This window comes from Nonomuraea insulae (assembly GCF_042656245.1).
Map to the genome: position 1 here is coordinate 1 of NZ_JBHSPA010000029.1, position 110497 is coordinate 110497.

A 110497-nucleotide genomic window follows, 5' to 3' on the forward strand; every position below is an offset into this window, starting at 1 on the left:
GGCCGGCACCGCGCCGGACGCGCCCGACCTGACCAACCTCGTCGGCGAACTGCTGCTGAAGAGTCCCGACTTCGCCAAGCTCTGGGAGCGCTATGACGTGACCGGCCGCAAGCCCGTCCGCAAGACCTTCCACCACCCGCAGGTCGGCACCATCAACCTCAACGCCCAGTCCATGACCCTGGAAGGCACCCCCGGCCAGCGCCTCGGGGTCTATGTCGCCGAGCCAGGCAGCCCGGACTACGATGCGATGCTGCTGCTCGACCTGACCGCGCCCGAGCCCGCCGCGCACGCGGCCGCGACGGATGAGATGCCGCCGCGCGCACAGCCCTGACCCCATCCGCGATCCACAGAGCGTGGGGGTCGCCCCGGCCCAGGCCCGGGTCCAGCGCTGATCAGCCGGTCGTTGCCGCCACGAAGGTGAACGAACCGGACGGGACGGCGTAGACGGCGTAGCCGTTCTCCATGCGCAGGAAGCCGGCCCGCTGCGAGCTGGTGGTGGGGCGGCGGTCCTTGGCCGGTACCCACACCTCGGCGGTGGTGTTCGGCGGGACCTCGACCGTCAGCCCTCGTAGCCAGGCCCTTACGGCGCCCTCACCGTGGCCACGGCAGCCGGGCCAAGAGTCGGAACCCGCCGTCCGCCGTCTCCCCGTACTCCAACCGGCCGCCGGCCAGCGACGCCCGCTCCGCCAGCCCGGCCAGCCCCGCCCCCGCTCCGGTCCCCGCGAGAGCGGCCGGCCCGCGGTGAAGCGGGTTGCGCACCTCGACCACCAGCTCGTCACCCCGCCTGCCCGACACGAGCACGGTGACAGGCTGACCGGGCGCGTGCTTGCGCGCGTTCGTGAGCCCCTCCTGCACGATCCGGTACGCGGCCCGGCCCGCCGCATCCGGCACCTCGGACAGGCTCACCTCCTGGTCACGCAGCTCGACCCGCATCCCGGCCCGCCGCGACTCCTCCACCAACGCCCCGAGATCCACCCCACCATCCAACGGCGACGGCGCGGGATCACGAAGAACCGAGATGACGGTCCGCAACTCCTCCAGCGCCAGCCGGGCACTCGACCGGATCACCCCGGCCGTCTCCGCGACCTCACCCGCCGTCGCGTCCGCGTTGAACTCCAGCGCCCCCGCGTGCACCGCCAGCAGCGACAACCGGTGAGCCAGCACATCATGCATCTCCCGGGCGATCCCCAGCCGTTCGGCACGACGCGCCTCCTCCGCCCGCAACCGCTGCTCACCCTCCGCCCGGCGCGCCCGCTCCGCCAGCGACGACACCAACTCCCGCCGGGTACGCGCCAGCATCCCCCACCCGGTCACCGCCACCTCGAACAACACCCCGACCAGCGCCCACACCGGATACGGCGCCAACCCCGGCGGCCGCAACGCGAACCTCACCAGCGTCGCCCCCACCCCCGCCAGCCCCACCACGATCGCCACCCGCGGCCGCCGATACAACGCCGCGATCAGCGCGGCCATCCCCGCCGCCACCGACGCCGACGCGGCCGGCACCGACAACGCCATCACCACCAGCCCCGCCCCCACCGGCCACCTGCGGCACAGCCACACCCCCGCACAGGCCAGCACACCACCCACCACATCGGCGACCAGATACCAGCCAGGACCACCCGCCAGATCCCCCCAGAGCACCGCCACCGCCCCGGCGAACGCGGGCACGAACCCACCCAAGCCCGCGACCCAGCCGCCCCGCGACCGGAGCCAGCCGATCCGCACCTCATCCGCGCCGGTCAAAACCACAACCGCCGATCGTAGCCCGACCCGGGGCCCCGCATAAGCAGCCAAGGTCACCCATGCACCACAACCAAAGTCACCACGAGCGGCATCCAAAGTGCCCGGCGGAAGTAACCGGGGCTGCCACGTTCCGGCCGTACGCCAGCAGAAACAGGCCCCCACCGCCCGGCACGCTGATCCCATGAACACATCCGACCCACCGAAGGGCCGCAGGCGCGCCGCGCTGCTGCTCGCGGTGATCACACCGGTCGTCGCCGAACTCACCCTGGGCAACCCGCCGCTCAGCCAGATCTGGCTGCTGCTCCTGTTCATCCCGATCTACGGCGCCGGCACCCTGCTGATCCGCGAACTGGTACGACGGCGCCGCGGCGGTTGGCCATCGATCCTGCTGCTCGGACTGGCGTACGGCATCATCGAGGAGGGGCTGGTGCTTCAGGCGCTCAGCAGCCCCACCATGTACGGGGCGGCCGGATGGGCGCCCAGATTCCTCGGGCTGAACAGCGCCTACACCGAACTCAACCTGCCCTACCACGCCGTGTTCAGCGTGGCACTGCCGATCCTCCTGGCCGACCTGACCGTCCCCTCCCTGCGCGACCGGCCCTACCTGAAACGCGCCGGGCTCGTGGTGACCGCGGTGATCTTCGTGCTGGGCGGGCTCCTGCTGCGGCTGACCGTGGCGACCTCCATCGACCCCGGCTACCAGGCACCAGCCGCGATGCTGGCCGGGTGCGTAGCCGCCGTGGCACTGCTGGCAGTGGTGGCCCTGCGCGTGCTCCCGCCCGTTGCCTCCCACTCGCGGGCCGGAGCCGTTCCCGGGCCCTGGATGGTCGGGGTCCTCGGGGTGCTGGCCGGGTTCGGGTATCTGGCGCTGCTGTTCCCGTTCGGCGGGGCCGTTCAGCCCGCCTTCACCCATGGCGCCTGGGTGGCGGCACCGATGCTGGCCGCAGCAATGCTCGCCGCGCTGACCGGATGGCTGGTACGTCGATGGACGACAAACGGCGGGTGGACCGACCGGCACAGCCTCTGCCTGGCCGGCGGAGCACTGGCAGGACACACCGCGTTCGGGGTGGTGGCCAACGCCGCGACCCTCGCCGACAAGCTGGAACTGTCCGCCCTGGGGCTGCTCACAGTGATCCTGCTGACGCTGCTGGGCCGCCGTACCGGCACCGGGTCGATCATGAAGCCCACCGGCCGTCGTAAGGGACCGAGAACATTTCGCGCCGGAATGATGTAGAGAACGTCGCCACGGTTCGACCCACCCCCGAAAGCAAAAGAGAACAGAGGCGCGACATGCGTAAGATCATCTTCTGGGTGCACACGTCGATCGACGGCCACATCGACGGCCCGAACGGCGAGTTCGACTGGCCCGTGATGGGTGAGGAACTGTCGGCGTACTCCGAGTCGCTGAGTGACCGTTGCGACACCTTCCTGTACGGGCGCGGCGTCTGGGAGGGCATGGTGGCCTTCTGGCCGAACGCCGAGTCGATGTCGGACCACCCCCACATCCTGAAGTTCGCGCCCCTCTGGCGCGAAACGCCGAAGATCGTCTTCTCGACGACGCTGAAGGAGGCCGACTGGGCCGCCCGGGTCATCGGGGACGACCTCGCCGAGCAGGTCGCCGAGCTCAAGCGACAGGACGGCAAGGACCTGCTGCTCACCGGCGGCTCCGGCCTGGCCGCCACGCTCACCGGCCACGGCCTGATCGACGAGTACCACATCGCGGTGCACCCGGTCGTGCTCGGCGGCGGCCGGCCGCTGTTCGCCCCGCGCGACGAGCGGCTGGGCCTGCGGTTGGCCGAGTCGCGAACCTACGATTCGCAGGTGGTCGTGATGCGGTACGACCGCGTCTAGCGGAAGCCGTGGCAGGAGCTCTGCCTGTGGCACCGAGAGTGCCGTCAACGGATTTGCAGCCGGTAGGAGAAGGCCGCGCCGAGGGCCCGGATCACCTCGACGGGGTCGGTCGCGGCGGATGGCTCGCCGCTCCATGGTCAGCGCCGGGTGTCCGTGCACACCCGGGCACTGACGCTCATCTCGAATGTCCACCAAGGAAACGATCAAAAGGGAACCTCATGCCCGAAACCCTGATCCGCAGATACACCGGCCTGTTCGGCATCATCGCCAGTCTCTTCATCGTCGTGCAGGTGCCGCTGTACTTCGTCTACGAAACCCCGCCGGACTGGAACATCCTCACCCGCAGTCTCATCGGCATCACCGGCTGCACCTTCTACATTGTGTACTTCATCGGAATGCGTCAGCTCATCCGCCACGTCAACCCGGCCTACGACTGGATCGCCGGCATTGTCCAGACGGCGGGTGTGCTCTGGGTGGCCATGGTGTTCGTCCCTCAGTCCATGGAGGCGGGCGCGGCGATCTCGGTGGACGGCGACCTCGACACGACAGCGGCGGGGCCGTTCGCCGCGGCGCAGTACCTCATGCAGGGCGCCGTCTCCCGGCTTCTCATGGGCCTGTTCCTGATCGCCCTGGGAATCGCCGTGTCGAGGCTCGGTCTGCTCCCGCGCTGGGTGGGCCGCTCCGCTTACGTCCTCGCCGCGATCAACCTCGCTTTTCTGCCGGCCGTGTTCTTCGGTGACGACCCCGCCGACTTCTACAGCGCACAGGGCTGGGGGACCACCGCCAGCATGGGCGCCCTCTGGAGTCTGTGGACTCTCGCGGTCAGCATCAGCACACTGCGCAGCGCCCGTCACGTCGCGCCCGCGGCCACGAGTTTCGCGTGACTCCAGCTGCCGCCATGGCCAGGACACGGTAGTCGGAGCGCATCACAAGATCGACTGTCTCCGGGTGCGCGGACTTGTCGGCGAGCCACTGACCGCATCACGTTCATCACACCCTGACCTGCGGCGGGACCGCGCCCGGTACGGACGCGGCCCCGCCGGCCCCCTTGCCGGAGTTCACATCGTGCCGTTCGGGCGATGGCCGCACCAGGACGGGAACCGGTCAGGAGGCGGACATTCGAGCAGCGTCGGGAAGGGCCCGGCCCGGTGGCCGGAAGTTCTCATGACGTGGCAGGCGCCCCGCCGTGCGGCGAGAGGCCCGTGCCTACGCTGCTGACGGACGGAATCTTCGGCGGGCACAGAGCCGCCGGGTGATGAGCTTCCAGGTGGTGCGCACCCGCGAGGGCCTGCCCCGTGCGTGATCGCGGCGTGCGTTCCTGATCTCGCGCAGGATCGCCGCGCGCTGCCGGGCCGTGCCCGGCCTGCCCGACAGCATCAGCTCCCAGCGCAGCCTCCGGACGTCACCACCTTCGGGGAGGTAAAAGCTGGCCTCGAACGCGACCTGCAGCCGGTCCGCGGTGAGCCGGGCCAGCTTCATGACGAAGTCGGCCTCGGAGAAGCGCAGGGTGATGGCGTCGAGGTGGCAGCAGCCGGACTTGGCGTCGGCCACCGCCTCGTCGATGAGCAGCGGCACGAATCGGAGCGCGAGCCCGTCCTTGTACACGAGGCCGTTCTGCCGGGGAAGTCCCGTACGAGGCGTGCGGCCGGGACGGGTGCGCGGTACGGGCATGGACAGCCCTCTTCTCAGGTGGACGTGGCGCGGGCGGGCCTCTCAGGATCTTCCGCGCGATCGGATCGTGATTTCCCACAACGATTCGATTCCCACTGTCGCTGTTCGCAAGAGGATTTATCCGAGGCACATTACTGCGGCTGAATCACAGTAATCGACACCAGTTCTGATCGGAAACCTCAGCAGACGTTCATCACCCCACCCAAGGTGCGACCCACGCAGCTCAGTGAAATACTCGTTCACCGGGCGGCCAGGGTATCGACAATGAGTCGAACGACTCTATTGACTATGAGTTCGCCTGGCGATAAGAATGAATTGGGAGTAGTTTCGCCCGACGCTCCCGGATCGGAGCGCGGCGCCTCCGAAGCCGTTCTACCTGCGGCTTGCGAAGGCCGGCCCTCGCCCAGGCTTCCGCCCCGGACCTCCGGCTCACTGACCGCTGCTGAAAGGTAGTAACGCTTTTCACGATCATCGCACCATTCTCCCCACACCCCAAGCCGACCTGCGCAGCCGCGCCTGGAAGAGGCCTGCCGGCGTTATTCCTATGCGCCTTTCCGGTAGTGGCATGCGTCAATGCAGCGGGGCTCTCGATCCGCCTCCGGCCATGACCGGATTGCCGCGGACAGGGAAAGCCCGGTTATCCGCAGTGTCCGCCCAAGGGAGTGAAGGAGTTCCCCCATGTCCGGCGACGGACGGCTTCGCGCCTTCTACCTGAACGCTGACGGCAGCGCGCAGAGCATTTTTCACGTCTGGGAGGAGGGAGGAGCCAAGGGCGATTCGGTCACCCCGTCGACCTACAGCGTCGCCTACCGCCGCTGGATGGTCGACCGGCTGCGCGAGTTGCTCGCCGAGCACGCGTCCCCGGCGCTGCTCGGCCTGGGCTGCGGCAACGCGGCGGTGGAGGCGGAACTCGCCGCCGCCGGCCATGTCGTGCTCGGCGTGGACATGCTGGAGGAGGCGGTCGCCCTGGCCCGTGCGAAAGGCGTGGACGCGGTGTGCGCGGACGCCCTCACCTGGACGCCACCCGCCCGCCCGTGGCCGGTGATCTACGCAGACGGCCTGCTCGGGCACCTCTACCAGCCCGACGCCGGCGTGCACGTCGCACTGAAGCGTTTCCGGTCCTGGCTGCCTCCGCAGGGAGGAACGCTGTTGATCTCCAACGACGGCCCGCGTACCGACGCCGAGGTGGAGCACCATCCCGAGGTGCCCGGGTTCGCCTGGATGTCCAGTGCCTACCTGTGCCGCCAGGCGAAGGAATGCGGCTTCGACGACGTGTCGAGCTGCATGTTCACCTACCGCCGCCCGATCTCCGGGCTACGCGAGCGCGTCATCGTCACCGCCAGCACCGGCGAGCGCCGGCTGGGACGGGCATGGGACTCGTGACCGCCGGAACGGTGTCCGTGGTGGCCACCCTCGGCGGCCCGTCGGCAGTCCCGGCCGGGGTCGGTCGAGCGGTGCGGTGCTTGGAGGTGCGCGCCGATCTGGCCGGTGATCTGGACCCGGCGCTGCTGCGCGAGGACTTCGCCGGCCCCCTGCTCTACACCTTGCGCAGCGCCGCGGAGGGTGGCCGCTGCGCCGACCCGCCGGGCCTGCGCAGGGCGCGACTGCTCGCGGCCGCCGACCGCTACGACCTCATCGACATCGAGGCCGACCGCGACCTGCACCTGGACCTGCGGAACCGCATCCCTCCCGAACGCCGCGTGATCTCCTGGCACGGCCCGGCCACCGGACTGGCCGACCTGCGCCGCAGGTTCCAGATTCTGGCCGCCGTGCCCGCGGGCTGCTACCGGCTCGGCGCGCGCGCCGATTCCCCGGCCGAGGCCGTGGTGCCGCTGCTGCTGCTGAAATCACTCGGCCGCGCCGACGTCACGGCCTACGCCACCGGCCCGGCAGGGATGTGGACCCGGATGGTGGCGGCCCGCTTCGGCGCCCCCATGATCTTCGGCCGCCTGGACGACGCCCCGACGACGACACCCGGTCAGCGCGAAGGCCAGCGGGACGGTCAGCGTGACGGTCAGCGCGACGGTCGGCCCAGCGGTCCGATTGACGACCAGCCGCCGCTGGACCGACTGCTGTCGGACTACCCCCCTCAACTCCTGACCGGCGCGCAGCGCCTGTACGCGATCATCGGAGCCGACACCACGCGCTCGCTGGCCCCCCTGGTGTACAACACCGCCTACCACTGCCTCGGCCTGCCCGCGCTCTGCGTTCCCATCAGCACCACCGACCTGCCCCGCGCGCTGGCCGAGCTGGTGCCGGGGCTCGACCGGCTCGGGCTGCCCCTGGCCGGCGCCACCATCGTGGCCCCGCACAAGGACGCCGCCTTCGCCCTCGCCTCGCGGGCCAGCCGGATGGCCCGGCGCGCCGCCGCGGCGAGCCTGCTCATCCGGACCCGGGAGGGCTGGCGGGCCGACACCGAGGCCGCCGGCGTGGTCGCCACCCTGGCCGGACAGACGGTGACGGTGGCGGGCCGGCGGGTCGCGGTGGTCGGGTGCGGCGGCGCGGGCCGTGCCGCCGCGGCCGGCCTCGCCCGGGCGGGTGCCGAGGTGACGCTGGTCAACCGGGGCACCGCCGGTGGCCTGCGCGCCGCCCGCCTGCTCGGCCTGCCGTTCGTACCGCTGCGCGACTTCGACCCGCGGCCGTACGCCGTGCTGGTGCACGCCACGCCGGTGACCGACGCCGTGCCGTTCCCCGTCAGCGGGCTCGCACCGGGGACGGTGGTGTTCGACCTGAACTATCGGGCCAAGGACACGCCGCTCGTCGCGGCCGGCCGGGCTGCCGGGCACGTGACGATCGACGGCAGGCAACTGCTGCTGGTCGAGCTGGCCCGGCAGTTCCGCCTGATGACCGGCCGGAGTATGCCCGCCGCCGACGTGCGCGCCGCCCTCGGCTTGCCCGTACCACAGGTAGGGCGATCATGAACGCGCGGCCGTTGCGGTTCCACTGGAGCGTGCCGGGCTCGCGCACGGACGTGCGCGGGGCCACGGCCAGGGCCGGGACGAGCGCGCTACCCGACGCCGGCTTGCACGTGGAGTTCGCCCAGCGGGCCGAGGAGGCGGGGATGGACTCCGTCCTGGTGCCCATCGGTCACTACCGGGCCGACCCCGTGACGATGGCCGCGGTCATGGGCGCCGAGACGAGCCAGGTGAGGTTCATGCTCGCCGCGCGCCCGGGGATCGTCTCGCCCACCTACTTCGTCCAGCAGGTCAACACGCTCGCGCTGCTGACCGGGGGCCGCGTCTCGATCAACTCGGTGGCCGGTCACTCCCCGGCCGAGCAGCGCTTCTACGGAGACACGCTCTCCCACGACGAGCGCTACCGGCGGGCCGAAGAGTTCTGGACGATCTGCCACGCCCTCTGGGCCACCGAAGAGCCGGTGGACTTCGACGGCGACTACTACCGCCTGCGCGGGGCACTGCCCGGCGTGCCGTTCGGCGGTTTGCGCGGCCGTCCAGAGATCTACGTCGGGGGGAACTCCGAGCAGGCCGAACGGGTCGCGCGTACTCAGGCCGACTGCCATCTGCGGTTCGCGGCCGCCCCGGACGACCTCGCCGCGCCGGCCACCCGGATGCTGGAGAGTGGGACCGAGACCGGGATCGTGGTGTCCATCGTCGTACGGCCCACCAGGGACGAGGCGGTCCGGGCCGCGTACGAGCTGGTGGAGCGAGCAGGCGAGCAGGCCAGGCGGGCGCAGCTGCAGTTCACCGCCCGCTCCGACTCCGTGGGCTTCGCGGAGGCGCAGACGGCGGCCGGGCGCGAGGACGACTGGCTCACCCCCCACTTGTGGAACGGCGCCGTCCCCTACCTCGGGCCGCCGGCGATGTCGCTGGTCGGGGCGCCCGGCGACATCGCCGACGGGCTGGCGGAGTTCGCCCGGGCGGGGATCAGCCAGTTCGTGTTCCAGGGACGTCCTGACCTGGAGACCATGACGGCGTTCGGCCGCGACGTGCTCCCCCTCGTACGGGAGCGGGAAAGCCGCTGACGCCCCGACCGGAAGGAATTGCAGCAGCGATGGCGACCTGGATCTCCACCCGTACCGGCCAGTTCGCGTACTTCGACCGCCAGCTGGGGCACCCCGGCTGGAGCGGCAGACAGGTGCTCGACTTCGCCGGCAACGTGGGCAACATCCTGCTCGACCCGAACTGCCGGATAGAGCCGGAGAACTACTGGTCGATCGACGTGTCCCGAGATGCGATCTGCGAGGGTCGGCGACGCCACCCCGCGGGGAACTTCCTGTTCTACGACCGCTACAACTTCGAGTACAACCCGACGGGCACCCCCGGGTTGCCCATCCCCGACCCGGGGGTGAGGTTCGACTTCGTCGTGGGCTGGTCGATCCTCACCCACATCGGCAAGGCCGAGACCCTGGCGCTGACGGCCCAGCTCGCCGACCTGATGATCGCCGGGGGCCGGGTCGCGCTCACCTTCCTCGACCCGTGGTGGACGCCGCCGCGGGGCTGGGTCCGCGACAGCGAGTCGCCCGGGATGTCCAACCTGCGCTGGCGGCTGGAGGCCCGCCGCCAGACCAAGCAGGAGATGGACGTGCCCGCGCTGCTCGCCCGAGCCCGCGACACCGAGCTCACCTGGGTCACTCTGGTCAACGACGACGAGCTGATCCTCGACCCCGACGACGACGGCCTGTCGCAGGACAAACCAGAACGCGCCTACATCACGTTCTGCACGCCGGAGTACATGCGGATGCTCTTCCCGGCCGCGCAGATCCTGCCCCCGGTCCCGCCCGAGCGCCACCACTGCCTGGTCGCCGACCAGGCCGGTCTGCGCAGGAGCTGAGGTGGAGCCCACACTGCTGTACTGGACGCTGCCCGGCCCGGCGGCCGATCTGGACGGCCACGTGGCGCTGTGCCGCGAGGCCGAACGACTCGGCGTTCATTCGGTGCTCGTCCCCTTCGCCCCGGCAGGGCCGGACCCGTTCGCCTGGGCGGCGGCGCTCGGCCGGCGCACCGGCAGGATCGGCTTCCTCCTGGAATGCCTGGCCGGAGTCTCGTCCCCGACGTACTGGACGCAGCAGGCCAACACCCTGGCGGCGGTGCTCGGCGGGCGGGTCGGCGTCGTCGTCGCGGCCGGGTGGGAGCCGGTGCGCCAGCTCGGGTACGGCGACGGGATCCTGTCCGACGGCTGGTACGCGCGCCTCGACGAGTTCTGGCAGGTCTGCCACGGCCTGTGGCGCGGGCCGGAACCGGTGAGTCTGGCCGGGCGGCACTACCAGATCGACAGCGCGACGGTGAACGCCCGTTTCGTCTCGGGTGGCCCGCTTGAGCGGCCGGAGATCTCCGTCACCGGCCCGTTCCCGCCGGCCCTGGCCTTCGCCTCCCGGCACGCCGACTGCGTGTTCGTCCAGGCCGAGGAGCCCGAGGAGCAGGTCGCGGCCGTCCTCGACAGCGGCCTGCGGGCCGGGCTGGCCGTGCCGCCGTACGGCATCGCGGACGCGACGGTGCCGCCGCGCGGCATCGCGGACGCGACGGTGCCGCCGCGCGGCATCGCGGACGAGACCGCGGCGGTGATCGGCCGCGGCCGGGCGGCGGGGGCGACGCGGTTCCTGATGTCCGGCGACATCGAGCGGCTGCGGTGGTTCGGCGCGGAGATCCTGCCCCGCATCCGCTCTGCCGTGCACAATGACGCAGGTCAGCCGATGGAAGGAGACACCCGATCATGACGGTGCAGTGCTACGCGCGCGAGGCCGACCGCGTGCCGGACGGCGAGATCCGCACCACCGGCCCGGCGCTCGACCTCAACCCCGTGACGGGCGACTGGGTCAGCGTCACCGGCCTGGCCGGGGGGATCGCCCGCGTACGGACGCGCGCACGCGACGGATCCCTGTCCGTGGCGGCGCGTGGGCGCGGTGGCCCCCGGCCGGGCGCGTGGGGGGAGGTCGAAGCGGACGTCTTCGCGAACGCGCTGAGCTCCCGCGCAGGCTACGCCTTCGCCGCGACCTTCGACGGCGCGCGGATCAGCAGCCGGCTGGAGACCTATCAGGGGCTCGGCGTGCTCGTCGTGCACGCCTTCCACCGCTACACCGACGGTTCAGGGCGCCGTGACTACTTCACCCGCGAGTTCTACGTCCCCGCGGACGCCCCGGACGCCCCGGACGCCCCGGACGCCCCGGACGCGCCGGACGCCGCGGATTCCCTGGATGCCCCGAACGTCGCGGACGATCCGCGCGATCCGCGCGATCCGGGCGAGGATTCCGACGGTGCGATGCCCTTCGGTCCGCCCGGGCCGCCGACGGGCGGCAACGACCCGGAGCCCCTGCTCGGCGCCTGGCACGGCCTGGCCCCCGCGGCCACGAAGAGCATCGCGACGCTGGAGTGCGCGCGGGCCGGCCACGGCCTCGCCGTCCGGGCCTGCGGCGTGGGGACGCGCGGGCCGGTCGAGTGGGGCTGGGCGCCGGCCCGCCTGTACGCCGACGCGCACTACCTGGACAACCCGCCGGCGTTCCTCGCCACGTTCGAACACGCCTACATGCGGGTGCACCTGCAAGTCCGGGTGAACCGCGGTGTCCTCGTGGTCGGCGAGTACACCGAGTTCACCGACGGCAGCGGCCGCCCGGACTACTTCATCCGCGAGTGCTACCGGCGCTGACCACGCCGGTCACGGCTTGTAGAAGGACGCGTCGTGTTCCTGACCCAGCAGCGCCCGGCCGATCGTGGCCAGGACCTGGTCGTCGTTGTCGTGCCGGACGTAGAACGTCAGATCCCGCAGGATCCTCTCCACGGGGCTGGGCCGGATGAGGCTGCGCGCACCGCACACGCGCACACAGTTGTCCACTGTGCGCAGCGCGAGGTGCTCGACCACGTGCCGCGCCCTGCTGCCGGCCAGCCGGGCCTCCTCGCGCTTGCCGGTGTCCCACAGGGTGGCGACATGGCGCAGCCACAGGTACGCCGACTCCACGTCCACCGCCATGGATCCCACCCGGTGCTGGACGTAGGGGTCGGCGACCTTGTCCTGCCGGATCACGTACTTCAGCGCGTACTCGTAGGCGGCCTCGGCGGCGCCGAGGAAGCTGGCCGCGTAGTGCGGGATGAACGCGGTCTGCCAGCCTTCTCGCAGGTAGGCCCCGGGCGCTCCGATGACGTTCGCGTCGGGCAGGCGGGTGCCGTCGAACCTGACCAGGTGGCTGACCGTCGCGCGCATGCCGATCGGGTCCCACCACGAGTCGTCGACGGAGACGGACGGGTCGGACAGGTCGCAGGCCAGCATCAGCAGCGAGTCCCGGCCGTCCGGCGCGTGCCGGGCGCCGCCCGGTCCCTCGGTGTCGACCAGCAGGATCGCCCACTGCGCGCCGGTGGCGCTGGTGGCGAAGACCTTGGTGCCGGTCACCACCCAGGCCCCGTCGTCCCTGACGACGCTGGTGCCGAACCGCCTCTTCTCCCCGGGCTTGGGTGCCTGCGGCTCGCCGCTCCAGCCGACCCACTTCTCGCCGCGGGTGACCACGCCGTCGAACCATCTGCGCTTCTGCTCGGCGGAGCCCAGCGCGTCGACGAGTACCAGCGCGTTGGCGTGCCCCTCCCAGCAGCGGCCCAGGGACAGGTCGGCCTTGGCCAGCTCCTTGGTGACCAGCCACAACGTCAGCGTGTCGCGGGACAGCGGACCGAGCCCCAGCCCGCCGTGCTCGCGCGGCACGGTCGGCGCGTTCAGGCCGGCGGCGAACAGGTCGTCGAAGTCGTCCGCGGGGAACCGCGCCGTGCGGTCGTAGTGGTCTGCCCGTTCCGCACAGGCGCGGGCGACCTGCCCGACCCGGTCGAGCAGCTCCTGTTCGCCGGCGTTGAGGCCCGCCGACGCCAGGCCGGAGGGCAGGGCGGTGGTCACGGCCTCACCTCGGATCCGTACGACGTACCCCTGCCGTCGGCAGGGGCTTGCGAATGCCTGAAGGGCCCATGAACGACGCCTTCCTCTCGATCATCACCAGCCGGCACTGCAAGCGGGCCTTCCTCGCCCGCCCGGTGCCGCGCCGGACCCTGGAGCGGGTGCTCACCGCCGCCGCCCATGCCCCCTCGCCGCGCAACACGCAGTTCTGGCAGGTCGCGGTGGTAACGGGTGAGGCACGCGCGGAGCTGTCGCGCCGCCTGTGCGCCGCCGCGGACTCGGGACGGCGGTACGAGCCGGACTACGGCAACCGGCCCGACCCGATGGGCGAGCCGTACGAGCGGCGCTCCTTCGCCTGGGGCGAGGCGTTCTACGGCGCGATGGGCGTCGACCGGGGCGACGAGCGCGCCCGCCGCGCGTTCGAACGGCGCAACCTGTGCTTCTACGACGCCCCGGTCGTGATGGTGTGCCATCTGCCGCGCAACGCGGTCGCGGGCACGTTCCTGGAAATGGGCTTCTTCCTGCAGAACGTCATGCTCGGGCTGGTCGCGTGCGGGCTCGGCAGCTGCCCGCAGTACAGCGTGGCCCGCTACGGAGAGGTGATCCGCGCCGCTCTCGGCCTCGGCCCGGAGCGCCTGGTCGTGTGCACGCTCTGCGTCGGCCACGTGGACGAGACGGCGCCGATCAACGCCTTCCGCCCCGAGCGGGCCCCGCTCGGGGAGTACACCCAGTGGCACGCTCATCCGAACTCCGCCCCGGACAGCGCGTAGCGCTCCCGCTGCTCGCGCAGCCGCTCGCGGACCAGCGGGCGCAGCCGCGCCACGCACGCGCGGTAGCTCTCCAGCGGCTGGCCGGCCGGGTCGGGGAGGTCGGCATCGGAGTCCAGGCAGAAGACCCGCTCCGCGACCTCGGGCACCATGGCGACCACCTGGTCGCGCTGGGTGCGGGTCATGCAGTAGACCGCCTGGGTGCCGGCGCAGAGCTCCGGGGTGAGCTGCCGGGATCGGTGCTCCGGCGGGGGATCGATCCGGAGCTCGGCGAGCGCGGTGGCGGCCTCGCTGCTCAGCGGTGCCCCCGGCGCCGGGACCGACAGGCCGGCGCTCTCCGCGCGCCACGGCGGCAGATTCGGGTCGGCGGCGATCTCGGCGGTCGCGATCGCGGCGGCCATGGGCGAGCGCGAGGTGTTACCTCCGCAGACGAACAGCAGCTCATCGCGCAGTTCGCGCCGGGCACGCCGGGCTCGGAGCCGGGCCACGATCGCCGGGTAGCTCAGCAGGATCGCCACGAGGATCGCCATGCTGGTCGCGACGTACTGGGCCGGGCTGGGCAGGGCCGCGCCGAAGGCGGCGTACAGGCCGATCGAGGAGACGACTCCGGCCAGCAGACTGGAGGAGACGTGGACCGGCATGCCGAAGGAGAACTCGCGCCGGTCGAGGTAGATCAGGGTCGTCATGATGAACAGCCCCTCGTAGCACACCCCGATCAGCATCGCGGGCAGGGACACCGCCGGCTCCGCCACGATCCAGGCGAAGCCCGTGCGCAGCGCCTGCATCCACGACCCCAGCCCCACCAGCGCCGGGATCGCCAGGAGCAGGAGCAACACGACAGGCGTGGCCATGTGCTCCTCGATGAGGTAACGGCGGTCGATGAGCGGGTCGCCCTTCTTCGCATGGACGCCCATGATCCGGAACCGGTTGGCGTAGCCCACCGCGTAAAGGGCCAGGCTCAGCACCGCTCCGGCTGTGAGGGTGTAGTTGTCGATGTCGGTCAGGGCGATGACGGCGGACGCCAGCGCCACGACGACGGCCGCCGCCGAGTACCAGTGGATTTTCCTGCGCCGCACGATGTCCATGCTCGGTGCGATGAGCAGCGTGCTGATACGCATGAGAATGAGCATGAACACGATCGAGGCGTTCGGAAAGGTGAAGTTGAGTGTCGTGGAGCCCACGATAAGGGACATCCAGAAAGCGGATTCCAGAGTGTGGCGGGAGGGGAAGGGAATCTCGCGCCCGGCTATCGTGCGGCGTCCCGAATAACGCCACCACCCGCTGGCGAGCACGAAGACCGGCATGGCCACGAGCTGGCCGAGCACGGCCGCCGGGAGCAGCACCAACCCCCCTACCGGATGGTCGATCCCGGGGAGCAGGCCGTTGGAGACGGCTTTGGCCAGGGCGCTGTAGGGCGAATACCACAGGAAATATCCGAGTCCAAGACCGAACATTCCGAACAGAACGAAGCGCCGCTTGGCCATGCCGCCTCCCAGGTCTGCCGCCGAGCCGGGAAAGCGCGGAAAGGGCGGCCGCGCAGGCTCAGCGAACAATGGGGGTCGGCAAATGACAGTTTGTCATGCCAACCGTCAAACGGCAAGCAACGGCAAAGCAGACCTACGGAGGACGGAACGCGCCCTTGATGTGTTTCGGAAGCGAAGGCCGGGGACGAGCCGACCCTTGTACATCCCCGGCCTCTGCCCCGCCGCGCTCCCAGTCGCCCACTGTGAGAACGGCGTCAGAGGAACCCCGGCGTCGGCCCGGCGAGCCGAGGTTTCCGATTTCCTCGGGTCATGTACCGCCGGACACGATCGCCGGCGCGGGCGCCTCGCGGTCGCTGTGCTGCAGGATCGTGTCCGGTGACGCGCTGCGCGACAGCGCCACGGCCAGCGCGACGGCGACCACCATCACGACGACCTCGGCTGCGGCGAGCCGGATGAACGCGCGACGCGAGCGGTCACCCTCGGTGGCCCTGACGCGGCGGACCGTGTGCCGGCGGTGCCACCAGCCGAGCACGCCGAGCGCGACCAGCGCCGCCACCTTGAGTATCACCAGCACCCCGTACCGCGACCCCCACACCGCCGGCACCGACCCGAGCAGGTTCCAGGCGGCCAGGGCGCCGCTGGCCGCGATCACGGCATAGCAGAGCAGCGCGATGGTGCTGAAGCGCGGCACCGCGACGGCCAGCAGGGACGGCTCCTTGCGCACGTACGTGAGGAGCGCCGCCAGGCCGCCGACCCACAGCGTCATGGCGACGACATGCACGATCAGGCTGTACTTGAGCACGTCGCCGTGCGCCGCGTGGCCCTGCAGGGCCATGGGCACCACGTTGTAGACCGCCAGCAGCAGCATGGCCACCGCGCCCAGCCGGGTCCGCGTGAGAAGCAGCCCCGCCGCGATCACCAGTGCCAAGGCGGTGGTGGCGACGAACTCGGGAGCGTCGGGGAACGTCCGGGCCGGGTCGGTGAGCAGCTTGCCGATCGGCAACTCCGTCACGGCAGCCGACAGCACGTTCGCCCAGCTGAACAGCAGGAGCGCGGCGCTGCACAGAGCCCAGCCCAGGGCCAGCCGGGCGGCGGCGCGCACGCAGCGCATGGCGATGGCGCCCGCCCGTGGATCGTGCTCTGGCAGCAGCAGGCGGGCCAGCAGCAGGCCGACGACGCCGATCGACGACAGCTCCGTCGCCAGCTTGGCGGCCGCCAGACCCCAGCCGGTGAGCCCCCCGGTGCCACCGATGAGCAGCCCGTTGACCTGGGACGGGGTGAGGTTGCCGCCGAGCCACATGCCGAGGGCGAGCGCGGCGGCGGCCGCGGCGACCGCCGCCGCGACGTAGGCGACGGGCCGCCTGCGCCACGGGGCGGGCAGGCCGATGCTCCGCCACAGGACCGGCGGGCGGGTGCTAGTCGAGGTCACGGGTCATCCTCCTGCCGAGCAGCGCGGTGCCGAGCACCATCGCCAGGGACAGGACCCCGGCGAGCCAGGACGCCCAGGCAGGCGCGTTGTTCACCGAGTCCGCCAGCGACGCCGGCGGTACGAGGGCGAGCGGGGCGGGCGCCTCCACGGCCATGACGCCGCCGGCCGCCGGTCCCGGCACGGTGAGCGTGAACCGGATCCCGCCGGCCAGAGGATGCCCGTCCGCGGCCACGACGCGGAAGGCGACCTGATACTCGCCGGGCGGGCCGAGCGGCATCATCGGCTGCGTCAAGGTAGCCCTGACGACCCGTGGTGGTCCCGCCTGGTAGGCCCGGCCGTCGGGGCCGCGCACTTCGACGCGGTAGCCGAAGGTGACGAGGCGGCCGGTGAACTCCAGCACCAGGTGGCTGGGCGCCGTGCCGACGCGCCCGCCGTCCTGCGGGCTGCTGGCCTTCAACGACGTGTGCGCGGCGGCCCGCAGGGCCGGCGCGGCGGATTGGGCCGCGGCCGGCAGGACCGGCGCGGACAGGAGAACGGCGCCCACCGTCACACAGACGATCGCACCGAGGATCGGACGAACGGCACCGGTCGGCCATCGTGGGGTGTGCGACACCGGTGCACCTCCTCTCAACCTGCCGCGGAGGGGGCAGGCGAGCTTGTGGACGTCGGCTGGGGGACGGCGGCCCGCGGTGGCACGGCACGGCGGACGTGCCGCCGCGGGATGACCGCCCCGGCCTCGTCGCCGGAGCGGTCCCGCCATCGCGATCAGCTGACGCGGAAGAAGCGCATCATCTCGTGATCTTCGTGCTCGACCAGGTGGCAGTGGTAGATATACCTGCTGGACAGGTCGAACGGGGCGATGAACCGGGTGATCTGCCGCGCGGGCGCGAAGCAGGTGTCCTTCTCGCCCGTCTCCCAGGGGGACAGCGGGCGTTTGACTCCGGTCGGCTGGCCGTTGGCGTCCAGGTCCTCCCGCTCGATGAGCTGGAACTCGACGAGGTGGATGTGGAAGGCGTGGCCGCCGCCGACGCCCGGCATGTTCCAGACCTCCCAGAGCGCGCTGTTGCCCCTCGTCACCGTCTGGGAGATGGGATCCGTCCACAGCTCCAGGCGGTTGGCGCCGGCGCCGTCGATCACGCCCATCTGGAACCGTTTCTGCTGGCCGGCGGCGAACTGGTTCTCCAGCACGTTCATGCTGACCCGGTGGGTCTCGCTGATGGGGCCGAAGTTACGCCTCGCGGGCAGCGGGAGCTGGTCCGGAGGCAGGGTCGTGTCGGTGCCCTGCAGCGGGACGACGCGGAACTTCATGATCTGGCCGACGTTGCTGACGTCGTTGATGCCCAACGTCCCGGTGACGAGGTCGTTGATCAGGTAGAACTCGCTGCCCACCGAAATGCCGGTGAAGTCGACGACGAGGTCTACGCGCTCGGAGGTGAACATCATGACGCCGGTGTTGGTGGCGTGCAGCGGCTGCGCCCGCGGCAGGAAGCCGCCGTCCGCGCCGATCACCCAGGTCGGCACGGCGATCGCCCCCGGACGTGCGGTCGGGTCGCGGACGATCTTCAGCGACATCGTGCGGAAGTTGTCGGCGTTCAGCAGCCGGAACCGATAGCGGCGCGGCTCCACCTCCAGCATGGGCCAGGTCGTGCCGTTCACCGTGGAGGCGGTGCCCTGGAAGCTGGAGTTCCAGTAGGGCGGGATGTCGGAGGCCGGGATGTAGGGGCCGGTCAGGTCGCTGGTGCCGGGGAAGAGGATCGAGCCGTCGTCGTTGAAGGTCTTGTCCTGCAGCACCAGCGGGATGTCGTAGTATCTCCGGCCCGCCGGGTCGCCGGGCGCCGGTCTGGGACCTGGGACCGTGCCGGCGGGCAGGTCGGCGCTGCCGCCGCTGAGGATGTAGTACCCGACCAGGCCGGTGTTGACGTCGGCCCGGGTCATGCCCAGGACATGGTCGTGGTACCAGAGCGTGGTGGCGCGCTGGTCGTTGGGGTAGACCGAGGTCAGGGAGCCCGTCGCCCAGTTCACGCCCCAGCGGGCCAGCGCCTCCTGCCGGAACGGCTCGTAGTCGGTGCCGACCCTGGCGTATCCGCTCGGGATGTTGCGCGCGTTGGGCAGGTACCAGGTCTGGGGCAGCCCGTCGCTCTCCTCGAAGACGTGGGCGCCATGCAGGTGGACGACCATCGGCTGCGGCCCCGTGTACGGCGGCGGGGTGCTGGTGAACGTCGGCGTGGAGTCGCGGCCGCTGTTGCCGCCCGGCGGGTTCGCCCAGTGGATGGTCGGGTCCACGGTGTTCAGCGGGGGCAGGTAGTTGCCGCGGGAGTCGACGAGCTGGTTTATCCAGGTGACCCGGGTCTGCCGGTCCACCCTGTTCTCGATCGTGTAGCCGGGGGAATGGAAGGTGCCGCTGCTGCCGGGGTAGCCGTAGCCGTTGACCGTAGTCCGCGGGAAGCCGGGAGGCAGCACCTGCTGCGCGATGCGGCGCTGCGCGACCTGGTACTCCAGACGGTCGGAGCGGACGACGGTCGGCGGCATGGCCGGCAGGATGAACAGGGGGGTCACGTACTTCGGGATGGAGTTGGGGTCGATGACCGCGGCGGCGGCGCTGCTGCTCCCGAGGAGCAGCCGGGGGCCGCCGATCGCGGCGGCGGCGCCTGCGACGACACCGCCCTTGAGTAACTGTCTACGGGTGGTCATGGTTGGTGCCGACCTCCTGTCGGGCATGGGGTGATAGCCAGCCGCGGCACCGGGCGGACGGGCGAACGGCACAGGAGTGCCCGTCGGCTCGCACGGGACGTCAGGGCAGGCGAAGCGCGAGCTGCTGGGTAAGAAGGACGACAGGAACGCCGCGCACCGGGACAGAACGGCCCGATGCGCGTCGCCCGTGACAGACGGCGGAGGGCATCACAGGGCGAGGCGTCGCTAGATCGCCTGAGGAGGCAGCTGAGTCGCGCCGCGACGGCGCACGGACGCACGACGACGAGTGGAGATCTCACGAGCGGACGAGGGGGCTTCGGTCCAGTGTGCCGCCAAACTTCGTCTCCCGGCGGCCTGGCCCGTGGTCACGTCTGTCGCGGGAACTCGCCTTCGTGTCGCGCTGGCATGATCGATCTCGCTCCGCATCTCGAGAGAGGAACGTTACGAGGCGGGTCGGCTTCGCAGCTCTCCTCGCCGTGACCACCGCGCCATGGGCGTTGGCTCAGTGGTCGGAGAGCCGTTCCTGGGGAAAATATGAGATACCGTCAAGTTCGATGTAATGGTTCATCATCTAAGACGATCAGGCAACATGACCCCCGCGACAGGATTCCCTGCCGGGGTTTCGTACCCAGGAGATACCCGGGGCCGCCGCTCGTCCTGGAAGCGCTGCTGACCTGCTCTTACCTCCGCTTCGCAGACTTCCCGCGGGGGCCGGCGGGCGACCCGGTAGCCCTGGATCTGTGCCCCATATCCACGTTCCGGCTCTCCCTGAACACGCGCCGCCCCCGCTCACCGCGCACCGTGCTCCACAGTTAGTGTCCACCGCGACAGGTCCGCCACCGCTGCGAGGTCGTCGCCACGATCACCCGCTATGACGAAGCGGGGGACAGCGCCATCCTCGGCGCTCTCATCAACGAGTACTGGGTCGACGTCAAAGCTTGGAGATGTAGTACATGTTGCCGGCCGGCTGGAGGACCTTGGCCAAGGTGGAGGCGCTGATGGTGTGGACGCCACCGGTCGCCTTCCACGGGTCGTAGACGGTAATGGTGCCCGCCGTCTTGTCGTAACCGTAGGCGATGATCGCGTGCCCTATCCTGCCCTTGGTCTTGATCTTGCCCTTGTTCCAGGGCAGCTGCTCCATCCACACCGCGAGCACCGGCGCCCGGTGCAGGTCGCCGATGTTCCCCGAGACCCGGTTCATGAGCATGAGCGCGTTACCGTCCGCGTCGGTCGGGCTCGTGTACTTGTAGCCGCGCGACTTGACGTAAGCGTTGATCACCGGCAGAGCGTTCGAGCCCTTGGTGCCGCCGGAGGCGGTCGTCTTCATCTTCTTTGCGAGGGTCGACTGGCTGACGCTGACGCCGAAGGTCGACAGGCTCATCGAGGACGAGGCGGGCACACAGAAGTAGTTGGTCTGTTGCCGCTGCCCCTTGAGGCTGAGCCGGTACTTCAGGGGCGTGAACAGGCCTTTGGGCGTCGCGGTGGTGGTCGCGGTAGGGGTGGAGGTCGCGGTAGGGGTGGAGGTCGGGGACGGAGCCGGGGTGGGGGACGCATAGGCCGGAGGTATCACGGTGAAGCCCAGAGCGCCCACGGCCGTGGTGAGGATGATGCCGGTCTTCGCTCTACGGTTCTTCACTTTGCTAACTCCCTGCACAAGCTGACTGACAATGGTCAAGAACCATAGTTGATTCGTCAAGATTGTGTAAACCGGGGCAGATGGTGACGGTTGGTCACAAGGAGTGTGCTCAGCGCTCCTGCCCTTTGGCACCGCACACCTTCTTGACCTTGGCGCCGGTCAGGGTGAGCGCGCCGGGTTCTTCGCCCACTACGACCACGAGCATGTCGTGGTACAGCGCGAGGCTCGCGTACGGCGATGTCCGGATCTGTGGGTTAGTGGTCCTTGTGGACCTTCGGCCAGGAGCGCAAGGCTTGGCGGCGTGAAAGATCTGGTGGTGGCCGTCTATGACGGAGTGGTGCTGCTGGATGTGGCCGGGCCGGTGCAGATCCTGCACGGATCCCAGGGTTACCGCATCCGGCATGCCTCGGTCGATGGGCGGCCCGTGCGCACGGATGTCGGCGTCGCGCTGGGCGTCGATCTGGCTCTGGGCCAGATCGAGGGCCAGATCGACACCCTGCTGGTGCCGGGGTACGCGCCCCCGGACGGCGACCGCCCCGGCGAGGCGTTTCTTGACCTGCTGCGTGGCCTCGGCGCTCGCGCGCGCCGGGTGGCGTCGGTGTGCACGGGCGCGCTGCTGCTGGCCGAAGCCGGTCTGCTCGACGGGCGGCGGGCCACCACGCACTGGGCCGCCTGCGCCGACCTCGCCTCCCAGTTCCCGGAGGTCACCGTGGAGTCCGACGCCATCTTCGTCCGGGACGGACCGGTCGTGACCGCGGCCGGGGTCACCGCCGGAATCGATCTGGCGCTGGCCCTCGTCGAGGAGGACCACGGCCCGGACCTCGCGCGGGCGGTGGCGAAGTACATGGTCGTGTTCCTGCAACGCCCGGGAGGCCAGTCCCAGTTCAGCGTCCGCGGGGCCGTCCCCTCAACGCGTCATGCGGCGTTGCGGGGCCTCCTGGATGCGGTCGCGGCCGAACCGGCGGGAGAGCACACCCTCGCGGCGATGGCTGCCCAGGCAGCGGTCAGCGAGCGTCATCTGACCCGGTTGTTCCGTCGCGAAGTCGGGTGCACCCCCGGTCAGTACGTCGAGCGGATCCGGGTGGAGGCCGCGCAGGCACTCCTGGAAACCAGTGCCGACAGCGTGGCGACGATCGCCCGCAGGTGCGGTCTCGGCTCCGACGAGACGATGCGCCGGACGTTCCTGAAGGTGGTGGGCACTACCCCGACCACCTACCGCCGGCGCTTTCGCACATCCCTTCCGCCGACGTCCCACAAGGAGGCCCTATGAGTCCATTCCCGCACCGCCGCACGCTGCTGGGAGCCACCCTCGCCGGCGCGGCCGGGACGCCCACCCCCGCCACGGCGGCGCCCGCGCCCTCACCGACACCGTCATCGCCCAGGGCCTGGCCGATCCGCGCAAACCTGAAGCTTGAAGAGGAGTTGCCCATGCTGGAAGCCGTCCTGCTGTCAATTCACGTGCTGACCGCCATCGTGTTCATCGGCGGATCGGCCGTCGCGACGAGCCTGTTCCCCCGCTACGCCCCCGTCGCCACCGCCGTGCCCGCCGGGCCGAGTGCGCTCACAGGCTCGGCACCGCCGGAATCGGGCGAGCGCAATGTCGCCGTGGCTGCCGCATTGCACCGCATCAGCCGCGGCTATGCGGTCATCGCCCTCATCGTGCCGCTGGCCGGGATCGTCCTGGCCTCAGTGCAGGGCCGGATGGGGGAGATCTGGATCACCGTGTCGATGGTCCTCACCGCCGGCGCGGCGGTCCTGCTGGCCACACAGATCGTCCCGCGTCAGCGGGCGGCGTTGAGCGCGCCCGGCGAGGCGGCACCGCTGCGCAGGTTGTCCATGCTCGCCGGGCTGTACAACCTGGCCTGGGCGGTCGTGGTGGTCCTGATGATCGCCCGGCCGGGCGCGCAGGGGTGAGCGGCATGCGCCTGTTACGCGAGATGGTCGAGGCCGCCTCCCACAGCCACTCGCGGCCTCGGTATCAAATGGGCGGCTTCGCCTCATGGATAGGGCAGGACCACGCTCGCCCTCCGGTTGTCAGGCAGCCCCGGTCAGCAGCTTCTCCTTCGGGATGATCTGCCGCACGGTGCTCGGGCTGGACCAGCGGAGCTGGGCGATGGCGTCATATCCGCCGTCGTAGAACTCCATCTTGATGTCGTGCGCCCCGGCCGTCAGCGCGATCTGCCCGCTGTCCTCCCGCTTGGAATGGTCGGTCCAGGCGTCCACGAGCAGCGTCCCGTCCACCCAGAGCCGGACGCCGTCGTCGCTGGTCGTGATGAACGTGTAGATCTCATCACGGTCGGCGATCACCTTGCCGGTCCACCGCGCGCTGAACGTGTCCGGCGACAGGGCCGGGTCGGGGGCGTTCGCACCCCAGTCGAAGTCCACGACGGGATCGACGCGGGTCACCTTGGGGCCGGTGAGGTCGGCGTTGTCGAAGTAGGTCGCGGTCAGGCCCTGCTCCTCGATGACCAGGGTCGTGGCCGAGGCCGCCGGCAGCGTGAGCGTGGCGGCGCCGCCGGTGACGGTCGCGGAGCCGGTGCGGTGCGGGGTCCACTCGTCGGAGGTGCTCTGCCAGACGGCGGCCGTGCCCGCGCTCAGGCCGGTGAAGGCCAGCGTGGTGTCCAGCGGCTCGTCGCCGACGTTGACGAGGACGACGTTCTTGGACGCGTCGGAGGCGAACACGTGCAGCAGGTCGCTGCCGGCCGTCGCCGCCACCATCGTCGTGCCGAACGGCCTGAACAGGCTCTCGCCGGTGAACATGCCGATGCCGTGGTAGATCGGCAGCGGCTCGCTGCGCGGGATGCCGCCTTCGCCGTTGGTGCTGGTCAGGCCGAGCCGGCCGTTCTTGTCGCCGTACTGGTAGGCGGCGGCTCCGGCGTGCAGGATCTGGCCGAGCGCCGCCGCCCCCCAGAGGGTGTTGAAGTGCTTCAGCGTACGGTGGCCGTCGGGGTCGTCGAAGTCGGAGTTGAACTCGCCGATCTGGATGTCGATCTTGCGGCCGAGCACGGATTCGGCCAGGGCGGAGACCTCCTTCAGATCGGTCTCGTAGCCGCGGATGACGGATCCCAGGAGGGCCTCGTCGGTGACGTCCTCGTTGCCGTTGCCGTAGTCGTGGTAGTCGAGGAAGTCGACGCGGTCGCCCGAACCCTCAAGGAAGGTCTTGATGTAGTCGAGGGCGTTCCAGGCCGTGGCTGGGCCGCCGACGCGGACGGCCGAGTCCTCGGCGTCGAGCGCATCGCTGATCATGTTGAAGCGGCGACTGTACTCGGATGCCGACATTTCCGGCTTGTCGGGGGTGCAGGCGCAGTTGAGCTCATTGCCCAGGATGAACCGCCGGACCGGCGTACCGGAGGCGGCGAAGTGCTCGTAGAGGGCGACCGCGTCGTCACGGTTCACCTCGGCGCTCTGACGGCCGTCCACCTGCAGGATGAGGACCGGCTCCGCACCCAGGTCGCGGATGGCCGTGATCCAGGCGTCACCCGTGATGGTGGTATCGCACTTGTAGCCGCCGCAGACGATGGGGCTGTCGTGGTTGCCGGGCTCCTGGTAGTGCAGCTCGATGCGCATGCGACCCGGCTTGAGCTTGCGCAGGTACTCACGGTGCTTGTCGTCGTTGGTGATGTACGACTTCTCGCCGTACCCCGTGATGCCGATGCCGTAGTCGGCGGCGGACAGCGTACGGATGGGCTTGGTGAAATCGACCGAGACGGACACGGCCGCGGCGGCCTGCGCCTGTGCCGTCACCGGCCAGATCGCGGCGGCGGCGGCCAGGAAGCCCGCGAGGGCGGCCCGCAGCGCTAATACGGTCATCGTGCTCCTGTCACAAGATCCGAAGAACCCGTGGATCATGGCAGAGATCGATGACGGCTGTGTGAACTCCGCGAGGTCCGCATGACGACAGGTTGATCTTTCAGGGCGGCGGTAAAGGCGCCGGCACGGGGATCAGGGCAGGGCCACGCGATAGTCACGCACCCACGCGTTCAGCTCGACGAGTTGAACCAGCAGCTGGGCGCCGCTCGCCCCGCCGGGTAACCGCGCGCGCAGCTCGTTGGCGCCGATCCGGTCCAGCAGAAGGTTGAGGCGCGGCGTGTCGAACATCGCCCGCAGCGGCGACTCGCTCGCGTTCGCTGTCCACTTCGCCACGCGTACCAGCGCCTGATCGTGCGCCGGGTCCTGGACGTGCGGGTACGCGCTCTTCTGCCGGGTCATCGTCGCCGGCGGGAGAATGTCGGCCATCGCGTCCTTGAGCAGGCTTTTCAGCCCGCCCGCGCATTTCATCGACCAGGGGACGTTCCAGACGTACTGGACGAGCCGGTGGTCGCAGAACGGCAGCCGCACGTGCAGCCCCTGCGCGGCGCTCATCCGCTCCTTGCGGTCGAGCACGACGGCGAGTGGTCCCGCCATCCCGAGATACAGCACCTCCCGCATCCGCGCGTCCTGCTCCTCCTCACCCGGCAGGCGCGGCACCTCGCCGAGGAGTTGCGCGTAGCGCGCCTTCTCGTCGCCGTCCTGCGCGAGTTCCGGCACGAGGTAGTCGGCGAGTTTCGGCCCGTCCCCGAGCCACGGGAAGGTGTCACGCCGGGTCAGTTCGGTGTTGAAGAGATACGGATACCCGCCGAAGAACTCGTCCGCCGCCTCGCCGGACAGCGCCGCCGTCGTGTCCTGCCGCATCCGCTGGAACAGCAGATACATCGACGCGTCGAACTGCCCCCACCCGGGGAGGTCACGCGCGCGGCGCGTCGCCGAGATCACGCCGAGCAGGTCCCGCATCGACGCCGTGAGCGTGGTGTGCCTGGTCGCCATGAAGTCCGCCGCCGCCGCGGCGTAGGGCGCGTCCACGTCCGGGCGCAGCTCGGTCGGCGCGAAGTGCGTCTTGTCGCTGTCGAATTCGACGCAGTACGTGTCGAGCGCCCGCGGCAGCAGCCGTGCCGCCAGTGCCGCCACCGACGTCGAGTCGACGCCGCCGGACAACATCGCGCCGCACGGCCCCGACGCGGGTAACTGGGCCGCAACGGCGTCATGGAGCAGCTCCCGCACGCGCTCGGCGGTCTCGGCGGGTGTGTGGTCGTGCGGTTCGCTCGTCAGTCGCCAATATGCGCGCCCGACCGGCCCGTGATCGGGCGTGTACGTGATGACGTGCGCGGGTTTGACCTCGTGCACGCCGGCGAGCGGCGTCGGCTGCGGCGCGATCAAGCGCATCGACGGCACGCACGGCGAGATCAAGTCCATGCGCACCGCCTACGAGCGGCGGCGCGACGGCATCGCGAGCCTGCTCCTCACCCACATGCTGCAGGAGGCCAAGGCGCTGGGCCTCGTGCGGCTCAGCCTGGAGACCGGCTCGACCGAGCACTTCGAGCAGGCCAGGAAGTTGTACGCGAAGTTCGGCTTCGAGCCCTGCGGCCCCTTCGCGGGCTACGGCCCCGACCCGCACAGCTCCTTCATGACCCGGACGATCTGACGACATGAAGGACGACGTCTACGACTACGACCAGCAGTTATACGACCGGTCGTTCCTCAACTGCTACCAGCGGCAGGCCATGGTCCTGTACCTGACCGGCATCGGCTACAGCCCGGCGCAGGCGGGGCTCGTCGTCACCGGTTTCGGCGTGGGGTCGATCGCGGGGACGTTCGTCGGCGGCAGCGTGACGGGGAGGTTCGGCGCGCGGGCGGTGATCGTGTGGTCGATGGTGCTGTGCAGCGTCTCCATCGCGGGGCTCGCCGCCGTGACGGCGATCGTGCCGTTGCTGATCGTCGGCTTCGCGGCAGGCGCGTTCGGGCAGATGTACCGCCCGGCCGCGGCGACGATGCTCGCCGACCTGACGCCGCCGCGGCGGCTCGTGATGATGTCGGCCGCCAGCCGCTTCGGGCTCAACCTCGGCGCCGCCATCGGCCCGCTGCTCGGCGTATGGCTGGCCGCCGCATACTCCTACCAGGTGGTCTTCGTCGTCAACGCCGTCGTCAACCTGATCTTCGCCGTCGTCGTCCTGCTCGTCATCCCCGCCGGGAGCGGCCGTCGGGCGCGCGAGGGCGCCGCGTCCGATGACGCGGGGCCCAAGGACACCGCCCGTTACCGCGACCTGCTGCGCGACGGCCGGTACCTGCTGTTCCTCGCCGGGATGTTCCTCACCGCGGTCGCCGAGGTTCAGTACCAGTCGACACTGCCGCTGGAGGTGCAGCAACGCGGCTACCCGACCGCGCTGTACGGCGCACTCGTCGCGCTCAACGGGGCGCTCGTGATTCTCGTCGAACTGCCGCTGACAACCCTCATCCAGCGCTTCTCCATGCGAACCACCGTCGCCACCGGCTGCCTCCTCCTCGGGGTCGGCCTGAGCCTGTTCGGCCTGCCCTTCGGCGTGTGGATCCTCATCCTCGGAGCCGTCGTCTGGACGCTGGGAGAAATCATCAGCGCCCCCTCCATCGGCGCGTATCCGGCCATCGCCGCCCCGTCCCCCGCCCTGCGCAGCCGCTACATCGGCGCGCTGTCCACCTGCCAGGCAGCGGGCTGGGCGGTCGGCCCTAGCATCGGCACGGTGCTGTTCCAGTACGTCGGCGGCGCCGTCTGGGTGATGTGCGCAGGTCTCGGCATCCTCGCCTGCCTCGGCATGCGCGCGGGCGTCCGCGACCTCATCGCGCATGAGGAGCGAGCGCGTACGGCATGATGATCGGCTCGTATCTCAGGATTGTGGTTGAGGTCCCATGCCGGCGAAGACCGCTTGGAGCAGGCGGTCGATGTAGTCGGGCGTCATCGGCTGGTGTGTGATCAGCAGCCTGAAGTACAGCGGTCCTGACAGGACCTCAAAGGCCAGGTCCAGGTCGAATTCGGGGGCGAGTTGCCCCTGCTCTTCGGCGGTCTTGAGCCGGGCCAGCGTGTCGGCCGTCTGCGGCTGGATGAAGCGTTCGTTGAGCGCGGCGGCGACCTCGGGATTGTGCTGCGCCTCGCCTATCAATTCCTGGTACAGGGGCCCCCAGGGGGGCTGGGCCAGTAGGTCGACGGCCCGGATCATGACCTCACGCAGATCGGCCACGATGTCGCCGGTGTCGGGATGCTCCAGGCCCGTGATGCGCGAACTGAGGACCGCGTCGAGGAACAGCAGGGCCTTGGAGGGCCATCGGCGGTAGATGGTGTCTTTGCCGACGCCGGCCCGGGTGGCGACCGCCTCCATGCTGAGCTTGGCGTAGCCGACCTCTCGTGCCAGGTCGAGCGCGGTCTGCATGATCGTTTCGGTTCGGTCGGCGGAGCGGCGGCGGGCATTCATGACGTCATCCTATCTGAACGGGACGTCCCGTTTGACAATTCAGAGGCGTTCCCTCCACGCTAGGCATTGCCATACGGGACGTCCGGTCCCGTTATGAGTCCCGTCTTGGTCGGCGTCGCCGCGACAGTCGCCGACCGAAGCCGGAACTTACGGGAGACGTTGTTGCCGACCAGGTCGCCCGGAGATGCGACGCAAGCCCCGCGAGGAGAGTGACTGGCGATGGACGCCGAAGTGATCATTGTGGGGACCGGCCCGACCGCTGTCCGCCTGACGTCGCAAAACGCGGCCACGGGGAGGGCTCGCCCGGCCGGCTGCTTCCCAGCGCATGTCAGCTGCGGCGTCAGGACGGCAACGGCCCGGTATCAGCGCGGTCGGCGATCGTGGACGCCACGAACGGTTCAGCGATCGCGGCCTCAAGGCCGGGTGAATCCCTCGGGAGACCCGACCTGAGCAATCCAGATATCCCGGACACCAACCGGCACATCCCACCAACTGTCCGTCCACTTGAATGTCAGATGTCAAGGAGCACACCACCATGTCCATCACCCTTACCGACCAGGACAAGCTCACCCTGCGCACCGCCGCGTGGGGCGCCGTCTCACTGATGTCCGCCGCCGGCGCCGCCGGCTCGGCCCACAAGGCCGCCACAGAAGGCTCCATCGCCCTGACCTCCGCGACCGGCCCGGTCGGGCACGTGCTCACCAAGGCGCCCAAGGGCGTGAAGTACGGCAAGACGGTGGCCGAACTCGCCGACCAGGTGCTGCCCGCCCTGACGGCGGCCATGAGCCTGCTGAACGAGCAGGATCCGGCAGAGGCCGGCAACTTCCGCCGCACCGTCATCGTCGCCATCGAAGCAGCCACCCGCACCCGCCAGGGCGAGCCCAGCCCCACCATGGCGGAGATGGCCCGCAAGATCACCGAAGCCCTCGACGCCGCTTCGGCCACGTCCGGGGTGACCGCCGCGCGCAGCGGGGCGCTGCCGGAGGGCGCTGCCGGGCAGGATCGCCCGGAGCTGGAGAAGGTCATCCAGGAGATCGTCGATTCCGGTTTCGTCGGGGTGGAGTTGCGCGTGCACGACGAGCGGGGCGAGTGGGTAGGCGGCGCCGGCGTACGCGAGCTGGGCGAGACCGCCAAGCCGCCGGCCGGCGCACACGTCCGGATCGGCAGCAACGCCAAGACCTTCACCGCGACCCTGGTGCTGCAACTGGTGGCCGAGGGCAAGATCGGGCTCGACATCCCCGCGGATGACTACCTGCCCGAGTTCGGGCTGGACCGGCGGATCACGGTACGGATGCTGCTGCAGCACACCAGCGGGGTGTTCAACTTCACCGGCGAGTACTACGACGACGGGACGTTCGCGCCGGGGATCCCCGCCACCACCTCGGGCAAAGAGTGGGTGGACAACCGGTTCAAGACCTACCGGCCAGAGGAGCTGGTACGGCTGGCGTTGTCCAAGCCGTCGCGGTTCGAGCCGGGCACCGACTGGAGCTACTCCAACACCAACTACGCGCTGGCCCGGCTGCTGATCGAGAAGGTCACCGGCCGCACCTACGCCGAGGAGATCCAGCGGCTGATCCTGGGCCCGCTCGGGCTGACGGGCACCGTGGCGCCGACCACCGAGACGGAGATCCCCGAGCCGTACGCCCACGCCTACTACCGCTACGAGGAAGCCGGCGAGCAGAAGACGGTCGACGTCACCCGCCAGAACCCGTCCTGGATCTCCAGCGGCGGTGACATGATCTCGACCACCCGCGACCTGCACACGTTCATCTCCGCGCTGCTGGGCGGCAGGCTCCTGCCGGCCCCGCTGCTGGCCGAGATGTGTACGCCGGAGTCCAAGGCCGGCTACGGCCTGGGCGTGTTCGTCCAGTCCGGCCCGAACGGCGGCACCATCATCACGCACAACGGCGGCATGGCCGGTCACGCGGCGCTGATGTACAGCACACCCGACGGCAAGAAGACCATGACCGCCGCGGTGAACTATGTGGACGACGCCGCGCTGTCCATGGCGGTGGCGTTCCAGGAGGCGACGCAGAAGCTCGTCAACGAGGTGTTCGGCGGCGGGCAGGCCGGCGAGGCTGCCGAGTTGGCTCAGTAGCCAGGGCCGAGCACCTCCGACCCGCACGCGGCGCCCGGGCGCAGGCAGCGCGGGTGTCGCGGTGGGCGTCGCACCGTCGACCTCGGGATCCCCATACCGCCGGGAGCTTCAACCGACCCCAGATCGAAGTGTGATCCGGGTCACCTGTTACCTCTTGTGCGTGCTGAAACCGGTAGAGAGGTGGTTGTCGCTGAGTGAGAGGACATGAAGACGTGGATGTGTATGAAGCGGTGGACAGTCGCCGGGCCGTACGGGCGTTCAGCGATGAGCCGGTTTCCAAAGAGATCCTTGAACGGGTGCTGGCTGCAGCGACACGGGCTCCGTCGAGCGGGAACCTCCAGCCCTGGCATGTGTACGTCGTGACCGGTGAGCCCTTGGCCGAGCTGAAGAGGCGCGCGACGGCCAGGGCGCTGGCGGGAGACCCGGGTGATGAGCGGGAGTATCCGATGTACCCGGCCGACCTGACCTCGCCGTATCTGGACCGCTTCTCCGCCGCGGCCGCCCAGCGGTACAAGGCGCTGGGAATCGAGCGCGACGACCCCGACAGGCCCGTGAAGATCGCCGCCTTGAACTCGGAGGCGTTCGGGGCGCCGGTCGTGCTGTTCTGCTACCTCGACCGGACGATGGGGCCCGGACAGTGGGGGGACGCGGGGATGTACCTGCAGACGGTCATGCTGTTGCTAAGGGCGGAAGGGCTGCACAGCTGCCCCCAGGTGATGTGGACGATGTATCGCAAGACCGTCAGCCAGATAGTCGGAGCCGATGACGGGCTCGTACTGTTCTGCGGCGTCTCCGTGGGATTCGAGAAGGAAGACGTGCCACGGCTGCGTACCGGGCGTTCGGACATGACAGAAACAGTGAGCTTCATCGGAGCGTGACCAGGCATGTCGGCCTGGCGACCACGAACCTCCACATCAACACGATCAGGTGAAGGCTTGCCACTAGCCTGGCCGGATGGGATGGAATCTGGGGGAGCTTGTCGCGAAGTACGACGTACCGGGCGCACAGGTCGCCGTGCTGGCCAACGGGGAGATCCGGGACGAGGCCGCAGGTGTGCTGAGTCTGCGCACCCGGGTCGAGGCCACGACCGACTCGGTGTTCAAGATCGGCTCGATCACCAAGATCTGGACAGCCACACTGATCCAGCAACTGGTCGACGACGGTGTGCTGGATCTCGACCGTCCCGTCCGCGACTACCTGCCCGGCTTTCGGCTGAGCGACCCAGCCGCCACCGAGTCCCTGACCGCCCGCCACCTGCTCACCCACACCGGCGGTATCGACGGTAACCACTTCACCGACACCGGTCGCAACGACGACGCGATCGAGCAGTTCGTCGCCACCCTCGCCGACGCGGACCAGCTCCTCCCGCCCGACACCGTCTTCTCCTACTCCAACAGCGGGTACGTGGTGCTCGGCAGGCTGGTGGAGGTGTTGCGCGCCAAGCCCTTCCACGACGTGCTCCGCGAACGCCTGGTGACACCACTGCGCCTGCACACCGCCGCTGCCGACGCCTACGAGGCGATCCTGCACCGCGCCGCGGTCGGCCACGTCCAGACCGGCGGAGAGGTCGTTCCGGCAAAAGAGTGGGCGGTTTCCTACTACTCGGCGCCCAGCGGCTCACACCTCGCGATCAGCGCACGCGACCTGCTGGAGTTCGTCCGCCTGCACCTCACCGACCACGCGCTGGCGGCACTGCGCGAACCCCAGGTCGAATCCGTCCCGGACTTCGGCGGCGGCGTCATCGGCTGGGGACTCGGCTGGATGCTCTACCAGGACGGCGTCGTCGGCCACACCGGTGTCTCCAAGGGGCAGAAGGCGTTCCTTCGCGTCGTCCCATCGGCGGGTGTGGCGGTGGCCGTGCTGACCAACAGCACGGGTGGCGAGCCACTGGCCTACGAGATCTTCGGTGCGGCGCTCAGGGAACTCGCCGGCGTCGAGACGGCACCGCTACCCGTGCCGCCGATGCACCCGACCGGGATCGACGCGGACCGCATGTGCGGCACCTACCGCTCCACCCTGTACGACATCACCCTTACCAGCGAGCACGACCGCGCGTTCCTCACCTACCGCCCACGCAATGAAATCGCCGAGTCCTTCCTCGGCGGGTCCGGGAACCGCGTCGAGGTCGTCCGCCTCAACGACAGCTCGGTCATCACCGCCGAGCCGAAGTCCGGCGGCCACCAGGTCCTGTCCCTGGTCGGCGCCGACCCCCACGGCCGCGCCCGCTTCCTGCACAACGGCGCCGCCGCCTACCGGATCGCCTGACGGTCACGGCCGACGACGACGCAGGCGATGATCGCGTGGGCTTGGGCGGTCAGGCGGGTGCATGGCTGCCGTGGCCTTGAGAAGGGTACGAGAGGGAGTGGATCTCTACCGAGAGGCCACCTCGCGTTCGCGGTGAGAGTGGCGTCGTGGGCGAGGGAGATGGACAGTCTGAGGCCGGGGTGCCCGTCGACGCGGGTGCCGAATTTTGGGTCCGGACAAGTCCGGGTTTTTCCTTCACTCTCGAGCTAATGACCTAGCTCCACGGAGGCTTGCGATGGTGCTTGCCCAGATCGTTCGCTGGACCGCCGCTCTCAGCATGGTGGCGGCCATGACCTTCGCAGCCGCCCCGTCCTCTGCCGCGGCCGCGGCGCCCGGCTTCCGGTCGGGCGCGCCCGGTCTCGGTGACCCCTACTTCCCCCTGGAGGGCAACGGCGGGTACGACGCCCAGCACTACGTGCTCAACCTCGCCTACGACCCCGCCACCAAGGTGCTCAGGGGAACGGTGCACATGCTGGCTCGCGCCACCCAGGACCTGTCCCGCTTCGACCTGGACTTCCAGCAGCTCACCGTGCGATCGGTCACGGTCAACGGCCGCAAGGCCGCCTACACGCGCGACGGCCAGGAGCTGATCGTCACGCCCGACAAGGGCCTGCGGTACCAGAGCGTGTTCGACGTGGGCATCACCTACGACGGCATCCCGCAGCCGCTCGGCGGCCCGATCGTGTTCGGCCTGCCGTACGGGTGGATCGCCACGGAGGACGGCGTGCTCGTCGCCTGCGAGCCGAATGCGGCCAGCACGTGGTTCCCCTCCAACGACCACCCGAGCGACAAGGCGACTTACTCCATCTCGATGACTGTCCCGAAGGGGCTCATTGCCGCGGCCAACGGCGTGCTGGCGGCGCAGGTCACTCATGGTGACAAGACGACCTTCCTCTGGAACGAGCTGCGCCCGATGGCGTCGTACCTGGTCACGACCACGATCGGCCGGTTCGACGTGCAGGTGGGCAGGACGCCGGGCGGCGTGCGCGAATGGGTCGCCACCGATCCGACCGTGCCCGGCACCGAGGTGGTCTTCCAGCAGACCGCCGATATCACCGACTACTGGAGCGAGTTGTTCGGGCGCTACCCGTTCGAGGAGACGGGCGCGATCGTCGACAACGTCCCCGTCGTCGGCTTCTCGCTGGAGAATCAGACAAAGCCGCTGTACTCCGCCGTCCGCAGCGTGACCACGGTCGCGCACGAGTTGTCCCATCAGTGGTTCGGCGACAGCGTTTCGGTGCGGACCTGGCAGCACATCTGGCTGAACGAGGGCTTTGCCACTTTCGCCCAGCGCTACTGGACCGAGCACACCGGTGGCGAGAGCGTCCAGGTGTGGTTCGACCGGCAGTACGCCACCAGGCCGGATTCGTTCTGGCAGGTGAAGGTGGCGGACCCGCAGCGCGACACCATGTTCGACACCGCCGTCTACAACCGCGGCGGCATGACGCTCCAGGCACTGCGCGTGAAGATCGGCGACGAGCCCTTCTTCCGGCTGCTGCGGACGTGGGCGGCCGATCATCGCTACGGCCTGGCCGACACCGACGAGTTCATCACGCTCGCGGAGAAGGTCTCCGGCCGGGACCTGACCGAGTTCTTCAACGTCTGGCTGTTCACTCCGAGCAAGCCCGTGACATGGTGACGACGTCCCGCTGAGCCTTGGAACAGGTCCCAGCGCGGTGAACAGGGCAGCGATTGGTCGCCATCAGCCCCGATGTTCACGCGCGCGAAGAGTGAGGCGAACTGAGCGGCGGCACAGCACAGCCGCCGCTCGGTTCCGGTCGTTGATCTTCAGTTGTCGTAGAAGGCTCGTCCGGTTCTCCCGCCGGAGACCGACCAAACCTCGGTGATGAGGCCGTCTTCGATGCGCAGCATGTCGATGCCGCTGATGCGCAGCTCGCGCCCGGTCTCGTCGGTGAAGCGCGCCGAATAGGGCCGAGCGATCTTGCCGCGAGCGACGCCGTCGGCGAGGTGGACATCCGCGACGGCCTCACCGTCGGGGGCAAAGTGCAGTCCGGGACGGGCCGCCCGGAACTTGGTGATCATCTGGGTCAGCTGTGAAGCGTGCCGGATGTGGTCGAAGGCGTCGGTGCCCGGCTGGGCGTAACGGAGCTGGAACCGCGGCGCCATGATTCGATCGGCGAGGCTCAGCTCGCCGTTCCACAGCGCGGACCACAACTCGAAGATGCGGACGTTGAACTCCTCGACGTCAATGGCTTGTGTGTCGGAACTCATCCCACTCCAATAGTCTCATTGATACGGTATCGATGAGATCGACGCTATGGTCTCAGGGAGACGATGTCAATGGAAGGATGTGGAAGGTGCCGGAGCTCACCCCACCCGAGTGCGTCGTGCTCGGGCTGATCGCGCGCCACGGCGCGATGACGCCGTATGAGCTGAAGGCCAAGGTGGAGGAGTCGGTCGACTACTTCTGGCCGATCCCGCACGCGCAGCTCTACCGGATCCCGGCGCGGCTGGCCACACTCGGCCTGCTGCAGGAAAGGCCTGAGCACACCGGCCGACGTCGCCGCGTCTTCCACCTCACCGATGCCGGGCGCACCACCTTGAAGCGGTGGCTGGCCGACCCGCACGCCCCCGAGCCGGAAACCCGCGACCCGGGGCAGCTCAAGCTCTTCTTCGCCGACCTGGGCGAGGCCGGCGATGTGCTGGCTCTCGCCAGGGAGCAGGCGGCGCAGCACCGCCACTGGCTCGAGCTCTACCGCTCACGGCACGCCGAGATGAACCCTTCCGACAAGGTGGGGCTGGTGTCGCGGGCCCGCATCCTCAGACTCGGAATCCTGCACGAGCAGGCATATGTGGACTTCTGGGAGTCCCTCTCCAACGATCCCGGCCAGGACCTGGCAGACCCCAGCTGAACCAGGCCGGCCCAGGACCACGCAGAACGCGGAGCCGGCCGAGAACCGCAGCCAGAGGTTGACACGGGTCAGGGCGTGTCCACGATCAACGCCCGATCAACCATTCAGACCGGTTCAGCGTGCGTCTTCGACGGTCATGAGGTCCCGCCCCCGCGTTTCCGGCGTGATGAACGTCGTCGCGAGCGAGATGGCCGCCAGCAGCGCCGAGTACCCGCCGATCGACCACCACGCCCAGTCAGAAGAGGACAGCAGAACGGCTCCGATGAGCGGAGCGAACCCGCCGGCCAGGACGGCGGAGATCTCACGCGACAGTGCGACGCCGGTGAGCCGGTGCGGAGCGCCGAAGAGCTCGGGGAGGAGGGAGCAGTGCGGGCCGGTGACGGCCTGAACAGCGATGCCGAACCCGAGCCCGATCATCATGATCGCGAGCCAGGCGTGCCCCAGCGAGATCAGGTAGAACGCCGGCAGAGCCATCAGCAGCTGCGCGGTGCACCCGATCTGGTAGGTGCGCACGCGGCCGATCCGGTCGCCGAGCCAGCCGAAGAAGGTGACCGAGAACATCGCGATGCCGGCGCCCAGCGCCACCCCGGCGCTTCCGATGGAGGCCTGCCCCTTGTAGGCCTCGAGACCGGCGACGAAGGTGACGACCAGGGTCAGGTAGACGGAGGAGTTCCCGTTCTCGGCGATGCGCAGGCCGATGGCACGCAGGATGTTGGGAGCCGAGGTGCGCAGTACCTGGCCGACCGGGTTCTTCACCAGCTCCCGGTTGCTCTCCATCGCCTTGAACGCCGGGCTCTCCTGCATCTTGAGCCGGATCACGAGCGCGACGGCGATCAGCACCACGCTGAACAGGAACGGGACGCGCCACAGCCAGCTGTGCACGAGATCCTGGTCGAGCGCGCTGAGTACGGCGAAGATCCCGGCGCCGAGGAGCGTGCCGCCCTGGATGCCGACGTACGGCAGCGCGGCGAACAGTCCGCGGCGCGCCCGGGGTGCGAACTCTGAGACCAGCGTCATCGCGCCCGCCTGTTCGGCTCCCGCGCCGAGTCCTTGGAGGATGCGCAGGCAGATCAGCAGGATGGGGGCGGCGACGCCGATCGACTCGTACGTCGGCAGGCATCCCACCAGGAAGCTCGCCGTTCCCATGAGCAGCAGGGTCATGAGCAGCACGGTCTTGCGCCCGCGCCGGTCGCCGATCGCGCCGAAGACGATCCCGCCGATGGGGCGCGCGCAGAACCCGACCGCGTAGGTCGCCAGCGAGGCGAACAGCGCGGCCGTGTCGCTGCCGAGCCCGGCGAAGAACAGCGGGCCGAAGATCAGCGCTGAGGCGAGGCCGTAGATGTAGAAGTCGAAGTACTCCAGCGCCGAGCCGACGGCGGCCGCGAGGACGGCTCGGCGCAGCTCCGCGGGCTCGACGACGCTCTGGCTGCCGGCGGTCTGCGTGGCGCTCATGCCGATTCCTCTCTGAACAGTCGTGGATCCATCTCCACCAGGTCCTCGGCGACCTCGATCGCGCCGAGATGATCCAGGACGTCGGCCTTCAGGTCGATCCCCGGCGCGATCTCGATCAGGCGGAGACGGTCGGCGCCCAGTTCGAAGACGGCCCGTTCGGTGACGTACAGCACGCGCTGGCCGCGCTCGCGGGCCTGTGCGGCGGAGAAGGTGATCTGGTCGACGCGCTCGACGAACTTGCGGTGCTTCCCCTCGGTACGGATCCGGAGGCGGCCGTCGCTCGGCTCCGCGTGCAGCCCGCCCGCGGTGAAGGTGCCGCAGAAGACCGCGGTGCGCGCGTTCTGGGAGATGTTGACGAACCCGCCGGTCCCGATGATCTTTCCGCCGAATTTGGAGACGTTGACGTTGCCGGCCAGGTCGATCTGCGCGAAGCCGAGGAAGCAGATGTTCAGCCCGCCGCCGTCGTAGAAGTCGAACTGGGCGGCCTGATCCAGGATCGCCGTCGGGTTCGAGGCGACGCCGAAGATGACTCCCCTGGCCGGGATGCCGCCGACCAGACCCTGCTCGATGGTCAACGTGAAGCTGTCGAGCCGGCCTTCCTCGGCCGCTACGGCGGCCACACCGTCGGCGATGCCGACGCCGAGGTTGACGACGTCCCCTTCCCGCACCTCCTGGAGAGCGCGGCGGGCGACGACCTTGCGCTGGTCGAGGGGAAAGGGGGGCAGGGTGGAGAGCGCGGCCCGGGTTTCGCCCGAGAACGCGGGGTTGTACTCGTGCGTCACGACCTGCCGCTGCTCCGGATGGGAGACCACGACGTCGACGTAGATTCCCGGGATCTCGACTGTTCTCGGGTCCAGGGTGTTGGCTTGCGCGATCTGCTTGACCTGGGCGATCACCAGCCCGCCGCTGTTGCGGGTCGCCTGAGCGATCGCCCGCATGTCCAGCCGCGCGGCTTCCTGCTCGCAGGAGATGTTGCCCCGCTCATCGGCGGTGGTCCCGCGGACAAAGCAGACATCGATGGGCTGCGCGGGATAGAAGAGGCACTCCCGGCCGCCGAGCGTGACCACCTCCACCAGATCCTCGGTGGTGCGTTCGTTGAGCCGTCCGCCCTCCAGCCGAGGGTCGCAGAACGTCCCGATCCCGACGTGCGTGACCGTGCCGGGGCGCCCGCCCGCGATGTCGCGGAACAGCTGGGCCATGACGCCTTGCGGGAAGTTGTAGGCCTCGAAGGCGTTCTCGGCCGCCAGCCGGCTCATCCGCGGCGCCATGCCCCAGTTGCCGGCGATGATCCGCCGGATCATGCCCGGGTGAGCGAGCAGGTCCATGCCGCCGCCCTCTCGGTCACCGATGCCGGTGGTGTGCACCAGGGTCAGGTCGTCCGGCGTGCCGGTCTCGGTGAAGCGGCGGCCCAGCGCGGCAAGCAGCGCGTCCGGCTCCATCAGACCGCCGCCGGACCCGCCGATCGCCACGGTACTGGCGGGCCGCACGCGCGCCACGGCCTGGTCGGCGGTGAGGAACTCCGGCCTCATGCCATCACCCCGCCGCCGTTGAGGTGGAGAACCTGACCGTGGTAGAGGGCGGCGTCCTCGGAGGCGAGGAACACGACGGTGCCGGCGATCTCGTGCGGCTGCGCCAGCCGCCCGAGGACGGAGTCGCGGGTACGTTCCCGGATCCATTCCTCGGTTGCCCAGGGGGCGACGAATTCCGTGTCCACGGGTCCTGGCGCGATCGCGTTGATCCGGATGGCCGGTCCCAGCTCACGCGCCATGGCACGGGTCAGCCCGATCACGCCCGCCTTGGCCGCGCAGTACGCCGCGTAGTCTCTCGCGCCCTTGAAGGCCAGCTGGGAGGAGACGTTGACGATCACGCCCGAGCCACGTCGCAACATCCCAGGAAGGACGTGCTTCGAGCAGAGGAACACACCGTCGAGGTCGACGGACATCGTGCGCCGCCACAGCTGCAGATCCGTGTCGATGACCTTCGCCGAGTCCATGACGCCGGCATTGTTGACCAGCACGTCGATTCCGCCGAATGCCTCCTCGACCGCGGCGGCCAGGTCTGCCACGGAGCGTTCGTCGGCGACATCCGCCTCGAACGCCTTCGCCTCGACTCCGCGGTCGATCAGCTCGAGACAGCGCTCGTTCGCCTGGGCCGGCTGGCCGAGATGGTGGACGGCGATCCGGGCTCCGCGGCCGGCGAAGGCATCGACGATCGCCGATCCGAGTCCGCCCAGGGCGCCGGTAACGAGGACACGCGCGCTCATCGGTTCACCTTCCTGCGGTCGAGGAAGGCCTGCTTGCGTTCGCGCGAGGCCTCGGACCGGCTGAAGAAGGCGGCGAGCACGGGTTCGATCGGAGCACGGGCCTCCAGCCCTGCGGTGAGCAGCTTGAACGTGCGCACAGCCGTCGGCTCGGCGGCGCCCAGGTCGGCCACCAGCTCGCTCACCGCCGCTTCGAGGTCCGCCGGCGCCGCGTGGACCAGGCCGATCTCGTAGGCGCGCCGCCCCGAGACGGGCGTCCCGGTGAGGAACATCGACCGGGTGTGCGCCAGCCCGACGGCGTCGACGAGACGAGTGAGACCGCCCCAGGAGGTCAGGTTGCCCAGCCGCGCCTCGGGGTAACCGATCAAGGCGGCGGGGGCGGCCAGCCGCACATCGCAGGCGAGCGCCAGCTCCAGCCCGCCGCCGAGGGCGCCCCCTTCGATCACGGCGAGGGTCGGCACGGAAAGGGAAGCGAGACGATCGAACACGGCGGTGCCCAGCCTGGACATCTCCTCCGCCTCGGACGGCGACGGATCGGCCCAGTCGCCGATGTCGGCACCGGCGCTGAAGTAGCCGTCACTACCGCGGACGAGCAGGGTGCGGATGGACCTGTCCGACTCGATCTCACCGACCGCGACCGACAGGTGCTGGAGCATCGATCGGTCGATCGCGTTCCGCTTAGCCGGGCGATCTAGCCAGAGGGTGGCGTCCCCGTCGGTGTTCCTGGTGATGCGTGTACGCACACGCCACCTCTCTTTCTGCTTCATGGCGAGTTCAAGGAGTGAAGAGGAAAACGGTTTCTCAACAGCCGCAGCTTCGCCGTACCACGAGGTCGGAGCGCAGCACCATGCGTTGCGGGCGGGGGTCGTCGCCGCCGCGGGTTCTCAGTCGCTGGGTGAGGAGATGGGCGGCGGTCCGGCCGATGGCGTGTGCCTTGGAGTCCACGGTGGTGAGCGCCACGCCGGGCATGCGGCTGACCCAGATGTCGTCGAACCCGATCACGGCCAGCTCGCCGGGAACGGAGACGCCCAGCTCACCGGCCGCGGCCAGCACGCCGAGCGCCATCGTGTCGGTCGCCGCGAAGATCGCATCGGGTGGTGAGCCCGCCCTGAGGAGCACGCGGGCCTGCGCTGTCGCCGTTTCCAGGTCCGTGGCCGTCGTCTCGACGACGTCGGCCCTTTCTCCGTAGACCGACCGAATGCCGTCGAGCCGCAGACGGAACGGGGCGATGTCCAGTGAGCCGCTGAGGTAGGTGACCCGCGGGTGACCGTGCTCCTGGAGGTGCTTGCCCACCAGCCGGCCGCCGTCCTGGTTGTCGATCACGACCGTGTCCAGGGCAGGTGAGGCCACCTCGCGGCTCGCTACGACCACGGCGACTCCGGCATCCACGAGCCGGCGAACCGCGCGGTCCTTGATCGTCGCGGTGCTCACGACCACTCCGTCGACCCGGCGCTGGATCATCGAGTTGATCAGGTCGGCCTCCCGGGTCGCGCTGCCCTCGGAAGACCCCAGCAGCAGGGTGTACTGAGCTGGGCCGGCCACGTCTTCGACGCCCGCCACCAGTTCGCTGTAGAACGGGTTCGCGACGCTGGCGACGAGCACGCCGATCGCGTTGGTCCGCTGCGACGTCAGGCTCTGGGCCAGGGCGTTCGGCTGGTAGTCGAGTTCGGCGATCGCGTCCTCGATCTTGCGTCTGGTCGTCCGGGAGACGTAGTAGTCGCCGGCCGGGTTGAGACACTTCGACACGGTCGCCTTGGACACGCCCGCACGCGCGGCGACGTCTTCGATGGTCGCGCGTTGCTTCGGAAACCGGTTCCCCATGGGCATCGATACTTCGCAAACAGGCCTATCTTGGTCAATAGGTTTCCGAAAGGTTTCCTACGGGAGCCCGCGGGGCCGCCCACAGGGTCTCCGGCAGAAGCCGCACGCAGATGAGCCCGATCACGCTCAGCGTCGCGACGTACGCCGCGATCGACCAGGTTCCCCCGCCGGACCAGGCCAGCAGGGCCGTCGCGACGAGCGGCATGGTGCCGCCGACGACCGCCGCGGGCAGTTCGCGGGAGATGGCCAGCCCGCTCCAGCGCACGCGGGTGGAGAACAGTTCGGCCATCAGCGCGGCGGCCGGGCCGCTCGTCGCGCCCTGGACTCCCGCCAGTCCCAGCACCATGGCGACCGTGACCACCACGGGGTTTCCGGTGCCGAGGAGCCAGAACATCGGGAAGACGTAGAGGATGGCGAAGATCGCGCCGCCGGTCAGGACCTTCTTCCTGCCGATCCGGTCGGACAGGATGCCGAAGAGCGGGATCGCCACCACGGTGAGCACCTCGGCGATGATGAGACCGGTCAGCGCCACGCTCTTGGAGACGTGCAGATCGTTGCTGACGTGGGACAGCACGAAGACCTGCATGAGGTACGCCCACGGGATGATGAAGGTGAACAGCCCGAAACCACAGATGATCGCGCGGGTCTCGGTGCGCAGGGCCTCCTTGACCGGTGCCGGCTGCAGGCTGTCCGACCTCTCCAGATCGGCGAACTCCGGAGACTCGGGCACGCGCAGCCGTACATAAGTGGCGATGGCCAGCACGACGATGCTGAGCAGGAACGGCACGCGCCAGCCCCACGCCAGGAAGGCGTCGGCGGGCAGCAGCGAGACCAGGGCGAACAGCACCGTGGCCAGCGCCGTACCGACGTAGATCGCCGCGCCCGGGTAGCTTGCGACCAGGCCTCTGCGGCGCCGTTCGGTGAATTCCGACACCATCGTGATGGCCCCCGCGTACTCGGCGCCCGCGCCGGCGCCTTGGAGCAGGCGCAGCAGCACCAGGGCGATCGGCGCCCAGACGCCGATGGACTCGGCCGTCGGCAGCGCGCCGATGAGCGTGGTGCACACACCCATGATCAGCAGGGTGACGAGGAGCACGGGCTTGCGGCCGAGACGGTCGCCGTAGTGAGCGAAGATCAACCCACCCAGCGGCCGGACGCCGAGCCCCACGGCGAAGGTGCCGAGCGCGCCGAGCAGTCCGCCCAGGGTCCCCGCGCCGGGAAAGAAGAGCGGAGCGAAGACGAGCGCCGATGCGAGCCCGTAGAGCGCGAAGTCGTACCACTCGATCACGGTTCCGATGGAGCCGGCGGCGATCGCGCGCCGGCGTTGGATCCTGTCGACAGCCATGGCGCCTCCTGAGGGGGGAATGGTGCCGGGCAGTTAACCAGCGCGAAACACTAAGGTCAATATTCACTTCCACCATATGGAAGTCTATTTTGCCTTGACATCTATGGATTTGGCAGGCAACGATGGCGCTCCCCGGCGGATAAGGATTCCATATCGTGGAAGTACAGGGAAGTCAGGCGGCCTACCGGTTGCTGGACCTGCTCAGCGCATTAGCCTTCCGGACGGGCGGCGCCAACCTCATGTCCCTCGCCCAGGAACTCGACCTGCCGCCGAGTACGGTGCGCCGATTGCTGCGCGTCCTGTGCGACCGCGGCTTCGCCGAACAGGATCCCGACACCCGCATCTACCAACTCGGCCCGCAGGCGCGGATGCTCGGCGCCCTGCGGCTGGACCGCCGCTCCCTGCTCGACCTCGCCCACCCCATGCTCGTACGGCTGCGCGACAAGACCAAGGAGAACGTCTTCCTGTCCGTCCGTGACGGACTGGAGGTGAGCTACCTCGACGTGCTGCCCGCCGTACATCCCGTGCAGCTGACCGGCGAGCCAGGCATGAAGATCCCGATGCATGCCACCTCGCAGGGGAAGGTCATCCTGGCGTTCCTGCCGGACGCGGTGGTGGACCGGATCCTGCAGAAGATCACCTACACCAGATACACCAGCACGACGCCGACCACCGAGGCGGCTGTCCGCGCCGAACTGGCCATCATCCGCAAGCAACGGTTCTCCCTGAGCTTCGAGGAACGCGATCCCGGTATCTGCTCGATCTCCGCCCCGGTGCTGGACCCGTTCGGCAACGCCGCGGCGGTGGTGTGCGTGGCCGGACCGATGTTCCGGCTGGACGAGGCGATGCTCGTCAACGACGTGGCTCCGCCGTTGCTGGAATGCACCCGAGACATCAGCCCGCTGCTTTTCCCCAAGGTGGCGGTCAACAGGAGGCGTACATGACCGTTGACAACGACCTGCTGGAAGTCATCACCGCCTTCTGCGAGAAGGACGTCGCCCCGCAGGTCAGGAAGATCGAAGAGGAGGACGCGGCCTACACGACCGGTCTGCTGCGCCTGGCCGCCGGCATCGGCCTCCAAGGGCTCATCTGCGACGAGCAGGGCAATCTCGAGCCGGAAGGCTTCGTCCTGGCGCACGAGACCACAGAGATCATCGCCTCGTACTCCGGCTCACTGGCCCTCTCCCTCGGCGCGGCCCGGCTGCACGCCTACATGCTCTGCCAGTACGCCCGCCCCGAAGTGCGTGACCGCTGGCTCCCTGGACTGCTGAGTGCCGAACACTTCGGTTGCTTCGCCATCAGCGAGCCGCACGCCGGCACCGACGTGCGCGCCATCACCACGCTCGCGACGCGCACTCCCAAGGGCGACTACATCCTCAACGGAGAGAAGGCCTGGATCACCCAGGCTCCCCACGCCGCCTTCGCGATCGTGCTCGCCAAGCTGGACTCACGCGACCGCGACGCGGAGACCGCCGCCTTCGTCGTGGACATGACCTCGCCCGGAGTCAGCGTCGGCCAACCGGAGTCGCTGATCGGCTTCCGCGGCTGTCCCCCCGCGGGACTGTCCTTCCAGGACGTGCACGTGCCGGCGGTCGCACGGATGACCGTGGACGGCTTCAACGGCATGCTCGAGGGCGTCAACCTCGCCCGGCTCGACTGCGCTTCCTATGCCCTCGGCTTCATCCGCGGTTCCCTGCGCGAGTGCACGCGCTACCTCAGCGAGCGCGTGGCCTTCGGCGCGCCGCTGAGCCAGACCCAACTCGTCCGCGCCGACCTTGGCGACATGCACGCCGACTACCTCTCCGCCCGGCACCTCACCATGGCCGCACTGGACAGCTTCGCCGCCGGTGGTGGCGGCGACCTTGCTCTCGTCTCCGCGGCCAAGCTCAGCGCCACCACAGCCGCCATGCGCCAGACCACCAGCGCGGTTCAGCTGCTCGGCGGAGCCGGACTCCACCACGACCACCTGGTGCAGAGCTTCTTCAGGGACGCCAAGACCATCGAGATCATCGACGGCACCTCCCAGATCCACCGGCTCATGCTCGGCAAGATCGCTCTCCGCGCCACTTGGTAGGCCCGTCGCGCCATCCAGGAGTCCAGAACCCCGGCTACGGAAAGGACCGAGGCAGTGAAAAAGTACATGCTCTTCGATCATGATGGCGTTCTGGTGGACACCGAATTCTGGTATTACAAAGCCGGGGAACGCGCCCTGGCGGACATTGGCTTGACTTTGGACAAGGATCAATACCTCCGGGAGATGAGCCAGGGCTTGGGCACATGGGCCCAAGCCAGGGCGGCCGGTATTGATGAACAGACCATCGGCAGGCAGCGTCAGGTCCGTAATGACTACTATCAAGAATATCTGAGAACAGAAGCCATTGAGATCGAAGGCGTCGTTGAAGCTCTGGCTGAGCTGTCAAAATACGTCCGTATGGCCATCGTGACAACTGCCAAACGTGCGGATTTCGAGCTTATCCATGAAAAGCGGCGAATCAAGCACTTCATGGACTTCGTCGTTGTTCGTGAAGATTACCAGCTCGCCAAGCCGCATCCGGAACCATACCTGATCGGCGTGAAGCGCTTCGGAGCCACCAAAGAAGAGACACTGGTCGTTGAGGATTCATCCCGAGGGCTGAGCTCAGCCGTGGCGGCCGGCATTGACTGTGCTGTTGTCCACAACGACTTCACAAAATCACACGACTTCGCGCAGGCTACCTATCGAATCGAAACTCTTGCTGAATTGAAGGACATTATCCTTGATGTAGGCGGTCAGCCTGAGGGGTCGAGCGCGAGAGTGAAGGCGAAACAGGCCAGGAGTGCGTCCGCCCAGGGCGGCGTGCCATTATGAGGCTCGCGCTCGCCCTCCAGTACCGGCTACAGGAGATCAGGGCGTGAGGAAGCAGCCCTTCCGTACGCCTGGCAGCGGATCGGTGCCGAATGTCGCCGTCGTACAGCCGGTGCCGCCGGTGAACGACTTGTACACGAACCTGCCCCGTGCGCCGTACGCGACGGTCTGTTGTCCGCCGAAGGCGCACGTCCCGGTTTCGTCCGAGCAGGCTGTGGCGTAGCCGGCCGGGCCGCCGGTGGCGGTGTAGCAGCCCTTCGACTCGCCGGGAATCGGGTCGCCGAACGTGGCGTCGGCGCAGGGGGTGTCGCCGGTGGCGGTGATCGTGGTGAACGCGCCGAAGGCGCCGTACGTCACCGGCTGTCCCGCCGCGGCCGGGCACGTGCCGTTCTGAGACGCGCACATGGTCCAGCCGCCGGGCGGACCTCCCGCGGGCGGCAGGTAGCAGGACTTGGCGACTCCGTCGATGGGATCGCCGAAGTGGGCGTTGGTGCAGGGGACGGAGCCGTTGGTGACCTGGTGCGCGAAGTTGCCGTTGGCGCCGTAGGCGACGTCACGGTTGTAGCCGGGCACAGCGCAGGTGCCGCCCTCGGCCGCGCAGACGGTGTATCCGGGCGGGCCGCCCGCGTCGGCGACGTAGCAGGACTTGACCAGATTCGACGCCGGGTCGCCACCGAAGGAGGCGCTGGTACAGGCAGCGCTGCCGGTCGCCGTCTTGTACGTGTAGGACCCTGCCCCGTAGGCCACCGAGCGGATGCCGGCGAAGGAACACGTGCCGCCCTCGCCCGCGCACCGGGTGTAGCCCGCGCGCAGGGCGCCCGTACCCGGCTCGGCGGGGGAGGGGGGATTGCCCAGCCCGGTGGCGTTCACGGTGTAGCTGCCGGGAGCGACGCCGGTGAGGTGGACGTAGGTGTCGTCCTGGCTCGCGCCGGTGATTCCCGCGATGGGCGTGAAGGCTCCGTTGCTCCAGACGACGTTGCCGTTCACGGACACCGAGATGTTGGCGCCGCCGAACTTCGGGACGCCGATACGGCCGGTGGTGCCGGCGGGGCTGGCGAGGCGCGCCGCGTACGTGCCGGCGGCGGGGACGCGGGACCAAGAGGCGTTGACGGCTCCCTGGGGCATGGTGATGCGGCCCTCGGCGCTGGTCAGGTCGCCGGGGTGCGGAACGAAGCGGTACGCGCCGGTCGCCGACTCCGGTGCGGTGCCGAGCACGTCGAAGGTGAGCGTGGAGGTGGGCGCGGTGGACCAGCCATGGGCCAGGCTCATGAACGAACCCCCGTAGGCGTGGCCGCCGTCGGCCCTGATGCCCTCCCAGAAGGTGCTCTTGGTGCCGATGCCGCTGTTGAGCATGTGGCCCCAGGTACGGCGGATCTGCGCCAGGGCGGTGTGGTCGTCGTTGGCGGCGAAGTGGGCGTTGAGCTCCATCCCGCCGGCGAAGGGCGAGATGTTGCCGCCCCACTCGGGGGTGATGGGGCCGTAGATGCCCCAACGGGTCGCGAGCCGGCTGACGATGGTCCGCGACTTCGCGGTGGAATCGGTGAGCCCGTACCAGACCGCGAGCGAGTTGCCGTCCTGCGGGTACAGGCCGCTGGTCGGGTTGTCCCTGTACAGGCCCTGCGAGGCGTCCCACAGCCGGGAGTTGGCCGCGCTCTTGAGTGCGGTCGCCCTGTTGGCCCAGTTCGTGGCGAGCGCGCTCTCACCCTTGACCGAGGCCAGGGTGGCGCCGCCCTTGAGCGTGGCGTACAGGAGCGCGTTGGCGGAGATGTTCTCGCCGCCTTGGCCGACGCGGGCCCAGTCCTGGGTGCGGGTCACGTTGAGGAGACCGGTGCCGCCGATCTTGGCGATGATGAAGGCCATTCCCCGCTTGTAGCCGGCCCATTGGGAGTCCAGCCAGGCCCGGTCGGCCGAGTACGTGTAGTACGTCGCCGTGCCCAGGAGTGTCCACAGGTGGTAGGTGTCCGAGCCGGTGAGGTTGAACGGCGGTCCGGACCAGGGGATCTCCCCTTCGGCGGACTGCACGCCGTACATCGTGCTGATCGCGTTGCGCGTCGAGGTGAGGTCACCCGAGTAGGCGTACTGCGTGGGCACGGCGATGCCCAGGTCGCCGGGCCACACCGTCCGGTCCCGCTTGGCACCGTCGACCAGGACGGAGTCGCCCACGCCGACGGTGGCGGCGTTGTTCCACGCTGTGGCCGGTGGGGGCCAGGCGCGGCCCTGGTTGGAGGCGATCGTGTTGAGCTGCACCGTGTACGCCCCGGCGTACCAGATGCGGTTGAGAAGGTCGTCGTTGGAGTGGAAGAAGTTGGCGTAGTCGGCCGGGTTGACCTTTCCCGGAGCCGCGGTGAAGGCGAGGCTGACGCCCTTGAGGTCCACCCAGCCCGAGGTGTCGAGGAAGACGGTGAGATAGCGGAAGCCGCCCCGCTGTTGCGCGGTGGGCATGGTGTAGGTGCCGTTGGTGGAGGCCGTGGCGTGGAGCGCGCCGTCCTCGCTGTCGCGGCCGCTGCTCCGGTCGCTGTTGGTGCCCACGTACAGGGACGACTCGCTGAAGGCGAGGCCGACCCGTTGGCCGCTGCTGGTGTCGCCGAAAGACAACGTCGTCATTCCGGCGACTTCTTTGCCGAAGTCGAGGGTGATGGCCGACTGCGCGCCGGAGATCCGCGTTGGTAGTCCGCTGAGGACGTTCTGCGGATTCGCGACGCTGCCGGACGTGGAGTACACGGCGGTCGGCTTGAGGGTGCGGGAGGTCGGCGAGTAGCTCAGGGGGTCGACGGCCGCAGAGCTGACATCCGTCGCGGGCGTCGAGGCCGCCGCGGCGGCGGACGGCACCGGGCCGGCTGTCAGCAGAGCGGCGAGCAGAGCGAGGCTGGGTAAGTGGTGCCGACGCACGGAAACCTCCTGGGGCAGGGGGCGAGACCATTTGATCGTTTTAACGCATGACCACGAAACCCCGACGGCCAATCGGAAAGTTTGTTACAAGATGATTTCCCACCGAATGATGGACGTGTGAAAACAGCGTGTCAACCCGTCGCCGCCACCGCGGACCGCTCTTAAAACGTTCCTTCCGAAGCTATTGACAAGACCCTGCCAAGCAGTTTCACTGCGGTCGGAAACAGGTGTGGACCAGTGCCCGATTCCCGCCCGCGTGGCGGCATCCCCCATCGTGAAATCGAGGCGAGCTCCGGTGTCTTTACGCAGCGCCGACAACGTTGTCAGATCACTTCTCACCTTCTCGCTGACGGCCGCTCTCGCGTGTGCGGCACTGGTACCGGCCGCGACGCCCGCGGCCGCCGTCACCCCGGTGTGCGTGCTGGCCTGTGACACGCTGGACCCCTCGCTGGCCCGGCAGGAGAGCTTTCCGGTACCGACCAAGAACCTCAACGGCCGCCGCCTCCAACTGCACGTCTCCAACGCGGACGACATGGCGTGGGCCAGCATCGACGGCGGCGTGATGGGCGACTCGGTGTGGCTGGACCGCTCCTGGGACGGCGGTGCCACCTGGGAGGGGCTGCTGGGCAGGACGAGCGTCCCGGGAACCTGGACCGGCACCAGGACACTGATGTACAACATCACCGATCCCCGCAACCACCGACGCGGACTGGTCCGGGCCTGCGGCGACGCCGCCGCCGTCGGCTGTACGGACTGGGTCTACCCCGCCGTCTGCGACACGCTCTGCGACGGCGCCGACGCCGGCCAGGCGGCCGGGGACGATCAGCCGGTGCCGGCCACGACCCTCTACGGCCGCACGATCCGACTGCATATGGACCAGAAGAACTCCATGGCCTGGGCAAGCATCGAATCCGGCGGCGGCGGCGACGAGATCTGGCTCGACCGCTCATGGAACGGCGGTTCGACCTGGCCGGGCGGCTCATCGCTCGGCCGTACCAGCACCCCGTCCGGAGCTGCCGGCACGCGTACCGCGATGTACGCCACCCGCGATCCGCGCGGCCTTCTCCACGGCGGCGCGATCCGCGCCTGCGGCCGGGAGGCCTCCCACCAGGACGGCAGCTGCACCGCCTGGGTCAGACCCGCGCCGACCAGGGCGCGCGCCGCGGCGGACGCGCTCATGTACTCCTACGACCCGTACAACGGCTGGTGGCCCAGCAGCTGGTGGAACTCCGCCGCCACCCTCAGCTCCCTCATCGGCTTCGCCAGGACCACCGGCACGCACGACTACGACTGGATCGTGGCGCGCACCTTCGAGCAGAACAAGGGCGTCTTCGCCGCCGGAGCACGCAGCTCGGACGCGCTCGAGGGCCACTTCATCAGCCGTTCCATCGACGACTCGGCCTGGTGGGCCATCGCCTGGATCGACGCCTACGACTACACCGGCGACGCCCGCTACCTCAATGAGGCCGTCATCATCGCCAACTACGTCCAGCAGTACTGGGACTCCGGCAGCTGCGGGGGCGGCGTGTGGTGGGACAGGGAACGCACCTACAAGAACGCCGTGACGAACGGGCAGTACCTCTGGCTGACCACGGCGCTGCACCAGCGCATCCCCGGCGACACCGGATGGCTCCAGCGGGCGAGGACGGCCGCCGGCTGGTACCGGTCAAGCGGGATGATCAACTCCTCAGGACTGGTGAACGACGGACTGAACTCCTCCTGCGCCAACAATGGCAGCACCGTGTGGAGTTACAACCAAGGACTGGCCATCGGTGGCTTCACCGAACTGTGGAAGACGACCGGGGACAGCTCCCTGCTGACCACCGCGCGAGCCCTGGCCGATGCCGCCATCAGCAGCACGGCGCTGACCCGGGCCGGAGTGCTCACCGAGTCCTGCGACCTCGGCTCGGCCTCCTGCGACGACAACCAGAAACAGTTCAAGGGCATCTTCATGCGGCACTTCGCCGACCTCGCGAAGGCCACCGGTTCCAGCACCTACCGGAGCTACATTCTTAAGCAGGCGGACACGCTGTGGGCGCAGGACCGCGGCTCCCTCAACACCCTCGGCCAACGCTGGGCCGGCACCAGCCCCAACCAGACCGACTGGCGCACGCAGGCCAGCGCCCTCGGAGCGCTCACGGCCGCCGCGGGCTGACGTGCATCGGGTGGGCAGTTCGGTCCGTGACCCGATCACCACCCCCCGAGCGCATGAACGAAGAGCCGCTCTTGGGCAGCCCGTGCGCAGGTCGGCCAGGACGTCAGGGATGCCCGACGATGAGCCTGAGCGAGCCGAGGAACTCGGGCTGCTCGCGCAGGTGGCCGAAGCGGTCGTCCCAGACGCCGCTGTCCAGGTCGCGCCTGAGCCTGTCGACGGCGCGCGCCTGGGCGGCGTCGTCGACGAAGCCCCACGCCGACTGCGAGGCGCGCACCCGCGGGTCGAGGAAGCGTTCCGGGCGGGCGTAGTAGGCCTCGGTGAAGCCGTCCACGCAGTCGATCGGGATCGCGATCGGCACCACCTCGGCGCGGGTGCCGGCGAGGGAGGTGATCAGGTCGATCGGCGGGTAGCGGCGCCGCTCGGCGGCGATCAGCTCGGGAGCGTACTCGGCGAGCCAGAGCAGGTCGAGGGCGTCTCCGTCGAAGGTGAGGATGACGACCGGGCCGCGGCTGACCCGGCGCAGCTCCCGCAGCCCCCGCTCGGTGTCACTCCATTGGTGAACGGTGACGGTGGCCATGGCGGCGTCGAAGGCGTCGTCGTCGAAGGGCAACTGCTCGGCGGCGGCGTTCACGGCGGGAGCCAGGTGGAGCGGGCGCTGGGCGCGCATCGCCGCCGACGGCTCGACCGCCACGACGTGGCGGTCCTCGGGCTCGTAGGAGCCGGCGCCGGCTCCGACGTTGATGACGGTGCGCGCCTGGCCGAGCGCGTCCAGGACCTGGGCGGCGATACGGGGGTCGGTACGGCGCTGCTGGGCGTAGCCGTGCCCGTGACGGTCGTAGTCGAAGTCACCGGCGAGAGTGGCGGTCAACGGATCTCCTGTCGTGCGGGGGAAGCGGCGCCGAGGTGGCCCAGTTCGGTGTGAGATGGGGATCGTTCACGAACGGCCCTTTCGAGACGGTTGCACCAAAGATCATGTCACCCGTCGCCTTGCCGTCGGACGGCGGCTCCTCTACTTTTCGGCCGTCCGCATCAGGCGCAGGGCCGCCTCGGCGGTCTCATATCGCCAGGCGGCCACCAAATGCTCGAAGCCGTCTGCCTGATCGCGCTGCTCGCGCAGGCTGGCGACGATCGGTTCGATCCGCTCCGCCTGCGCCTGCAGCAGCGGCCGTGGATCCGTCTCTGTCCGGTCGAGCAGTGCCAGCTTGACCAGCAATTCGGCGCGGACGTCCCGGATGTGCCGCACCGGGAGCATCAGCCAGGTGTTCAGGGCGGATCGCCCCGGCGCGGTGACGGTCAGCAGCGTGCGGTGCGGGCCGCTCCGGCCCGGCTCTGTACCCGACGGCTCGATCAGTGACAGCTCGACCAGCCGGTCGAGCGCGCGGTAGACGCGAGGCCGCGGCACCTGCCAGATCGTGCCGACAGGTCCGGTGGGCGCGGTGAGCCGGGAGACGGCGAAGCCGTGCGTGGGGCCCTCTGCGACCAGCGCGAGGACGACCCACTCGGTGAGCGACAACCCGGGAGAGTCCACACACCCAAGGGTAGGGCCGACCGCGGCGGCCGGAAGGCACTCATTAGTCTCAATGGGACTAGCCGCGGGTTTCGGAGGACTGCCAGATGCGAGGGAACAGGGCACGCGCCTTAAGGCTCGGCCGGAGATGAAACCCAGACCGAACGCCATCTGCGTCGGAGGGCCCTGCGACGGTATGCTCACCCGCATTCATCAGGACGTCGGCATCGTGCAGGTACCGGCCGACGTGTCCCCGAGTAGCGCGTATCGCATCACCTCCCGGCGCGTGCACCACCCATCGAGCGACGTCCCGTTCACCGTGCTCACCTGGGCCGACACCGCTACGGAACCATCCGGCTGATCCCCATCGACGCCTTATATCCCATATATCCTACGGGTATAGTGGGTTTATGGCTCAATCATCGATCGCCGTCGTCGGAGGCGGCGCCAGCGGCACCCTGACCGCGATCCATCTGTTGCGACTCGCCCGCGCCTCCGGGACACCGATGGCGGTCACGCTGCTCGACCAGGGCGGCCGGCACGCACTCGGCCAGGCGTACGCCACCACCGACCCGCACCACCTGCTCAACACCCGGGTCGATCGGATGAGCGCCCTCGACGGCGACCCGGACCACCTGCTGGCGTGGGCGCGCGCCGCGGGCGTGGACGTGAACGGCTTCAGCTATCTGCCGCGCACCCTCTATGGCCGCTACCTGCGCGAAGTGCTGGCCGCCGCGGAGGATCCGCCCCTCCGCTCGCTCCACCGCCTCACCGCCACGGCCGTCGCCCTGGACGCCGATCACGCGGTACGACTGGCGGACGGCCGGCGCATCGCGGCGGACGCGGTCGTCCTGGCCCTCGGCAACCGCAGCCCCGCACCCATGCCGGGCCTGGCCGCCCACCCCCGATACGTCGCCGACCCGTGGGCGGGCGGCGCGCTGACCGGCATCGACGACGGCGCGCCCGTGCTGGTGCTCGGCACCGGGCTGACCATGGTGGACGTGACCCTCACCGTGACCCGGGCGCATCCGGGCACGGTGGTGTACGCGCTGTCGCGGCACGCCCTCCTTCCTCGCCCGCACCTGCCCCTTCCGGCCTCGCCCGTTCCCGTGGCCGTTCCCGACGGGCCGTTGCGGGTCGCGGACCTGCTGGCCATCACGCGGCGGGCGGTACGCGAGAACGGGGGCGACTGGCACGGCGTCATGGAGGGTCTGCGCCCGCACGCCCAGGCGCTGTGGCAGCGGCTCGGCCCGGGGGAGCGGCGGCTGTTCCTGCGGCGGGTGGCGCGCTACTGGGAGATCCACCGCCATCGCATCCCGCCCGACTCCGCGGCCGCCATCGCCGACCTGCGGGCCTGCGGAAGGCTGCGGTTGCTGCGCGGCAGCCTGGTCGAAGCCGGGCCCGCCGCCGGTGGCCTGCGCGTACGTGCAGATCAGGACGGCACCACGACCGACCTCGATGTCGGCTGGCTGGTCAACGCCACCGGGCCCGGCGCCGACGTCACCACCGATCCGTTCCTCGCGAACCTCATCACCGCCGGGACGGCCCGGCCCGACCCGCTCCGGCTCGGACTCGACGCCGGCCTGGACGGCGCGGTTCTGGACGCGGCCGGACGTCCGAGCGATCGCCTGTTCGCCCTGGGCCCGCTGCTGCGAGGGACTCTGTACGAGACGACCGCCGTACCGGAGATCCGCGCCCAGGCGGCGGCTCTGGCGCCGCGACTCGTCGAGGTGGCCGCCTCTCGTGCCGTCCGCGCTCAGCCGGTGGCGTGAGCGGCGGCACTCGACGTGGGTGACGGCGGGCCCTGTCGCCCGGAATCTGGGGACGCCGGAGGGCGTCGTTCTCCGGGGTGACGGCCTGAAGGTGCTGAGAGGCGCGAAGACGCGGGGTGTCCTATGGGCGAATGCTTTGATGGTGCTACGTTACGGACTATTGTATGCCGTATACAAAATGGAGGCATTGTGCTCAACAAGAAGGAAGCGGCTGAAGCCGTCAGGAACGCCAAAGTCGTCACGGGAGTGACGTGGGCCCAGCTCGCCGAGGCGGTCGGCAGGCCCCTGGCGTGGACGACGGCCGCGCTGCTCGGCCAGCACCCGATGAGCAAGGACGAGGCGGCCACGGCGGCAGCCCTCCTGGAGCTCGGCGAAGACGTCGCTCTCGCCCTCCAGACGCAGCCCACGCGGGGCGCGCTAGACGCCGCCGTCCCGGTCGACCCGACGATCTACCGGCTGTACGAGGTCATCCAGGTCTACGGGCCGACCATCAAGGAGCTGATCCATGAGCAATGCGGAGACGGCATCATGAGCGCCATCAATTTCCGCCTCGACGTACAACGAGTGCCCGACCCGGCCGGCGACCGCGTCGTCATCACCATGGACGGGAAGTATCTCCCCTACCAGTGGTGACGGACCCGCACCACGCGACCGGCGCAAAGCCGAGCCTCCCGAGAACTTGCCCGGCAAGCGCCACGCCTGCAAGCCGCAGCGCTCGAGTGCACTCCTTCAGCCCCAAAGAAGAGGTGGGCGCGGCCGGCAGCGTGCAGGTTCCCGCCTGGCACTCGCCGGCCGCGCCCACCCCTCGATCCCGGTCCGCCTTTCCCAACGTCCCGGGAGGTTCTGGTCAGAGCCGGGTGCAGACCGCCTTGACCTCGGTGTAGGCCTCCAGCACCTCGTGGCCCATCTCGCGGCCCCAGCCCGACTGCTTGTAGCCGCCGAACGGCAGCGCGGCGTCGAAGACGTTGTAGCAGTTGATCCAGACGGTGCCGGCCCGGATCTTGCTCGCCAGCGCGTGCGCCTTGGAGATGTCACGCGTCCAGATGCCCGCGCCGAGCCCGTACGTGGTGTCGTTGGCCTGCGCCGCGATCTCGTCCAGGTCGGAGAACGGGGATGCCACCACGACGGGACCGAAGATCTCCTCGCGGACCACCTTCATGTCCGGGCGCGTGTCGGTGAGCACGGTGGGCTGGACGAAGTACCCCTGCTCGCCGTGCCGGCCGCCGCCGACGACCGTGCGGGCACCTTCGCCGCGTCCGGCGTCCAGGTAGCCGGTCACCCGCTGAAGTTGCTCGGCGGAGACCAGCGGCCCCATCTGCGTGTCGGGCTCCAGCCCGGATCCGAGCCTGATGCCGCGGGCGATGTCGGCCACGCCTTCGACGACCTGCTCGAACCGGTCGCGCTGGATGAACAGCCGGGATCCTGCCACGCAGCACTGGCCGTGGTTGAAGAAGATGGCGTCAGCCGCGCCCTGAACGGCGATCTCGGGGTCGGCGTCGTCGAAGACGATGTTGGGGCTCTTGCCGCCGAGCTCCAGGCTGACCTTCTTCAGGTTGCCGGCCGCCGCCCGCACGATGAGCCTGCCGACCTCGGTGGAGCCGGTGAAGGCCACCTTGTCCACGCCGTCGTGGGCGGCCAGCGCGGCTCCGGCGCTCTCCCCGTAGCCGGGTAGGACGTTGACCACGCCGTCGGGGATGCCGGCCTGAGCGATCAGCTCGGCCAGGCGCAGCGCGGTGAGCGGAGTCTGCTCGGCCGGCTTGAGGATGACCGTGTTGCCGGTGGCGAGCGCGGGTGCTAGCTTCCAGGCGGCCATGAGCAGCGGGAAGTTCCACGGGATGATCTGGGCGATGACGCCGATCGGCTCGCGCAGGGTGTAGGCGTGGAAGGCGGCGCCCGGCACCGACAGCGCGATCGTGTTTCCTTCGATCTTGGTCGCCCAGCCGGCCATGTAGTGGAACATGTCCGCTGCCAGGGGGATGTCGGCGGCGCGGGCCACGGCCAGCGGCTTGCCGTTGTCCAGCGATTCGAGCTGGGCCAGCTCCTCGGTGTGTTCCAGGATCAGGTCGCCGATCCGCCAGATCATCCGGCCCCGCTCGGAAGCGGTCAGCCGGGACCACGGCCCTTCGAAGGCGCGGCGGGCGGCGCGGACCGCACGCTCGACGTCTTCGGCGTCGGCCTCGGCCACGTGGGCGAGGGGTTGGCCGGTGGCAGGGTTGGGGGTGGCGAAAGTCTTGCCGGAGGCGGCGTCCACCCGCCGGCCGTCGATGAAGAGCTGCCGAGGCGTCGCCACGAAGTCTTCGACGCTCTTTTCCAAGGTCACCGTCATCAGCGTCGGCTTCCTGTCGATGAACATGCGCTCATCCGGCCTGACGTGTCCACCGGACCAGCACCTGGTAGTCCCCATGAGACTACTGAGAACGGAAGAAGGCAAGAGGAATGACGCTCATCAGCGGCATGGAACGCCCGATTCTCCTCTCATCTGCCATGAGTAAGCTGGAGAAGGCTCGCAATTGAATGCGAGCATGCTCGGTGGCGGGCACGCGAACACAAGGTGAGGAGATGCTGGTGCAGCCCACGTCGACCGACCTTCCAACGGACGGCCAGGTGGCCCTGTCGGGCGAGGTACGCGTACCCACATGGCTGAGCGTCGCGACGCTCCGCTCGATGCCGCAGCGGGAGACCACGGTGAGCTTCGAATGCCGCACCTCCGAACCACGGCGCCACTACTTCACCGGGCCACTGCTCATCGACGTGCTCCAGGCCGCGGAGCCGCTGTTCCACCCGGACGAGCGCAAGGACCGGCTGCGCTTCCTGATCGCGGTGCTGGGCGGGGACGGCCACCGCGCGGTGCTGTCGTGGGGCGAGATAGACCCCGAGTTCGGCAACACCGCGGCGCTCCTGGCCGTCAGCATGGACTGCCGAGCGCTTGACGAGCAGGGGCCGCACCTGGTGATGCCGGGGGATCGCTGCGGTGCACGGCACATCAGCCGGGTCACCGACATCAAGGTGCACGCCGACGACCGGTTATGGAGTTAGGCCGCAGGAGCGCCGCTACGTCAGCGGCGTCGTACGCCTCCACGTCGGCAACACCGACACCCTCGACCCTGCCTGACCGGCTCCGCAGGCGGGAACCCTGCCCCTGCTGGTGATAGGCACGCCGCTCGACAGCTGACCGATCTGCAGTTCGCTGGTGAACCGTTGCCCACCGTGGAGGAGTCGGAGGCAGCCCTTCGGCCGGGCAGGAGTCACGCGATACCCGGTGAGGTACATGGGGCCGATGGGTAGCCCCGCGAATGCCTCAGGAACCGGCAATCTGGGATATGGGCGGCGGCTCGCTGACGGCGTCCCTGGAGCGGCGGTCGGGCGGCTGCGGGTCGAGCAGGACCATCGTGGCCGTCCAGACGCGGCGCAGCGGGCCGGGCTTGGGGCCGGCGGTGACGCGCTGCCGCAGGATGTCCACGCCGTCGCCGGACACCTCGCCCGGGGCCGTGGCCCGGCCGCTGATCGCCAGGATGACCGACTCGGCCGGGCCGCGCACGACCGGGCCGTCGCCGTGGCTCCAGCCCGTGTCGGTCGCCTCGATCCGCAGCCCGTCGAGCCTGGCGCCCATCGTGTAGCCGGGCGAGGGCTTGACGGTCAGGTGCTGGAAGGCCACCCACAGCCGTTCCTCGGTGAGCGCGCGGGCGATGCCGAGCGGTCGGCGGATGTCCAGGTCGTGCAGGACGGCGTCGGTGAGCACCGGGTCGTAGCCGGAGCGCGGGATCGTAGTGCGCGCCCCGGCCAGCCGCCGCAGGATGGCGATGTTGCGCTCGCTGCTGCGTCGTGCCGCCCAGCGGGTGAGGGTGAGGTTGACGCGGTCCAGGTCGGCGGCCGTGGCCAGCAGTCCGGCGTACAGCTTGAGCTGCCCGCACCGCAGGAACGTGGTCAGGTGCGCGCCGACCTCGTGGATCGTCCACTCCGCGCACAGGCTCTGCCGCCCGAGCCGTTCGGGGGTCAGCCCGGCCAGCACCTGGGCGATCTGCTCGCGCTCCTCCACCAGCATGTCGTACACACGCGTGTTCACCCTTCCATGCTGGGCGGCACGGCGAGCCTGGGCATCTCCCGGCGTGCCGTGACCACGTCGGCCGCGGTCTCAGCGCGCACCCCCCGTCTCGTCGGTACGGTAATGAGAGAGCGGTGGCGAAGGTGTCCACGTTCTCTCGTTGAGCTACCAAGAGGTCGATGTCTCCGGCCGGCAGGCGGACGCCGTGGTCAATGCTGTGGTCACGTCCGCCAGTTGGGGAGATGGTTCGCCGTCGCTCATAGCGTGGACCGCCGAAGTCGGCCGGGATAGGTTCGGCAGTGTGCTCAGACGAATCAACTACGACGACCGTCAGCACCTGGTGTACGCCCGTGGTCGAGCGCTGCCTCCCGACGTCATCGCCGCCTGGATGGCCGAATTCGCCCGGCACGCGCCGTCCCGGCGGCCGTTGACGGTCCTGGACCTAGGTAGCGGTACCGGCCGGTTCTCCCCGGCCCTGGCCGACACCTTCGGCGGCCCGGTGTACGGCGTCGAGCCCTCCGCACGGATGCGCCAGGTGGCCGAGAGCCTCGCCGCCCACCCGTCGGTCAGCTATCTCCAGGGCGCCGCCGAGAGGATCCCACTGCCCGACAACGGGTGCGACCTGGCCCTGCTCTACCTGGTGATCCACCATATCCAGGACCTACCGGCGGCGGCCGCGGAGATCGCCCGCGTGCTGGCCCCAGACGGCCGGCTGCTCGTCCGCAACATCTTCGCCGATCGGATGCCCGACCCGCTGTGGCACCGCTGGTTTCCCCGCGCCCGGACCATCGAGGAAGAGCTCTTTCCCACCGTCGCCAAAGTGGAGCAGGCCTTCGCCACGGCCGGCATGCACCCGGTCGCCCTCACCTCGGTCCGGCACCGTCTCGCAGACCACCTCGCCGACTACGCCGCGCGACTGCGGCTGCGCGCCAGCTCGGTCTTCGACCAGCTGACCGAGCAGGAAATCACCGAGGGATTCGCCGCGCTGGACGCCGACCTCGCCACGCATCCTGACACCGGCCCGATCGAGGAAGACTGCGACCTGCTCATCCTGGCCGGCTGACGGTTGGGTTCGCGCTGCTGGTCAGGCAGTCCGGCCGACCAGGGCGGTGACCCGGACGTCCTCGATGAAGTTCGAGATCGCGATCAAGGCCTCGTCCATCGGCACCAGGTTCATCAGGAGCACGATCTTCTTCTCCCAGATCCGGTTGCGGCAGTTGACCGACCGCGGGCTGCTACCTGCGCGTCCGATTCCACGCACCGCTTCTACGCCGGCACCCGCCGCGGACATGGCCCGATCGACCCTGAGAGACGGAAAAGATGGAACTTCACGATCAGTACGGCCTGACGCCGGTCATCAACGCGCGTGGACCGTTCACACCGCTCGGCGTCTCGCGCAGCACGGACCGGGTCGCCTCGGCCACGGCCGAGGCGCTGTCCGGCTTCTTCGTCATGGAGGAACTGAAGGATCTCGCCGATCGCACCATTGTCCAGGTCATGGGAGGAGAAGCCGGCGCCGTCGTGCACTGCACGTCCGCGGCCGTCACGTTGTCCGTCGCGGCTTCGATGACCGGTACGTCGGAGTCACGGATCGCGGCCCTGCCCAACACCGAGGGAATGCGCAGGACCGTTCTGCTCCCGGCCGGGCATGCCATCGACTATGGGCATCCGATCATGCAGGACATCCGGTTGACCGGGGCGACACCGGCACTGGTGGGGTCTGACGCCAGGTGCTCCCTCCAAGAACTGGAGGAGAACCTCGCCCGCCCAGGCGTGGCGTGCCTGTTGCTCGTATCCTCCCGATTGACCCGAGGGGAGGACATCCCACTGGCGGAGGCGGTAGCGGCGGCGCACCGGCACGACGTTCCCGCGATCATCGATGGCGCGGCCCAGGACTTCCGAATCGAGGAGTTGCTGGGCGCCGGTGCCGACCTCGTGACCGTCAGTGGCCAGAAGTACCTGCGCTCACCCACGGCCGGACTGGTCATCGGCCGCGCCGACCTGGTCCGGGCCGTTCGGGCGCAGGAGAAGGGGATCGGCCGGGCGATGAAGCCGAGCAAGGAGGCGATCTTCGGCGTGGTCGCCGCGCTCCGGGCACGGCAGGAGATGAACCGGCCGGTATGGGAGCAGGAGCAGTACGACAAGGTCGCACGCTTCACCGAAAGGGCCAACGGCCTGCGGGGCATCGGCGCTGCGATCGTTCCCGACCCGACCGGGCTGCCGTTCCCGCGCGCACGGCTCCGCGTCGACGCCGCCGGCGCGGGAATGAACGCCGCCGCCCTGGCGAGAGCTCTTCAGAGCGGTTCTCCGCAGATCTGGGTCATGGCCCATGACCAGGAGAAGGGCGATCTCACCCTCGAACTCATCCCCCTCACCGACCCGGAACTCGATGTGATCCTCAGCAGGCTGTCGGAATTGCTGCGGCCGGTGCCCGATTAGCGCATTGCCCCACGCTCAAGGCCCACCCATGCCCGGCCCCAGGATCATCGAGCATCGCAAGCGCCCGCCAGCGCGGTTCCGTAGGTCTCCACCGCGAGGTACGGGTTCAGGTGCGGGTGGCGGCTACCGACGGACACGTCCCGCCAGAAGCGTTGCAGCACGTTCGCCGTGCGGAAGCCGCCCGCGCCGTTGAGGTCCAGCAGCCGTTCAACGGCCGCGCGGGCGTCCCGGCCCGCGTCCGCCAGCGCCATGCGCAGCCGCGCACTGTCCGCATCGGACAGTGCGCGCGCGTCGGCCTCCCTCGCGACCGACAGCATCGTCTCCTCGGCTCGGTCCACCAGGTGCGCCGCCTCCGCGAGCCAGTGCCGCGCACCCGGCGATTCCCCCATCCGCGTGTACGCGCTCATGAACGGCTTGCGGTCCGAGGCGAACATCGCGTACGTCGCGTCGAGTGCACCTCGCGCGCCGCCGACCACCGGGCCGAGCACCGTCATCGAGTAGAGCATCTGGTCGTTCAAGCCGAACGGGGCCGCCGCCGCGACCCGCGACGCGGGCACCGACAGGTCCTCGGCGACGAGGGTTTGACTGCCTGTGCCGCGCATCCCGGCCATCTGCCACGTCCGGTCGATCGTCAGCTCCGCCACTGGGATCACGGCGAAGGAGAACACACCGTCCACCAGCACGGCGACCGAGGCCCAAGCCGCGTCCTCGCATCCGGACACGTTCTGCCAGCGACCTGACACCCGCACAACGTCGCCGTCCCGTACGCCCCGCGCCCCGGGAACACCCGAGCCGCAGAAGAGCGCGTCGGCGTCGGCGAAAAGCTCGTCCGAGCCTGGGAAGCACGCGACCGCGAGATTCTTGGCCGTCGCGCACGTCCCGGTGACCCACGCCGACGACGGGCAGGCCCGCCCCAGCGCGGTCAGGCGCCGGGCCACGGCCTCGACGCCCGCCCCTGTTCCCCCATGCTCGCTCGGTGTCCGCAACGCGAAGTCCCCGGCTTCCCGCAGAGCGTCGAGGCTTTCCGGCGCTGGGCGTTCGTTCTGTTCGGTTTTCTCTGCGTGAGCACGCAGGATGTCGCTCGTCTTGTCGGTATCGTCGATCATGCCACCGAGCCAACCACCGCTGTCGCACCTCGGCCATACGCGAGCGCCGCCGGTCCATACGCGTTTGTGCGCGCCGCTAAAATCAGCCGCATGGACCTGATCAGCGAGATAATCGGCACCATGCGCGTCGGCAGCGCGGGTGCCCGGCTGATCCGGCAGACAGACCGGCGGGGCGTGCGGTTCTCGGCGTTCTCCGGCAGCGGGTTCCACATCATCCGGCGCGGCACGTGCTGGCTGATCACGGAGCACGGGGAGCCGGTCCGGCTCGGGCCAGGCGACGTCGTGCTCGCCTCGTCAGGCGCCGCGCACGGGCTGCGCGCGACCCCGTGCGCGCTGGCGGACCTGCCGGAGGTGGTGCCGGGCCCGTTTCCGCCGGAGCCGGGCCCGGCGGACTTCGAGTTCCTGTGCGGTGCCTACCGGCTTGATCACGGTCCGGCGCCGCAGTACCTGAGCGCGCTGCCGGACCTCATCGCGCTGTCGCCGAAATACGAGCGCACCCCACGGCTGCGCACACTGATCGATCTCCTCGCGGCGGACGTGGCGGCCGATGTCGCCGGGACCGCCCCAGGCACCGGCGCGACGCTGCCCGCACTCCTCGACCTGGTTCTCGCCGAGGTGCTGCGGCAGTGGTACGACGAGCAGGACGTGTCCGGCCGGCCGCGCGCCGACGACCCCCGGATAGCCGCCGCGCTGCGCGAGATCCACGAGAACCCGCAGCGAGCGTGGACGGTGGCCCAGCTGAGCTCGGCAGCCGCCATGCCGCGCACGGCGTTCACGCGCCGCTTCACCACAGTGGTGGGCGTGCCACCGATGAAGTACCTGACGACGCGGCGCCTGAGCCGCGCGGCGCGCATGTTGCGCGAGTCGGACGCCCCGCTCGCAGCCATCGCGCGCCAGGTCGGGTATACGAGCGAGTTTGCCTTCTCGGCCGCTTTCCGCCGCGTGTACGGGACTTCCCCGGGCAGTTTCCGCCGCACCCCGGTCCTGCTCGCCGGGCACTGAAACCGGCGTGGCCGCCAGGTGCGCACGGCCACGGATCAGTTCCGGTGGGCCGTGTGTGATGGCGAACATATGCGTCCCGGCTTGCTGCCATGGCCAGTTGTGGGGCAGGTGCAGGGTAATGCGCCGTGCGGAGCGAGATGCTCGGCCAGCTCTACTGCTGCCTCCAGCACCACGCGCTGTTCGATGAGACCACGGCCTTTCCACCCGCTCTTGCCGCAGCTGCTTGACACGTTGAGCGCCTGAGGTGCCTCTCGCGATGCGGGCTCATACCGTCAGGCTAGCAACAAGGGAGATAGAACGTTCTGTCTTGACAGATCGTTGGGCGCATCTCATGATGAGACCGAACGTTCTCCTTCCATTTGGGTCGAGACATGACTGCACCTGTCGCAGGACTCTTGCAGCCGCTTTGCCGAGCCCGGCCGCCCACCGGGGGGCGGGGCACAGCCGCCGGGCGAGGCGACGGCGTCCGGCCCTCTACACCTTGAAGCCACAGTTGAACCGAAAGGCCACATCATGCGAACTCGTATCCCCGGTCGCGTTGCGCTCGCCGCCGGCGCCCTCGCTCTGTTCGGTGCCACCACCGCTCCGGGTGTGGCGATGGCGACCGCTGAAGGATCTTCTTCCGCTTCCCCGAAGCCGACCGTCGTCCTCGTCCATGGAGCGTGGGCGGATTCCTCCAGCTGGTCGAAGGTGATGGAGCAGCTGCGCGAGGACGGTTATCCGGTGCGCGCCATCGCCAATCCTCTGCGGGGGCTCGCCGGCGACACGGCCTACGTTTCCAGCTACCTGTCCACGATCGACGGCCCCGTGGTGCTGGTCGGCCACTCCTACGGCGGTGCCGTGATCACCAACTCCGCCGCTTCGGATCCCGACGTCAAGGCCCTGGTCTACATCGCCGGTTTCATCCCCGCGAAGGGTGAGACGGTGGGCGATCTGGCTGCCAAGTCCTCACCGCCCATCCCGCTGGTCTCGACCGCCGTCCCGGACGGTACGGAGGTGTCCATCGATCCGGACCACTTCCGGGAAGTCTTCGCCGGCGACGTCGACAAGACCACAGCCGCCAATCTGGCAGCGGTCCAGCGGCCCGCCAACACCAAAGCGGTCTCCGACGCCAGCGTGGAGGAAGCGTTCCGCACCATTCCTTCCTGGAGCCTGATCACCCGCCAGGACCACGCGATCGCTCCCGACGTCCAGCGCTTCATGTCCAAGCGGGCCGGTGCGCACATCGAGGAGGTCAACGCCTCCCACGCTGCGATGATCAGCCGTCCCGGCACGGTCGCGCACATGATCGAGGACGCTGCCCGCAGCAGCCGGTGAAACGCGTCCCCGCCTGACCACCTCGCCGGCCGATGCCGCTGCGGGGCCGCCTCGGCCGGACCGTCTCACGGCGCCTGCCCGCAGTGGTCGGCGAGGGCGATAGCCGCTCACACCTTTTGTCAAGATCCTCAAGATAGAGGTGCCATGTCCACGACGACACACCAACAACTCGGCTGTCTGACCGATACCCTGCGGCGGACCATCCGCGAGGGACGAGTGGCCACCACCGGGCCGGACTACGACGCCGGCCGAACCATCTGGAACGGCGCCGTGTCCGCCCGCCCCGGCGTCATCGTCCGGTGCGCCGACCCGGCCGAGGCCCGAGCTGCCGTGCTGGCCGCGCGGGAATCCGGGGTACCTCTGGCGGTGCGCGGCGGCGGCCACGACTGGGCCGGGAGGTCACTGAGCGACGGCGGCCTGACCATTGATCTTTCCGGTTTGCGCAGGGTGACGGTGGACCCTGTGGCAGAGGTTGCCGAGGTGTCCGGTGGGGCCACGGCCGCCGATCTCGTCCGCGCCGCCCAGCCCTTCGGTCTGACCGCCGCGACCGGCTCCGCCGGCTCCGTGGGCATGGCGGGCCTGACACTCGGCGGCGGCTACGGACCGCTCAGCGGTCGCTTCGGCCTCGCCCTGGACAACCTGTTGTCCGCTGACTTGGTGCTCGCCGACGGCTCCGTCGTCACTGCCGACGCCGAACGGGAGCCGGACCTGTTCTGGGCGCTGCGCGGCGGCGGCGGGAACTTCGGTCTCGTCACCTCGATGCGCGTGCGTCTGCACGCCGTGCCGACGCTGCTGTCCGGCATGGTGCTGTTCCCGTGGGACCAGGCCGGGGACGTACTGGCCGGGTTGTCGGACGTTCTGGCTGAGAGCGCGGACGAGCTGACCGTGCAGTTCGGCGTCCTGTCCGGCCCCGACGGCAAGCCCGTGGTGTTTCTCTCGCCGACCTGGAGTGGCGACGACGCCGCGGCGGGAGAACGCGCGCTGGCGCGGCTCGACACCCTCGGCACGCCCCTCGTCTCCCAATTCGCCCCCACCACCATGCCCGAGCTGCTCGCGGCCATCGACGCGCAGTTCCCCTTCGGCCGGCACGTCGAGATCCGCCCTCGTTCGGTACCGTCACTGACCTCGGGAGTGCGTGACACGCTGAGCCTCGCAGGCCCCACCCTGACCTCGCCCCATTCAGCCATATCGGTGCACAGCCTGCACGGAGCCGCAGCACGAGTACCCGTGACGGAGACGGCATTCGGCAACCGCGACCCGCACCTCATGATCGAGATCATCGCCCTCTGGGAACCTGGCGACACCCGTGCAGCGGACCACCGCGCCTGGGCCGGCAACCTGACCAGCGCCCTCGAGCCCGATGCGCTGCCGGGCGGCTACCCCAACCTGCTCGGGAAAGACGAGGTCGCACAGATCGCACACGCCTACGGTCCGAACACTGAGCGGCTGCTCGCCATGAAACGCCGTTTCGATCCGGACAACGTCTTCCGCGCGATCCCCTTGCCGGTCAGGTCCTGAACCTGTGAACGGCCCGTTGAAGCACACATACGAAACCGAGGTAGACAAGTGAACCTGCGAAACAGGATGACGCGTTGCGCCGTGATCACCGGATTGTTGGGAGTCGCAACAGTACTGACCGCCCCTCAGGCCATGGCCGCGGGTGCCCATATGAACGCCGAATCCGTCAGCAGCACAGTTGAGACGACCAAGCCACTTGGCAGGCTTGGCCCTCTGACGGACGTTGTCATCGAGCGGATTCGCGTGAGTGATGACGTGGCGGCATCCAAGTTCGGCACCGACTCGCCCATCGAAGACCCTGTGCGCGAGGAACAGGTACTGGAGCAGGTCCGCAAGCAGGCCGACGCTGCCGGGGTGGACCCGGATGCGGCAGTGGCGTTCTTCCGGGACCAGATCATCGCGAGCAAGGTCGTACAGAAGGGATTGTTCGCTCGCTGGACCGCTCACCCGGAGGAAGCGCCCACAACGCGCCCCGACCTTGGCCAGATCCGCGAGCAGCTCGACCGACTGACCACGGACCTGCTTCAAGAGCTCAAGAACACAGAGCAATTGCGGGACAAGCCCATCGCCTGCACGGCGCAGCTGGCCTTGGCCACTGGATCGGGGGCGGCGCTGGAACGGCTGGACACGCTCCATCGCCAGGCGCTCAGGGCGGCGACACACTCTGTGTGCCGCTCCCAGTGAGCCGACCGGACGTCGGGCTGAATCCCCCGATTTCCCGCGAGAGTTCTACGGCGACCCCTGGTCGGTGGCGGCATAAACCTGAAGGAGCCTCTCGACTCCGTGCTGGAAGGTCTCGCTGATCAGCACGGGGTCGAACAGGCAGCCGGCGGCCATGGCGCCGTCCCGCATCATCACGAAGTGGCGGGCGGCGGGCTCGGCGCCTGTCTCCCGGATCTTGGCCAGCAGTCCTGTGACGGTGTCCAGGAACCATTGGCGGTGGGCGAGCACGGCCTGGCGTACCGGCGACTCGGGGTCGGGATACTCGGCGGCGGCGTTGAGGAAGGCGCATCCCCGGAAGCCGGGGGACTGGATGCTCTGGGCGATGGATTTGCTGAGGGCGAGGATGGCGTCGGCGGCCGGTAGCCCGGCGGCGATGGCCTCCTCCGCCGGGCTCCGCATGGCCCGGTCGACGCCGCTCAGGTAGGCGAGGACGAGGTCTTCCTTGCCGGCGAAGTGCCGGTAGAGGGTGGCCCGCGTCACCTGCGCTTCCACGACTATGCGATCGATGCCGACGGCATGGATGCCCTGCCCGTAGAAGAGCTGGGTGGCCGTGTCGAGCAGCCGGGACCGCGCTTCGGACGGTCGGCCTTCGGATTCGCTGTGCATGAGACCATCTTAGTAGGTAGAACGTTCGGTCTTGACAGTTTGCGCCGTTGGTTGCAAGCTTTGGGAGATAGAACATTCTGTCTCGCGGCTTCGTGAAGCCCGTCCGGATCCCCGTCGAGCGTCTGCCGCGGCCATGGCCGTCGGCAGCGCCGTGCGCCGGGAGCGCCTTCCCGGAACGAGCGAGGCGGTCTCCTCATCACTCAAACTCTGAAAAGGATCATCATGAGCTCCATCGCTGCTTCGCCCGGCATTTCCGGGACCGCGTTCACACTGCGGCGGCTGTACTTCGTCCGGTTCGCGTTCGCCATCGTCTGGGCCCTCGTGATGTTCACGACCGCCGCGAACCTGGGTCCGCTCGCGGTCACTCTGCTCGTGCTCTACCCGTTGTTCGACGTGGCCGCCGCCATCATCGACGCCCGCGCGTCGCGCACCACCGGATCACCTGCCCTGCTGTACGTGAACATCGCGGTCAGCCTGATCACCGCCATCGGCGTGGCAGTCGCCTGCACGTCCGGTATCCCGGCGGTGCTGCGCGTGTGGGGCGCCTGGGCGGTCGTGGCCGGTGCGGTCCAGCTGATCGTGGCTGTCACCCGCCGCAAGCTGGGAGGCCAGTGGCCGATGATCATCAGCGGTGCCATCTCCGTACTCGCCGGCGCGTCGTTCATCCTCGGTGCCTCCGCTCCCAACCCGACGCTGACCAACGCGGTCGGCTACGCCATCCCCGGCGGCATCTTCTTCCTCATCTCGGCCTTCCGTCTCGGCCGCGCCGCGAAGGGAAACTGACATGGACGGCAACACGTACGACGTCATCGTCATCGGAGCGGGCCCGGTCGGGGAGAACGTCGCCGACGGGGTGGTGCGGGGCGGGCTCAGCGCCGCCGTCGTCGAGCGCGAACTCGTCGGTGGGGAGTGCTCCTACTGGGCCTGCATGCCGACCAAGGCGTTGCTGCGCAGCGCGGCGGCGTTGCGGGCGGCGCGTCAGGTGCCTGGAGCGCGCGAGGCGGTGACCGGCGGTCTCGACGTGGCAGCGGTGCTGGGCCGTCGGGATTCCTTCGCCTCCCATTGGAAGGATGGCGGCCAGGCCGGTTGGCTCGATTCGGCCGGGATCGCTCTGCGCCGTGGTCAGGGCCGGATCGTGTCCGCGGGCGTGGTCGAGGTGACCGGCGACGACGGCGTCCCGGTCACGTTGACGGCCCGGCACGCGGTGGTCATCGCGACCGGAAGCGGCGCGCTGCTGCCCGACCTTCCCGGTTTGCGTGACGCCGCTCCGTGGACCAGCCGGGAGGCGGCCGCCGCGAGCACGGTCCCAGGCCGGCTCGCGATCATCGGTGGTGGCGTGGTGGCGTCGGAGATGGCCACCGCCTTCGCCGCCCTGGGCTCCTCGGTGACGATGCTGGCCCGTGACGGTGTGCTGCCGCAGGCCGAGCCGTTCGCCGGTGAGCGGGTCACCGAGTCGTTGCGGGAGGCCGGCGTGTCGGTACGCCTCGGTGCGGAGGCCACATCGGTGCACCGCGACGAGGCCGGAACGGTGCACATCACGACGACCGACGGCGAGCAGGTCGAGGCCGACGAGGTGCTGGTGGCGATCGGCCGGACACCGAACACGCAGGACATCGGTCTCGACGCCGTCGGCCTGACGCCGGGCGCCTGGCTCACGGTGGACGACACGCTGCGCGTGGTCGGGGAGGACGGGACGCCGATCGATGACGGATGGCTGTACGCCGCCGGAGACGTCAACCGGCGAGTGCTGCTGACCCACCAGGGCAAGTACCAGGCCCGCGCGGTCGGCGACGTCATCGTGGCGCGGGCGAAGGGCGAAGCGGTCGAGGACGGCCGCTGGGGCCGGCACGTGGCCACGGCCGACGAGCGCGCCGTGCCCCAGGTGGTCTTCACCGAACCGGAGATCGCGTCGGTGGGGCTGACCGCGGCCGCGGCCGAGGCCGCCGGGGTACGGATCCGCGTCGTCGATTACGACTTGGGCGCGGTCGCCGGAGCCGCCCTGCATGCCGACGGATACCGGGGGCACGCCCGCATGGTCGTCGACGAGGACCGGAAAGTGATCGTCGGCTTCACGCTCGTGGGTACGGATGTCGCAGAACTGCTGCACGCCGCGACGATCGCGGTCGTCGGCGAGGTCCCGCTGGACCGGCTGTGGCACGCGGTCCCGTCGTTCCCCACGGTCAGCGAGGTGTGGCTGCGGCTGCTGGAGGCGTACGGCCGCTGACCGCCTGGCGCTTCGGCCGTAGATGATGTCAGCGGTGGGAGGCCGCGTGCTGTTCCTGCCGCGGCTGCTCAACCGAAACCGCGTGACCGCGGCGCTGGCCAGCGCGCTGGACGTCCCCAGCGCGCTACCGCCCGAGATCAGGCGGCGAGGGTTGCCGGCTCAGATTCACGCCTTCATTCGGCAGAACCTCGGCGATGCGCGGTTGACCCCGGATGCGATCGCCGCAGCGCACCACATCTCGCTGCGCTACCCGCACAAGCTGTTCACGCCGAAGGACCTACCGTCGCCGGCTGGGTCCGCGAGCGCCGCCTGCAGCAGTGCCGGCGTGACCTGGCCGATCCCCGGCTGGCCGGCCACTCGATCACCGCGATCGCCGCCCGGTGGGTGGCCGAACCTCGCGCCGTCACGCTAAGCCCGCGCAGGTTATGACCTGCGCGGATGTGATTGTCGGGAGGCGCACTGCCCGAGCACAGGTGCGCTAGTTTTTGCCTACGATTCCACACCACTGATCGACCTCGGCAGGCGGGTTGCCGTCGTAGTCCGGTTCGGCGCGCCACCGTGAGCAGGAGACCCAGCCCGGTTCCACCAGCTCCAGGCCGTCGAAGAACGCGGCGATCCGCTCGGGGGTTCGCAGCTTCAGTTTCGGCTCGGCATCGAGGTTCCACACGCGTACCGCTTCGGCGGTGACCTCACCGTTGACGGCTGTGGTGGTGTTGGCCACCGCCACGTGACTGCCGGACGGCACGGCGGCCAGCAGTCGGTCGATGATGCGCTGCAGTTCGTCATCATCGCTGATGAAGTGCATGACGCCCAGCAGCATGATCGCCACCGGCTGGGAGAAGTCCAGTGTCTTCGCCGCAGCCTGCAGGATGGCGTCCGGGTCACGCAGGTCGGCCTCGATGTAGTCGGTGGAGCCTTCCGCGGAACCGGTCAGCAGGGCTCGTGCGTGCACCAGTACCAGCGGGTCGTTGTCGACGTACACGATCCGCGACTCGGGGGCCACCCGCTGCGCGACTTCGTGGGTGTTGTCCTGGCTCGGCAGCCCGGTGCCGATGTCGAGGAACTGCCGGATTCCCGCCTCGGCGGTCAGATACCGTACGGCCCGTCCCAAGAACAGCCGGTCGGCCCGCGCCAGCTCCACCACCACCGGAAAGATCTTCCGGACTCGGTCCCCGACCTCCCGGTCCGCGGCGTAGTTGTCCTTACCCCCCAGCCAGTAATTCCAGATTCGTGCCGTGTGCGGCACGTGTGACCGGATTGCGTCTATGGGGACTGATTCATCGGCCATTCTCAGCCTTTCTGTGAACTGCGGGAAAGTCACGAAATGCCGGGCCTCAGTGTAGACGGAGGTCACGGCGGCCCGCGGCCTCCGGGACGCATGAGCGGTGGATGAGGGAAGGCCGGCCAGACGACGGGCAGGGCGTCGGGCCGACAGGGCCGGTCCGGCTGTCGCAGCGCTGGTGCCGCAGCACCAAGATCTCGACGTCTTTGTCATGATCGCTCCTCGGCGGTCCCCTACTGATCAATCTCATGCCCTGGCCAGGAACGCCTCCAGTGCCGCCGCGACGAGAGCCGGCACCTCCTCCGGCAGGTAGTGGTCGCTCGGCAGCGCCGCACCGGTGACGTGCTCGGCGTAGGCGCGCCAGACCTTCAGGACGTCGTACGTACGGCCCACGAAGCTGTGCTCGCCCCAGAGAGCCAGCACCGGGCAGCGCACGCGCCTGCCCGCCGCCGCGTCGGCGTCGTCGTGCTCGACGTCGACGCCGGCCGCCGCCCGGTAGTCCGCGCAGGAGGCGGCGATCGCGGCGGGGTCGGAGAAGCAGCGGACGTACTCACGGACCGCGCTCTCGTCGTAGGCGGCGCCTCCGGAATGCCGGGCCGTCATCCGGCTGCGAATCCAGAACTCGGGATCGTTGCCGATCAGCCGCTCGGGAATTCCATGGCCGGCGGCGAGGAAGAACCAATGGAAGTAGCCGAGGCCGAACGCCGCGTCGGCATGCGCGAACGTGTGCCGGGTCGGCACGATGTCCAGGACGGCGAGCGCCTGGACGGCGTCGGGGTGGTCGAGGGCCATCCGGTGGCCGACCCTTGCGCCCCTGTCGTGTCCGGCGACGGCGAAGCGGTCGAACCCCAGCTCGCGCATCACGCTGACCTGGTCGCGGGCCACCGCCCGCTTGGAGTAGAGGTCGTCGGTGACCGGCGCCGGCTTGGCGCTGTCGCCGTACCCGCGCAGGTCGGTCAGCACGACCGTGTGCCGTGCCGCCAGCGCGGGCGCGACGTCGTGCCAGATCAGGTGCGTCTGCGGGTAGCCGTGCAGGAGCAGCACGGGCGGCCCGTCGCCCCCGACGACCGCGTGGATGGCGACGCCGTCCGCGTCGATGGTCCGGGTCTGGAACGTGCTGGGCAGCGGGACGCTCATGCTTCCTTCAGAGGGCTTCGATGATCGTACGGGTCAGGTCTTCGGTGGTGGCCGTGCCGCCGAGGTCAGGAGTGCGTACAGACGTCGTCGTGAAGACGCTCTCCAGGGCCGCCATGATGTTCGCCGAGGCCTCGGGGTGGCCCAGGTGGTCGAGCATCATCGCGGCGGTCCAGATCGCGCCGACCGGGTTGGCGATCCCCTGGCCCGCGATATCCGGCGCCGAGCCGTGAACCGGCTCGAACATCGACGGGTGCGCGCGCGTGGGATCGATGTTCGCGGAGGGCGCGAGGCCGATGCCGCCCGCGACGGCGGCGGCGAGGTCGGACAGGATGTCGCCGAACAGGTTGGAGGCGACGATCACGTCGAACTGGGCCGGGTCGAGCACCAGTTTGGCGCACAGCGCGTCGATGTGCTCCGAGCGCATGGTCACGCCACCATGCTCGGCGACCCGTTCGGCGACGATCTCATCCCAGAACGGCATCGTGTGAATGATCCCGTTCGACTTGGTGGCGGACGTCAGCGATCCGCTCCGCCGCTCGGCCAGGTCCAGGGCGTAGTCGGCGATGCGGGTCACGCCCGCCCTGGTGAACACCGCCTCCTGCACCGCCATCTCGGCGGGAGTGCCCTGGTACAGGCGTCCGCCGATCTCGCTGTACTCGCCCTCGACGTTCTCGCGCACCACCACCAGATCGATGGCCTGCCGCCCGTCGAGCACCCGGATCGGCCGCAGGTTCACGTACTGCGCGAACCCCCGGCGGATCGGGATCAACAATCCCCACAGGGACACGTGATCGGCCACACCGGGTGCGCCCACCGCCCCGAGGAAGATCGCGTCATGGTCGCGTACCAGGTCCAGGCCGTTGGCAGGCATCATCGCGCCCTCGGCCAGGTAACGCGCGCAGGACCAGTCGAACTCGTCGTAGGTGAGATCGACGCCGTGCCTGCGGCCGACCGCGTCGAGTACGGCACGGGCGGCACGGCACACCTCGGTGCCGATGCCATCTCCCGGGATCACGGCAATGCGATGAGATTTCACGACATCGATTCCAGCAGCCACCTGGCAGCGCGGTCAAAGATCTGCTTTCCGCCCCACCGATCGGCGTTCCCTGTCGAACGCCAGGTCCAGGAAGACACGCACCGCGGGACCGAGCCCGCCCGCGTGACTCGCGAAGGCGACCTCCGGATAGACCGGCGGATCAAGCCAAGAGGCCGAGTTCCGTCCGGCCGGCACGTACGGCCTCCACCACCTGATCTGCCGTGGCGCCGGCGCGGACCACCACCCGCACGCCGGGGTACTCCGCGGTGAAACGGCTGACCACCGTGGCGAGTGGGGCGATGGCCTGGGACGGCGTCGCCGCGATCTCCAGCCGTCCGGTCCAGGCGGCGCCACGTTCGTCGGGAGGGCATCGCGGTGGGAGCGATCCGCATCCGTGGAGGGCTCCGAGCCGGGCCGGTCTTTCGCTTCGGCAAGACTCCGGAAAGCTACCTCGCCAGTCCCCTTAGCGTAGGGCGGCCAAGGTGTTGAGCGGGTTGTTCAGGAGGTTGGCGAAGGCGAGTTCGGCGGCCCCGGCGAGCGTGGTGTCGTCACCAAGGGCCGTCACGGCCAGGCGGACACGTTCGCGCGACACCGGCAGGACATGCGCGTCGATCCGGGCGCGGACACGTGGCGCGGCACTTGGGTAGACATCGCGGAGCATCCCGCCGAAGACCACGAGCGCCGGGTTGAACAGGTTGATGAGGTTGACGACGCCGACGCCGAGCCAGTCGCCGACGCGGTCGAAGGCGTCCCGCGCTCGGGCGTCGCCGCTCCCGGCCAGGGCGACGACGGCCCGGATGCCGTCGCGTCCGACGAGGTCGTCGGACCGTCCCGCGTACTCGAGCAGCGCTCCTTCCCCCACCTCGGCCTCCAGGCAGCCGCGCGACCCGCACAGGCAGGGCCGCCCGTCGAACGGGTTGACCAGCATGTGCCCGAGTTCGCAGCCATAGCCCGCGTCGCCGTCCAGGAGTTTGCCGCCGACGATGATCCCGCCGCCGACGCCGACGTCCCCGTGCAGGTAGATGAGGTTGTCGACGTCGTGTCCCGCGCCGCGTACGTGCTCGGCGATCGCACCCAGGTGCGCCTCGTTGCCCACCTCGACGGGAAGCCCGAGGCCGAGCCCGGCGGCGAGTTCCGCGCCGAACGCCTGGTCCACCCAGCCGAGGTGCGGTCCGTACCGGACCGTGCCGTCGGCGCGCCTGATCAACCCGCAATACGACGCGCCGACACCCACGCACAACGCGCCCGGACCAGCCCCGGCGGCCAGTTCGCGACCAAAGGCGGCCAGGACGCCGACGACGTCCTCCAGGTCGGCCCCGGCGCGGGTGCGCACGGCCTCGCGGCGGTCGAGGATCCGGCCGCCGAGCCCGACACGGGCCGCGAGCAGCCGATCCACGGCGACGTCGAACGCGAGCCCGTACAGCGTCCCCTGCTCGGGCATGACGACGATCGACGGCCGCCCCGCGCGGCCCCGCCCGATGGGGACACCCTCGCGGACGAGCCCAGCCGCGGTGAGCTCGGCGGTCAGGTCCATGATGGTGCTGCGGTTGAGGCCCATCCCGCGGCTGAGTGCGGCCCGTGACACCGTCCCGTCCTTATGGACGCGCCGCAGCACCTCGCTCAGGTTCCGCTGCCGCATCTGCTCCTGTGTCCGCGCGCCCGCCGCCGATCCCGTCACCTCCGCCAGCCTAGGACCTGTGCCGCTTGAAAATCGAGTTGCGTGGGCTGAGCTGCGGTTAAGCGGCGTGGTGGCGCCGGTAACCCAGGGATGATGGGACACCACCGCTTCGGCCACTCCCACACCCGGTGGACCAGCTTCTGCCGCGCCTACGGCATCGACCCCGAACTCGAACATCACCCCGCCGCACGCATCCAGCGCGCCGCCCGCGAAATCCGATCCCTCGCCACCTACAGCCCGCCCGCCGTCGCCCTCGAACTGCAACGCCGCCTCAACTCACTGATCGACGGCACTCCCACCATCTGGCACCCCGTATGACATATGTTGCGGTCGTGGCGTTGAGCCGCGAGCTTGAACTGGAATTCAACACAGCAGGCTTCATTGCCATTGGCTGGAGAATAGGAGACCGGGGCGGCCACCGGGTTGAGGGCTGAAGGACCAGCCGGTGAGGGTGACCTGGCGCAAGAGACTTTCACGCTCACAAGGGTGCGTCAATGGGCTGGAGTTGGAGTGTCGTCCGGCACGGGGCGCAAGTGTCCGTCCAGGCCGCTGCCGCGAGCTGCTCCTGGCTTGTGGCTGGTGAAATGAAGGGGCAGGGCTCGTTCCAGCATCGAGGCGTGCCTTGGCGTAGGTGGGGTTTATGGGAGGTTGACTGCCGGGTTATGAACCGAGATGCTGCCTTGGAACGCCGGTCTCTCCAACCGTGAGCACTGGGCTACCCGGGTGAAAAGGGGCTGTAGCGCCGCGTCGGTACGCACGGTTCCTTTGCGTAGGCACGACATCTCTGGGGATGCATGATTTGCTGAAGAGGGCTACAGTACTCGAAACCTGAGACGTGATTGGAGCACCCCAATGGCGAAGCGTATTGTTGAGTCCTTTGTCGATGACCTCGATGGCAGCGATGCCGAAGGAACCACGAGGTTCACTCTCGACGGGACGAGCTACGAGATCGACCTGTCGGGCTCGAACAGGGGGAAGCTGGAGAAGGCACTCGCCCCCTATATCAACAAGGCTCGCGCGGTCCGTGCCGACAGGGGCGTTCGCGGACGACGTGCGGGCTCCGGTTCTGCTCGGGCGGTCAGCCGTGAGAAGTCCACGGAGATCAGGCAGTGGGCCAAGGCCCAGGGCCTGCCGGTGAGCGAGCGAGGCCGCATAGCCGCCACCGTCATGGAGCAGTACGAGGCAGCTCACTGAGAGAGAATCTCGGCTCCGAGTAAAGCCTCGTCGGTGAGCGTGATGATTCCGCTTTTTCTTCAGCTCACGACAGCAGTTCGCACGCCTGCTTGACGCTGTGACCGCTCCTGCTTGCCCGTCTCGGTGAACGGATGCACGTTCACCGTGCCGACGCACCGGGTCCCATTGGCGAAGAGGACCTGGCTCGCTTGAGTATCACGACGTCCCCGGCGGGGCTGCTGGTTCTCTGGCCGCAAGGCTTGCGGGCCAGGCGCTCGCCGCTGCTCGGCCCGAAGGTTAGCCAGGCGCTCGCTGCCCTGCCGTCGCGGTACTTGCTGTGGTCATTCCAGTGCGTGCGATACCCGCTCGGGCCACCCCAGTTGTGAAATCCTCCCAGTTTCCGGATGCCAGAGGTCGCTCATCGGGTAGCTGGTGGCCGTGTCCAACGGGACTTCAAATGGTGCGGGGCGCGGCCAACCCTTCCGCATTCCTGGGCCCGCGCGTGTGGCCTTTGTCCGGGTTGCATGAGCGACTGCAGAATCGTTTCAGCCGATACGGCCAAAACCGCAGCTCACAGGCTGTGGCGAACTGTCATGCCCCCGATGTTTGCTATCTGACATGTTCGACCTCGCCCTCTGACCAGGCATAACGCCTGGCCGAGGCCACAGCAGAAGAGGCCGCTATGCGCCGAATCGCGATATCCGCCCTCGCTCCTCGGGTGTCCGCGGGGCCCCGAGCGGACGGCGAAGCCAGGGCGATCGTTTCGGTGTGCTTCGTCGCCACCGGTCATACAAGGCAACCAGTACACAAGGCGGCAGATGCCTCGGGCGGTCGGGCGCTGGAAGAAGTACCGGGCCTGGCCCTCAGACACCTGCTACCACCGCGGCGCCCAGCCCCAGTAGGACGACGCCGGTGGTCACGCTGAGCCCCCGCAGGACGGCCGGCCGCGATACCAGGGCGCGCCCGCGGCTGACGGCCCAGGTGAGCAACATGTACCAGGAGGCGCTGACGAGCGCCCACAGGGCTCCCAGGGCGACGGTCGACAGGAAAACCGGGCCATCCGCGGTCACGAACTGGGGCAGCACCGAGACCGCGAACACGCCCGCCTTGGGGTTGCCGAGGTTGGTGATCAGGCCGGTGACATATCCGCCCGCGAAGCCAGTGCTGCGCCCGCTCTCGCGGGGCGGGTGGGTGGAGGCGGTGGTGAGCGCGGTCCGTAGCGTCTTCACCCCGAGGATCATCAGCACGATGCCGCCTGCGATCCGGAGCACCGCGTACGCGGTGGGACTGGCCAGCAGGACGGCGGACAGCCCGGCCGCGGCGGCCGTGGACCACAGCAGGAAGCCGCTGGCATTGCCCGCGAGCGTGCCCCGGAGCGTACGTTGGCCGCCTTCCAGAACCTGCCGGATCATCAGGGCTTGACTCGCGCCTGGCAGCATCGCCAGCAGCAAGGTGGTGGCGATGAAAACGGGCACATGCGTGGGCATGGGAAAAGAACCCCTTCCGGGGATTGCGCCGATGGGTGTACCACCAGGCTTCCTGTCTCGCGCCCCTAAGAAAAGTTAAATGAGATGGGTGCAGCGTTAGGATTAGTGAATGCTGGTGGATCCGGGACAGCTGCGGCTTCTCGCGTTGATCGAGCGGCACGGCTCCCTGACGGCGGCGGCTCACGCACTCCAACTCACGCCCGCGGCGGTCACCCAGCAGGTGGCCAAGGCCGAGCGCGACTGGCAGGTACCGCTGGTCATCCGTGGTCCTCGCGGAGCAACGCTCACCGCGGCCGGTGCGCTGCTCGCCTCCCACGGTCGAACTGTGGAGGAGGCATCGGACAGGGCCGAGGCGGAACTGGCCGCACTGCTCGGCCACCTCTCGCTCCGTCTACGGATCGGGACGTTCCAGGCGGCTGCCCTGCACCTGCTACCACCGGCCCTGACAGCGCTGCGCCACCGCCATCCGGACGCCGACGTCTCCGTCATAGACGTGGTGTCCGGACGTGGAGCGGACGAGATCAGCGCGGGGCGCCTGGACGTGGCCATCGTCGCGTCCTGGGGCACGCCGCTCGCGCCGCCCCCACATGTACGGGCCCACTCGCTCCTGTTGGACCCGATGGTCGTGGTTCTCCCCGATGACCATTCACTGGCCACCGGGCAGCCCGCGGACGCCGAACTTCACCTGGAACAACTGCGCGACGAATCGTGGGTTTCCATCCTGGCCGGCCATGCCGCCCGCGAACAGTTCCACGACGCTGCCCGCGAGGCCGGCTTCACTCCCACCGTGCGGTTCGAGACCGAGTCCTACGACGTCGCCCAGGCCCTCGTCGGCACAGGCATCGCAGTGGCCCTGGTCTCGCGCCTGGCCCTGACCCATGCGCCTGGCACCACCCATCGCGAACTGGCCCACCCCAGGCCTTACCGCCAGCTCTACGCCGTGACCAAAACCGACGCCAGCCTCACACCACTCGCAGACATGCTCATCGACCTCCTACGTGATGTCGCCCGCGACATCACCGCCACCTGGGAGGCTCCCCTGCAGGAAAAACAACGCTCACCGCATGGAGCCTGAAAGCCTGTGGGCGCCGAATATTGCGTCATAGGGTTTGATCTGGGGTTCTGCTCTGTTCGATGGCTCAGCTCCGGCAGGATGGCTCTGTGGCTGCTGTACGTGATCGTCTTGCGAGCATTCGGCTGGATCGCGCTGCTCGCCCGATCACAGGCGTCCAAGGATGCGGAGATTCTGGTACTGCGGCATCAGCTGGTTGTGCTCCGCCGTCAGGTTGCCGCTCCCCGGCCGTCGTGGGCGGACCGGGCGATCCTTTCCGCGCTGGCGCGGCTCCTGCCCCGGCGCCGTCGATGTCACACCGTGGGATGCTCCGGCATTGGCATGCCGACCTGGTGAAACGATGCTGGACCTACTCCCAGCATGGGCTGCGACGGCCACCGATCCGACCCACCGTTCGCGTCTTTGCTGCGCTTGACCGCTGAGAAGCTGGGCGGATCGCCGGTCTGGGCCGGAAGGTGTCTCCCGACGAGACCGGCTCGGCGGCCTCCTACATGAGTACGCCCACGTCGCATGAGGAGACACGATATTCGGCACCCACAGGGGTCATTTCTCCAATCCTGTCCAACATCTACCTGCCCCTGACCCTGACCTGCGCCGATACGACCGGAACTCCAACTGGCGGAATCAGGCCCGGTAGGGGCGGAAGAAGGCGCGCAGTTCCTCCGCGTAGAACTCGGGCTCTTCGAGCGGCGCGAAGTGCCCGCCGCGCGGGGCCTCCGTGAACCGCACGAGGTTGGTGGCGCGCTCCAGCCACCTCCGCGGTGCCCGGCTGATGTTGCCGGGGAACACCGTGAAGCCGGAGGGGACCTCGACCCGGCGGGCTTGCTCCGCGGCCGGGATCTCGCCGTTCGCGCGATACATCCGCATCGACGAGCCGATGGTCTCGGTGAGCCAGTAGATCGTGACGTTGGTGAGGACCTCGTCCATCGTGAAGGACCGCGAGATGTCGCCGCCGCAGTCGCTCCACCCCCGCATCTTCTCGACGATCCACGCGGCGAGCCCTGCCGGGGAGTCGGTCAGCCCGGCTGCCGCGGTCTGCGGCTTGGTGCGGTGCATCGCCACGTAGGCGCCCTCGGCCGCGCCCCAGGCCGCCATGTCCGCCATCCAGGCGCGCTCCTCGGGCGTCAGGTCGGCGGGGTCCCCCGAGTAGACCGGCACCCCCGCGTCCATGCGGTGGACGGCCGTGACCCGTTCGGGGTAGTTCAGCGCGAGGAAGTTGCTCACGCCGCTGCCGATGTCCCCGCCGACGGCGCCGAACCGCTGGTAGCCGAGGCCGTCCAGCAGCCGGGCCCACAGACCCGCGACGGCGATCGAGTCGAGCGGCGGGCCGGTAGGGCGGTCGGAGTACCCGTAGCCGGGCATATCGGGCACGACCACGTCGAACGCGTCGGCGGGGTCGCCGCCGTGCGCCCCGGGGTCGGTCAGCAGCGGAATGACCTTCGTGTAGCGCCAGAACGAGTCCGGCCAGCCGTGGCAGAGCACCAGCGGCAGCACCGGGCCGGCCGGGTTGACGGCCCGGGCGTGCACGTAGTGAATGCCGAGCCCGTCGAGCCGGGCGCGGAAGCGCGGGAACTCGGACAGCGCCTTCTCCTGGGCTGCCCAGTCGAAGCCGTCGGCCCAGTAGGCGACCAGGTCGCGGAGGTAGGTGAGGTCCGTGCCGAGTGACCAGCCGACGTCCTCGGGTGCGTCTGGCCAGCGCGTGGCCCGCAGCCGGGCGCGCAGGTCCGCGAGCGCCTCGGGGGAGGCCTGGACGGTGAACGGCTCATGAAGGAACGCGGATTCCGGCATAACTACCTCACTACCTCTGTCGTTTAGCACCGCGACGAAGCTGGACCACCGGCCCCGGTCGCGGGCTTGTCGCTCGTGGGTGACCAGGATCAGCACGCTCACCAGGTCAGAGTCACTTTCGGGCATGGGCCGCAGCGCACCTTCCTTTGATCGGACCGAAGTCTTGCCGCGCTGCCCGTCATCATATATTGGTTAGTATATACCAAGACGAATATAGAGGAGTGATCATGACGCGATATGTCATCGAGGGTGCCCGGGTGTTCGACGGCGAGCAGCTGATCGGCGTGCGGACCGTGGAAGTGGAGGGGGCGCGGATCGTCGCGGTAGGGGCACCCGCGCCCGCGGCGGCCGAGCGAGTCGACGGCAGTGGCGCCACCCTGCTGCCCGGCCTGATCGACGCGCACACCCACGCCGACGTGGAAACGCTCGGCCACGCCCTGAGGTTCGGCGTGACCACCGAGCTCGACCTGTTCTCGTTCCCGCACGCGATGGAGGGGGTTCGTCGCGCCGCCGCCGAACGGACCGACATCGCGGATGTCCGTTCGTCCTCGGTGGGCCTGACGGCACCCGGTGGGCACCCGACCCAGCTCCACGGCGGCCTGAACGACCCGGAGCTGCCGACGGTCGCCCGGCCCGAGGACGCCGCCCGCTTCGTCGACGAGCGGATCGCGGAAGGCGCCGACTACATCAAGGTGCTCATCGAGAGCGGCAAGACACTCGGCAAGGACGTCCCCGTCGTCGAGGAAGGCACTGTCAAGGCGGTGGTGGCCGCCGCGCACGAGCGCGACCGCATGGTGATCGCCCACGCGCTGACCATCGAGGCGACCCGGCAGGCGCTGGCCGCCGGTGTCGACGGGTTCGCGCACCTGTTCATCGACGGTCCGTGCACGCCTGATCTGGTCGAGGCGTTCCTTGCGGGAGGGGCGTTCCTGACCCCGACGCTGAACCTGCTGGCCTCGCTCACCAACCAGCGTCTCGGTACCGGCCTGGCGCGCGACAGCCGGGTCGCCGGTCGCCTGCCGCAGCCCTGGATGGACAACCTCAGCTGTGAATTCAACACCTTCCCGGCCGGCGACTTCGATGCCGCCCTGGCCGCGGTGAAGGCGATGCATACCGCCGGCGTGCCGATCCTGGCCGGCTCGGACGCCAACCACCACTTCGGTGCGCGCGGCATGGCACACGGCGTGAGCCTGCACGGCGAACTGCGGCTTCTCGTTCGGGCCGGCCTCACCCCGACGGAGGCGCTGCGGGCCGCCACCAGCGTGCCCGCGACGACGTTCGGCCTCGACGACCGCGGCAGGATCACACCAGGCGCGCGCGCCGATCTGCTGCTGGTCGACGGCGATCCCACCAGCAACATCGCCGACACCCTGTCGATCAGGGACGTGTGGCGGAGCGGATCCCGGACGGTTCGCTGAGATCATCGGAGGGCGCCCTCCCGGCGTCCGACCTGGTCGACGCCGGGAGGGCGGCCTCCGCAATCGACAGCAACGAGGTCCGCAGTTCCCGAAGAGTCTGATCGGTGAGGCCGGCGAGCAGGCGGGACATCACGTCCTCGGCAATGGCGTTGCAGCGTCGTACGAGTTCGTCGCCATCCGGCGTGATCCTGTGCAGAATCGCCTTACCGACACCGGGCCTGCGTTCGAGCAACCCTCGCTGTTCGAGGCGGGAGACCACCGCGCCCGCGGACTGATCGGACTGCCCGGTGAACAGCGCCAGCGCGTGGGTCGAGGAATCAGGCTCGGCCGCGACGGCATACAGTATGCCCCACTGCGGCAACGTCATCCCCACCAGGGCGAGCGCGGCCTCGCAGGCCATCTGCTTGCGCAGTTGCGCCCGCCGCAGCAGCATCGCGACCTCGACACCGCTGGGGACGTTCTGATCAGCTGTCATCTCCACATTATATACCAACAAGTATATACGGATCGGGAGAAGCCCATCCGATCAGAGCAGCACGCTGTGGGTTTCGGGGTCCGGGCCCACCTCAGGCCAATGCTTTCGTCGAACGCCGGATGGGTGGTCTGCGCCGAGAACTTCTCGATCGGATCCTCATCGTCAACGCCCGCCGTTTGCGGTGCGTGCCGGCTGCGTACGATGAGCATCGCCCGCATCGCTCCCCGGGCCAGGCCGCCCCGCTGCGAGCCCTTCCCGGCCCGGTCGAGGACGATATCGAGTTCATTCGGCGTGACCGCCTACGGCAGTCGGAGATCGGTCATCATGGTGGCCATGATCAACGTGCTGGCGCTCCAGAAGGCGCCCGCGGAGATAATGACCCGGCGTCAGCGGAAGATCGATGCCACCACGCGCCGCTCGTATTGCGATCAAGCAGGACTGGCTGATCGATTTCAACCCGGCAGCGGTGGTCGAACTTCCGATGCCGACCGCCCGAAGGCGTTGGTATGGACCGATGAGCGGGTCGCTGCCTGGAACCGCGACCTGCAGGGCCGGCTCGATGTCGAGCAGCGGCGGCGCGAGGCCAGGCTCAGCCGCGCGAGCATGATCAACGTGTATGCGTCCGTGCCGCGGCCGTCGCCGGTGACGGTGTGGACACCCTCGCACACCTTCGCCTTCCTCGCTCAAGCGGCCACCCACCGGCTGCTCGCGCTGTACCGGTTGATCGCCCTGCGCGGGCTCCGCTGGGGTGAGGCGGTCGGGCTGCGCTGGAAGGACGTCGACCTGGCCGCCGGGATTTCCGTCCTCAATCGGGGCCGCGTGAGACTGCCGGTCTCCCACGACGCCCCGAGGAATACCCTGGGCGGAGCACGCGGAGCGTCTGGTTGCCGGTCCGCTGCGCAACGGGCACAAGCCTCGCCTCTGGTCGGCCGAACGCGGGGCCTCTCGTTACCTGCCCTTGCCAGCCACGTCACTACGGTGGCTGCCATGTCTGACACACCGCGACGCCCCAAGATCCAATGGCAAGACGACTCCGAGCATCTCAAGAACAGGGACGCCGCCCGTCGGATCGTGAGCGAGGCACCTCGCCCGTCCGAGCCCGAAATGCCACGGCGGGCCGGAGCTACAGACGCCGAAGAAGGGTCAGGCTGCCCGTAGCGGAGCACGGCCCCGCAGCCTGATTGCTCGCCTGTGCGGACACGGGGCCACAGCTCGAATCGTGGCTTCGTGTCTCGCGTTGGACTCCTGCGGCGCTTCGGGATAGGACCTGCATTGGAACGAAACCCTGCCTGCGCGCCGCCAGCGAACCGGGGAGCGCCGGCGGGAGCGGTCCCGAGCTGTATCGAGTGGCCGTTTCATCGGCGGTGACCCGCCGGGGCAGGGCGGGTGTGCTCTTCTCGTGCACCGGAATTGGGATGATCGCAGATGTGGTCGTGATAGGCCACGTGCGGCAGTGCACCCTTCCGGGCGGGGAGTCCGGCGCCGATGAGGAAGGCGTTCATGTTCACGCAGCGATCCATCGCGATCAGCGGAGACCTCGGCAGCGGCAAGTCGACTGTGGCCGCCTTATTGTCGCAGCGCCTATGCCTGGAGAAGATCAGCCTCGGGGACATTCACCGGGAGATGGCCGGGACGCGGGGGCTGAGCGCGCTCCAGATGAACCGCCACTCCGAACGCGATGCCGGCATCGACGCCTACGTGGACGGCGTGCAGCGGCGACCGTACGGGCGTTCGCCGAGGCCACCGGCCTGTCACCGGCCCAGTGCCTGATCCTGCTGTCCACCTCGGCCCGCACGCTCTCCTGGCCGGACGGCTGGGCGCGGGGCCGCGTCGCCGCCTTCCGCAGGGGCGACGCCGCCCGCGCCCGCGAACTCGACCTGAGCGAGATCGAACTGCGCATCGCCGCGCTCTCCCTGGAGGCGCTCACCACCACCGACGAGGCCGTCGAAGTCGTCGAGCTGCTCATGCCCGACGACCCCGCCGACCTCTGGCGCACGGGCCCCGACCTGAACCGGGCGGTCGCGTACTGGACGGAACGCCACCCGAGGCTCACTCCGCTCACCACCGGGCAGTGGGTCACCCTCGCCTCCGGCGCCGAGGACGCCCTGGAGGCGCTGATCGCCCTGCTCGGCGAGCGTCCGTCCGTGCCGCCGCTGGGTCACATCGGCTGCGCTGCGAGGCTCCTGGCCGACCGCCTGCCCAAGGACCACCCCGCCCGTACGACCGTCGCCGCCCGCCTGCGTGACCTGCACGAACACCTCACCAGCCCGGACACGACCCTGCCCATCGCCGCCGGGGTCACCTCGATCACCGCCCTGGAACGAGCCGCCGGAGCGACCGCGGCCCACCTCCCGGAGAGCAGGCTCGCCATCGGCGAAGCACTCACCCTGGAGCCCGCCGGAGACGGCTACCGCGTCCATCTCCGCCCGTCCCGCTGGTCCGACCTGGACGCGCTGGCCCCGGCCCTGCGCCGCGGCGGCGCCACCGATCCAGGGGAACTCCTCGCCGGGGCGGTGCGCGAACCGAGCGGCTTTCCGTCCGAGCCTGGCCGCCGCGTGGACGTGTCTGGCCCAGACTGTCCGCAGCCCTGTTGGACGCCTCCATCACGTGGCTTTACTGGCTCTCAAGACGGTGCTGGCCCGCATCCCGGAGTCATGTGTCGAGAGGACATGCTGACTCCGTACCGCGAGCCTCGGCACACGTCAACCAGCACAAGAGCGGATGAACTCCGCCAGCGCGGCTTGTGCCCGGCCCCGTGCCCGGTTCCGGTCAGGCTGCGCAGTGTGTTCGCCAGTTCTGCCGGCACCGCTCGTGCGGTCTGCGGCAAAGCAAAAGGAGGCAGTATGCAGTTGATGTGGCGTCGGATCCAGGCTGGGGCAGCGGCTGTCGGCGCAGCGGCGGCCATCACGTTCGGCGTGCCGGCTGAAGCGCAGGCTGCCGTTGGGTGGCTGCACTTCAGCGGCCACGACTCCGTCCTCAACCCTCCGAAAGGCTGTCACAAGCTCTGGGCGCCGGAGATGACCGTGGTCAACAACACCAGCGCCACGGTGAGCTTCTACTCGGACGTTGAATGTTTTACCAACGCGACCGCGATAGTTCATTCGGGGAAGCAGGGGCCGGTCAGGAAGTTGACGCAGTCATACCTCGTGTGGAGTTAGGCGCTGAACACCCCACCGCGCGTTCCAAACACGGCCCTCGCCACCATGTCGGAGACGGGGGTCGTGTTTCATGCGACGTGTCGGGTAGGTGCCTGTCGCCCAATAGGGTGTCAGCGCATGAGCACGGATAACTGGCTGGAGGACACCCGGGCCTCCTATGACACGGTCGCAGTCAGCTACGCCGACCAGATGCGCGAGGCGCTGGGCGAGCACCCCTACCTCCGGGCAACTCTGGCCTTGTTCGCCGAGTTGGTTCGCACCGCAGGAGGCGGACCGGTGGCTGACGTGGGTTGCGGACCCGGGCACGTCACGGCTTACCTACAGGGGTTGGGCCTCGACGCGTTCGGCGTGGACCTTTCTCCCACGATGATCGAAGTGGCCCGACGTGATCACCCCCTTCTGCGGTTCGAGGTGGGGTCGATGACCGATCTCGACCTCCCTGACGCCTCGGTCGCCGGCCTGCTGGCTTTCTGGTCGCTGATTCATGTTCCCGACGACGCGGTTCCCATGGCCTTCGACCACTTCAAGCGGGTGCTACGGCCCGGCGGGACACTCCTGCTCGGGTTTCACGTCGGTGACGAGTCACGGCTGAAGACCCGAGGTTACGGCGGGCATCCCATGAAGGTTCACGTTCACCGTCGCCGGCCCACGCAAGTGGCGGGCTGGCTGCGCGATGCCGGGTTCACGGTCAACGCCCAAATGCTGCTCGATCTGGACGGGAGTGCTCCAGGAGCAGTCCTCTTCGCACACGTCCAAGGGGAACTCTGAGAAGGCCGCAAGATCTTCGACCCGCTGACTTGACGGGGAACATCATCGAAACCGGCACCGAACGGCCGCAATTGTTTTCGGGAATTCCTCGGTAAGTTAGTTAGCCGCCCGTGCCGTGCTTCCCCGGATGATCAGTTCGGTGCCCAGTTCCACGCGGTGCTGCGCCAAGGGCTCGCCCTGGGCCAGCTTGAGCAGCATGCCCGCGGCGGCCGCCGCCATCTCGGTGAGCGGCTGGTGGACCGTGGTCAGGGGCGGATTCATCCATCGGGCCGCGGGCAGGTCGTCGAAGCCCACCACGCTCAGATCGCCGGGGATGCGCAACCCGAGCTGGTGGGCCGCGCGGTAGACGCCCGTGGCCTGCCCGTCGTTGGAGGCGAAGACGGCCGTGGGCGGCTCGGGCAGCCGCAGCAGGCGTTCGGCCTGCTCCAGGCCGCCCTCGACGAGGAAGTCCCCGCAGCCGATCAGCTCCGGGTCCAGGGGGATGCCGGCCATGTCGAGGGCCGTGCGGTAGCCGTCGAGCCGGGCCCGGCCGGCCAGGGCGTAGCCGGGCCCGGTGATGGCGGCGATGCGCCGGTGCCCGAGGCCGAGCAGGTGGCGGGTGGCCGTGAGCCCGCCGTTCCAGTTGCTCGCCCCCACCGAGGGCACCTGAGGTGCGGGGTCGTCGGTCGGGTCGAGCAGGACCAGGGGGATGCCGCGGGTGGTGAGCTGGTGGCGCTGGGCCACGGTCAGGCTGGAGAACACGGCGATCACGCCGGTGGGGCGGCGGCTCAGCACGCCCTCGATCCAGCCCTTGCCCGGCGGGTGGCGGTGCCGCAGCTCCGACAGCACCATGGCGAGCTGGTGCTCGCGCGCCACCTGCTCCACCCCCTTGGCGATCTCGGTGGGATATTCGCCTTCCAGCGCGTGGAAGACCAGCTCCACCAGGGGCGCGGGCCTGGCGCGGCGCCGTTGCGGGCGGTAGCCGTGCTCGAGGATGAGCCGCTCGATGAGGGCGCGGGTCTCGGGCCCGACCTCGGAGCGGCCGTTGACGACCTTCGACACGGTGGCCGTGGACACCCCGGCCAGCTCGGCGAGCTGCGCGATGGTCAGCGGCCGGGACGGGACGACGCCATCGGCGGACGGGTCTTCGGTCGTGGTCATGGCGGGAAGTCTAGCCAGAAGGTTTCGGGAGGCTGTCGCTCTTATTTCTGCCTTCTTACGAGCAGGTTCTTGACGAGTTTCAGACGTCGCACGTATGGTCCGGCGTTAACGATCGTCATACACTCCGAAACTTTCCGGCTGCAGAAACTCCCTGGAGATCTCGCCGCCCCTGAAATCACGGAAGAGAACATCTGTGAAGCTCCGTACAGCCACACCGGTCGTGCTCGCCGCGGCGCTCGTCCTGACAGCCTCCGCCTGTTCGGGAGGCGGCACGTCGGCCCAGCCGTCAGGGGACGGCAAATCGTTCGAGTTCTGGTCGTTCACCGGCATCAACCAGAAGAAGTCCGTCGAGGACTACCAGAAGGCCAACCCGGGTGCGCAGGTGAAGCTCACCGAAGTGGGCTCCTCGGTGGAGACCGCGCAGGCGCTGACCACCGCGCTGGCCGGCGGCAAGGTGCCCGACCTGGTGCTCATCCAGGGCGACGACCTGCCGAAGTTCGTGCAGCAGCCACAGAACTTCCAGGACCTGCGGCAGTACGGCGCCGACAAGATCAAGGGCGACTACCTGGACTGGGTGATCAGCCAGCCCACGGCCAAGGGCGGCGAGATCATCGGCATCCCCACCGACGTCGGCGGCATGGCCGTGGCCTACAGGACCGACCTGTTCAAGGAGGCCGGGCTGCCGACCGGCCGCGAGGAGGTGGGCAAGCTCTGGCCGACCTGGGACGCCTTCATCGAGACCGGCAAGAAGTACACCGCCGCCACCGGGAAGGCATTCGTCGACAACGCCGCCACCAGCGTCTTCTACCAGGCCGTCAACCAGGGCCCGCAGAAGTTCTACGACTCCTCCGGCAACGTCGTCTATGCCACCAGCCCGCAGGTCAAGACCGCCTTCGACTACGCGATCAAGGCCGCGCAGGCCGGGATCACCGCCAAGCAGAGCTCGTTCTCCGAGGGCTGGAGCGCGGGCATGAGCAGGGGCGACTTCGCGGTGATCTCCGCGCCGTCGTGGATGCTGGGCTCCATCCGTGACAACGCCCCCGGCACCAAGGGCAAGTGGGACGTCGCCACGATCCCTGGTGGGGCGGGCAACTGGGGCGGCAGCTATCTGGCCATCCCCAAGGGTGCGGCCAACCCGAAGGCGGCTTGGGACTACATCTCCAAGACCCAGTCGCCGCAGGCCCAGCTGGCGCACTTCACCGAGTCCGGGTCGCTGCCCACCACGCCGTCGGTCTACCAGGATGCGAAGCTCACCGGGATGAAGGACCCGTTCTTCTCCGACGCGCCGATCGGGAAGATCTATACCGACTCGCTGCTCGGGCTCAAGCCGTTTCTCATCGGCCAGGACAGCTCGGCCATCGGCCAGGAGTTCCAGAACGCCCTCACCAACGTCGAGCAGGGCAAGGGCGATGCGGCCGCGGCCTGGGGCGCGGCGCTGACCAACATCAAGACCGCGATCGGCAAGTGAGGTGACCACGACGCTCAGCCCGCCCCGGGCGATGCCCGAGGCCGAGGCGCGGGTGCGGCAGAGCCTGACCGAGCGGCTGGCACCGTACGCCTACATCGCCCCGTTCTTCCTGCTCTTCGCGGTCTTCGGCCTGGTGCCGCTGCTGTTCACCTTCTACATCGCGCTGTTCGACTGGAACCCGATCGGCGAGCACGTCTTCATCGGCTTCGACAACTTCACCCGGCTGCTCGGCGACACCCGGTTCTGGAACGCGGCCTGGAACACGATCAGCATCTGGCTGCTGTCCACCGTGCCGCAACTGCTGCTGGCGCTCGGCCTGGCGCACCTGCTCAACCACGCCCGGCTGCGGTCGGCGGTGTTCTTCCGCATGTCGATGGTGGTTCCGTACATCACGTCGGTGGCGGCCACCACGATCGTCTTCGCCCAGATGTTCGACCGCGACTACGGCCTGCTCAACTGGCTGCTCGGCCTGATCGGAGCAGGCCCGATCGACTTCCTGCAGTCCGGCTGGGGCAGCCACGCGATGATCGCGGTCATGGTCACGTGGCGCTGGTTCGGCTACACGACCCTGCTCTACCTGGCCGCGCTGCAGGCGGTGCCGCGCACGATCTACGAGGCCGCGGCGGTGGACGGCGCGGGCACGTGGAAGCAGTTCCGGCACATCTCCATCCCGTCGCTGCGTCCGGTCATCGTCTTCACCGTCGTCACCTCCACGATCGGCGGCCTGCAGATCTTCACCGAGCCGCTGCTGGTCTCCCGTTCCGCGCCGCTCACCTGCGGCCCCGTCCGGCAGTGCCAGACACTCACGCTCTTCCTGTACGAGCAGGGCTTCGGCCAGTTTCAGTTCGGCTACGGCGCCGCCATCGGCGTGGCCCTGTTCGTGCTGATCATCGCCATCGCGGCGCTCAACTACGTCCTGTCCGCCCGTATCCGCCCGGAGCGATGATGAACAAGTCCAACCGGGTCCGCTGGTGGACCTATCTCCTGCTGGGCCTGGCGGTCCTCGGCTGCCTGTTCCCGCTGTACTGGATGTTCGTGGTCGCCACCACGGACACCGCGACCGCCACCAAGCTGCCGCCCGAGATCGTCCCAGGCGGGAACTTCTTCCACCTGGCCGGACTGGTGTTCTCGACCGTGCCGTTCGTCCGCTCGATCGTCAACAGCCTCATCGTGGCCGGCACGATCGGCGTGGGGCACGCCGTGTTGTGCTCGCTGGCCGGGTTCGCCTTCGCCAAGCTGCGCTTCCGCGGCCGTAACGTGCTGTTCCTCCTCGTCGTGCTGACCATGACCGTGCCGACCCAGCTCGCCGTCATCCCGCAGTACATGATCATCTCCGCGCTGGGCTGGGTGGACACCCTGCAGGCGCTCATCGTGCCCGGCCTGGCCAGCGCGTTCGGCATCTTCTGGATGCGTCAGCACCTGGCCACCACGATCAGCGACGAGATCCTGCAGGCCGCCCGCATCGACGGGGCCACCACCTGGCAGATCTTCTGGCGGATCGCCTTCCCGCTGGTCCGGCCGGCCGCTTTCGTGCTGGGGCTGCTCGGATTCGTCACCGCGTGGAACGACTTCCTGTGGCCGTTCATCGTGCTCAAGTCGCCCGAGATGTACACCGCGCAGATCGCCATCAAGGCGCTGCAGAACAGTTTCACCGTCGATCTCGGGCTGGCCATGTCCGGCTCGTTCCTGGCCACCCTGCCGCTGCTGGTGCTGTTCGTCTTCGTCGGCAGACGCATGGTCGCCGGGATCATGGACGGCGCCTTCAAGGGTTGACGCCGCTCTCAGGCCGCAGGCGGCGCCCGCCACCGCCACCACGACGAACGCACCCAGCCGGTCGAGGTCGGCGGGCTCGAACGCCAGCGTCCCTCCGGCGTGCACCAGGAAACCCGTGGTGAAGCACCAGGCGATCAGCCCCGTCACCGCCGCCGCCAGGTACCTGCCGGCCCACGCCCCGAACAGGCCGACCACCACCCCCACCAGGCCGACGCGCACCGCCGGCGCGGGGAAGGCCATCGCGGCCACGGCACAGGTCCCGACCGAGGTCACGAACCCGGCCGGGATCAGCATTTCCAGGGGGCGCTCGCGCGTCACCGCATTTCTTTTCCGGTAGAACACTTTTCGATGAAACACGATCGGGAGGCGCCCGAAGCGTTATCCCTACGGCATTCCTACATTCTCCGCACGACCATTGACGCGAAACTTACGCGGCTCGACTTTCCTGCTGGCCGGCCTGCGCGTACGTTTCGTGTAGTTATTCGCGTCGTACGCGTCTGGAATGCGTATGGACGGACCGGCGCCGGCTCGGGCCGGGGGCAGCATTGGGACAGCACCCCCAATCAGGAGCATTCTCCGTGTCCCTTGTGAAACCATCGCCAAGGAGCCCTCCGATACCTCCGGCGATCGGCACCGGCTGTCCGTCGTCGGCGGGCTGGCCGCGTTGTCGCTGGACGCGATGGCGTCCGTGGCGTACGGGCCCCAGGCGATCGTGCTGGTGCCGGCCCTGGCGGGCGGTCGAAGTTCGGCGAGGGCGGCTGGCTGATCGTGGTGGCGCTGCCGCTGCTCGTGGCGGGCATGGAGTGGGTCAACCGGTCCTACCGGCAGATCGGGGAGCGGCTGGAGCTGGGCAAGACTCCCGTGCCGCCCCGCCCGCGCCGCTCGCTCGTGGTGGTGCCGGTGCACGCCGTCAGACGAGCCGTTGCCGGCCTACCTGGGCGGGGTGCCGGAGCCGCACGTGTTCGTCCTGATCGCCGAGGTCGAACCCGAGCATCTCTGGCAGCGCATGCTCCAGAACCAGCGGGGAGCGGTGCTGGCCAGGGCGTTGCGGCGGCGTACCGACGCGGTGGTGTGCCGGATGCGCTTCCGCGTCACCACCTGAGACACCCCCGCTTCATGAGCGCCACGTCAGATCCGGCACGGTGAGCGCGGCCAGCCTGGGCAGCACGTCGTCGAGCGGCCTGGCGGCCCCGGGCAGCCGGGACCTGATCTCGCGGAGCCGGGCCCGCTCGATCTCGATCTCGCGCGGCGTCGATGGACTTGGGTTCAGTGGCATGTGTCCCAGCCTTGTGCGCCGTCGCCCGGGGTGGACCGGTTCTGACGGAACCCGTACGGGGACACGGCGGGCCCTGCCGCGATCTTGACGCCACTATGGCGTCAGCGGACGGTCAGGCGGCCGTAGGTGAGCTCGCCGGTGATCCGGACGTGCAGCCCGCCCGGCCGCCGGGAGCCGGGCGCCCTGCAGATCACGCGGCCCCATCCGGTGTGCACCCCGTCGACGTCGGCGCTCGCGCCGGCGGGCAGGATGATCGTGGCGCCGCCGTAGGTGAGCCGGAGCTCGATGTGGATCAGCGGGTGCTGGATGTGGGCCCGGGACAGGTCGAGCCGTGCCTTGCCGTACTGGGATTCGACGCGCAGGTGGCGCGGGACGTGCCAGTCGCCCACCCGGGTGACGCGCCCGCCGGTGGAGATGATCTGGACCGCCCTCTCCTCGGGCAGGTCGGCGACGACCGGCTCCAGTTCCTGGGAGGAGGCGGCGGTGAGCGCCTGTTCGAGGCGTTGCTCCAGCTCGGCGGGGCCGAGCCGGCCCTCCGCGTACGCCTGCTGGACCAGCTCCACCGCCCTGTCGCGATCCTCGTCGCGGACGAGGCTCATTGGCTGACGGCCTTCTTGTACAGCCGCGTGGCCAGCGGCGCGAACACGGCCAGGAGCACGACCGACCAGAGCAGCGACACCGGCACCGCGTGCTGCAGCGGCCAGGCGCTGGGCGCGGGCACGGCCGGGCTGGTGTTGCCGAACAGCTCGCGCGCGGCCTGGACGAGGGTGGAGACGGGGTTCCATTCGGCGATCGGCTTCAGCGGGCCGGGCAGGCGTGTGCTGTCGACGAAGGCGTTGGACAGGAAGACCAGCGGCAACGACACGAGGGTGGCGATGTTGTTGAACACCTCGGGCGTGCGCAGGGCCAGCGCGACCGTCGCCGTCACCCAGGAGAAGGCGTAGGCGAACAGCAGCAGCATCAGGAACCCCAGGGCCGCTTCGAGCGGTGAGCTGTGGATGCGCCACCCGGCCACCAGTCCGACCACGGCCATCGTGAAGATACTGGTCACATTCATGATCAGGTCGGCGACGGTCTGGCCGGTCAGCACCGCCGAGGGGGACATCGGCAGGGTGCGGAAGCGGTCGAAGATGCCTTTCTGGAGGTCCTGCGTGAGGGTGTAGCCGGTGATCTGCGCGCTGGTGGTGATCGTCATGACGAAGATGCCGGGCAGCAGGTATTCGGCGTACGAGATGCCGGGCAGGGTGATCATGCTGCCGAAGACGTAGGTGAACAGCAGCACGAACACGATCGGCAGCAGGATCACGCCGCCCAGCAGGTCAGGGGCCCGCCGGATCTTCAGCGCGTTGCGCTTGGTGATCGTCATGCCATCGGCGATCGCCATCTGCAGGGTGCTCATCGCACGGTCTCCTTGATCTTCTCATCTGTCTGGTGACCCGTGAGGGTCAGGAACACGTCGTCCAGGGTCGGCCGGCGCAGCCCGGCATCGCGTACGGTGATCCGCTCGGCGGCCAGGTGACCGAGCGCCGAGGTCAGCGCGGCGGCGCCGCCGGCGACCGGGATCGTCATCCGCAGGGTGGCGGCATCGATCCGCACGTCGCCCATGGCCAGCGGCGCCAGCGTGCGCCTGGCGGTCTCCAGGTCCGCCGCGCTCGTCACCGACAGCTCGATCCGGTCGCCGCCCACCTGGGCCTTGAGCTCGTCGGCGCTGCCGAGCGCGATCACGTGCCCGTGGTCGACCACGGCGATGCGGTGGGCGAGCCGGTCGGCCTCCTCCATGTACTGGGTGGTGAGCAGCACCGTCGTGCCCGCCGTGACGAGTTCGGCGATGACGTCCCACAGGTTCGCCCGGGCGCGTGGGTCCAGGCCGGTGGTGGGCTCGTCGAGGAAGAGCACCGGCGGGCTGGCGACCAGCGCGCCGGCCAGGTCCAGCCGGCGGCGCATGCCTCCCGAGTAGCCCTGCACCGGGCGGTCGGCCGCCTCCGCCAGGTCGAAGCGGTCCAGCAGGTCGCGGGCGCGCTGCTTGGCGCGCTTGACGCCGAGGTGGTAGAGGCGGCCGACCATCTCCAGGTTCTCGGCGCCGGTGAGGTGGTCGTCGACGGCGGCGTACTGACCGGAGACGCCGATGTGGGCGGGCAGCCGGGCGGCGTCGCGCACGACGTCGAGCCCGGCCACCCTGGCGTGCCCGGCGTCCGGTTGGAGCAGCGTGGTCAGGATGCGCACGGTGGTGGTCTTGCCGGCGCCGTTCGGCCCGAGCAGCCCGAACACCGTTCCCTCGGGGACGGTCAGCTCCATCCCGTCGAGGGCGATCACGTCGCCGTACTTCTTGATCAGGCCTTCGGCCACGATCGCGTCTGGCATGGGATTCTCCTTGGTGGTCAGGAACGGTGGATGGCGATGTCGCCGTAGGCGGTGTGGGCGCGCACCTCGATGACGTCGTCGGACTCACCGGGGCCGTCGCTGGAGTCCAGGGAGACGTCCACGGTGCCGTATTTCGAGCTCACGTCCAGCCAGGCCGCGGTGCCCTGGCGGATGCCGAGGTCCAGCCCGCCGCCGGTGGTCTCCATGACGACCGCGCCGGAGACCACCTCGTCGATCCGCACACTGCCGTACGCGGTCTTGACGGCGACGCCGGCCAGGGCGCGGTCGACGGTGATGTCGCCGTGGGCGGTGTTCAGCCGCAGCTCGCCGGTGATCTGGCCGATGCGGAGGTCTCCATGGGAGTTCTTCACCACCGCGGTGCCGTCGATCTCGCCGATGCGGATGTCGCCATGGGTCGTGCTGACCTCGGCGTGCCCGGACGAGCGGGTGACCGAGATGTCGCCGTAGGTGGTCTTCAGCCGCAGCCGGCCCGCCTGCTCCACCTGGATGTCGCCGTAGGAGGTGGTGAACGCCACCTCGCCGAGCGGGCCCCGGCAGCGCAGGCCCGCCGCGGTCTTGATGTCCAGGTGGGAGCCCGCCGGCAGGTCGATCGTCACCTCGACTGAGCCGCCCGCGCCGAGCAGCAGCGTACGCGCCCAGGTCGTGGGCGACTCCACGAGCTTGCCGAGCGACAGGCCCCAGTCGGCCGAGGAGGCGCCCTGCTGATGGTCCGCCCGCACCAGGAGCCTGCCGTCGCCGTACTCGATCTCGGCGTGCTGGGCGGCCTGCACGTCGGCGTCGTTGAACTCGTCGCTCGGGCGCACCTCGACGACCGTGTCGACGCGGTCGCTCGCGTTGACCCGGACGGTGGCGGCCGCCAAGTCGAGCATGACGAGGATGGGCTCGGGGGTGTGGAAGGTCGGCATCACGATCTCCTCGTCGTAGGTTGGCATGATCATCAGCGCACCCAGCCGCTGTAGCGCTTGCCGCTCTGCTGGGCCGCGCCCCGCCCTGAAGGGCGGCCCGCCTCGCCGGATTCGATCGCGGCGGAGACGGCGCGGACCAGCCAGGCGTTGACCGACAGCCCGCTCCTGGCGGCCGCCTCCTCGATGCGCGGCTTGAGGTGCTCGGGGACCCGGAGGGAGATCCTGGACGTGCCGCCCTCGTCGGCGTCCGGCGGTGGCGGCGGCGGTGGAGCGGAGGGCTTGGCTCTTTCGCCCTTTTCCTCGAACGACCCGCCGGGCTGCGGTGACGTCACGACGAAACTCGGGTCGCGGCCGCGCAGGCGCACTTCGACCGAGCCCGGCGCGAGGTCGTGGGTGATTTCGTCCGCGGCGGCGGACAGAGCCTCCAGCAGTGCGAGCCTGGCCGCCGACTCGAGAGCCGCGGTGAGCCGCTCGGCCAGCGCGTGGGCTTCCTCACCGCCGGCCGCGGCGGCGATCACGAGTTCGCGGCGGAGCTGATCGACATACGGAGCGAGGTCCATGACGTCACTATGACACCATAGTGACGTCATGGCAATGCGGATCGATGCCAGATGACGTCATGACGGCGTCAACCCCGGCGTCCACGAGGGACGCCGGGGTCGGCGAGCGGGTTGGGCGAGCGGGTTGGCTGCGGCTCAGCCGCCGAAGGACCAGGCGAAGATGTGCGCTGTCGCCGAGCCCGTGGGTTTGGCCGGTGTCAGGCTCTTGACCTGTTTGGACGCGTCCAACCGGAGCTGAAGCCGACCTTCGTCTCCTGCGTCGAGCCGTCGGTGTAGGTGATGGTGAGATTGGTTTCGATGTCACCCGAGGCGCCCGCGCCCAGCAGGGCGAGGGCCTTGGCGCCCGCGGGAGCCGTGAGGTCCACGGTCTGGCCGCCGGCCTGGACGTTGTCCCACTCGCCCGGCTCGCGGCCGGGCCAGGCGAAGGTGTGCCCCTTCCAGGTCACGGTGCCGCCGGGCCGCGCGCCGGCCGCGGCCAGGGCCTGCGCCGAGTAACTCCAGCCGATGCCGTCGAAGTTGGCCAGGCCGGCCTCGGTGTCGTCGCCGATGCCGGCGTTGTTATGGTGCCACTCGATGGTGCCCCGCGCGGCCACGTTCAGCTTCACGGCAGCGCTCACGCCCGCCACCTCGACGGGCACGGTGGTGAACCCGGTCGCCATGCCGGCTCCCACCGCGAGGGTGACCTGGACTTTGGCCTGGCCGTTGCCGGGCACGTCCACGGTCCCGCTCGCCGGGGTGACCGTGATGCCCGCGGGCGGCTTGGCGGTCCAGGTCAGTGCGCCGCCCTCGCCGATCGCCTGGACGGTGAGCGTGGTGGTGACGGTGCCTCCCGGCTCGACCGCGGTGGCCCCGGGGTCGAGGCTGACCAGGTACGGCCGCATGCCCGCCTGGAAGCTGGGCGGCGGATCGGTGGCGCCGAACCCGGTGTCGGGCTGGGCGCCGAGGGTGAAGTCGAGCCTTCCCGCGAACCCTTCAGGCAGCCAGGCCCTCGTCGACGCCGTGCCGTTGACCTTCAGCGCCTGGACGTAGCGGTTGGTCTCCGAGGCGCCCGGCGCGTTGACGGTGAGGGTCTTGCCGTTGGAGCGGGTGACGGTGATCTGCTCGAAGGCGGGGCTGCTGACGATCAGTTCCGAGCGCCCTGGGATAGATCCCCATCGAGGACCAGACGTACCAGGCGCCCATCGTGCCCAGGACGTCGTTGCCGGTCAGGCCGTCCGGGGTGGGTTTGAAGAGTTCCCTGCGGGCGCGCGCCACGAGGTCCTGGGTCTTGTACGGCTGCCCGGCCCACACATACAGCCACGGGCTCAGCAGCGACGGCTCGTTGCCCAGGTAGGCGTAGGGCTTGCCGGGCCCGGCGTTGAGCTCGGTGAAGAAGGTGTCGAGCCGCGGCACGGCCTTGTCGTTCCCGCCCATCGCGTCGAACAGGCCGCGCGGGTTGTACGGCACCATCCAGTGGTACTGGGCGCCGCTCCCCTCGACGTCCATGGAGGGGCTGGCCGGGTCGAACTTCGGCACGAACGAGCCGTCGCCGAACCGCGGCTGGATCCAGCCGTTGGCCGGATTGTAGGTGTTCTGCCACGACTGGGCGCGCTTCATGAACTCATCGCGCGTCGCGGATGCCCGGCCCTTTGACGATCACGTCCTGGGTACGGCCCGCGCGGCCCGTCCCGGGGAGGGGCTGGGCTGCGGGGAAGGCGTGCCGCCCTTAACCGGATTTCCATGACACCGGCTAGCCCGTGGGGCTTCGCGGCCGGTGGGACCTTGGCGTCCGAGCGGCCCTCGACTTGGGCGTCGCCCGGCACGACCGAGTCGTTCCGCCAGGTGCCGTACGCGCGCACCGGCCGGTCGAAGGTCGCGTGGAAGTACACGTAGTAACAAGGCAGCGGCTAAGGCCATCGCCCATGCTGAACGGGACAAGGCTGAACGGGACAAGGCTCCTCCAGGAGGGGCTCGCGTTGACCGCGGACCCACCCTTGCCGCGGTCGGTGGGTCCGCCTTAAGACAACGTTGTCATTCTGGAACCACTAAACGAGTCCTGTCAGAGCCTGTCAAGACGGTGTTCGATCGCGGGTCAGCCTGAACCGCCGTCGGGGAACCACGAGCCGTGGAAGCCCGTCGGGACGCCGCGCGGCAGCCGGACCGTCGCCACCGGCCCGGCCTTGAGGTCGGCGGCGTCGAGCACCAGCAGTTGCGAGGCGGATCCGTCGCGGCGGGTGGCGATGGAGATGAGCCACCCGTCGTCCTCGCGGCGCCCTCTGGCGTCGGCGGGCACGAACACCGCCTCCCCGAGGACCACGTCGCCGCCGGGTTCGTAGCGGGAGCCGGCGCCCGACACGGTGTCGTACTTGATGATCGTGGAGGTGCCGGTGCATCGCGGGTCGGTGCCGGTGATGGTGTAGAGGTAGCGGGCGGGCCGCCCCACGCGCTCGTCGTCCAGGGTGGGGAACTCGACCTCCTGCTCGTCCAGCGTCTCCTCGGCGACCGTGCCGGAGGCGGGATCGAGCGTCCAGCGGTGCAGCCTGGCCTGTCCCGGCCTCGCTCCGGGACCGGTCAGCGGCGCCGACCGGGTCAGCACCTCCCACAACGAGGTGAACTCGGCGGGGGAGTAGCGGACGGCGTCCAGCACGACCCGCCCGTCCGGTCGTTCGTGGGCGTTGCCGACGTGGAAGACGAAGCAGGGCTCGATGTCGAACCAGCGCACCGGCGCGTCGGGCACGTCCCGGCGCATCAGGCCCAGGCGGGCGCCGTACGCCTCGTCCCAGCCGTACGGCAGCCCCGACCCCAGCCGTTGCGGCTGGAAGGTGACCGGCAGGTCGAGCCAGAGGGCGTGGTGCTCGGTGATGGCGAAGTCGTGCGTCATCGTCCCCGCAGGGACGGGCACCTCGCGGCTGAAGGTGAGCCGCCCGTCCTGGTCGAGCCGGTGGTAGGTCAGGTACGGGGGGCGCATGCCGTACCCGAAGAAGTGCAGTTCGCCCGTCGCCGGATCGTGTTTGGGGTGCGCGGTCATGGCCGTGGTGAGCCGTCCGCCGAAGTCGCACGGGCCCACCGTGTCGAGCTCGGGCGTGACCTCGTACGGCAGGCCGGCTTCGACCAGCGCGAACATCCGCCGGGCGTGTCCGATCACGTGAGTGTTGGCCGATACGGCGCTCCGGTCGAGCCGCCCGTCCTCGGTGACGAACGGCCGCCCCTCGAAGACCGCCGTGCGGACCCATCGGTTGCGGTACCACTCGGCGCGGCCGTCGAGCAGCCGTACGCCGTGCAACATGCCGGGGCCGTTCTGGAAGTACGCGCTCGTCTTCCCGGGCAACGCGTTGGGTCCGTTGCGCACATAACGCCCGTGGAGCTCTGGTGGGAGAGTCCCGGTGACGGGCAGTGCGGTCGCGTCGATCTCGTCGGGCACCGACTGGAGATGACCGGGGAAGCCGTACCGCTCGACGGTCGCTGCGTCGATCATGGCAATCCTTGTCGCCGGGGCGGCACCGAAGACGCCACCCGATGTCACCAGAGTGCGACGCCACGTGCCTTCTGTCTCCGGCTTCGGCCAGGAAAATCCTCCGTCAGGCGTCGAAGCGGCGGCGGGAGGCCTCGATGTGGCCGAGGTGGCGGCGGGTCCAGCCGCACATTCCGTCGATCGTGGCCCGCAGGCCATGTCCGGGCTCGGTGAGGGTGTATTCGACCCGCGGCGGCACGGTGGGGTGCACCTTCCGCTCGACCAGGCCGTTGCGCTCCAGCATGCGCAGGTTCTGGGTGAGCATCTTGTGGCTGATGCCCTCGATCTCGTCGCGCAACTCGCTGAAGCGCAGCGTGCGATCGCCGACGATCTCGATGATCAGGAACGCCCATTTGTTGGCCACGTCCGAGAAGATCTCCCGCGCCAGGGAGTCGGCGCGCATCAGGTCCGCGTCTTCGGGCGAGCCTGTGTACTGCTTGGTCACCATGAGGTTCCTCAGTCACCGAAAAGTGCGTTCTTCCATGTCAGTGCACACTCTCCTATGGTTTCCGAGTTACTACAAGTTACTGAAAAGGAGTCGGTCGACATGGCCATCACCCTGGTGAACCCCAGCGGACTGCCGGAGATCGCGGCCTATCGGCAGGTGTCGGTCGCGACCGGGTCGAAGCTGGTCTTCGTCGCCGGGCAGGTCGCCTGGGACGCCGACGGAGTCACGGTCGGCGCGGGCGACCTCACCGCGCAGGTCGAGCAGTGCTACCTCAACGTCGCCACCGCCCTGGCCGGGGCCGGTGCCTCCTTCGGCGACGTGGCGAAACTGACCGTCTACGTCGCCGGCTGGACGCCCGACCAGCTGCCTCTGTTCATGGAGGGGGTCGCCCGGGCGGCGGCGAAGCTTGGGGTCACCCCGGTGCCCCCGGCCTCGCTGCTGGGCGTCGCGGCGCTGGACGTGCCCGAGCATCTGGTCGAGGTCGAGGCCACCGCGGTCATCGACTGAACGGGACGCCTCACGAGTCCTTGAGGCGGGCCCGGTAGAGGCGTACCTTCTCGCGGTTGCCGCATTTGCGCATGGAGCACCACTGCCGCTTGCCCGCGTTGGACCGGTCGACGAAGCGCACGCCGCAGGCAGGGCTGGCGCACACGCGGAGCTGGCCGCGTTCGTCGCCGCCGAGCAACCGCACGGCGTCGTGGGCGATCTCGGCCAGCTCCGCCTCGGCGACGTCGGGCGGTGGCACTTGGGTCAGGGTGAGGCCGGGGGTGAGCTGGAGCGCGGCGGGGCGCCGCCGCGCGGCCCAGCGGTTGAGGCGCTCCAGATCGCCGGGCGCGGGGGCGGAGCCGGTGAGCGCGGCGTCGACGCAGCCGCTGATCGCATCGCGCAGGGCACGCGCCTCGGTCAGCGCGCTCTCATCGGCCCTGGCGCCGGGGTGGCCGGTCGCGGCGAGCCACGCGACCAGGTCGGCCGGCTCGCGCAACATCTCCAGGCCGCCCGTCTTGCGGTCGCGGTAGGTGTTGACCAGATCGAGGCTCGGCCGCCCCCCGTCCAACGCCCAATCCATGCGCCCAGTCTATGATGCCGGTAGATGTAACCACATCATGGAGTTACAAATGCCTCTATCTCGCACGGCGAACCTCGACGGCCTGCGCATGCACTACCTCATCGAGGGCGACGGCCCCCTGCTGGTGCTGCTGCACGGCTGGCCCCAGACGAGCCACTGCTGGCGCCGGATCATCCCCGAACTGGCCGGGCGGTACACGGTCGTCGCCCCCGACCTGCGCGGCTACGGCCTGACCGACAAACCGACCACCGGCTACGACAAGCGCACGATGGCCGCGGACATCCGCGCCCTGGCCCGCTCACTCGGCCACACGACGCTGACCCTGGCCGGGCACGACCGGGGCGCCCGGGTCGCGCACCGCTACGCACTCGACCACCCCGCCGAGGTCGAGCGCTTTGTCGTCATGGACATCATCCCCACCAGGGAGATGTGGCGCAGATACGACATGACGACCGGCCTGGCCCTGGGCACCTGGCACTGGACCTTCCACCTGCAGCCCGACCTCCCGGAACGGCTCGCGGGCGCGGACGTGCGAGGCTATCTGGGGTACTTCTTCGAGAAGTGGACCGTACGCCGGGCCGAACTCGACATCGAGGAGTACGTCAAGGCGTTCTCCCGGCCCGGAGCCCTGCGCGCAGGGTTCGACGACTACCGCGCCTCCTTCCCCCACGACGCCGAGCACGACGACGCCGACTGGGAGGCCGGCCGGCGACTGGAGATGCCGGTGCTCGCCCTGTGGGGCTCGGCCGGCCTGCCCAGCAAGGTGCCGGTGCTGGACATCTGGCGGGACTACGCCCACGACGTGACGGGCGCGGAGATCCCCGACTGCGGCCACTTCCTGGCCGAGGAACGCCCGGACGTGGTCCTGGCGCACCTGCGCGACTTCCTGGCCTAACGGCGGGCGCGTGCGGCTTCGAGGTCGGACTGGTGCTCGACGGCCCACAGGCCCAGGGCGAGCACCGGCTCCAGGAAGGAGCGGCCCAGGCCGGTGAGCGCGTAGTCGACCCGCGGCGGCACGCTCGGGTGGATCGTGCGGCTGATCAGCCCGTCCTGTTCGAGGGCCCGCAGCGTACGGGTGAGCATGCGGCGGCTGAGCCCCTCCACCGACCGGTCCAGCTCGTTGAAGCCGTACGAGCCGCGCGCCAGGATCGACAGGATCACCACGCTCCACTTGTCGCCCACCCGGCGCAGCACGCTGGTCGCCGGGCAGGCCACATGATCGGAAACCGTGGCGGGGACGGTGATGGTGGCAGTGGACATGAATGTGCCTTCTTTCGAACCCTTCGCCTGCTGGCCAATGATCAGGGTACGCACATCGGCCGTACAGGAGAATTCATCATGATCGTAGTCAGTGGCGCGTCCGGCCGGCTTGGACGTCTCATTGTGGAGCACCTTCTGCGGCGGGTGGACGCCGCCCGCGTCGTGGCGCTGTCCCGCACCCCCGATGCCCTCACCGGCCTCGGGGTGGCCACCCGGTACGCCGACTTCGACGACCCGGCGAGCCTGCCCGGCGCGTTCGACGGCGCGGAGCGGCTGTTGATGCTCAGCATGGGCTCGTTCAGCGGGATGCCTCAGGGGCACGCCAACGCCATCGAGGCGGCGGCCAAGGCGGGCGTGGGGCAGGTGGTCTACACCTCGTTCGCCAGGGCCGGCGAGCCGGGCCAGCCGCAGGCGCTCATCGAGAACCACAAGGAGACCGAGCGGCTGCTGGCCGAGTCGGGGCTGACGTTCACGGCGTTGCGGTTCAACCAGTGGCCGGAGATGTGGAACCTCGTCGGGGTGCCCGCCCTCGCCGTCGCCACGGGCGTGCTGCCCAGCAACTCGGGTGACGGCAGGGTGGGGCACATCACCCGCGACGACAGCGCCGCCGTGGCCGCCGCCGTGCTGGCCGAGGGCGGCTGTGAGGGGCAACTCCTGGAGGTCACGGGACCAGAGGCGGTGACGGACACGGACGTGGCCGACGCGCTCGCCCAGGTCACCGGCCGCCCGATCCGCTGCGAACAGGTCTCGGACGCCGGCCTGGCGGCGGCGCTGTCCGGGCGCGGCCTCCCCGAGATCTACATTCAGGGATGGACGGGCCTGGGGGCGTACAAGCGGGCCGGCTGGTTCGACGTGACCACGCACACGGTCGAACGCCTCACCGGCCGCAAGCCCGCGTCGATCGCGGACTACTTCGCCGCCCACCCCGAAGCCCTGTCGTCTCAGACGCCGTGACCTCAGCCCCCGACCATCTCGACATACGCCGCCACACGCTCGGCAAGCCGGGACTCGGGCAGGTCGAGGTGCTCGAGGATGGTGTACCTGCCCGGACGGGTGCGCGGCGCGTACGCCACGGCCTTGGCGAAGTCGGCGTCTGACAGGCCGAGATCGCCGGGAGTGCGCGGCAGCCCGTGCCGCTTCAGGCACGCGGAGATCAGCCCGGCCTTGTCGTCGTCCTGACGCAGGAAGGTGCAGAACAGGGCCCCCACCCCGGCGAGCTCTCCGTGGCTGGCCGTGCCGGGGAAGAGCTCGTTGACGGCATGCATGATCTCGTGGTCGCCGCCGCTGGCCGGCCGGCTCGACCCGGCCACCGCCATCGCCATCCCGGACAGGATCAGCGACTCCGCCAGCACGGTGAGGAACTCGTCGGATCGGGCCGGCCCCGGCTGGTGCAGGACCACCAGCCCAGCCGATCTGGCCATCGCCACCGCCAGCCCGTCCAGGTGCTCCCCGGCCTCGGCCGCGGCCAGTTCCCAGTCGGCCACCGCGGACAGGTCGCTGATCGCGTCGCCGATCCCGGCCGTGGACAACGAGGTCGGGGCGGACCGGACGCGGTCGAGATCCACCAGGACGGCCGCGGGCATCACGACGCCGTAGGAGCCCGTGCCCGACTCGTGGCGCAGCGTGCTGACCGGGGAGGCGATGCCGTCGTGGCCCAGGCTCGTGGTCACCGCCACCATCGGGATGCCCGCCATGTGCGCGGCGAACTTGGCCACGTCGATGGTCTTGCCGCCGCCGATGCCCGCGATCGCCTCGAACTGCCCGGCCCGCAGCCGCTGTCCGAGCTCGACGGCGGCGTCGAGGGAGCCGTCGGGGATGCGGAGCACCTCGGCCCCGTCGATCCGCAACTCCTCCTGGATGGCGTCACCCTGGCTGGGGCCGACGGCGACGGCCACCCTGCCCCGCCGGGCGATCTGCAGATCGGTCAGCAGCGTGCCGAGACCGGCGACCGCGCCGGCCCGTACGTCGATGAACAGGGGCGCGGAGAGCATACGAGCCAGTAACGGCATGGTTGTCCTTGTCCTCGGCGGGATTCGAGACGATCAAAGCCCGTGAGGCTAGCAGTATTGAGCGATCTTCGTGTTCGGCTCAGGCGAAGACGCCGCCCACCAGGTTGTAGAGGTAGGCCACGATCATGAAGCAGATCGCGGCGGCGGTGAAGGCCGTGTACGACAGCCGCCCCGGCAGTGACCACCACCCCTTCCACCAGGCCGCACCCGTGCAGACCACGAGCCCGGCGGTCAGGGTGAACGCCGCCGAGGAGGCCAGCAGGGCGCCGGTCAGCAGGGGGGAGCCGAGGAGGATCGCGTCGGTGGGGGCGATGATGATCGTGGTGGCCAGGCCGTACACGAAGACGGCGACGAGCGCGCTGGTCAGCCAGGCGAGCCACCAGGCGGCCCGGTGCCGGGCGGGACGCCGCAGGAGGGCCGCGACCGGCACGCCCAGCAGGGCAGCGAGGAACGCGGTCAGCCCGAGGTAGAGCATCCAGACGTGCCACGTGACCGGGGCGCGTTCGAAAGTGGTGGCCTCCTCCCGATGGCCGCCGGCGAGGAGGCCGCCCGAGTCGAAGGCGATGAGCTCCTGGCCGCCGTCCTCGGCGAACAGCCCGGGGCCGACCTGCCGCCACCGCTGGGTGCTCCCGTCGCGGGACAGGCCGTCGGTGGTGAGCCGCCCGTCGCCGGTGGCCTGGACGGTCACGTGGTCGAACAGGGCGGCGAAGCGCAGCAGGTCGCCGCGGGGCTGGACCGAAACGTACGTGCCCTCGTAGGCGGAGGTGTCGCCGCCCGTGGGCGGGGACTGGGGTGGGCTGCCGGGGAAGGAGCGGTCGACGACGGCGTCGATCAGGTCGTAGGCGGAGGCGGGCAGGGAGTCCTCGCCGTTGAAGACGACGTAGACACCGGCGCGCTGGTCGGGCAGGAGGGTCATGAGGTGGTGGAAGCCGTTGACGTCACCGCCCTTGTACAACACGCGGTGACCGTTCCTGGTGCTCTCCTCCAGCCCGTAGCCCATGCCGGGCAGCCGCGGATCCTGCGCGTACTGCCGGGTCTTCATCAGCGCGGCCACGCCGCGGCCGAGGCGGGGGTCGTCGTCGAGCAGGGCCTTCATGAACGTCGCCATGTCGGCCGCGGTCGTGACGGGCCCTGTTCCCGACGCGGGGTGGCCGTAGTAGTGCGCGAAGGCGCCCGTGCCGCCGTACCCCCTGGCCACCTGGGTGCCCGCGGGCAGCGGGGCGGCGAACGAGGTGCCCGTCATGTCGAGCGGGTCCAGGATTTGCTCGCGTACGTAGTCGCCGTACGGCCGGCCGGAAACGGTCTCGACCAGGTATCCGGCCAGGTCGTAGGCGTAGTTGTCGTAGGACAGGACGGTTCCGGGGGGCCGTGCCCGCTCCGGCAGGCCCTCCCGGACGACCGTCTTCAGCGGCTCGGCCGCGGCGGGGGAGGACCAGGAGGTGCCGATGACGTCGGACTCGAAGCCCGCGGTGTGGGTCAGCAGGTGCCGCAGCGTGATCGGGTGCCCGGGGAAGGTGTCGGGAATCCGGAAGCCGGTGAGGTAGGTGTTGACGTCCTTGTCCAGCGACAGCCTGCCCTCCTGGACGAGCTGCAGCGCGGCGGCGGCGGTGAACGTCTTGGCCAGGGACGCGGTGGAGAACGCGGTGCGGGAGGCGTCCACCGGGATCTTCCGCTCGGCGTCGGCGTAGCCGTACCCCTTGATCTCGGCCGGGCGGCCGGCCGAGACGATGGCGACGGCCGCGCCTGGGATGCCGTGCTCGGCCAGGAGCCGTGGCAGGAGCTGGTCGATCGTGGGGTCGGCGTTCGCGGGGCCGCACATCGCGAGCGGCGCGGCCGCCACCAGCAGAGCCAACGCGATGGCTCGCCCCCGCAGGCCCTTCATGCCACCCACCTCCAGTCGTTATGTACCTTATTAAGGTACCCAGAGGACCCTACGCAGGTGGGCGGTGGGGATGCAAAGGGGTCAGACGTCCTGCAGGTCCTTCAGCCATGGGCGTAGCCGGGCGGCGAGTGCCGGGGCGCTGTGTTCGAGCTCGTTCATGAGCGCGTCGATGACGGCGTTCAGGGCACGATGGAGTTCCGGCTCGGTGAGCGAGCGGATCAGGGTCGCCTCCAGCGGGGAGGTCACGTCGTCGGGCAGCAGGTGGGCGCCCTTGGCGTAGGCGGTCGGGAGGCCCAGCCGCGAGCAGGCCAGGGTGATCACCTGGTCCCGCGTGGCGCTGATCCAGTGTTCGGCCTGCCACCGGCGTCCGCGCTCGATGCAGACGCGGGCGTGGAGGACGTGATGCCAGGCGTGGCCGGCCAGGCCGTCGAGGGTGGGGGCGGCGAACGGCTTGAGCGACTGCTGCCGGCCGAAGACCGTACGCCACTGCGGGCCGCGAGGGCCGAAGGCATCCTCGGGGGCGAACGTGATGTCCGCCTCCATCCAGCCGGGCAACAGGAACACGCGGATCGTCGCCGAGCCCGTCGGCAGGTCCCAGTGATGCAGCGCCCCAAACTCGTCGTACAGCCGTGCCGTCCAGGAATCCAGCACGGCGGCGGGATCGTCGCGGATGGAGAGCACCAGGTCGACGTCCGACCATCGATCGTTCTCGCCTAACGCGTGCGAGCCGGTCAGAGCGGCGCCGACCACGGCGTCGTCGGTCCTGGCGAGGCTGAGCAGGCGTTCCAGCACGCGGTCGCGTTCTTCTGCGGAGAGCATTCCCGTCACAGTCCGGTGGCGCCGTCGATGAGCTCACGCAGGATGTCGGCATGTCCGGCGTGCTGAGCGGTCTCTTCGATCATGTGAGCGTAGATCCATCTCAGCTTCACCTCGCCGAGCCGCTTGGACGGCACCGCGTCGTCGAGCGCGAACCCGGCCGCGATCCGCCGGCTCTCCGCGCACACCTCGTCGTACACCTCGATGAGGGTGCCGAGAGTGTCGCCGGGGCCCAGTTCCCAGCTCTGATCATCTCCACGGGAGTTGCCGGCGATGTCGGCGGGGTCGCGCTGCGCCAGCTGACGTTGGAACCAGTTCCGCTCCACCGCGGTCAGATGCTTGATCAACCCGGCCGGTGTCGTCAGGGACGGCACGACCCGCCGACGCGCGTCCTCTTCGGACATCCCGGCGACCTTCGCCGTGATCTGCCGGCGTTGGCAGTCGAGGAACGCCTCCAGGACCTCACGTTCGGTGCCGGCGCTGACACGTTCTTCGGGCCACAGCGGCGTGGACACGATCGCACTCCGTAAACAGGGAAGTGATCAGCGTAGACGACCATCCCGGTCACACCGCGCGCCACCAACCTGCCGGTGATGATGGTGGCCGAGCGGGCGATGGCGCTGACGTGACCTGCCGCGGCCAGGTGATGATCGCTACTCTGCGACAATGTCATTGACTTATGCGATAACCCTCGCGGCCGCCGTGGCACTCACCCCGATCCCGGTCGCGCAGGAAGCCTCTGCGGCCGACCGTGTCCTGCGGGTCTACGACAACAACATCGAGAACCTGGTACGCAACAACGCCGACGGCTCGTGCACCCGGGTCTTAGGCCCGGACCACCTCACGTCGATGCTGGTGGACGACAACGGCAGAACGGGCACCTCCGGCGTGCAGGCCCCCGACCTCCTGATCGTGCAGCAGGTGCGGGGCACCGGGCAGGCCACGGCCTACGCCGACCAGCTCTCGGCCAAGTTCGGATATCCGGCGGGCACGTACCAGGCGATCGTGGCCTGGGACGACCCCGAGCAGTGGGGCAGCACGCACAAGTGCAGTCAGCAGGCGCTCGGCGACCTGAAGAAGAAGCAGACCAACGGCATCCTCTACAACACCAGAACGCTGAGCCTGGGCGGCGTCTCGAAATACTGGAGCGCGGGCTGGCTGAAGCCAGGAACACCGTACGCCGGCGGGAACGGGTGCACGCTGTACAAGCCGCCGAGCAACGACGACGGCGCCACCAACGAGCACAAATGGAAGCGCACGAGCGCCATCGCGGCGAAGTTCGCCATCAAGGAAACCGGGACGACGGTCTTCGCCGCGACCATGCACCTCCCGGAACAGAACGGCGGGAACGCCTGCGCCGGTGCTGACGACCCGGGAATCGCGAACTCCGGCATCCATGTCGGCGCGGACGCCACGAGCCTGATGAACGCCTCGACGATCCGCGTGATCGGAATCGACGCGAATCGCACGAACATCGCCCCCGGCACGCTCGCCGGCTTCGGCATGACCGGCTATGGCGCCAAAGCGACCTCCGGGTCCAGGAAGATCGACTACCTGTTCGTCAAGGGCGCCGTGCTGCCGTCGAGCGTCGATCACACGGTGAGCGGCACGAAGTCGAACCACCTCGCGCTGTACGGCTTCATCACGTACTGATGACGCTGCCGACGACGGCGATCAGGTCGGCGTCGTTGGCGAGCAGCCGTCAGGATTCCCGCCGCCATTCCGGTGCGAGCACGGACCAGACCTCCATGTCGTGCCGCTTGCCCCGGTACGGATAGCTCTCCCGCAACACGCCGTCCTTGGTCATCCCCAGTCGCCGGGCCACCGCGATGCTGGGCTCGTTGGCGGCCGCGACCAGCCACTCCACGCGGTGGACGCCGCGCTCCCCGATCGCCCAGTCGATGATCACGCGGGCGGCCCTGGTCACCAGGCCCTTGCCGGCCGCCGACGGCTCCAGCCAGCAGCCCGCTTCGGCGGTGCCCAGTCTGACGTCCATCGTCCGGAACAGGACGCCGCCGACCAACGTGCCGTCCGTCCAGATGCCGTAGATCCGCGCGGTGTCGGCGGCGGCCTTGTCCGCGTACGCCTGCAGGAACGCGCGGCTCGACGCCAGATCCGTCACCACGTCCGGCAGCGCTATGTGCTGCCCGATGAACTCCCTGCCCCGGTCCATGTGGGCCAGGAACTCCTCGGCCAGCCACGGGTCGAGCGGGCGCAGTTCCGCGCCGTCATCGCCGAGGGATCTCGCGTACATCATTCATCTCCACGCACGTCGGGGGAAAGATCGCCCGCCACCTCCGTAGGGACGATCAGTGCTTAGGTAAGGTACCATTTGTCCCTTAATGTTGCCATTCCGAAGGAAATCGAATGACCGCGCGAACCAGGATCGGCCTCGTACTGGGTGCGTGGGGCCTGTTCTACTGCCTCTACCGGGCCTACTACGCGCTGGGCGGGACCGTCGGCATGTTCGGCACGCCCGTTTCGCACCAGCAGTGGCTGCTGGTCAACGCGATCGGGGCGGGCATCCTGCTGGTCGCCGCCGTCCTGCCGGTGGCGACGTTGCCGCTGTGGCGTCACCCCTTCGGGCGGCGCGGCATGGAGGTCCTCTGCTGGGTGGCGGCGGTGGGCTGTGTCATGCACGCCCTGGTCGACGCCATCCAGCGGGGGCTGAGCCTGGCCGGTCTGTTGTACCTGGAGCTGCCGTTCTGGACGGCCGTCGACCGGCGCATGGCCGATCTGCAGGATCTGCTGTTCAACGAGCCCTGGTTCCTGGCCGAAGGGCTGCTGTGGGCATGGCTCGCGGTGACGGGCCTGAGCGCCGGTACGGCACGGCGCCGATGGTTGATCAGCGCCGGGACCGCGGTCGCGGTGCTCACCGTGATCGGCATGCTGAGCGCCACCGGGGTGATCGGCACCTTCATCGTGGGGTGACGCCAGACGCCGCCACGCCTGGCGCGCTGCCGACCTGCGTCTATGATGCAATAAGGGACGCGCCGGACCGTAATCACAAGGAGAAGCTCGTGACGCCGACGACCAGGGCAGAAGCCGACAAGCGCTCCCGGCGACGAGGAGCGGAGCTGGAGGAGGCGCTCCTGCGGGCCACGCTCGACGAGCTGGCCGAGAGCGGTTACGCGCGGCTGACCATCGACCGGGTGGCGCAGCGGGCGGGCACCAACAAGACGGCCATCTACCGCCGCTGGCCCAACCGCGCCGCCCTCGCCTTCGCCGCCTACCGCCACTTCGTCGCGCAGCCGACGGCCCTGCCGGACACGGGCGACCTGCGTACCGACGTGCTGGAGTTGTTGCGCGGGGCGGCGGCGCGGATGGGGTCGGCGGTGGGCGGTCAGATCCTGCGCGGGGTGACGTCCGAGATGCACGCGCACCCGGAGCTGTTCCAGCACATGCGCGAGGAGCTCGCCCAGGAGCCCGGCGCGATGATGACCATCCTGGGCCGGGCGGTGGCGCGCGGCGAGGCCAGGCCCGACGCGCTGCGGCCGCGCGTGGCCACCGTGCCCGTCGTTCTGCTGCGGCAGGAATACCTGATGAACCCGGACGTGAGCATCTCGGAGGAGGTCCTGACCGAGCTCGTCGACCAGGTCTTCCTGCCCATGGTGCGGCTCTGACCGGCCTCAGGCGGACCGCGTCCGCGGGGCGATGCCGGTGAAGAGGTTGGCGATGAGGCGGTCGGCGAACTCGGTGTCCAGCGGCAGGGCCGGCATCAGCAGCCTGTGGTAGCAGGCGCCCCAGAGCTGGTCGACGATCGTCTCCAGGTCGGCGTCGCCGCGGATCTGCCCGGCCTCCTGGGCTCGTGCCAGGCGGTCGACGGCGAGCCGGCGGCGCTTGCGCACGTACTGGGCCGACAGGGCCTCGGCCAGGTCGGGGTCGCTCTGGGCAGCCCCGATGATCCCGGCGAGCACGGCGCCGTGGCGGTTCACCAGGTCGACGAACGCGTGCAGTTGCCCGGTCAGGTCACGCCGGATGTCGCCGGTGTCGGGGAAGGCGAGCGTCTGCTCGAAGACCCGGAAGTAGGCCTCGAAGGCGAGGCCGCCCGGGGATGACCACCACTTGTACAGCGTCATCTTGCTGATGCCGGCGCGGGCGGCGACCTTGGCGAAGGTCACGCTCGGCATCCCTTCTGCCAGCAGCAGTTCAGCCGCCGCGGCCAGCGCGGCCCTGCGCACGTCGTCGGCGGGCCGGCGGCCCCGCCCCGGTTTGAGTGCGGGCGCCGCCGGGATGTCAGTGCGTTCCATGCGTACTCCGGTAGGTCGTCCTTATGTGGACAAGTAGTCTACATCTGAGTTAGTGTACGAGTCGTACACATAATTGGAGGTCACCATGGATCAGTCACCGGAACGTGTCGCCGTCGTGCTCGGCGGTTCGGGCGGAATCGGCAGTGCGGTGGCCCGCCGGCTCGCCGCGCAGGGGATGGCCGTCGTCGTCCACTACGCGGGAAGTGCCTCGCGAGCCCACGAGGTCGTGGAGCAGATCACCGCCGGCGGAGGGGCCGCCGTCGCCGTGCCGGGAGACGTGGCGGACCCCGGCGAGATGGCCGGGCTCTTCGACACGGCCGAGGAGCGGTTCGGGGGAGTCGACGTGGTGGTCAACACCGCCGGGATCATGCTGCTGGCGCCGCTGGCCGAGATGGACCTGGACGACTTCGACCGCATGCACCGGGTCAACGTTCGCGGCACCTTCGTGGTCTCCCAGCTCGCCGCCCGCAGGTTGCGGGCAGGTGGATCCTTGATCAACTTCTCCACCAGCGTGACCAGGATCCAGCAGCCCGACTACGCCGCCTACGCCGCGACCAAGGGCGCGGTGGAAGCCATGACCCTGATCCTCGCCCGCGAGTTGCGCGGCCGGGACATCACCGTGAACGCGGTGGCGCCCGGCCCGACGG

113 protein-coding genes and 1 pseudogene (1 of these 114 cut by a window edge) are annotated in these 110497 nt (G+C 69.4%); 59 read left to right on the top strand and 55 right to left on the bottom strand.

Going from position 1 to position 110497, the window contains the following annotated elements:
• Positions 1 to 331: MmyB family transcriptional regulator (locus tag ACFPZ3_RS25845; RefSeq protein WP_465263569.1), on the top strand; the 331-nt coding region annotated here is incomplete at its 5' end.
• A 61-nt stretch (positions 332 to 392) separates the two neighbouring features.
• Here the strand turns inward: ACFPZ3_RS25845 and ACFPZ3_RS25850 are convergent.
• Positions 393 to 527 carry a hypothetical protein gene (locus tag ACFPZ3_RS25850; protein ID WP_379516810.1) on the bottom strand — a complete coding sequence of 45 codons (135 nt, stop codon included), beginning with the start codon at positions 525 to 527 and terminating at the stop codon, positions 393 to 395.
• A gap of 64 nt (positions 528 to 591) precedes the next feature.
• The gene (locus ACFPZ3_RS25855; RefSeq protein WP_379516811.1) at positions 592 to 1752 is read right to left on the bottom strand and encodes a sensor histidine kinase; all 1161 of its coding nucleotides are present in this window, start codon (positions 1750 to 1752) and stop codon (positions 592 to 594) included.
• A 175-nt stretch (positions 1753 to 1927) separates the two neighbouring features.
• On the opposite strand from ACFPZ3_RS25855, the gene ACFPZ3_RS25860 reads away from it, so the two are divergent.
• The 3 genes from ACFPZ3_RS25860 (at position 1928) to ACFPZ3_RS25870 (ending at position 4481) form a co-directional block, all read left to right on the top strand.
• The gene (locus tag ACFPZ3_RS25860; RefSeq protein ID WP_379516812.1) at positions 1928 to 2980 is read left to right on the top strand and encodes a hypothetical protein; all 1053 of its coding nucleotides are present in this window, start codon (positions 1928 to 1930) and stop codon (positions 2978 to 2980) included.
• Between the two features lie 56 nt (positions 2981 to 3036).
• Entirely contained in the window at positions 3037 to 3597 is a 561-nt protein-coding gene (locus ACFPZ3_RS25865) for a dihydrofolate reductase family protein (RefSeq protein ID WP_379516813.1), read from the top strand.
• Between the two features lie 218 nt (positions 3598 to 3815).
• Entirely contained in the window at positions 3816 to 4481 is a 666-nt protein-coding gene (locus ACFPZ3_RS25870) for a hypothetical protein (protein ID WP_379516814.1), read from the top strand.
• 322 nt (positions 4482 to 4803) lie between these two features.
• Here ACFPZ3_RS25870 and ACFPZ3_RS25875 read toward each other — a convergent pair whose 3' ends face one another.
• Positions 4804 to 5268, bottom strand: a complete 465-nt coding sequence (locus ACFPZ3_RS25875) for a hypothetical protein (RefSeq protein ID WP_379516815.1) — start codon at positions 5266 to 5268, stop codon at positions 4804 to 4806.
• Positions 5269 to 5946: 678 nt separating this feature from the next.
• On the opposite strand from ACFPZ3_RS25875, the gene ACFPZ3_RS25880 reads away from it, so the two are divergent.
• From ACFPZ3_RS25880 to ACFPZ3_RS25905, 6 genes are read left to right on the top strand one after another with little or no spacing between them, the layout of a single operon-like run.
• Entirely contained in the window at positions 5947 to 6651 is a 705-nt protein-coding gene (locus ACFPZ3_RS25880) for a class I SAM-dependent methyltransferase (RefSeq protein ID WP_379516816.1), read from the top strand.
• On the top strand, positions 6639 to 8189 hold the full coding sequence (locus ACFPZ3_RS25885; RefSeq protein ID WP_379516817.1) for a type I 3-dehydroquinate dehydratase: 1551 nt from the start codon (positions 6639 to 6641) through the stop codon (positions 8187 to 8189). The genes ACFPZ3_RS25880 and ACFPZ3_RS25885 overlap by 13 nt, the downstream gene beginning before the upstream one ends.
• Entirely contained in the window at positions 8186 to 9250 is a 1065-nt protein-coding gene (locus ACFPZ3_RS25890) for an LLM class flavin-dependent oxidoreductase (protein ID WP_379516818.1), read from the top strand. The genes ACFPZ3_RS25885 and ACFPZ3_RS25890 overlap by 4 nt, the downstream gene beginning before the upstream one ends.
• Before the next feature lie 29 nt (positions 9251 to 9279).
• On the top strand, positions 9280 to 10059 hold the full coding sequence (locus ACFPZ3_RS25895; protein ID WP_379516819.1) for a class I SAM-dependent methyltransferase: 780 nt from the start codon (positions 9280 to 9282) through the stop codon (positions 10057 to 10059).
• Position 10060: 1 nt separating this feature from the next.
• Entirely contained in the window at positions 10061 to 10942 is an 882-nt protein-coding gene (locus ACFPZ3_RS25900) for an LLM class flavin-dependent oxidoreductase (protein WP_379516820.1), read from the top strand.
• Complete coding sequence (locus tag ACFPZ3_RS25905; protein WP_379516821.1) at positions 10939 to 11868, top strand: hypothetical protein; 930 nt, start codon at positions 10939 to 10941, stop codon at positions 11866 to 11868. The genes ACFPZ3_RS25900 and ACFPZ3_RS25905 overlap by 4 nt, the downstream gene beginning before the upstream one ends.
• Before the next feature lie 9 nt (positions 11869 to 11877).
• Here the strand turns inward: ACFPZ3_RS25905 and ACFPZ3_RS25910 are convergent, their stop codons facing one another.
• A complete protein-coding gene (locus tag ACFPZ3_RS25910; RefSeq protein ID WP_379516822.1) occupies positions 11878 to 13095 on the bottom strand; it encodes an acyl-CoA dehydrogenase family protein in 1218 nt (405 codons plus the stop codon).
• Between the two features lie 68 nt (positions 13096 to 13163).
• Here ACFPZ3_RS25910 and ACFPZ3_RS25915 point away from each other — a divergent pair, with 68 nt between their 5' ends.
• Complete coding sequence (locus tag ACFPZ3_RS25915) at positions 13164 to 13862, top strand: nitroreductase (RefSeq protein WP_379516823.1); 699 nt, start codon at positions 13164 to 13166, stop codon at positions 13860 to 13862.
• Here ACFPZ3_RS25915 and ACFPZ3_RS25920 read toward each other — a convergent pair.
• The 5 genes from ACFPZ3_RS25920 to ACFPZ3_RS25940 form a co-directional block, all read right to left on the bottom strand.
• Entirely contained in the window at positions 13832 to 15343 is a 1512-nt protein-coding gene (locus ACFPZ3_RS25920; protein ID WP_379516824.1) for an arsenate reductase/protein-tyrosine-phosphatase family protein, read from the bottom strand. The genes ACFPZ3_RS25915 and ACFPZ3_RS25920 overlap by 31 nt on opposite strands.
• A gap of 307 nt (positions 15344 to 15650) precedes the next feature.
• Positions 15651 to 16772 (bottom strand): copper resistance D family protein, encoded by a 1122-nt coding sequence (locus ACFPZ3_RS25925; protein WP_379516825.1) that lies wholly within the window; start codon positions 16770 to 16772, stop codon positions 15651 to 15653.
• Positions 16759 to 17322 carry a copper resistance CopC family protein gene (locus tag ACFPZ3_RS25930; RefSeq protein ID WP_379516826.1) on the bottom strand — a complete coding sequence of 188 codons (564 nt, stop codon included), beginning with the start codon at positions 17320 to 17322 and terminating at the stop codon, positions 16759 to 16761. The genes ACFPZ3_RS25925 and ACFPZ3_RS25930 overlap by 14 nt, the downstream gene beginning before the upstream one ends.
• Positions 17323 to 17537: 215 nt before the next feature.
• Complete coding sequence (locus ACFPZ3_RS25935; RefSeq protein ID WP_379516827.1) at positions 17538 to 19463, bottom strand: multicopper oxidase family protein; 1926 nt, start codon at positions 19461 to 19463, stop codon at positions 17538 to 17540.
• A 931-nt stretch (positions 19464 to 20394) separates the two neighbouring features.
• The gene (locus ACFPZ3_RS25940; protein WP_379516828.1) at positions 20395 to 21099 is read right to left on the bottom strand and encodes a C39 family peptidase; all 705 of its coding nucleotides are present in this window, start codon (positions 21097 to 21099) and stop codon (positions 20395 to 20397) included.
• A gap of 301 nt (positions 21100 to 21400) precedes the next feature.
• Here ACFPZ3_RS25940 and ACFPZ3_RS25945 point away from each other — a divergent pair, with 301 nt between their 5' ends.
• Together ACFPZ3_RS25945 and ACFPZ3_RS25950 are read left to right on the top strand one after the other, a co-directional pair.
• Positions 21401 to 22369, top strand: a complete 969-nt coding sequence (locus ACFPZ3_RS25945) for a GlxA family transcriptional regulator (RefSeq protein ID WP_379516829.1) — start codon at positions 21401 to 21403, stop codon at positions 22367 to 22369.
• Positions 22366 to 23013, top strand: coding sequence for a hypothetical protein (locus tag ACFPZ3_RS25950; protein ID WP_379516830.1), 648 nt, complete (start codon positions 22366 to 22368; stop codon positions 23011 to 23013). The genes ACFPZ3_RS25945 and ACFPZ3_RS25950 overlap by 4 nt, the downstream gene beginning before the upstream one ends.
• A gap of 120 nt (positions 23014 to 23133) precedes the next feature.
• Here ACFPZ3_RS25950 and ACFPZ3_RS25955 read toward each other — a convergent pair whose 3' ends face one another.
• Both ACFPZ3_RS25955 and ACFPZ3_RS25960 read right to left on the bottom strand, forming a co-directional pair.
• Complete coding sequence (locus ACFPZ3_RS25955) at positions 23134 to 24909, bottom strand: PA14 domain-containing protein (RefSeq protein ID WP_379516831.1); 1776 nt, start codon at positions 24907 to 24909, stop codon at positions 23134 to 23136.
• Positions 24910 to 25041: 132 nt separating this feature from the next.
• Positions 25042 to 26259, bottom strand: a complete 1218-nt coding sequence (locus tag ACFPZ3_RS25960; protein WP_379516832.1) for an asparagine synthetase B family protein — start codon at positions 26257 to 26259, stop codon at positions 25042 to 25044.
• Here ACFPZ3_RS25960 and ACFPZ3_RS25965 point away from each other — a divergent pair.
• Both ACFPZ3_RS25965 and ACFPZ3_RS25970 read left to right on the top strand, forming a co-directional pair.
• Positions 26246 to 26557, top strand: a complete 312-nt coding sequence (locus ACFPZ3_RS25965; RefSeq protein ID WP_379516833.1) for a GNAT family N-acetyltransferase — start codon at positions 26246 to 26248, stop codon at positions 26555 to 26557. The two genes, ACFPZ3_RS25960 and ACFPZ3_RS25965, sit on opposite strands and share 14 nt — an antisense overlap.
• A 4-nt stretch (positions 26558 to 26561) precedes the next feature.
• Positions 26562 to 27758 carry an MFS transporter gene (locus ACFPZ3_RS25970; protein ID WP_379516834.1) on the top strand — a complete coding sequence of 399 codons (1197 nt, stop codon included), beginning with the start codon at positions 26562 to 26564 and terminating at the stop codon, positions 27756 to 27758.
• 15 nt (positions 27759 to 27773) lie between these two features.
• On the opposite strand, the gene ACFPZ3_RS25975 is transcribed toward ACFPZ3_RS25970, so the two are convergent.
• Positions 27774 to 28355: a TetR/AcrR family transcriptional regulator gene (locus tag ACFPZ3_RS25975; protein ID WP_379516835.1), complete on the bottom strand. Its 582-nt coding sequence runs from the start codon at positions 28353 to 28355 to the stop codon at positions 27774 to 27776.
• A 535-nt stretch (positions 28356 to 28890) separates the two neighbouring features.
• On the opposite strand from ACFPZ3_RS25975, the gene ACFPZ3_RS25980 reads away from it, so the two are divergent.
• The 4 genes from ACFPZ3_RS25980 to ACFPZ3_RS25995 all read left to right on the top strand — a co-directional run bounded on the left by ACFPZ3_RS25980 (position 28891) and on the right by ACFPZ3_RS25995 (position 34396).
• On the top strand, positions 28891 to 30453 hold the full coding sequence (locus ACFPZ3_RS25980) for a serine hydrolase domain-containing protein (protein WP_379516836.1): 1563 nt from the start codon (positions 28891 to 28893) through the stop codon (positions 30451 to 30453).
• A 212-nt stretch (positions 30454 to 30665) separates the two neighbouring features.
• Complete coding sequence (locus ACFPZ3_RS25985) at positions 30666 to 31331, top strand: nitroreductase (protein WP_379516837.1); 666 nt, start codon at positions 30666 to 30668, stop codon at positions 31329 to 31331.
• A 76-nt stretch (positions 31332 to 31407) separates the two neighbouring features.
• On the top strand, positions 31408 to 32718 hold the full coding sequence (locus tag ACFPZ3_RS25990) for a serine hydrolase domain-containing protein (RefSeq protein ID WP_379516838.1): 1311 nt from the start codon (positions 31408 to 31410) through the stop codon (positions 32716 to 32718).
• Positions 32719 to 33046: 328 nt separating this feature from the next.
• Complete coding sequence (locus ACFPZ3_RS25995) at positions 33047 to 34396, top strand: M1 family metallopeptidase (RefSeq protein ID WP_379516839.1); 1350 nt, start codon at positions 33047 to 33049, stop codon at positions 34394 to 34396.
• Between the two features lie 149 nt (positions 34397 to 34545).
• Here the strand turns inward: ACFPZ3_RS25995 and ACFPZ3_RS26000 are convergent, their stop codons facing one another.
• Positions 34546 to 34989, bottom strand: coding sequence for a nuclear transport factor 2 family protein (locus tag ACFPZ3_RS26000; protein WP_379516840.1), 444 nt, complete (start codon positions 34987 to 34989; stop codon positions 34546 to 34548).
• Positions 34990 to 35075: 86 nt separating this feature from the next.
• Here ACFPZ3_RS26000 and ACFPZ3_RS26005 point away from each other — a divergent pair, with 86 nt between their 5' ends.
• Positions 35076 to 35630, top strand: coding sequence for a PadR family transcriptional regulator (locus tag ACFPZ3_RS26005; RefSeq protein WP_379516841.1), 555 nt, complete (start codon positions 35076 to 35078; stop codon positions 35628 to 35630).
• Between the two features lie 114 nt (positions 35631 to 35744).
• Here the strand turns inward: ACFPZ3_RS26005 and ACFPZ3_RS26010 are convergent, their stop codons facing one another.
• From ACFPZ3_RS26010 to ACFPZ3_RS26035, 6 genes are read right to left on the bottom strand one after another with little or no spacing between them, the layout of a single operon-like run.
• Entirely contained in the window at positions 35745 to 37082 is a 1338-nt protein-coding gene (locus ACFPZ3_RS26010) for an MFS transporter (RefSeq protein WP_379516842.1), read from the bottom strand.
• Positions 37079 to 38611 carry an acyl CoA:acetate/3-ketoacid CoA transferase gene (locus ACFPZ3_RS26015; protein ID WP_379516843.1) on the bottom strand — a complete coding sequence of 511 codons (1533 nt, stop codon included), beginning with the start codon at positions 38609 to 38611 and terminating at the stop codon, positions 37079 to 37081. Before ACFPZ3_RS26015 ends, ACFPZ3_RS26010 begins: the two co-directional genes overlap by 4 nt.
• Complete coding sequence (locus ACFPZ3_RS26020; RefSeq protein WP_379516844.1) at positions 38608 to 39345, bottom strand: SDR family NAD(P)-dependent oxidoreductase; 738 nt, start codon at positions 39343 to 39345, stop codon at positions 38608 to 38610. The genes ACFPZ3_RS26015 and ACFPZ3_RS26020 overlap by 4 nt, the downstream gene beginning before the upstream one ends.
• Positions 39342 to 40085 carry an enoyl-CoA hydratase/isomerase family protein gene (locus ACFPZ3_RS26025; RefSeq protein WP_379516845.1) on the bottom strand — a complete coding sequence of 248 codons (744 nt, stop codon included), beginning with the start codon at positions 40083 to 40085 and terminating at the stop codon, positions 39342 to 39344. The genes ACFPZ3_RS26020 and ACFPZ3_RS26025 overlap by 4 nt, the downstream gene beginning before the upstream one ends.
• 58 nt (positions 40086 to 40143) lie before the next feature.
• Complete coding sequence (locus ACFPZ3_RS26030; RefSeq protein ID WP_379516846.1) at positions 40144 to 41163, bottom strand: LacI family DNA-binding transcriptional regulator; 1020 nt, start codon at positions 41161 to 41163, stop codon at positions 40144 to 40146.
• A 34-nt stretch (positions 41164 to 41197) separates the two neighbouring features.
• Complete coding sequence (locus tag ACFPZ3_RS26035) at positions 41198 to 42508, bottom strand: MFS transporter (RefSeq protein ID WP_379516847.1); 1311 nt, start codon at positions 42506 to 42508, stop codon at positions 41198 to 41200.
• Between the two features lie 155 nt (positions 42509 to 42663).
• Between ACFPZ3_RS26035 and ACFPZ3_RS26040 the strand changes: the two genes are divergently transcribed.
• Genes ACFPZ3_RS26040 through ACFPZ3_RS26050 form a run of 3 tightly spaced genes read left to right on the top strand, consistent with a single transcriptional unit; the run spans position 42664 to position 45356 of the window.
• A complete protein-coding gene (locus tag ACFPZ3_RS26040; RefSeq protein ID WP_379516848.1) occupies positions 42664 to 43452 on the top strand; it encodes an IclR family transcriptional regulator in 789 nt (262 codons plus the stop codon).
• On the top strand, positions 43449 to 44582 hold the full coding sequence (locus ACFPZ3_RS26045) for an acyl-CoA dehydrogenase family protein (RefSeq protein WP_379516849.1): 1134 nt from the start codon (positions 43449 to 43451) through the stop codon (positions 44580 to 44582). The genes ACFPZ3_RS26040 and ACFPZ3_RS26045 overlap by 4 nt, the downstream gene beginning before the upstream one ends.
• Before the next feature lie 54 nt (positions 44583 to 44636).
• On the top strand, positions 44637 to 45356 hold the full coding sequence (locus ACFPZ3_RS26050) for an HAD family hydrolase (protein WP_379516850.1): 720 nt from the start codon (positions 44637 to 44639) through the stop codon (positions 45354 to 45356).
• Positions 45357 to 45392: 36 nt separating this feature from the next.
• Here ACFPZ3_RS26050 and ACFPZ3_RS26055 read toward each other — a convergent pair whose 3' ends face one another.
• Positions 45393 to 48242 carry an alpha-L-rhamnosidase-related protein gene (locus ACFPZ3_RS26055; RefSeq protein WP_379516851.1) on the bottom strand — a complete coding sequence of 950 codons (2850 nt, stop codon included), beginning with the start codon at positions 48240 to 48242 and terminating at the stop codon, positions 45393 to 45395.
• Between the two features lie 295 nt (positions 48243 to 48537).
• On the opposite strand from ACFPZ3_RS26055, the gene ACFPZ3_RS26060 reads away from it, so the two are divergent.
• Positions 48538 to 50397, top strand: a complete 1860-nt coding sequence (locus ACFPZ3_RS26060; protein WP_379516852.1) for a glycoside hydrolase family 76 protein — start codon at positions 48538 to 48540, stop codon at positions 50395 to 50397.
• Between the two features lie 103 nt (positions 50398 to 50500).
• Here the strand turns inward: ACFPZ3_RS26060 and ACFPZ3_RS26065 are convergent, their stop codons facing one another.
• Both ACFPZ3_RS26065 and ACFPZ3_RS26070 read right to left on the bottom strand, forming a co-directional pair.
• A complete protein-coding gene (locus ACFPZ3_RS26065) occupies positions 50501 to 51265 on the bottom strand; it encodes a methyltransferase domain-containing protein (protein WP_379516853.1) in 765 nt (254 codons plus the stop codon).
• A gap of 141 nt (positions 51266 to 51406) precedes the next feature.
• A complete protein-coding gene (locus ACFPZ3_RS26070) occupies positions 51407 to 51925 on the bottom strand; it encodes a PadR family transcriptional regulator (RefSeq protein WP_379516854.1) in 519 nt (172 codons plus the stop codon).
• A 389-nt stretch (positions 51926 to 52314) separates the two neighbouring features.
• Here ACFPZ3_RS26070 and ACFPZ3_RS26075 point away from each other — a divergent pair, with 389 nt between their 5' ends.
• On the top strand, positions 52315 to 53676 hold the full coding sequence (locus ACFPZ3_RS26075; RefSeq protein WP_379516855.1) for an FAD/NAD(P)-binding protein: 1362 nt from the start codon (positions 52315 to 52317) through the stop codon (positions 53674 to 53676).
• A 189-nt stretch (positions 53677 to 53865) separates the two neighbouring features.
• Positions 53866 to 54309: a cyanase gene (gene cynS, locus ACFPZ3_RS26080; RefSeq protein WP_379516856.1), complete on the top strand. Its 444-nt coding sequence runs from the start codon at positions 53866 to 53868 to the stop codon at positions 54307 to 54309.
• Positions 54310 to 54523: 214 nt separating this feature from the next.
• Here cynS and ACFPZ3_RS26085 read toward each other — a convergent pair whose 3' ends face one another.
• On the bottom strand, positions 54524 to 56029 hold the full coding sequence (locus ACFPZ3_RS26085) for an aldehyde dehydrogenase family protein (RefSeq protein WP_379516857.1): 1506 nt from the start codon (positions 56027 to 56029) through the stop codon (positions 54524 to 54526).
• Between the two features lie 206 nt (positions 56030 to 56235).
• Here ACFPZ3_RS26085 and ACFPZ3_RS26090 point away from each other — a divergent pair, with 206 nt between their 5' ends.
• Complete coding sequence (locus ACFPZ3_RS26090; protein WP_379516858.1) at positions 56236 to 56712, top strand: molybdopterin-binding protein; 477 nt, start codon at positions 56236 to 56238, stop codon at positions 56710 to 56712.
• Positions 56713 to 56974: 262 nt separating this feature from the next.
• Here the strand turns inward: ACFPZ3_RS26090 and ACFPZ3_RS26095 are convergent, their stop codons facing one another.
• Positions 56975 to 57739: a maleylpyruvate isomerase family mycothiol-dependent enzyme gene (locus ACFPZ3_RS26095; RefSeq protein ID WP_379516859.1), complete on the bottom strand. Its 765-nt coding sequence runs from the start codon at positions 57737 to 57739 to the stop codon at positions 56975 to 56977.
• Between the two features lie 280 nt (positions 57740 to 58019).
• Between ACFPZ3_RS26095 and ACFPZ3_RS26100 the strand changes: the two genes are divergently transcribed.
• Positions 58020 to 58781, top strand: coding sequence for a class I SAM-dependent methyltransferase (locus tag ACFPZ3_RS26100; RefSeq protein ID WP_379516860.1), 762 nt, complete (start codon positions 58020 to 58022; stop codon positions 58779 to 58781).
• 21 nt (positions 58782 to 58802) lie between these two features.
• On the opposite strand, the gene ACFPZ3_RS26105 is transcribed toward ACFPZ3_RS26100, so the two are convergent.
• Entirely contained in the window at positions 58803 to 59009 is a 207-nt protein-coding gene (locus ACFPZ3_RS26105; protein ID WP_379516861.1) for a hypothetical protein, read from the bottom strand.
• A gap of 29 nt (positions 59010 to 59038) precedes the next feature.
• On the opposite strand from ACFPZ3_RS26105, the gene ACFPZ3_RS26110 reads away from it, so the two are divergent.
• Positions 59039 to 60157 (top strand): aminotransferase class V-fold PLP-dependent enzyme, encoded by a 1119-nt coding sequence (locus ACFPZ3_RS26110; RefSeq protein WP_379516862.1) that lies wholly within the window; start codon positions 59039 to 59041, stop codon positions 60155 to 60157.
• Between the two features lie 44 nt (positions 60158 to 60201).
• On the opposite strand, the gene ACFPZ3_RS26115 is transcribed toward ACFPZ3_RS26110, so the two are convergent.
• The gene (locus ACFPZ3_RS26115) at positions 60202 to 61263 is read right to left on the bottom strand and encodes an acyl-CoA dehydrogenase family protein (protein ID WP_379516863.1); all 1062 of its coding nucleotides are present in this window, start codon (positions 61261 to 61263) and stop codon (positions 60202 to 60204) included.
• 90 nt (positions 61264 to 61353) lie between these two features.
• On the opposite strand from ACFPZ3_RS26115, the gene ACFPZ3_RS26120 reads away from it, so the two are divergent.
• The 4 genes from ACFPZ3_RS26120 (at position 61354) to ACFPZ3_RS26135 (ending at position 65784) form a co-directional block, all read left to right on the top strand.
• Positions 61354 to 62265 (top strand): cupin domain-containing protein, encoded by a 912-nt coding sequence (locus ACFPZ3_RS26120; RefSeq protein ID WP_379516864.1) that lies wholly within the window; start codon positions 61354 to 61356, stop codon positions 62263 to 62265.
• A 597-nt stretch (positions 62266 to 62862) separates the two neighbouring features.
• Positions 62863 to 63582, top strand: a complete 720-nt coding sequence (locus ACFPZ3_RS26125; RefSeq protein WP_379517056.1) for an alpha/beta fold hydrolase — start codon at positions 62863 to 62865, stop codon at positions 63580 to 63582.
• Between the two features lie 144 nt (positions 63583 to 63726).
• Positions 63727 to 65100, top strand: a complete 1374-nt coding sequence (locus ACFPZ3_RS26130) for an FAD-binding oxidoreductase (protein ID WP_379516865.1) — start codon at positions 63727 to 63729, stop codon at positions 65098 to 65100.
• Between the two features lie 48 nt (positions 65101 to 65148).
• Positions 65149 to 65784, top strand: coding sequence for a chorismate mutase (locus ACFPZ3_RS26135; protein WP_379516866.1), 636 nt, complete (start codon positions 65149 to 65151; stop codon positions 65782 to 65784).
• A gap of 45 nt (positions 65785 to 65829) precedes the next feature.
• Here the strand turns inward: ACFPZ3_RS26135 and ACFPZ3_RS26140 are convergent, their stop codons facing one another.
• Positions 65830 to 66429, bottom strand: coding sequence for a TetR/AcrR family transcriptional regulator (locus ACFPZ3_RS26140; RefSeq protein WP_379516867.1), 600 nt, complete (start codon positions 66427 to 66429; stop codon positions 65830 to 65832).
• 222 nt (positions 66430 to 66651) lie between these two features.
• Here ACFPZ3_RS26140 and ACFPZ3_RS26145 point away from each other — a divergent pair, with 222 nt between their 5' ends.
• The 3 genes from ACFPZ3_RS26145 to ACFPZ3_RS26155 are packed head-to-tail and all read left to right on the top strand — an operon-like array spanning position 66652 to position 69065.
• Positions 66652 to 67212, top strand: a complete 561-nt coding sequence (locus tag ACFPZ3_RS26145) for a hypothetical protein (RefSeq protein ID WP_379516868.1) — start codon at positions 66652 to 66654, stop codon at positions 67210 to 67212.
• Between the two features lies 1 nt (position 67213).
• Positions 67214 to 68653 (top strand): dihydrolipoyl dehydrogenase family protein, encoded by a 1440-nt coding sequence (locus ACFPZ3_RS26150; RefSeq protein WP_379516869.1) that lies wholly within the window; start codon positions 67214 to 67216, stop codon positions 68651 to 68653.
• A 46-nt stretch (positions 68654 to 68699) separates the two neighbouring features.
• Entirely contained in the window at positions 68700 to 69065 is a 366-nt protein-coding gene (locus tag ACFPZ3_RS26155; RefSeq protein WP_379516870.1) for a hypothetical protein, read from the top strand.
• Positions 69066 to 69131: 66 nt separating this feature from the next.
• On the opposite strand, the gene ACFPZ3_RS26160 is transcribed toward ACFPZ3_RS26155, so the two are convergent.
• The 5 genes from ACFPZ3_RS26160 to ACFPZ3_RS26180 all read right to left on the bottom strand — a co-directional run bounded on the left by ACFPZ3_RS26160 (position 69132) and on the right by ACFPZ3_RS26180 (position 73795).
• A complete protein-coding gene (locus ACFPZ3_RS26160; protein ID WP_379516871.1) occupies positions 69132 to 69941 on the bottom strand; it encodes an SAM-dependent methyltransferase in 810 nt (269 codons plus the stop codon).
• Positions 69942 to 70181: 240 nt separating this feature from the next.
• Positions 70182 to 71072 (bottom strand): alpha/beta fold hydrolase, encoded by an 891-nt coding sequence (locus tag ACFPZ3_RS26165; protein ID WP_379516872.1) that lies wholly within the window; start codon positions 71070 to 71072, stop codon positions 70182 to 70184.
• Between the two features lie 7 nt (positions 71073 to 71079).
• Entirely contained in the window at positions 71080 to 72108 is a 1029-nt protein-coding gene (locus tag ACFPZ3_RS26170) for a tartrate dehydrogenase (RefSeq protein ID WP_379516873.1), read from the bottom strand.
• A 160-nt stretch (positions 72109 to 72268) separates the two neighbouring features.
• Entirely contained in the window at positions 72269 to 72439 is a 171-nt protein-coding gene (locus tag ACFPZ3_RS26175; protein ID WP_379517057.1) for a LysR substrate-binding domain-containing protein, read from the bottom strand.
• A gap of 132 nt (positions 72440 to 72571) precedes the next feature.
• Positions 72572 to 73795, bottom strand: coding sequence for an ROK family protein (locus ACFPZ3_RS26180; protein ID WP_379517058.1), 1224 nt, complete (start codon positions 73793 to 73795; stop codon positions 72572 to 72574).
• A gap of 84 nt (positions 73796 to 73879) precedes the next feature.
• On the opposite strand from ACFPZ3_RS26180, the gene ACFPZ3_RS26185 reads away from it, so the two are divergent.
• The gene (locus ACFPZ3_RS26185) at positions 73880 to 74104 is read left to right on the top strand and encodes a hypothetical protein (protein ID WP_379516874.1); all 225 of its coding nucleotides are present in this window, start codon (positions 73880 to 73882) and stop codon (positions 74102 to 74104) included.
• 534 nt (positions 74105 to 74638) lie between these two features.
• Positions 74639 to 74980, top strand: coding sequence for a histone-like nucleoid-structuring protein Lsr2 (locus tag ACFPZ3_RS26190; protein ID WP_379516875.1), 342 nt, complete (start codon positions 74639 to 74641; stop codon positions 74978 to 74980).
• Between the two features lie 842 nt (positions 74981 to 75822).
• Here the strand turns inward: ACFPZ3_RS26190 and ACFPZ3_RS26195 are convergent.
• Positions 75823 to 76446 carry a LysE family translocator gene (locus ACFPZ3_RS26195; protein WP_379516876.1) on the bottom strand — a complete coding sequence of 208 codons (624 nt, stop codon included), beginning with the start codon at positions 76444 to 76446 and terminating at the stop codon, positions 75823 to 75825.
• 109 nt (positions 76447 to 76555) lie between these two features.
• Between ACFPZ3_RS26195 and ACFPZ3_RS26200 the strand changes: the two genes are divergently transcribed.
• Positions 76556 to 77521: a LysR family transcriptional regulator gene (locus ACFPZ3_RS26200; protein WP_379516877.1), complete on the top strand. Its 966-nt coding sequence runs from the start codon at positions 76556 to 76558 to the stop codon at positions 77519 to 77521.
• Between the two features lie 78 nt (positions 77522 to 77599).
• On the top strand, positions 77600 to 77854 hold the full coding sequence (locus ACFPZ3_RS26205; protein WP_379516878.1) for a hypothetical protein: 255 nt from the start codon (positions 77600 to 77602) through the stop codon (positions 77852 to 77854).
• A gap of 288 nt (positions 77855 to 78142) precedes the next feature.
• Here ACFPZ3_RS26205 and ACFPZ3_RS26210 read toward each other — a convergent pair whose 3' ends face one another.
• Entirely contained in the window at positions 78143 to 79432 is a 1290-nt protein-coding gene (locus ACFPZ3_RS26210; protein WP_379516879.1) for an epoxide hydrolase family protein, read from the bottom strand.
• A 62-nt stretch (positions 79433 to 79494) separates the two neighbouring features.
• Here ACFPZ3_RS26210 and ACFPZ3_RS26215 point away from each other — a divergent pair, with 62 nt between their 5' ends.
• Complete coding sequence (locus ACFPZ3_RS26215; RefSeq protein ID WP_379516880.1) at positions 79495 to 80724, top strand: amidohydrolase family protein; 1230 nt, start codon at positions 79495 to 79497, stop codon at positions 80722 to 80724.
• Here ACFPZ3_RS26215 and ACFPZ3_RS26220 read toward each other — a convergent pair.
• Positions 80684 to 81199, bottom strand: a complete 516-nt coding sequence (locus ACFPZ3_RS26220) for a MarR family winged helix-turn-helix transcriptional regulator (RefSeq protein ID WP_379516881.1) — start codon at positions 81197 to 81199, stop codon at positions 80684 to 80686. The genes ACFPZ3_RS26215 and ACFPZ3_RS26220 overlap by 41 nt on opposite strands.
• Positions 81200 to 81249: 50 nt before the next feature.
• On the opposite strand from ACFPZ3_RS26220, the gene ACFPZ3_RS26225 reads away from it, so the two are divergent.
• The 3 genes from ACFPZ3_RS26225 (at position 81250) to ACFPZ3_RS26235 (ending at position 82969) form a co-directional block, all read left to right on the top strand.
• A complete protein-coding gene (locus ACFPZ3_RS26225; protein ID WP_379517059.1) occupies positions 81250 to 81645 on the top strand; it encodes an integrase core domain-containing protein in 396 nt (131 codons plus the stop codon).
• On the top strand, positions 81533 to 82357 hold the full coding sequence (locus tag ACFPZ3_RS26230) for a site-specific integrase (protein ID WP_379516882.1): 825 nt from the start codon (positions 81533 to 81535) through the stop codon (positions 82355 to 82357). The genes ACFPZ3_RS26225 and ACFPZ3_RS26230 overlap by 113 nt, the downstream gene beginning before the upstream one ends.
• 342 nt (positions 82358 to 82699) lie before the next feature.
• Positions 82700 to 82969: a cytidylate kinase family protein gene (locus ACFPZ3_RS26235; RefSeq protein ID WP_379516883.1), complete on the top strand. Its 270-nt coding sequence runs from the start codon at positions 82700 to 82702 to the stop codon at positions 82967 to 82969.
• Here ACFPZ3_RS26235 and ACFPZ3_RS26240 read toward each other — a convergent pair.
• Positions 82951 to 83619, bottom strand: a complete 669-nt coding sequence (locus ACFPZ3_RS26240; RefSeq protein WP_379516884.1) for a hypothetical protein — start codon at positions 83617 to 83619, stop codon at positions 82951 to 82953. The two genes, ACFPZ3_RS26235 and ACFPZ3_RS26240, sit on opposite strands and share 19 nt — an antisense overlap.
• Positions 83620 to 84042: 423 nt before the next feature.
• On the opposite strand from ACFPZ3_RS26240, the gene ACFPZ3_RS26245 reads away from it, so the two are divergent.
• Together ACFPZ3_RS26245 and ACFPZ3_RS26250 are read left to right on the top strand one after the other, a co-directional pair.
• The gene (locus tag ACFPZ3_RS26245) at positions 84043 to 84357 is read left to right on the top strand and encodes a hypothetical protein (RefSeq protein WP_379516885.1); all 315 of its coding nucleotides are present in this window, start codon (positions 84043 to 84045) and stop codon (positions 84355 to 84357) included.
• Between the two features lie 189 nt (positions 84358 to 84546).
• Positions 84547 to 85125, top strand: coding sequence for a class I SAM-dependent methyltransferase (locus ACFPZ3_RS26250; protein WP_379516886.1), 579 nt, complete (start codon positions 84547 to 84549; stop codon positions 85123 to 85125).
• Positions 85126 to 85221: 96 nt separating this feature from the next.
• On the opposite strand, the gene ACFPZ3_RS26255 is transcribed toward ACFPZ3_RS26250, so the two are convergent.
• Positions 85222 to 86265, bottom strand: a complete 1044-nt coding sequence (locus tag ACFPZ3_RS26255) for a LacI family DNA-binding transcriptional regulator (RefSeq protein ID WP_379516887.1) — start codon at positions 86263 to 86265, stop codon at positions 85222 to 85224.
• 193 nt (positions 86266 to 86458) lie between these two features.
• Here ACFPZ3_RS26255 and ACFPZ3_RS26260 point away from each other — a divergent pair, with 193 nt between their 5' ends.
• The 5 genes from ACFPZ3_RS26260 (at position 86459) to ACFPZ3_RS26280 (ending at position 90608) form a co-directional block, all read left to right on the top strand.
• Complete coding sequence (locus ACFPZ3_RS26260; protein WP_379516888.1) at positions 86459 to 87733, top strand: ABC transporter substrate-binding protein; 1275 nt, start codon at positions 86459 to 86461, stop codon at positions 87731 to 87733.
• A 1-nt stretch (position 87734) separates the two neighbouring features.
• Positions 87735 to 88679 carry a carbohydrate ABC transporter permease gene (locus ACFPZ3_RS26265; RefSeq protein WP_379516889.1) on the top strand — a complete coding sequence of 315 codons (945 nt, stop codon included), beginning with the start codon at positions 87735 to 87737 and terminating at the stop codon, positions 88677 to 88679.
• Positions 88679 to 89506 carry a carbohydrate ABC transporter permease gene (locus tag ACFPZ3_RS26270; protein ID WP_379516890.1) on the top strand — a complete coding sequence of 276 codons (828 nt, stop codon included), beginning with the start codon at positions 88679 to 88681 and terminating at the stop codon, positions 89504 to 89506. Before ACFPZ3_RS26265 ends, ACFPZ3_RS26270 begins: the two co-directional genes overlap by 1 nt.
• A 115-nt stretch (positions 89507 to 89621) precedes the next feature.
• Positions 89622 to 89843, top strand: coding sequence for a hypothetical protein (locus ACFPZ3_RS26275; RefSeq protein WP_379516891.1), 222 nt, complete (start codon positions 89622 to 89624; stop codon positions 89841 to 89843).
• 585 nt (positions 89844 to 90428) lie between these two features.
• Entirely contained in the window at positions 90429 to 90608 is a 180-nt protein-coding gene (locus tag ACFPZ3_RS26280) for a hypothetical protein (protein WP_379516892.1), read from the top strand.
• A 12-nt stretch (positions 90609 to 90620) separates the two neighbouring features.
• Here ACFPZ3_RS26280 and ACFPZ3_RS26285 read toward each other — a convergent pair whose 3' ends face one another.
• The 8 genes and pseudogenes from ACFPZ3_RS26285 to ACFPZ3_RS26320 all read right to left on the bottom strand — a co-directional run.
• The gene (locus tag ACFPZ3_RS26285) at positions 90621 to 90782 is read right to left on the bottom strand and encodes a hypothetical protein (RefSeq protein ID WP_379516893.1); all 162 of its coding nucleotides are present in this window, start codon (positions 90780 to 90782) and stop codon (positions 90621 to 90623) included.
• A 101-nt stretch (positions 90783 to 90883) separates the two neighbouring features.
• The gene (locus ACFPZ3_RS26290; protein ID WP_379516894.1) at positions 90884 to 91381 is read right to left on the bottom strand and encodes a DUF1707 SHOCT-like domain-containing protein; all 498 of its coding nucleotides are present in this window, start codon (positions 91379 to 91381) and stop codon (positions 90884 to 90886) included.
• A complete protein-coding gene (locus tag ACFPZ3_RS26295; RefSeq protein WP_379516895.1) occupies positions 91378 to 92181 on the bottom strand; it encodes an ABC transporter permease in 804 nt (267 codons plus the stop codon). The genes ACFPZ3_RS26290 and ACFPZ3_RS26295 overlap by 4 nt, the downstream gene beginning before the upstream one ends.
• On the bottom strand, positions 92178 to 93143 hold the full coding sequence (locus ACFPZ3_RS26300) for an ATP-binding cassette domain-containing protein (RefSeq protein WP_379516896.1): 966 nt from the start codon (positions 93141 to 93143) through the stop codon (positions 92178 to 92180). Before ACFPZ3_RS26300 ends, ACFPZ3_RS26295 begins: the two co-directional genes overlap by 4 nt.
• Before the next feature lie 17 nt (positions 93144 to 93160).
• A complete protein-coding gene (locus ACFPZ3_RS26305) occupies positions 93161 to 94102 on the bottom strand; it encodes a DUF4097 family beta strand repeat-containing protein (RefSeq protein ID WP_379516897.1) in 942 nt (313 codons plus the stop codon).
• Positions 94102 to 94629, bottom strand: a complete 528-nt coding sequence (locus ACFPZ3_RS26310; protein WP_379516898.1) for a hypothetical protein — start codon at positions 94627 to 94629, stop codon at positions 94102 to 94104. The genes ACFPZ3_RS26305 and ACFPZ3_RS26310 overlap by 1 nt, the downstream gene beginning before the upstream one ends.
• A 197-nt stretch (positions 94630 to 94826) precedes the next feature.
• Positions 94827 to 95510: a hypothetical protein gene (locus tag ACFPZ3_RS26315; RefSeq protein ID WP_379517066.1), complete on the bottom strand. Its 684-nt coding sequence runs from the start codon at positions 95508 to 95510 to the stop codon at positions 94827 to 94829.
• A 117-nt stretch (positions 95511 to 95627) separates the two neighbouring features.
• Positions 95628 to 96225: pseudogene (locus ACFPZ3_RS26320) on the bottom strand (glycoside hydrolase domain-containing protein); the annotation flags it as partial.
• A gap of 123 nt (positions 96226 to 96348) precedes the next feature.
• On the opposite strand from ACFPZ3_RS26320, the gene ACFPZ3_RS26325 reads away from it, so the two are divergent.
• Complete coding sequence (locus ACFPZ3_RS26325; protein WP_379516899.1) at positions 96349 to 96501, top strand: hypothetical protein; 153 nt, start codon at positions 96349 to 96351, stop codon at positions 96499 to 96501.
• A 199-nt stretch (positions 96502 to 96700) separates the two neighbouring features.
• Here the strand turns inward: ACFPZ3_RS26325 and ACFPZ3_RS26330 are convergent, their stop codons facing one another.
• Positions 96701 to 98083, bottom strand: a complete 1383-nt coding sequence (locus ACFPZ3_RS26330; RefSeq protein WP_379516900.1) for a carotenoid oxygenase family protein — start codon at positions 98081 to 98083, stop codon at positions 96701 to 96703.
• A gap of 103 nt (positions 98084 to 98186) precedes the next feature.
• Positions 98187 to 98567, bottom strand: coding sequence for a winged helix-turn-helix transcriptional regulator (locus tag ACFPZ3_RS26335; protein WP_379516901.1), 381 nt, complete (start codon positions 98565 to 98567; stop codon positions 98187 to 98189).
• Between the two features lie 99 nt (positions 98568 to 98666).
• Between ACFPZ3_RS26335 and ACFPZ3_RS26340 the strand changes: the two genes are divergently transcribed.
• On the top strand, positions 98667 to 99074 hold the full coding sequence (locus tag ACFPZ3_RS26340) for a RidA family protein (protein ID WP_379516902.1): 408 nt from the start codon (positions 98667 to 98669) through the stop codon (positions 99072 to 99074).
• Positions 99075 to 99084: 10 nt separating this feature from the next.
• On the opposite strand, the gene ACFPZ3_RS26345 is transcribed toward ACFPZ3_RS26340, so the two are convergent.
• On the bottom strand, positions 99085 to 99633 hold the full coding sequence (locus tag ACFPZ3_RS26345) for a CGNR zinc finger domain-containing protein (RefSeq protein ID WP_379516903.1): 549 nt from the start codon (positions 99631 to 99633) through the stop codon (positions 99085 to 99087).
• Between the two features lie 49 nt (positions 99634 to 99682).
• On the opposite strand from ACFPZ3_RS26345, the gene ACFPZ3_RS26350 reads away from it, so the two are divergent.
• Complete coding sequence (locus ACFPZ3_RS26350; protein WP_379516904.1) at positions 99683 to 100528, top strand: alpha/beta fold hydrolase; 846 nt, start codon at positions 99683 to 99685, stop codon at positions 100526 to 100528.
• On the opposite strand, the gene ACFPZ3_RS26355 is transcribed toward ACFPZ3_RS26350, so the two are convergent.
• Positions 100525 to 100893 (bottom strand): winged helix-turn-helix transcriptional regulator, encoded by a 369-nt coding sequence (locus tag ACFPZ3_RS26355; protein WP_379516905.1) that lies wholly within the window; start codon positions 100891 to 100893, stop codon positions 100525 to 100527. The genes ACFPZ3_RS26350 and ACFPZ3_RS26355 overlap by 4 nt on opposite strands.
• Before the next feature lie 78 nt (positions 100894 to 100971).
• On the opposite strand from ACFPZ3_RS26355, the gene ACFPZ3_RS26360 reads away from it, so the two are divergent.
• A complete protein-coding gene (locus ACFPZ3_RS26360) occupies positions 100972 to 101847 on the top strand; it encodes an NAD(P)H-binding protein (RefSeq protein WP_379516906.1) in 876 nt (291 codons plus the stop codon).
• A 2-nt stretch (positions 101848 to 101849) separates the two neighbouring features.
• Here ACFPZ3_RS26360 and ACFPZ3_RS26365 read toward each other — a convergent pair whose 3' ends face one another.
• The 4 genes from ACFPZ3_RS26365 to ACFPZ3_RS26380 all read right to left on the bottom strand — a co-directional run bounded on the left by ACFPZ3_RS26365 (position 101850) and on the right by ACFPZ3_RS26380 (position 106115).
• The gene (locus ACFPZ3_RS26365; RefSeq protein WP_379516907.1) at positions 101850 to 102884 is read right to left on the bottom strand and encodes an iron-containing alcohol dehydrogenase family protein; all 1035 of its coding nucleotides are present in this window, start codon (positions 102882 to 102884) and stop codon (positions 101850 to 101852) included.
• A 97-nt stretch (positions 102885 to 102981) separates the two neighbouring features.
• Positions 102982 to 104784: a serine hydrolase gene (locus tag ACFPZ3_RS26370; RefSeq protein ID WP_379516908.1), complete on the bottom strand. Its 1803-nt coding sequence runs from the start codon at positions 104782 to 104784 to the stop codon at positions 102982 to 102984.
• 81 nt (positions 104785 to 104865) lie between these two features.
• Positions 104866 to 105603 (bottom strand): nucleotidyltransferase domain-containing protein, encoded by a 738-nt coding sequence (locus ACFPZ3_RS26375; RefSeq protein ID WP_379516909.1) that lies wholly within the window; start codon positions 105601 to 105603, stop codon positions 104866 to 104868.
• Positions 105604 to 105608: 5 nt separating this feature from the next.
• Complete coding sequence (locus ACFPZ3_RS26380) at positions 105609 to 106115, bottom strand: DinB family protein (RefSeq protein WP_379516910.1); 507 nt, start codon at positions 106113 to 106115, stop codon at positions 105609 to 105611.
• Between the two features lie 151 nt (positions 106116 to 106266).
• Here ACFPZ3_RS26380 and ACFPZ3_RS26385 point away from each other — a divergent pair, with 151 nt between their 5' ends.
• Positions 106267 to 107253 (top strand): hypothetical protein, encoded by a 987-nt coding sequence (locus tag ACFPZ3_RS26385; RefSeq protein WP_379516911.1) that lies wholly within the window; start codon positions 106267 to 106269, stop codon positions 107251 to 107253.
• 49 nt (positions 107254 to 107302) lie between these two features.
• Here ACFPZ3_RS26385 and ACFPZ3_RS26390 read toward each other — a convergent pair whose 3' ends face one another.
• Complete coding sequence (locus ACFPZ3_RS26390; protein WP_379516912.1) at positions 107303 to 107854, bottom strand: GNAT family N-acetyltransferase; 552 nt, start codon at positions 107852 to 107854, stop codon at positions 107303 to 107305.
• A gap of 113 nt (positions 107855 to 107967) precedes the next feature.
• Here ACFPZ3_RS26390 and ACFPZ3_RS26395 point away from each other — a divergent pair, with 113 nt between their 5' ends.
• Together ACFPZ3_RS26395 and ACFPZ3_RS26400 are read left to right on the top strand one after the other, a co-directional pair.
• Positions 107968 to 108531 carry a hypothetical protein gene (locus ACFPZ3_RS26395; protein ID WP_379516913.1) on the top strand — a complete coding sequence of 188 codons (564 nt, stop codon included), beginning with the start codon at positions 107968 to 107970 and terminating at the stop codon, positions 108529 to 108531.
• A gap of 89 nt (positions 108532 to 108620) precedes the next feature.
• On the top strand, positions 108621 to 109223 hold the full coding sequence (locus ACFPZ3_RS26400) for a TetR/AcrR family transcriptional regulator (RefSeq protein ID WP_379516914.1): 603 nt from the start codon (positions 108621 to 108623) through the stop codon (positions 109221 to 109223).
• A 6-nt stretch (positions 109224 to 109229) separates the two neighbouring features.
• Here ACFPZ3_RS26400 and ACFPZ3_RS26405 read toward each other — a convergent pair whose 3' ends face one another.
• Entirely contained in the window at positions 109230 to 109850 is a 621-nt protein-coding gene (locus ACFPZ3_RS26405; protein WP_379516915.1) for a TetR-like C-terminal domain-containing protein, read from the bottom strand.
• Positions 109851 to 109935: 85 nt separating this feature from the next.
• Here ACFPZ3_RS26405 and ACFPZ3_RS26410 point away from each other — a divergent pair, with 85 nt between their 5' ends.
• A protein-coding gene (locus tag ACFPZ3_RS26410) for an SDR family oxidoreductase (RefSeq protein WP_379516916.1) crosses the window boundary here: on the top strand, positions 109936 to 110497 show its 5' portion. 176 nt of this gene lie beyond the right edge of the window; 562 of the gene's 738 nt are visible here — the first part of the coding sequence; it begins with the start codon at positions 109936 to 109938; its stop codon lies off the right edge, out of view.

Bases quoted from the DNA above. Each gene is read 5' to 3' on its own strand.
- ACFPZ3_RS26235 (WP_379516883.1), top strand. From the start codon at position 82,700: ATGTTCACGCAGCGATCCATCGCGATCAGCGGAGACCTCGGCAGCGGC.
- ACFPZ3_RS25865 (WP_379516813.1), top strand. From the start codon at position 3,037: ATGCGTAAGATCATCTTCTGGGTGCACACGTCGATCGACGGCCACATC.
- ACFPZ3_RS26105 (WP_379516861.1), bottom strand. From the start codon at position 59,009: ATGTCCGCGGCGGGTGCCGGCGTAGAAGCGGTGCGTGGAATCGGACGC.
- ACFPZ3_RS25935 (WP_379516827.1), bottom strand. From the start codon at position 19,463: ATGACCACCCGTAGACAGTTACTCAAGGGCGGTGTCGTCGCAGGCGCC.
- ACFPZ3_RS26210 (WP_379516879.1), bottom strand. From the start codon at position 79,432: ATGCCCGAAAGTGACTCTGACCTGGTGAGCGTGCTGATCCTGGTCACC.
- ACFPZ3_RS25895 (WP_379516819.1), top strand. From the start codon at position 9,280: ATGGCGACCTGGATCTCCACCCGTACCGGCCAGTTCGCGTACTTCGAC.
- ACFPZ3_RS26160 (WP_379516871.1), bottom strand. From the start codon at position 69,941: ATGGCCGATGAATCAGTCCCCATAGACGCAATCCGGTCACACGTGCCG.
- ACFPZ3_RS26000 (WP_379516840.1), bottom strand. From the start codon at position 34,989: ATGAGTTCCGACACACAAGCCATTGACGTCGAGGAGTTCAACGTCCGC.
- ACFPZ3_RS26220 (WP_379516881.1), bottom strand. From the start codon at position 81,199: ATGACAGCTGATCAGAACGTCCCCAGCGGTGTCGAGGTCGCGATGCTG.
- ACFPZ3_RS25885 (WP_379516817.1), top strand. From the start codon at position 6,639: ATGGGACTCGTGACCGCCGGAACGGTGTCCGTGGTGGCCACCCTCGGC.
- ACFPZ3_RS26370 (WP_379516908.1), bottom strand. From the start codon at position 104,784: ATGAAGGGCCTGCGGGGGCGAGCCATCGCGTTGGCTCTGCTGGTGGCG.
- ACFPZ3_RS26355 (WP_379516905.1), bottom strand. From the start codon at position 100,893: ATGTCCACTGCCACCATCACCGTCCCCGCCACGGTTTCCGATCATGTG.
- ACFPZ3_RS26045 (WP_379516849.1), top strand. From the start codon at position 43,449: ATGACCGTTGACAACGACCTGCTGGAAGTCATCACCGCCTTCTGCGAG.
- ACFPZ3_RS26325 (WP_379516899.1), top strand. From the start codon at position 96,349: ATGACACCGGCTAGCCCGTGGGGCTTCGCGGCCGGTGGGACCTTGGCG.
- ACFPZ3_RS26125 (WP_379517056.1), top strand. From the start codon at position 62,863: ATGGCGACCGCTGAAGGATCTTCTTCCGCTTCCCCGAAGCCGACCGTC.
- ACFPZ3_RS26335 (WP_379516901.1), bottom strand. From the start codon at position 98,567: ATGGTGACCAAGCAGTACACAGGCTCGCCCGAAGACGCGGACCTGATG.
- ACFPZ3_RS26230 (WP_379516882.1), top strand. From the start codon at position 81,533: ATGATCAACGTGCTGGCGCTCCAGAAGGCGCCCGCGGAGATAATGACC.
- ACFPZ3_RS26290 (WP_379516894.1), bottom strand. From the start codon at position 91,381: ATGAGCCTCGTCCGCGACGAGGATCGCGACAGGGCGGTGGAGCTGGTC.
- ACFPZ3_RS26075 (WP_379516855.1), top strand. From the start codon at position 52,315: ATGGCTCAATCATCGATCGCCGTCGTCGGAGGCGGCGCCAGCGGCACC.
- ACFPZ3_RS25915 (WP_379516823.1), top strand. From the start codon at position 13,164: ATGAACGACGCCTTCCTCTCGATCATCACCAGCCGGCACTGCAAGCGG.
- ACFPZ3_RS26195 (WP_379516876.1), bottom strand. From the start codon at position 76,446: ATGCCCACGCATGTGCCCGTTTTCATCGCCACCACCTTGCTGCTGGCG.
- ACFPZ3_RS26395 (WP_379516913.1), top strand. From the start codon at position 107,968: ATGACCGCGCGAACCAGGATCGGCCTCGTACTGGGTGCGTGGGGCCTG.
- ACFPZ3_RS26115 (WP_379516863.1), bottom strand. From the start codon at position 61,263: ATGATCGACGATACCGACAAGACGAGCGACATCCTGCGTGCTCACGCA.
- ACFPZ3_RS26345 (WP_379516903.1), bottom strand. From the start codon at position 99,633: ATGGATTGGGCGTTGGACGGGGGGCGGCCGAGCCTCGATCTGGTCAAC.
- ACFPZ3_RS26020 (WP_379516844.1), bottom strand. From the start codon at position 39,345: ATGAGCGCGCGTGTCCTCGTTACCGGCGCCCTGGGCGGACTCGGATCG.
- ACFPZ3_RS26385 (WP_379516911.1), top strand. From the start codon at position 106,267: ATGTCATTGACTTATGCGATAACCCTCGCGGCCGCCGTGGCACTCACC.
- ACFPZ3_RS26190 (WP_379516875.1), top strand. From the start codon at position 74,639: ATGGCGAAGCGTATTGTTGAGTCCTTTGTCGATGACCTCGATGGCAGC.
- ACFPZ3_RS25975 (WP_379516835.1), bottom strand. From the start codon at position 28,355: ATGAATGCCCGCCGCCGCTCCGCCGACCGAACCGAAACGATCATGCAG.
- ACFPZ3_RS26295 (WP_379516895.1), bottom strand. From the start codon at position 92,181: ATGAGCACCCTGCAGATGGCGATCGCCGATGGCATGACGATCACCAAG.
- ACFPZ3_RS26150 (WP_379516869.1), top strand. From the start codon at position 67,214: ATGGACGGCAACACGTACGACGTCATCGTCATCGGAGCGGGCCCGGTC.
- ACFPZ3_RS26350 (WP_379516904.1), top strand. From the start codon at position 99,683: ATGCCTCTATCTCGCACGGCGAACCTCGACGGCCTGCGCATGCACTAC.
- ACFPZ3_RS26110 (WP_379516862.1), top strand. From the start codon at position 59,039: ATGGAACTTCACGATCAGTACGGCCTGACGCCGGTCATCAACGCGCGT.
- ACFPZ3_RS26390 (WP_379516912.1), bottom strand. From the start codon at position 107,854: ATGTACGCGAGATCCCTCGGCGATGACGGCGCGGAACTGCGCCCGCTC.
- ACFPZ3_RS26305 (WP_379516897.1), bottom strand. From the start codon at position 94,102: ATGATCATGCCAACCTACGACGAGGAGATCGTGATGCCGACCTTCCAC.
- ACFPZ3_RS26200 (WP_379516877.1), top strand. From the start codon at position 76,556: ATGCTGGTGGATCCGGGACAGCTGCGGCTTCTCGCGTTGATCGAGCGG.
- ACFPZ3_RS26405 (WP_379516915.1), bottom strand. From the start codon at position 109,850: ATGGAACGCACTGACATCCCGGCGGCGCCCGCACTCAAACCGGGGCGG.
- ACFPZ3_RS25860 (WP_379516812.1), top strand. From the start codon at position 1,928: ATGAACACATCCGACCCACCGAAGGGCCGCAGGCGCGCCGCGCTGCTG.
- ACFPZ3_RS26315 (WP_379517066.1), bottom strand. From the start codon at position 95,510: ATGCGGCCGTACCTGGTCAGCCTCGACCCCGGGGCCACCGCGGTCGAG.
- ACFPZ3_RS25990 (WP_379516838.1), top strand. From the start codon at position 31,408: ATGGGATGGAATCTGGGGGAGCTTGTCGCGAAGTACGACGTACCGGGC.
- ACFPZ3_RS26205 (WP_379516878.1), top strand. From the start codon at position 77,600: ATGGCTCTGTGGCTGCTGTACGTGATCGTCTTGCGAGCATTCGGCTGG.
- ACFPZ3_RS26035 (WP_379516847.1), bottom strand. From the start codon at position 42,508: ATGGCTGTCGACAGGATCCAACGCCGGCGCGCGATCGCCGCCGGCTCC.
- ACFPZ3_RS25890 (WP_379516818.1), top strand. From the start codon at position 8,186: ATGAACGCGCGGCCGTTGCGGTTCCACTGGAGCGTGCCGGGCTCGCGC.
- ACFPZ3_RS26240 (WP_379516884.1), bottom strand. From the start codon at position 83,619: ATGGACGCGGTAGCCGTCTCCGGCGGGCTCCAGGGTGAGTGCTTCGCC.
- ACFPZ3_RS26140 (WP_379516867.1), bottom strand. From the start codon at position 66,429: ATGCACAGCGAATCCGAAGGCCGACCGTCCGAAGCGCGGTCCCGGCTG.
- ACFPZ3_RS26010 (WP_379516842.1), bottom strand. From the start codon at position 37,082: ATGAGCGCCACGCAGACCGCCGGCAGCCAGAGCGTCGTCGAGCCCGCG.
- ACFPZ3_RS26270 (WP_379516890.1), top strand. From the start codon at position 88,679: ATGAACAAGTCCAACCGGGTCCGCTGGTGGACCTATCTCCTGCTGGGC.
- ACFPZ3_RS26165 (WP_379516872.1), bottom strand. From the start codon at position 71,072: ATGAGCGTCCCGCTGCCCAGCACGTTCCAGACCCGGACCATCGACGCG.
- ACFPZ3_RS25995 (WP_379516839.1), top strand. From the start codon at position 33,047: ATGACCTTCGCAGCCGCCCCGTCCTCTGCCGCGGCCGCGGCGCCCGGC.
- ACFPZ3_RS25905 (WP_379516821.1), top strand. From the start codon at position 10,939: ATGACGGTGCAGTGCTACGCGCGCGAGGCCGACCGCGTGCCGGACGGC.
- ACFPZ3_RS26375 (WP_379516909.1), bottom strand. From the start codon at position 105,603: ATGCTCTCCGCAGAAGAACGCGACCGCGTGCTGGAACGCCTGCTCAGC.
- ACFPZ3_RS26090 (WP_379516858.1), top strand. From the start codon at position 56,236: ATGCTGGTGCAGCCCACGTCGACCGACCTTCCAACGGACGGCCAGGTG.
- ACFPZ3_RS26130 (WP_379516865.1), top strand. From the start codon at position 63,727: ATGTCCACGACGACACACCAACAACTCGGCTGTCTGACCGATACCCTG.
- ACFPZ3_RS26255 (WP_379516887.1), bottom strand. From the start codon at position 86,265: ATGACCACGACCGAAGACCCGTCCGCCGATGGCGTCGTCCCGTCCCGG.
- ACFPZ3_RS26185 (WP_379516874.1), top strand. From the start codon at position 73,880: ATGGGACACCACCGCTTCGGCCACTCCCACACCCGGTGGACCAGCTTC.
- ACFPZ3_RS26250 (WP_379516886.1), top strand. From the start codon at position 84,547: ATGCGCGAGGCGCTGGGCGAGCACCCCTACCTCCGGGCAACTCTGGCC.
- ACFPZ3_RS25870 (WP_379516814.1), top strand. From the start codon at position 3,816: ATGCCCGAAACCCTGATCCGCAGATACACCGGCCTGTTCGGCATCATC.
- ACFPZ3_RS26015 (WP_379516843.1), bottom strand. From the start codon at position 38,611: ATGAGGCCGGAGTTCCTCACCGCCGACCAGGCCGTGGCGCGCGTGCGG.
- ACFPZ3_RS25970 (WP_379516834.1), top strand. From the start codon at position 26,562: ATGAAGGACGACGTCTACGACTACGACCAGCAGTTATACGACCGGTCG.
- ACFPZ3_RS26365 (WP_379516907.1), bottom strand. From the start codon at position 102,884: ATGCTCTCCGCGCCCCTGTTCATCGACGTACGGGCCGGCGCGGTCGCC.
- ACFPZ3_RS25955 (WP_379516831.1), bottom strand. From the start codon at position 24,909: ATGACCGTATTAGCGCTGCGGGCCGCCCTCGCGGGCTTCCTGGCCGCC.
- ACFPZ3_RS26245 (WP_379516885.1), top strand. From the start codon at position 84,043: ATGCAGTTGATGTGGCGTCGGATCCAGGCTGGGGCAGCGGCTGTCGGC.
- ACFPZ3_RS25875 (WP_379516815.1), bottom strand. From the start codon at position 5,268: ATGCCCGTACCGCGCACCCGTCCCGGCCGCACGCCTCGTACGGGACTT.
- ACFPZ3_RS26145 (WP_379516868.1), top strand. From the start codon at position 66,652: ATGAGCTCCATCGCTGCTTCGCCCGGCATTTCCGGGACCGCGTTCACA.
- ACFPZ3_RS25950 (WP_379516830.1), top strand. From the start codon at position 22,366: ATGAGTCCATTCCCGCACCGCCGCACGCTGCTGGGAGCCACCCTCGCC.
- ACFPZ3_RS26085 (WP_379516857.1), bottom strand. From the start codon at position 56,029: ATGTTCATCGACAGGAAGCCGACGCTGATGACGGTGACCTTGGAAAAG.
- ACFPZ3_RS26030 (WP_379516846.1), bottom strand. From the start codon at position 41,163: ATGGGGAACCGGTTTCCGAAGCAACGCGCGACCATCGAAGACGTCGCC.
- ACFPZ3_RS26310 (WP_379516898.1), bottom strand. From the start codon at position 94,629: ATGGACCTCGCTCCGTATGTCGATCAGCTCCGCCGCGAACTCGTGATC.
- ACFPZ3_RS25980 (WP_379516836.1), top strand. From the start codon at position 28,891: ATGTCCATCACCCTTACCGACCAGGACAAGCTCACCCTGCGCACCGCC.
- ACFPZ3_RS26360 (WP_379516906.1), top strand. From the start codon at position 100,972: ATGATCGTAGTCAGTGGCGCGTCCGGCCGGCTTGGACGTCTCATTGTG.
- ACFPZ3_RS26300 (WP_379516896.1), bottom strand. From the start codon at position 93,143: ATGCCAGACGCGATCGTGGCCGAAGGCCTGATCAAGAAGTACGGCGAC.
- ACFPZ3_RS26330 (WP_379516900.1), bottom strand. From the start codon at position 98,083: ATGATCGACGCAGCGACCGTCGAGCGGTACGGCTTCCCCGGTCATCTC.
- ACFPZ3_RS25920 (WP_379516824.1), bottom strand. From the start codon at position 15,343: ATGGCCAAGCGGCGCTTCGTTCTGTTCGGAATGTTCGGTCTTGGACTC.
- ACFPZ3_RS25880 (WP_379516816.1), top strand. From the start codon at position 5,947: ATGTCCGGCGACGGACGGCTTCGCGCCTTCTACCTGAACGCTGACGGC.
- ACFPZ3_RS26120 (WP_379516864.1), top strand. From the start codon at position 61,354: ATGGACCTGATCAGCGAGATAATCGGCACCATGCGCGTCGGCAGCGCG.
- ACFPZ3_RS26340 (WP_379516902.1), top strand. From the start codon at position 98,667: ATGGCCATCACCCTGGTGAACCCCAGCGGACTGCCGGAGATCGCGGCC.
- ACFPZ3_RS26285 (WP_379516893.1), bottom strand. From the start codon at position 90,782: ATGCCACTGAACCCAAGTCCATCGACGCCGCGCGAGATCGAGATCGAG.